The 113,846-nt window shown below is 54.2% G+C and carries 107 protein-coding genes, 3 tRNA genes, 12 pseudogenes and 1 riboswitch (2 of these 123 cut by a window edge); of the genes and pseudogenes, 67 read left to right on the top strand and 55 right to left on the bottom strand.

The window, feature by feature from the left end:
• The 4 genes from zipA to BCA33_RS21170 form a co-directional block, all read left to right on the top strand.
• A protein-coding gene (gene zipA, locus BCA33_RS02135) for a cell division protein ZipA (protein ID WP_071263160.1) crosses the window boundary here: on the top strand, positions 1-627 show its 3' portion. The gene continues 390 nt to the left of window position 1, outside the view; the window shows 627 of its 1,017 coding nt (coding positions 391-1,017); the start codon falls outside the window, past its left edge; it ends in the stop codon at positions 625-627.
• A gap of 77 nt (positions 628-704) precedes the next feature.
• Positions 705-2,735 carry an NAD-dependent DNA ligase LigA gene (gene ligA / locus BCA33_RS02130; protein WP_071263159.1) on the top strand — a complete coding sequence of 677 codons (2,031 nt, stop codon included), beginning with the start codon at positions 705-707 and terminating at the stop codon, positions 2,733-2,735.
• Between the two features lie 192 nt (positions 2,736-2,927).
• Positions 2,928-5,120 (top strand): hypothetical protein, encoded by a 2,193-nt coding sequence (locus BCA33_RS02125; protein WP_254774116.1) that lies wholly within the window; start codon positions 2,928-2,930, stop codon positions 5,118-5,120.
• Between the two features lie 11 nt (positions 5,121-5,131).
• Entirely contained in the window at positions 5,132-5,641 is a 510-nt protein-coding gene (locus BCA33_RS21170; RefSeq protein ID WP_254774115.1) for a hypothetical protein, read from the top strand.
• On the opposite strand, the gene BCA33_RS02120 is transcribed toward BCA33_RS21170, so the two are convergent.
• The 3 genes from BCA33_RS02120 to BCA33_RS02110 all read right to left on the bottom strand — a co-directional run bounded on the left by BCA33_RS02120 (position 5,638) and on the right by BCA33_RS02110 (position 8,903).
• Positions 5,638-6,270 (bottom strand): CBS domain-containing protein, encoded by a 633-nt coding sequence (locus BCA33_RS02120; RefSeq protein ID WP_071263158.1) that lies wholly within the window; start codon positions 6,268-6,270, stop codon positions 5,638-5,640. The two genes, BCA33_RS21170 and BCA33_RS02120, sit on opposite strands and share 4 nt — an antisense overlap.
• A 72-nt stretch (positions 6,271-6,342) precedes the next feature.
• A complete protein-coding gene (gene mnmC / locus BCA33_RS02115) occupies positions 6,343-8,268 on the bottom strand; it encodes an FAD-dependent 5-carboxymethylaminomethyl-2-thiouridine(34) oxidoreductase MnmC (RefSeq protein WP_071263157.1) in 1,926 nt (641 codons plus the stop codon).
• 23 nt (positions 8,269-8,291) lie between these two features.
• Positions 8,292-8,903 carry a peptidylprolyl isomerase gene (locus BCA33_RS02110; protein WP_071263156.1) on the bottom strand — a complete coding sequence of 204 codons (612 nt, stop codon included), beginning with the start codon at positions 8,901-8,903 and terminating at the stop codon, positions 8,292-8,294.
• Between the two features lie 205 nt (positions 8,904-9,108).
• Here BCA33_RS02110 and BCA33_RS02105 point away from each other — a divergent pair, with 205 nt between their 5' ends.
• On the top strand, positions 9,109-9,804 hold the full coding sequence (locus tag BCA33_RS02105) for a pilus assembly protein PilB (RefSeq protein ID WP_071263155.1): 696 nt from the start codon (positions 9,109-9,111) through the stop codon (positions 9,802-9,804).
• Here the strand turns inward: BCA33_RS02105 and BCA33_RS02100 are convergent, their stop codons facing one another.
• From BCA33_RS02100 to flgA, 3 genes are all read right to left on the bottom strand, one after another.
• Positions 9,805-10,275, bottom strand: coding sequence for a flagella synthesis protein FlgN (locus tag BCA33_RS02100; protein WP_071263154.1), 471 nt, complete (start codon positions 10,273-10,275; stop codon positions 9,805-9,807).
• A 7-nt stretch (positions 10,276-10,282) separates the two neighbouring features.
• The gene (gene flgM / locus BCA33_RS02095) at positions 10,283-10,609 is read right to left on the bottom strand and encodes a flagellar biosynthesis anti-sigma factor FlgM (protein ID WP_071263153.1); all 327 of its coding nucleotides are present in this window, start codon (positions 10,607-10,609) and stop codon (positions 10,283-10,285) included.
• Positions 10,610-10,816: 207 nt separating this feature from the next.
• Positions 10,817-11,518 (bottom strand): flagellar basal body P-ring formation chaperone FlgA, encoded by a 702-nt coding sequence (gene flgA, locus BCA33_RS02090; RefSeq protein ID WP_071263152.1) that lies wholly within the window; start codon positions 11,516-11,518, stop codon positions 10,817-10,819.
• Between the two features lie 190 nt (positions 11,519-11,708).
• Between flgA and BCA33_RS02085 the strand changes: the two genes are divergently transcribed.
• Genes BCA33_RS02085 through BCA33_RS02075 form a run of 3 tightly spaced genes read left to right on the top strand, consistent with a single transcriptional unit; the run spans position 11,709 to position 14,695 of the window.
• Positions 11,709-12,638 carry a chemotaxis protein CheV gene (locus tag BCA33_RS02085; RefSeq protein ID WP_071263151.1) on the top strand — a complete coding sequence of 310 codons (930 nt, stop codon included), beginning with the start codon at positions 11,709-11,711 and terminating at the stop codon, positions 12,636-12,638.
• 38 nt (positions 12,639-12,676) lie between these two features.
• Positions 12,677-13,504: a protein-glutamate O-methyltransferase CheR gene (locus tag BCA33_RS02080; protein WP_071263150.1), complete on the top strand. Its 828-nt coding sequence runs from the start codon at positions 12,677-12,679 to the stop codon at positions 13,502-13,504.
• 3 nt (positions 13,505-13,507) lie between these two features.
• Positions 13,508-14,695: an MFS transporter gene (locus BCA33_RS02075; RefSeq protein ID WP_071263149.1), complete on the top strand. Its 1,188-nt coding sequence runs from the start codon at positions 13,508-13,510 to the stop codon at positions 14,693-14,695.
• 15 nt (positions 14,696-14,710) lie between these two features.
• Here the strand turns inward: BCA33_RS02075 and BCA33_RS02070 are convergent, their stop codons facing one another.
• Both BCA33_RS02070 and BCA33_RS02065 read right to left on the bottom strand, forming a co-directional pair.
• A complete protein-coding gene (locus tag BCA33_RS02070; protein WP_071263148.1) occupies positions 14,711-15,361 on the bottom strand; it encodes a cupin domain-containing protein in 651 nt (216 codons plus the stop codon).
• Positions 15,362-15,378: 17 nt separating this feature from the next.
• Positions 15,379-15,909 (bottom strand): isochorismatase family protein, encoded by a 531-nt coding sequence (locus tag BCA33_RS02065; protein ID WP_071263147.1) that lies wholly within the window; start codon positions 15,907-15,909, stop codon positions 15,379-15,381.
• A gap of 210 nt (positions 15,910-16,119) precedes the next feature.
• Here BCA33_RS02065 and BCA33_RS02060 point away from each other — a divergent pair.
• Positions 16,120-16,210, top strand: a tRNA-Ser gene (locus BCA33_RS02060).
• A 33-nt stretch (positions 16,211-16,243) separates the two neighbouring features.
• Here BCA33_RS02060 and BCA33_RS02055 read toward each other — a convergent pair.
• On the bottom strand, positions 16,244-16,951 hold the full coding sequence (locus tag BCA33_RS02055) for a haloacid dehalogenase type II (RefSeq protein ID WP_071263146.1): 708 nt from the start codon (positions 16,949-16,951) through the stop codon (positions 16,244-16,246).
• Positions 16,952-17,112: 161 nt separating this feature from the next.
• Here BCA33_RS02055 and BCA33_RS02050 point away from each other — a divergent pair, with 161 nt between their 5' ends.
• Entirely contained in the window at positions 17,113-17,727 is a 615-nt protein-coding gene (locus BCA33_RS02050) for a TetR/AcrR family transcriptional regulator (RefSeq protein ID WP_071263145.1), read from the top strand.
• Positions 17,728-17,786: 59 nt separating this feature from the next.
• On the opposite strand, the gene yghU is transcribed toward BCA33_RS02050, so the two are convergent.
• The 6 genes from yghU to BCA33_RS02020 form a co-directional block, all read right to left on the bottom strand.
• Complete coding sequence (yghU, locus tag BCA33_RS02045) at positions 17,787-18,662, bottom strand: glutathione-dependent disulfide-bond oxidoreductase (protein WP_071263144.1); 876 nt, start codon at positions 18,660-18,662, stop codon at positions 17,787-17,789.
• Positions 18,663-18,746: 84 nt separating this feature from the next.
• Entirely contained in the window at positions 18,747-19,301 is a 555-nt protein-coding gene (locus tag BCA33_RS02040; RefSeq protein WP_071263143.1) for a carboxymuconolactone decarboxylase family protein, read from the bottom strand.
• Between the two features lie 191 nt (positions 19,302-19,492).
• The gene (locus BCA33_RS02035; protein ID WP_071263142.1) at positions 19,493-19,801 is read right to left on the bottom strand and encodes a hypothetical protein; all 309 of its coding nucleotides are present in this window, start codon (positions 19,799-19,801) and stop codon (positions 19,493-19,495) included.
• Positions 19,802-19,881: 80 nt separating this feature from the next.
• Positions 19,882-20,352: an N-acetyltransferase gene (locus BCA33_RS02030; protein WP_071263141.1), complete on the bottom strand. Its 471-nt coding sequence runs from the start codon at positions 20,350-20,352 to the stop codon at positions 19,882-19,884.
• The gene (locus tag BCA33_RS02025) at positions 20,337-20,933 is read right to left on the bottom strand and encodes a DUF938 domain-containing protein (protein WP_071263140.1); all 597 of its coding nucleotides are present in this window, start codon (positions 20,931-20,933) and stop codon (positions 20,337-20,339) included. The genes BCA33_RS02030 and BCA33_RS02025 overlap by 16 nt, the downstream gene beginning before the upstream one ends.
• Positions 20,934-20,980: 47 nt before the next feature.
• Positions 20,981-21,928, bottom strand: a complete 948-nt coding sequence (locus tag BCA33_RS02020) for an AEC family transporter (protein ID WP_071263265.1) — start codon at positions 21,926-21,928, stop codon at positions 20,981-20,983.
• Positions 21,929-22,058: 130 nt separating this feature from the next.
• Between BCA33_RS02020 and BCA33_RS02015 the strand changes: the two genes are divergently transcribed.
• Positions 22,059-22,463 carry a DUF1330 domain-containing protein gene (locus tag BCA33_RS02015; protein ID WP_071263139.1) on the top strand — a complete coding sequence of 135 codons (405 nt, stop codon included), beginning with the start codon at positions 22,059-22,061 and terminating at the stop codon, positions 22,461-22,463.
• Positions 22,464-22,471: 8 nt separating this feature from the next.
• Here BCA33_RS02015 and BCA33_RS02010 read toward each other — a convergent pair whose 3' ends face one another.
• Positions 22,472-22,822 carry a branched-chain amino acid transporter permease gene (locus BCA33_RS02010; RefSeq protein ID WP_071263138.1) on the bottom strand — a complete coding sequence of 117 codons (351 nt, stop codon included), beginning with the start codon at positions 22,820-22,822 and terminating at the stop codon, positions 22,472-22,474.
• Positions 22,815-23,519 (bottom strand): AzlC family ABC transporter permease, encoded by a 705-nt coding sequence (locus tag BCA33_RS02005; protein WP_071263263.1) that lies wholly within the window; start codon positions 23,517-23,519, stop codon positions 22,815-22,817. Before BCA33_RS02005 ends, BCA33_RS02010 begins: the two co-directional genes overlap by 8 nt.
• Before the next feature lie 119 nt (positions 23,520-23,638).
• Here BCA33_RS02005 and BCA33_RS02000 point away from each other — a divergent pair, with 119 nt between their 5' ends.
• From BCA33_RS02000 to pgsA, 4 genes are all read left to right on the top strand, one after another.
• Positions 23,639-23,890: a hypothetical protein gene (locus BCA33_RS02000; protein WP_071263137.1), complete on the top strand. Its 252-nt coding sequence runs from the start codon at positions 23,639-23,641 to the stop codon at positions 23,888-23,890.
• Positions 23,891-23,989: 99 nt separating this feature from the next.
• Positions 23,990-24,649 carry a UvrY/SirA/GacA family response regulator transcription factor gene (uvrY, locus tag BCA33_RS01995; RefSeq protein WP_071263136.1) on the top strand — a complete coding sequence of 220 codons (660 nt, stop codon included), beginning with the start codon at positions 23,990-23,992 and terminating at the stop codon, positions 24,647-24,649.
• A complete protein-coding gene (gene uvrC / locus BCA33_RS01990; RefSeq protein ID WP_071263135.1) occupies positions 24,633-26,498 on the top strand; it encodes an excinuclease ABC subunit UvrC in 1,866 nt (621 codons plus the stop codon). Before uvrY ends, uvrC begins: the two co-directional genes overlap by 17 nt.
• Before the next feature lie 4 nt (positions 26,499-26,502).
• Positions 26,503-27,054 (top strand): CDP-diacylglycerol--glycerol-3-phosphate 3-phosphatidyltransferase, encoded by a 552-nt coding sequence (gene pgsA / locus BCA33_RS01985; protein WP_071263134.1) that lies wholly within the window; start codon positions 26,503-26,505, stop codon positions 27,052-27,054.
• On the opposite strand, the gene BCA33_RS01980 is transcribed toward pgsA, so the two are convergent.
• From BCA33_RS01980 to thiB, 8 genes and pseudogenes are all read right to left on the bottom strand, one after another.
• On the bottom strand, positions 27,009-27,677 hold the full coding sequence (locus BCA33_RS01980) for an ABC-type transport auxiliary lipoprotein family protein (RefSeq protein WP_083394601.1): 669 nt from the start codon (positions 27,675-27,677) through the stop codon (positions 27,009-27,011). The genes pgsA and BCA33_RS01980 overlap by 46 nt on opposite strands.
• Positions 27,674-28,339: an MlaD family protein gene (locus BCA33_RS01975; protein ID WP_254774114.1), complete on the bottom strand. Its 666-nt coding sequence runs from the start codon at positions 28,337-28,339 to the stop codon at positions 27,674-27,676. The genes BCA33_RS01980 and BCA33_RS01975 overlap by 4 nt, the downstream gene beginning before the upstream one ends.
• Positions 28,285-28,611 (bottom strand): MlaD family protein, encoded by a 327-nt coding sequence (locus BCA33_RS21165; protein WP_254774113.1) that lies wholly within the window; start codon positions 28,609-28,611, stop codon positions 28,285-28,287. Before BCA33_RS21165 ends, BCA33_RS01975 begins: the two co-directional genes overlap by 55 nt.
• Positions 28,612-28,617: 6 nt before the next feature.
• Positions 28,618-29,445 (bottom strand): ABC transporter ATP-binding protein, encoded by an 828-nt coding sequence (locus BCA33_RS01970; protein ID WP_071263133.1) that lies wholly within the window; start codon positions 29,443-29,445, stop codon positions 28,618-28,620.
• A 3-nt stretch (positions 29,446-29,448) separates the two neighbouring features.
• Positions 29,449-30,552: an ABC transporter permease gene (locus tag BCA33_RS01965; RefSeq protein ID WP_071263261.1), complete on the bottom strand. Its 1,104-nt coding sequence runs from the start codon at positions 30,550-30,552 to the stop codon at positions 29,449-29,451.
• Positions 30,553-30,796: 244 nt separating this feature from the next.
• A pseudogene (locus BCA33_RS01960) lies at positions 30,797-31,200 on the bottom strand (ATP-binding cassette domain-containing protein).
• 64 nt (positions 31,201-31,264) lie between these two features.
• On the bottom strand, positions 31,265-32,953 hold the full coding sequence (thiP, locus tag BCA33_RS01955; RefSeq protein WP_254774112.1) for a thiamine/thiamine pyrophosphate ABC transporter permease: 1,689 nt from the start codon (positions 32,951-32,953) through the stop codon (positions 31,265-31,267).
• Between the two features lie 18 nt (positions 32,954-32,971).
• Positions 32,972-33,976 carry a thiamine ABC transporter substrate binding subunit gene (gene thiB, locus BCA33_RS01950; RefSeq protein WP_071263131.1) on the bottom strand — a complete coding sequence of 335 codons (1,005 nt, stop codon included), beginning with the start codon at positions 33,974-33,976 and terminating at the stop codon, positions 32,972-32,974.
• A 63-nt stretch (positions 33,977-34,039) separates the two neighbouring features.
• Positions 34,040-34,137, bottom strand: a riboswitch (TPP riboswitch).
• Between the two features lie 52 nt (positions 34,138-34,189).
• Here thiB and BCA33_RS01945 point away from each other — a divergent pair.
• The 4 genes from BCA33_RS01945 to BCA33_RS01930 all read left to right on the top strand — a co-directional run bounded on the left by BCA33_RS01945 (position 34,190) and on the right by BCA33_RS01930 (position 38,292).
• Positions 34,190-35,323 carry a DNA repair exonuclease gene (locus BCA33_RS01945; protein ID WP_071263130.1) on the top strand — a complete coding sequence of 378 codons (1,134 nt, stop codon included), beginning with the start codon at positions 34,190-34,192 and terminating at the stop codon, positions 35,321-35,323.
• Positions 35,320-37,968: an AAA family ATPase gene (locus BCA33_RS01940; protein WP_071263129.1), complete on the top strand. Its 2,649-nt coding sequence runs from the start codon at positions 35,320-35,322 to the stop codon at positions 37,966-37,968. Before BCA33_RS01945 ends, BCA33_RS01940 begins: the two co-directional genes overlap by 4 nt.
• 111 nt (positions 37,969-38,079) lie before the next feature.
• Positions 38,080-38,155: transfer RNA gene (locus tag BCA33_RS01935), tRNA-Gly, on the top strand.
• Positions 38,156-38,218: 63 nt separating this feature from the next.
• Positions 38,219-38,292: transfer RNA gene (locus BCA33_RS01930), tRNA-Cys, on the top strand.
• A 99-nt stretch (positions 38,293-38,391) separates the two neighbouring features.
• Here BCA33_RS01930 and BCA33_RS01925 read toward each other — a convergent pair.
• Positions 38,392-39,305, bottom strand: a pseudogene (locus BCA33_RS01925) (LysR substrate-binding domain-containing protein).
• A 123-nt stretch (positions 39,306-39,428) separates the two neighbouring features.
• Between BCA33_RS01925 and BCA33_RS01920 the strand changes: the two are divergent.
• The 16 genes and pseudogenes from BCA33_RS01920 to BCA33_RS19635 all read left to right on the top strand — a co-directional run.
• Entirely contained in the window at positions 39,429-40,298 is an 870-nt protein-coding gene (locus tag BCA33_RS01920) for a pirin family protein (RefSeq protein ID WP_071263128.1), read from the top strand.
• A gap of 83 nt (positions 40,299-40,381) precedes the next feature.
• A complete protein-coding gene (ycaC, locus tag BCA33_RS01915) occupies positions 40,382-41,008 on the top strand; it encodes an isochorismate family cysteine hydrolase YcaC (protein ID WP_071263127.1) in 627 nt (208 codons plus the stop codon).
• A gap of 287 nt (positions 41,009-41,295) precedes the next feature.
• The gene (locus BCA33_RS01905; RefSeq protein WP_071263125.1) at positions 41,296-42,096 is read left to right on the top strand and encodes an SDR family NAD(P)-dependent oxidoreductase; all 801 of its coding nucleotides are present in this window, start codon (positions 41,296-41,298) and stop codon (positions 42,094-42,096) included.
• Positions 42,097-42,108: 12 nt separating this feature from the next.
• Positions 42,109-43,308: an acyl-CoA dehydrogenase family protein gene (locus BCA33_RS01900; RefSeq protein ID WP_071263124.1), complete on the top strand. Its 1,200-nt coding sequence runs from the start codon at positions 42,109-42,111 to the stop codon at positions 43,306-43,308.
• Between the two features lie 5 nt (positions 43,309-43,313).
• Positions 43,314-44,339, top strand: coding sequence for a phosphotransferase family protein (locus tag BCA33_RS01895; protein ID WP_071263123.1), 1,026 nt, complete (start codon positions 43,314-43,316; stop codon positions 44,337-44,339).
• Positions 44,336-44,701, top strand: coding sequence for a DUF6285 domain-containing protein (locus BCA33_RS01890; RefSeq protein WP_071263122.1), 366 nt, complete (start codon positions 44,336-44,338; stop codon positions 44,699-44,701). The genes BCA33_RS01895 and BCA33_RS01890 overlap by 4 nt, the downstream gene beginning before the upstream one ends.
• Positions 44,702-44,704: 3 nt before the next feature.
• The gene (locus BCA33_RS01885) at positions 44,705-46,318 is read left to right on the top strand and encodes an AMP-binding protein (RefSeq protein ID WP_071263121.1); all 1,614 of its coding nucleotides are present in this window, start codon (positions 44,705-44,707) and stop codon (positions 46,316-46,318) included.
• Between the two features lie 128 nt (positions 46,319-46,446).
• Positions 46,447-47,100 (top strand): ABC transporter substrate-binding protein, encoded by a 654-nt coding sequence (locus BCA33_RS21160; protein ID WP_254774111.1) that lies wholly within the window; start codon positions 46,447-46,449, stop codon positions 47,098-47,100.
• Positions 47,101-47,108: 8 nt separating this feature from the next.
• Positions 47,109-47,669, top strand: coding sequence for an ABC transporter substrate-binding protein (locus BCA33_RS21155; RefSeq protein ID WP_254774110.1), 561 nt, complete (start codon positions 47,109-47,111; stop codon positions 47,667-47,669).
• Between the two features lie 77 nt (positions 47,670-47,746).
• Positions 47,747-48,532: a branched-chain amino acid ABC transporter permease gene (locus BCA33_RS01875; protein WP_254774109.1), complete on the top strand. Its 786-nt coding sequence runs from the start codon at positions 47,747-47,749 to the stop codon at positions 48,530-48,532.
• 79 nt (positions 48,533-48,611) lie between these two features.
• Positions 48,612-49,559, top strand: coding sequence for a branched-chain amino acid ABC transporter permease (locus BCA33_RS01870; protein WP_071263120.1), 948 nt, complete (start codon positions 48,612-48,614; stop codon positions 49,557-49,559).
• On the top strand, positions 49,556-50,335 hold the full coding sequence (locus tag BCA33_RS01865; RefSeq protein WP_071263119.1) for an ABC transporter ATP-binding protein: 780 nt from the start codon (positions 49,556-49,558) through the stop codon (positions 50,333-50,335). Before BCA33_RS01870 ends, BCA33_RS01865 begins: the two co-directional genes overlap by 4 nt.
• Complete coding sequence (locus BCA33_RS01860) at positions 50,332-51,036, top strand: ABC transporter ATP-binding protein (protein ID WP_071263118.1); 705 nt, start codon at positions 50,332-50,334, stop codon at positions 51,034-51,036. Before BCA33_RS01865 ends, BCA33_RS01860 begins: the two co-directional genes overlap by 4 nt.
• Before the next feature lie 46 nt (positions 51,037-51,082).
• Positions 51,083-51,775: a TetR/AcrR family transcriptional regulator gene (locus BCA33_RS01855; protein ID WP_071263117.1), complete on the top strand. Its 693-nt coding sequence runs from the start codon at positions 51,083-51,085 to the stop codon at positions 51,773-51,775.
• A 27-nt stretch (positions 51,776-51,802) separates the two neighbouring features.
• Complete coding sequence (locus BCA33_RS01850) at positions 51,803-53,266, top strand: NAD-dependent succinate-semialdehyde dehydrogenase (protein ID WP_071263259.1); 1,464 nt, start codon at positions 51,803-51,805, stop codon at positions 53,264-53,266.
• 23 nt (positions 53,267-53,289) lie between these two features.
• A pseudogene (locus BCA33_RS19635) lies at positions 53,290-53,683 on the top strand (CoA transferase); the annotation flags it as partial.
• Positions 53,684-53,799: 116 nt separating this feature from the next.
• Here the strand turns inward: BCA33_RS19635 and BCA33_RS01840 are convergent.
• Positions 53,800-55,481, bottom strand: a pseudogene (locus tag BCA33_RS01840) (AMP-binding protein).
• A gap of 328 nt (positions 55,482-55,809) precedes the next feature.
• On the opposite strand from BCA33_RS01840, the gene BCA33_RS01835 reads away from it, so the two are divergent.
• From BCA33_RS01835 to fahA, 5 genes and pseudogenes are all read left to right on the top strand, one after another.
• On the top strand, positions 55,810-56,601 hold the full coding sequence (locus BCA33_RS01835) for a hypothetical protein (RefSeq protein WP_139172854.1): 792 nt from the start codon (positions 55,810-55,812) through the stop codon (positions 56,599-56,601).
• A 182-nt stretch (positions 56,602-56,783) separates the two neighbouring features.
• Entirely contained in the window at positions 56,784-57,416 is a 633-nt protein-coding gene (gene maiA / locus BCA33_RS01830) for a maleylacetoacetate isomerase (RefSeq protein WP_071263115.1), read from the top strand.
• Between the two features lie 20 nt (positions 57,417-57,436).
• Positions 57,437-58,513 (top strand): 4-hydroxyphenylpyruvate dioxygenase, encoded by a 1,077-nt coding sequence (gene hppD, locus BCA33_RS01825; protein WP_071263114.1) that lies wholly within the window; start codon positions 57,437-57,439, stop codon positions 58,511-58,513.
• Between the two features lie 48 nt (positions 58,514-58,561).
• Positions 58,562-59,864 (top strand): annotated as a pseudogene (gene hmgA, locus BCA33_RS01820) (homogentisate 1,2-dioxygenase).
• Between the two features lie 3 nt (positions 59,865-59,867).
• Positions 59,868-61,166: pseudogene (fahA, locus tag BCA33_RS01815) on the top strand (fumarylacetoacetase).
• Positions 61,167-61,192: 26 nt separating this feature from the next.
• Here fahA and BCA33_RS01810 read toward each other — a convergent pair.
• Genes BCA33_RS01810 through BCA33_RS20640 form a run of 5 tightly spaced genes read right to left on the bottom strand, consistent with a single transcriptional unit; the run spans position 61,193 to position 66,383 of the window.
• Positions 61,193-62,494, bottom strand: coding sequence for a TRAP transporter large permease (locus tag BCA33_RS01810; protein WP_071263113.1), 1,302 nt, complete (start codon positions 62,492-62,494; stop codon positions 61,193-61,195).
• On the bottom strand, positions 62,491-62,976 hold the full coding sequence (locus tag BCA33_RS01805) for a TRAP transporter small permease (RefSeq protein WP_071263112.1): 486 nt from the start codon (positions 62,974-62,976) through the stop codon (positions 62,491-62,493). The genes BCA33_RS01810 and BCA33_RS01805 overlap by 4 nt, the downstream gene beginning before the upstream one ends.
• Before the next feature lie 27 nt (positions 62,977-63,003).
• A complete protein-coding gene (locus BCA33_RS01800) occupies positions 63,004-64,020 on the bottom strand; it encodes a TRAP transporter substrate-binding protein (protein ID WP_071263111.1) in 1,017 nt (338 codons plus the stop codon).
• A gap of 27 nt (positions 64,021-64,047) precedes the next feature.
• Positions 64,048-64,959 carry a PDR/VanB family oxidoreductase gene (locus BCA33_RS20645; RefSeq protein ID WP_217632598.1) on the bottom strand — a complete coding sequence of 304 codons (912 nt, stop codon included), beginning with the start codon at positions 64,957-64,959 and terminating at the stop codon, positions 64,048-64,050.
• Positions 64,926-66,383, bottom strand: a complete 1,458-nt coding sequence (locus BCA33_RS20640) for a cytochrome P450 (protein ID WP_217632597.1) — start codon at positions 66,381-66,383, stop codon at positions 64,926-64,928. Before BCA33_RS20640 ends, BCA33_RS20645 begins: the two co-directional genes overlap by 34 nt.
• 306 nt (positions 66,384-66,689) lie before the next feature.
• Between BCA33_RS20640 and BCA33_RS01790 the strand changes: the two genes are divergently transcribed.
• The 3 genes from BCA33_RS01790 (at position 66,690) to fhuF (ending at position 69,772) form a co-directional block, all read left to right on the top strand.
• Positions 66,690-67,757: an HlyD family secretion protein gene (locus BCA33_RS01790; RefSeq protein WP_071263110.1), complete on the top strand. Its 1,068-nt coding sequence runs from the start codon at positions 66,690-66,692 to the stop codon at positions 67,755-67,757.
• Positions 67,758-67,767: 10 nt separating this feature from the next.
• Positions 67,768-68,823 (top strand): DUF2955 domain-containing protein, encoded by a 1,056-nt coding sequence (locus tag BCA33_RS01785; protein ID WP_071263109.1) that lies wholly within the window; start codon positions 67,768-67,770, stop codon positions 68,821-68,823.
• Between the two features lie 187 nt (positions 68,824-69,010).
• Positions 69,011-69,772 carry a siderophore-iron reductase FhuF gene (fhuF, locus tag BCA33_RS01780; protein WP_071263108.1) on the top strand — a complete coding sequence of 254 codons (762 nt, stop codon included), beginning with the start codon at positions 69,011-69,013 and terminating at the stop codon, positions 69,770-69,772.
• A 12-nt stretch (positions 69,773-69,784) separates the two neighbouring features.
• On the opposite strand, the gene BCA33_RS01775 is transcribed toward fhuF, so the two are convergent.
• The 12 genes from BCA33_RS01775 to BCA33_RS01730 form a co-directional block, all read right to left on the bottom strand.
• Positions 69,785-70,552, bottom strand: a complete 768-nt coding sequence (locus BCA33_RS01775) for an ABC transporter ATP-binding protein (protein ID WP_071263107.1) — start codon at positions 70,550-70,552, stop codon at positions 69,785-69,787.
• A 50-nt stretch (positions 70,553-70,602) separates the two neighbouring features.
• Entirely contained in the window at positions 70,603-72,606 is a 2,004-nt protein-coding gene (gene fhuB / locus BCA33_RS01770) for a Fe(3+)-hydroxamate ABC transporter permease FhuB (RefSeq protein WP_071263106.1), read from the bottom strand.
• The gene (locus tag BCA33_RS01765) at positions 72,603-73,538 is read right to left on the bottom strand and encodes an iron-siderophore ABC transporter substrate-binding protein (RefSeq protein ID WP_071263105.1); all 936 of its coding nucleotides are present in this window, start codon (positions 73,536-73,538) and stop codon (positions 72,603-72,605) included. The genes fhuB and BCA33_RS01765 overlap by 4 nt, the downstream gene beginning before the upstream one ends.
• Positions 73,539-73,542: 4 nt before the next feature.
• The gene (locus tag BCA33_RS20635) at positions 73,543-74,475 is read right to left on the bottom strand and encodes a TonB-dependent receptor (protein WP_217632596.1); all 933 of its coding nucleotides are present in this window, start codon (positions 74,473-74,475) and stop codon (positions 73,543-73,545) included.
• Positions 74,361-75,104, bottom strand: coding sequence for a TonB-dependent receptor (locus tag BCA33_RS20630; protein WP_217632595.1), 744 nt, complete (start codon positions 75,102-75,104; stop codon positions 74,361-74,363). The genes BCA33_RS20635 and BCA33_RS20630 overlap by 115 nt, the downstream gene beginning before the upstream one ends.
• 119 nt (positions 75,105-75,223) lie before the next feature.
• Entirely contained in the window at positions 75,224-75,718 is a 495-nt protein-coding gene (locus BCA33_RS20625) for a TonB-dependent receptor plug domain-containing protein (RefSeq protein ID WP_217632594.1), read from the bottom strand.
• 45 nt (positions 75,719-75,763) lie between these two features.
• Positions 75,764-77,107: a lysine N(6)-hydroxylase/L-ornithine N(5)-oxygenase family protein gene (locus tag BCA33_RS01755; protein ID WP_071263104.1), complete on the bottom strand. Its 1,344-nt coding sequence runs from the start codon at positions 77,105-77,107 to the stop codon at positions 75,764-75,766.
• Entirely contained in the window at positions 77,100-78,836 is a 1,737-nt protein-coding gene (locus tag BCA33_RS01750) for an IucA/IucC family siderophore biosynthesis protein (RefSeq protein ID WP_071263103.1), read from the bottom strand. The genes BCA33_RS01755 and BCA33_RS01750 overlap by 8 nt, the downstream gene beginning before the upstream one ends.
• A gap of 18 nt (positions 78,837-78,854) precedes the next feature.
• Positions 78,855-79,259 (bottom strand): GNAT family N-acetyltransferase, encoded by a 405-nt coding sequence (locus BCA33_RS01745; protein WP_071263102.1) that lies wholly within the window; start codon positions 79,257-79,259, stop codon positions 78,855-78,857.
• Positions 79,151-79,828: a hypothetical protein gene (locus BCA33_RS21150; protein ID WP_254774108.1), complete on the bottom strand. Its 678-nt coding sequence runs from the start codon at positions 79,826-79,828 to the stop codon at positions 79,151-79,153. Before BCA33_RS21150 ends, BCA33_RS01745 begins: the two co-directional genes overlap by 109 nt.
• Positions 79,803-80,156, bottom strand: coding sequence for a ferric iron reductase (locus BCA33_RS20420; protein ID WP_368087205.1), 354 nt, complete (start codon positions 80,154-80,156; stop codon positions 79,803-79,805). The genes BCA33_RS21150 and BCA33_RS20420 overlap by 26 nt, the downstream gene beginning before the upstream one ends.
• Entirely contained in the window at positions 80,102-81,586 is a 1,485-nt protein-coding gene (locus tag BCA33_RS01730) for an IucA/IucC family siderophore biosynthesis protein (RefSeq protein WP_071263099.1), read from the bottom strand. The genes BCA33_RS20420 and BCA33_RS01730 overlap by 55 nt, the downstream gene beginning before the upstream one ends.
• A gap of 98 nt (positions 81,587-81,684) precedes the next feature.
• Here BCA33_RS01730 and BCA33_RS01725 point away from each other — a divergent pair, with 98 nt between their 5' ends.
• From BCA33_RS01725 to BCA33_RS01710, 3 genes are all read left to right on the top strand, one after another.
• Positions 81,685-82,440, top strand: a complete 756-nt coding sequence (locus tag BCA33_RS01725; protein WP_083394599.1) for an MFS transporter — start codon at positions 81,685-81,687, stop codon at positions 82,438-82,440.
• The gene (locus BCA33_RS01720; RefSeq protein WP_071263097.1) at positions 82,440-82,841 is read left to right on the top strand and encodes a hypothetical protein; all 402 of its coding nucleotides are present in this window, start codon (positions 82,440-82,442) and stop codon (positions 82,839-82,841) included. The genes BCA33_RS01725 and BCA33_RS01720 overlap by 1 nt, the downstream gene beginning before the upstream one ends.
• Before the next feature lie 412 nt (positions 82,842-83,253).
• Positions 83,254-83,544, top strand: coding sequence for a hypothetical protein (locus tag BCA33_RS01710; protein ID WP_071263095.1), 291 nt, complete (start codon positions 83,254-83,256; stop codon positions 83,542-83,544).
• A 324-nt stretch (positions 83,545-83,868) separates the two neighbouring features.
• Here the strand turns inward: BCA33_RS01710 and BCA33_RS01705 are convergent, their stop codons facing one another.
• On the bottom strand, positions 83,869-84,096 hold the full coding sequence (locus BCA33_RS01705; RefSeq protein ID WP_071263094.1) for a hypothetical protein: 228 nt from the start codon (positions 84,094-84,096) through the stop codon (positions 83,869-83,871).
• A 190-nt stretch (positions 84,097-84,286) separates the two neighbouring features.
• Here BCA33_RS01705 and BCA33_RS01700 point away from each other — a divergent pair, with 190 nt between their 5' ends.
• Positions 84,287-85,141, top strand: coding sequence for a LysR substrate-binding domain-containing protein (locus tag BCA33_RS01700; protein WP_175469672.1), 855 nt, complete (start codon positions 84,287-84,289; stop codon positions 85,139-85,141).
• A 12-nt stretch (positions 85,142-85,153) separates the two neighbouring features.
• Here BCA33_RS01700 and BCA33_RS01695 read toward each other — a convergent pair whose 3' ends face one another.
• Entirely contained in the window at positions 85,154-85,789 is a 636-nt protein-coding gene (locus tag BCA33_RS01695) for a TetR family transcriptional regulator (protein ID WP_071263092.1), read from the bottom strand.
• 167 nt (positions 85,790-85,956) lie between these two features.
• On the opposite strand from BCA33_RS01695, the gene BCA33_RS01690 reads away from it, so the two are divergent.
• Genes BCA33_RS01690 through BCA33_RS22495 form a run of 5 tightly spaced genes read left to right on the top strand, consistent with a single transcriptional unit; the run spans position 85,957 to position 90,875 of the window.
• Positions 85,957-86,694: a MipA/OmpV family protein gene (locus tag BCA33_RS01690; protein ID WP_083394611.1), complete on the top strand. Its 738-nt coding sequence runs from the start codon at positions 85,957-85,959 to the stop codon at positions 86,692-86,694.
• Between the two features lie 53 nt (positions 86,695-86,747).
• Positions 86,748-87,827: an efflux RND transporter periplasmic adaptor subunit gene (locus BCA33_RS01685; protein ID WP_071263090.1), complete on the top strand. Its 1,080-nt coding sequence runs from the start codon at positions 86,748-86,750 to the stop codon at positions 87,825-87,827.
• A complete protein-coding gene (locus BCA33_RS22505; protein ID WP_302848209.1) occupies positions 87,827-89,311 on the top strand; it encodes an efflux RND transporter permease subunit in 1,485 nt (494 codons plus the stop codon). Before BCA33_RS01685 ends, BCA33_RS22505 begins: the two co-directional genes overlap by 1 nt.
• Complete coding sequence (locus BCA33_RS22500; RefSeq protein WP_302848208.1) at positions 89,284-89,880, top strand: efflux RND transporter permease subunit; 597 nt, start codon at positions 89,284-89,286, stop codon at positions 89,878-89,880. Before BCA33_RS22505 ends, BCA33_RS22500 begins: the two co-directional genes overlap by 28 nt.
• On the top strand, positions 89,844-90,875 hold the full coding sequence (locus BCA33_RS22495; protein WP_302848207.1) for an efflux RND transporter permease subunit: 1,032 nt from the start codon (positions 89,844-89,846) through the stop codon (positions 90,873-90,875). The genes BCA33_RS22500 and BCA33_RS22495 overlap by 37 nt, the downstream gene beginning before the upstream one ends.
• 170 nt (positions 90,876-91,045) lie before the next feature.
• Here the strand turns inward: BCA33_RS22495 and BCA33_RS01675 are convergent, their stop codons facing one another.
• The gene (locus tag BCA33_RS01675) at positions 91,046-91,360 is read right to left on the bottom strand and encodes a high-potential iron-sulfur protein (protein ID WP_071263089.1); all 315 of its coding nucleotides are present in this window, start codon (positions 91,358-91,360) and stop codon (positions 91,046-91,048) included.
• A gap of 132 nt (positions 91,361-91,492) precedes the next feature.
• Between BCA33_RS01675 and BCA33_RS01670 the strand changes: the two genes are divergently transcribed.
• Positions 91,493-92,566, top strand: a complete 1,074-nt coding sequence (locus tag BCA33_RS01670) for an endonuclease/exonuclease/phosphatase family protein (RefSeq protein WP_254774107.1) — start codon at positions 91,493-91,495, stop codon at positions 92,564-92,566.
• A gap of 75 nt (positions 92,567-92,641) precedes the next feature.
• On the opposite strand, the pseudogene BCA33_RS22490 reads toward BCA33_RS01670, so the two are convergent.
• Positions 92,642-94,263, bottom strand: a pseudogene (locus tag BCA33_RS22490) (M28 family metallopeptidase).
• A 282-nt stretch (positions 94,264-94,545) separates the two neighbouring features.
• Between BCA33_RS22490 and BCA33_RS21135 the strand changes: the two are divergent.
• Positions 94,546-95,472 carry a DUF4139 domain-containing protein gene (locus tag BCA33_RS21135; RefSeq protein ID WP_254774105.1) on the top strand — a complete coding sequence of 309 codons (927 nt, stop codon included), beginning with the start codon at positions 94,546-94,548 and terminating at the stop codon, positions 95,470-95,472.
• Positions 95,424-96,113: a DUF4139 domain-containing protein gene (locus tag BCA33_RS21130; protein WP_254774104.1), complete on the top strand. Its 690-nt coding sequence runs from the start codon at positions 95,424-95,426 to the stop codon at positions 96,111-96,113. Before BCA33_RS21135 ends, BCA33_RS21130 begins: the two co-directional genes overlap by 49 nt.
• 50 nt (positions 96,114-96,163) lie before the next feature.
• Here the strand turns inward: BCA33_RS21130 and BCA33_RS01655 are convergent.
• The 4 genes and pseudogenes from BCA33_RS01655 to BCA33_RS01640 form a co-directional block, all read right to left on the bottom strand.
• A pseudogene (locus BCA33_RS01655) lies at positions 96,164-97,721 on the bottom strand (FGGY-family carbohydrate kinase).
• Positions 97,711-99,336 carry a glycerol-3-phosphate dehydrogenase/oxidase gene (locus tag BCA33_RS01650; RefSeq protein ID WP_071263088.1) on the bottom strand — a complete coding sequence of 542 codons (1,626 nt, stop codon included), beginning with the start codon at positions 99,334-99,336 and terminating at the stop codon, positions 97,711-97,713. Before BCA33_RS01650 ends, BCA33_RS01655 begins: the two are co-directional and overlap by 11 nt.
• A gap of 14 nt (positions 99,337-99,350) precedes the next feature.
• Positions 99,351-100,967 carry an FAD-binding oxidoreductase gene (locus tag BCA33_RS01645; RefSeq protein ID WP_071263087.1) on the bottom strand — a complete coding sequence of 539 codons (1,617 nt, stop codon included), beginning with the start codon at positions 100,965-100,967 and terminating at the stop codon, positions 99,351-99,353.
• Positions 100,968-101,095: 128 nt separating this feature from the next.
• The gene (locus BCA33_RS01640) at positions 101,096-101,755 is read right to left on the bottom strand and encodes a type II secretion system protein N (RefSeq protein ID WP_071263086.1); all 660 of its coding nucleotides are present in this window, start codon (positions 101,753-101,755) and stop codon (positions 101,096-101,098) included.
• A gap of 258 nt (positions 101,756-102,013) precedes the next feature.
• Between BCA33_RS01640 and gspE the strand changes: the two are divergent.
• The 12 genes and pseudogenes from gspE (at position 102,014) to gorA (ending at position 111,865) form a co-directional block, all read left to right on the top strand.
• A pseudogene (gspE, locus tag BCA33_RS01635) lies at positions 102,014-103,521 on the top strand (type II secretion system ATPase GspE).
• A 3-nt stretch (positions 103,522-103,524) separates the two neighbouring features.
• Positions 103,525-104,733, top strand: a pseudogene (gene gspF, locus BCA33_RS01630) (type II secretion system inner membrane protein GspF).
• A gap of 44 nt (positions 104,734-104,777) precedes the next feature.
• Positions 104,778-105,229: pseudogene (gene gspG, locus BCA33_RS01625) on the top strand (type II secretion system major pseudopilin GspG).
• A 3-nt stretch (positions 105,230-105,232) separates the two neighbouring features.
• Entirely contained in the window at positions 105,233-105,805 is a 573-nt protein-coding gene (gene gspH / locus BCA33_RS01620; RefSeq protein ID WP_368087202.1) for a type II secretion system minor pseudopilin GspH, read from the top strand.
• Positions 105,768-106,166 carry a type II secretion system minor pseudopilin GspI gene (gene gspI, locus BCA33_RS01615; protein WP_302848210.1) on the top strand — a complete coding sequence of 133 codons (399 nt, stop codon included), beginning with the start codon at positions 105,768-105,770 and terminating at the stop codon, positions 106,164-106,166. The genes gspH and gspI overlap by 38 nt, the downstream gene beginning before the upstream one ends.
• On the top strand, positions 106,163-106,468 hold the full coding sequence (locus tag BCA33_RS21125) for a type II secretion system protein J (RefSeq protein WP_254774103.1): 306 nt from the start codon (positions 106,163-106,165) through the stop codon (positions 106,466-106,468). The genes gspI and BCA33_RS21125 overlap by 4 nt, the downstream gene beginning before the upstream one ends.
• Positions 106,459-106,899, top strand: a complete 441-nt coding sequence (gspJ, locus tag BCA33_RS21120) for a type II secretion system minor pseudopilin GspJ (RefSeq protein ID WP_368087204.1) — start codon at positions 106,459-106,461, stop codon at positions 106,897-106,899. Before BCA33_RS21125 ends, gspJ begins: the two co-directional genes overlap by 10 nt.
• Positions 106,899-107,918 (top strand): type II secretion system minor pseudopilin GspK, encoded by a 1,020-nt coding sequence (gspK, locus tag BCA33_RS01605; RefSeq protein ID WP_071263084.1) that lies wholly within the window; start codon positions 106,899-106,901, stop codon positions 107,916-107,918. Before gspJ ends, gspK begins: the two co-directional genes overlap by 1 nt.
• Positions 107,919-107,920: 2 nt before the next feature.
• A complete protein-coding gene (gspL, locus tag BCA33_RS01600) occupies positions 107,921-109,225 on the top strand; it encodes a type II secretion system protein GspL (protein ID WP_071263083.1) in 1,305 nt (434 codons plus the stop codon).
• A 4-nt stretch (positions 109,226-109,229) separates the two neighbouring features.
• On the top strand, positions 109,230-109,760 hold the full coding sequence (gene gspM, locus BCA33_RS01595; RefSeq protein WP_071263082.1) for a type II secretion system protein GspM: 531 nt from the start codon (positions 109,230-109,232) through the stop codon (positions 109,758-109,760).
• Between the two features lie 55 nt (positions 109,761-109,815).
• Positions 109,816-110,478 (top strand): GNAT family N-acetyltransferase, encoded by a 663-nt coding sequence (locus tag BCA33_RS01590; RefSeq protein ID WP_071263081.1) that lies wholly within the window; start codon positions 109,816-109,818, stop codon positions 110,476-110,478.
• Positions 110,479-110,504: 26 nt separating this feature from the next.
• Positions 110,505-111,865 (top strand): annotated as a pseudogene (gene gorA, locus BCA33_RS01585) (glutathione-disulfide reductase).
• Positions 111,866-111,890: 25 nt separating this feature from the next.
• Here gorA and BCA33_RS01580 read toward each other — a convergent pair.
• The 3 genes in view from BCA33_RS01580 to BCA33_RS01575 are tightly spaced (each overlapping or abutting the next) and all read right to left on the bottom strand, a layout consistent with a single transcriptional unit that may run on beyond the window.
• A complete protein-coding gene (locus BCA33_RS01580; protein ID WP_254774102.1) occupies positions 111,891-113,183 on the bottom strand; it encodes an ATP-binding protein in 1,293 nt (430 codons plus the stop codon).
• A complete protein-coding gene (locus BCA33_RS21115) occupies positions 113,180-113,839 on the bottom strand; it encodes a hypothetical protein (protein ID WP_254774101.1) in 660 nt (219 codons plus the stop codon). The genes BCA33_RS01580 and BCA33_RS21115 overlap by 4 nt, the downstream gene beginning before the upstream one ends.
• On the bottom strand, positions 113,832-113,846 hold the end of the coding sequence (locus BCA33_RS01575; protein WP_139172853.1) for an ABC transporter substrate-binding protein. The gene runs 960 nt beyond the window's last position; the window shows 15 of its 975 coding nt (coding positions 961-975); the start codon falls outside the window, past its right edge; the stop codon is at positions 113,832-113,834. The genes BCA33_RS21115 and BCA33_RS01575 overlap by 8 nt, the downstream gene beginning before the upstream one ends.

Genomic DNA, 113,846 nt, shown 5'->3' with positions numbered 1-113,846 from the left:
ACCTCAGGGTATTCATCTTTTGAGCCAGAAGATGCCACGGTGGATACCGGTTGGGGTGCAGTAGAAGAGGATTTTCCCGATACTGCACCTGAGCCATCTGCAAGTGCCGCAGCCGATGTAGAAGAAGATACGGCACGCCGTGAGCCTAAAAACCCTGCCCCTGACCAGCCTTTGGCGGGAGCCAACCGCCCCGAAGCCCGTGAAGTTATTGTAATAAACGTGCTCGCGCCTCAGGGCAAGGACTTCAGCGGAGCGGCCCTGCAGAAACTGTTCGAAGCCTGCGGTTTGGTGCATGGCGACATGAAAATTTATCACCGCCATGAGGCAGAAGATACCATTAGCCCCGTGCAGTTCAGCGTCGCGAATGCGGTTGAGCCTGGCACCTTTAAGCCGGATGACGTAGCTGCGATGACAACACCTGGCATTAGCTTCTTCATGAGCATGCCTGGGCCAACCAGTGCATTGCAGGCTTTTGATTTTATGCTTGAAACTGCCCAGTGCGTGGTTAAAAATCTTGGCGGTGAGCTGAAAGATGAGCGTCGAAGCGTAATGACGGCTCAAACAATTGAGCACTGTCGGCAGCGCATTCGTGAGTATGAGCGAAAGCAGCGGTCGCCACGTCACTGAGCCGGCCTGGGTCAGAGTGAGACGAACAATGCCCGGAGTGATCCGGGTATTTTTTTGATAGCCAAGAGCACCAATTTATGACCAAGCCGTCACCGGAAAGTCTCAAGCGGGCAGAAGAACTGAGGTCTGCACTTGATGAGCATAACTACCGGTATTATGTGCTGGATGACCCAGGCGTTCCGGATGCGGAATACGATCGCCTGTTCCGAGAACTACAGAAGCTTGAGGCTGATCACCCAGAGTTGGCCTCGGACGATTCGCCAACCCGCCGGGTAGGCAGTAAGGCCGAGACCAGCTTTGAGGAAGTGGTTCATCGCCTGCCCATGTTGTCTCTGGATAACGCATTCAGTGAAGACGAACTTCGCGACTTTGATCGCCGGGTGAGAGAAAGGCTTGGCAGTGATAATGATGTTGAATACGTGTGTGAGCCAAAACTGGATGGGCTGGCTGTTAGCCTGCATTACGAGCAGGGGTCTCTTATTCGGGCGGCGACCCGTGGCGATGGGTATGCAGGTGAGGATATTACGGCAAATATCCGCACTATCCCGTCGGTTCCGCTGCGGCTGCGTGGCAATTCTGTGCCAGAGCTGGTGGAAGTCCGCGGTGAAGTCTATATGCCGAAGGTCGGCTTTGAGGCGTTGAATAGTCGGCTGGAAAATCAGGGTGAAAAAGCCTTCGTTAACCCCCGAAATGCCGCTGCCGGCAGTCTGCGCCAGAAAAAATCCACGGTCACTGCCAAGCGGCCATTGGAAATGTGCGCCTACAGCGTTGCAGTTACCGATGAAAGCCAGTTACCGGATACACAGTGGGCGTGTCTACAGCAAGTCCAGCGCTGGGGGTTTCGGATTAACCCTGAAATGCGCAAGGCCCAAGGGGCGAGTGAATGCCTTTTGGCTTATGAAGAGTTGATGCAAAAACGCGATGCACTTCCGTATGGGATTGACGGCATCGTTTTCAAAGTAAACAGGCTGGATTATCAGAAAGCATTAGGGTTTGTGTCACGTGCTCCACGCTGGGCTATCGCCCAAAAGTTTCCCGCCCAGGAAGAGCTAACAGTTATTGAAGACGTTGAGTTTCAGGTGGGCCGCACAGGCGCCGTCACACCCGTTGCCAGACTTAAGCCAGTGTTTGTGGGCGGTGTTACGGTAAGCAATGCCACGCTCCATAATATGGATGAGATCCGCCGTCTGGATGTTCGCATTGGCGATACAGTGTTTGTTCGCCGGGCAGGCGATGTCATCCCGAAAGTGGTGAAAGTGGTTACGGAAAAGCGACCGGCTAACGCAAAGGTGGTAGAACTCCCAAAACAGTGTCCGGTTTGCGACTCGGATGTTGTTCAGATAGAAGGCGAAGCGGTCGCGCGGTGCTCCGGTGGCTTGTTTTGTCCCGCCCAGCGAAAAGAGGCGATTCGACACTACGCCTCCAGAAAAGCCCTCGATATCGAAGGCCTGGGTGATAAGTGGATTGATATTCTGGTTGATCAGGGCATGGTGAAAACCGTTGCGGACATTTACCTCCTAACCGCCCGGAATTTAACTCGACTGGATCGCATGGGTGAAAAATCTGCGAGCAACCTGGTTGCGGCTATTGATCGTTCCCGCGAGCCGGTGCTCTGGCGCTTTCTCTACGCCCTGGGTATCAGAGAGGTAGGCGAGGCAACGGCAAAATCCTTGGCATCGCATTTTGGCTCGCTTGAAGAGGTAGCAAAGGCCGACGAGGAGTCGCTTATAGCAGTACAAGATGTCGGCCCCATTGTCGCCGGCCATATTCGTAGTTTTTTTGAGCAGCCCCATAACCGGGAAACGCTCGACGCCCTGCGTGACGCCGGCGTGAAATGGCAAGAAGAGGTGATTACTGCCGGCGCAAAGCCACTTCATGGGCAAACCTGGGTGCTTACCGGCACCTTGTCTGAACTAACCCGGGATGAAGCTCGGGAAAAGCTGGAAGCGTTGGGTGCCAAAGTTGCCGGAAGTGTCTCCAAGAAAACCGCTTGCGTTGTGGCAGGTGAGGCCGCCGGCTCCAAACTTGCGAAGGCAGAACAGCTCGGCGTGGAGATACTGAATGAACAAGGCTTGCTGGAAATGTTGAAAGAACACGAATTGTTGTAAGCACTCGCGCCACAGATTTTAGTCGTTCAAGCCTGCCAGAAGATGGTGGGCCGGTGAATCTGAGAACTCGCGCAGATACCCCGTTTCCGAAACTGGCTAACATGGTGTTGTTCTGTAACGGTGTGTAAAACGCTGGCTGGCGCCAGCGCTTATGCACTGCCATAACAACAACGTTCTGAAACGGATTTTTCCATGCGCGCCGAGTTGTTTTCCCGCACTGCCATCGCCATGCAGGTGGCTATTACTTTGCTGCTTGCCCTTACCGTCTCGGGTTGTAAAACCGAGAAGGATCCGGACCAGCCAACTATTCTGGGCGCCACTCCGACAACTGCCTACCTGGGGGTAGAGTACTACTACAATTTTGGAGCGTATGGCGGCGAAAGCATACTCGATTACACCCTAACCAATGCCCCTTCGTGGCTGGCGCTCGAAGAGACCAGTAACAAAGCCCGTCAAGGCATTATCATGCGCGGTGTGCCTGGCCTCAGTGGCGGCGCTCGCGGCGATGCGGATTTGGGCAAACTGGAAGGCATTAACCTGGTAAGCACCGATGGCCAAATGGCCGGTTATCAGGCGTTTGATATTGAAGTTAAATACAACGCCCTGTCACTGGAGGCAGACACGTTTACAGAAGGCGAATCGCTAACTATTCCCGATACCCGCCGGGAGCGCTGTGAATTGCCCGATCTGGATACCCCTGGAGAGCACGGGTTTACCATCAACACCTATGATGGAAACGGCGTTGTTACCGGCACTAGCCCCCTTGTTTTGCCCACTCGTTCTGTTTTCGTAAAGGTCCTACTGGATAAACCTTCAGTCACTCGGGTGGCGGTTGCATTCGAACTGACATCGGATTATGACGCAGCCAGCTGCGATCCCGGCGAAACTGCTCCACACCAGTACTGCGATCAAAGCAAAGCTAACGCCGGTGATGCCATTCCCGGACAAGATATAGTCGCTCTAGGCAGCAACAGCGAACCGAAGCTGGAAGATCTTTCCTATCTGACCTACGAAGCAGATAACGAAGGGGTTTATACCGGTGGTGTTATCACATTCGAGCCCGGAATTACCGAGTGCTATATTCGGCTGGAAGTGGTGGACGATAGCTTCCCGGAACCCACGGAAGCACTCCAACTAAGCCTTACGGAAGTACGCTCTGGGCTTGCCGGGCTGGGGCCAACCAATGGGGGTGTGCGCACCAACCTGGTAGTTGATGATAATGAGCCAGTGGTGAGCCTGGAGACTGTGAAAGGCGGAGCACGAGACACGCTGAATGTGGGGGGCTCCCGCACGTATGTAGCGCGTCTGACGGGGGATCGGGAAGGGGTGGTTTACGCCATTCTTGGAGACTCAGAAAACGCTACTGGCCGGCTTGGTACAGAGTTCAGCACCGGTCTGCCCGACAATAGACTCGAATTTCCGGTCGACGTAGATGAGGTGACATTTACGATTGATGTTGTCGACCCTGGCTCCTATTCCAACCCTAACCTAAACGATCGTATTATTCTGCTGGGGTTGAATGAGCGGCGCCAGTTGGGTCGGGAGAACTACGCCCGGGCCGCCTCTGAGAGCATGCTCCGTGTCAGTATCAATGAGCAGGCCTTGCCACTTAATGTCGGTTCTGAAAGCAGTTTCGTCGCAACAGATATAACCCTGGGTCATTCCGGCAGGCTGTTTGTGGCTGGGTACGATACTAACGATAGCGACAGGGTGCAGGTACGCATATTCAGCCAGAAGGGCGCCTTGCTTCAGACACTTGAAGTGTCAGCGGCTGGAGACCAACTGAACAAGCCAGAACCGATAGTTAGCGTGGCCAAGCGCGAGATAACCAAGGGTAACGTAAAGAGTGATCGCCTTGAACTTTTGGTAGCTTATAGCACTGACAAGCTGGTGGCTGATACCACGGGCCATGGCGGCATAGATATTGTCAGTTCGTTGTTCTGGTACGACGAAGCAGCGGCTGGCGGTGAGTATGTTGAATCCTGGGTCACTCGTACAGGCACCGCAGGCGACGATGTTGTTCGTTGGGTTGGCCTGAACGCCGCAAGCGGTTTTGCTGTAATTGCCGGCACGACCAATGGTGAGTGGCCGGGCCAAACCAATGCTGGCGGTTTTGATAGCTTTTTGCAGCGCATAGATTCTCAGGCTGATGGAAGCGATTTTATTCCGGTACCGGCCTGGGCACGACAAGCGGATCATCGTCGGATGACCGTGTGGCTGGCGCAAGCGCGGAAGGTGTCAGCCCGATACTGTTCGGGTCTGCCGTGGGGGCTGTTAATGGTGAGCCAGTACTGGGCGGTGAAGACGCCTATTTTTATAGTACGGCATCGGGAGATGGAAACCTCACCGTATACCAGCGTGGAACCGACGCGAATGAGCGTATAACCGGCGGTGTCGTGGAAGGAAGCAACTTATGGCTACTGGGTAATGGCAGTAATGAATACGCGGTTACCCCAGAGGCAGAAGACAACCTGAGCCTAACGAGTGCGCCCGTTACCAGCCAAAGTGGTTTTGTGCTGGGGTACACCACAGGCGGTGAGGTTGTTCGGGCGTTTAACCTGAACGATGAAGCCGACACTTCTACTGAGCAGTTCGTTGCACTGACCGGCTTTTCGGGGGATCTGATTGCTGCAGGAGATACCGGTGGCGACTTCACCGGCAGTAATGCTGCAAGTGGCGGTGGGTCTGCAATTCTCGCACGAATGTCACTGATTCCCGAGCCAGAGCCAAACACGGAAACCTCGGTGTTCCGCAACGAATGGCGCTATCAATTGAGCGCAGGTAACTCGTCAGTCACACGGCTTGCCAACTATAGGGACGACGAAGTTGTGGCGCTGACGCGCCAGGGCTCAGAGTGGGTAGTTTTGCTGTTCAGCCCCGAGGGTGAGTTGCTGACGGCACCCTAAACGGTGCCTTGCTGGCCATCGGCGCTTGCATACAGGCGAAGGTAGTCTGTGCTGGTGATGACACCCACGGGCTCTCCTAGAGTGTCTATAACCAGGGCGGCATTGAGCCGGTGTGCCAGCATTAGCCTGGCAAGCCGGTGCGCATCGGTTTCAGGGGAGGCCGTCAGGAATGCCGGCAATTCAATGTGTACCAGGCTTTGACTCATCGCATGGGTTTGGCTTTCATACAGCCAGGCCAGAAGCCATTGTTTCCCTACTAGCCCGGCCACATACGTGTCGGCCATAACGACCAAGTGATTGGCACCTTGTTCGTTCATCTCGGTAATTGCCTCCTCAACGGTGGCTGAGGCGGGTAGAGAGTATAAAGCGGGCGTGTATAGAGAAGAGACTGGCAGGTAAGCACGCTGCTCCTTGCGCTCGCCGGCTGCCGCTGCTCCATATTCTTCCAGGGCACGATGCCGGCCGGATTGCGCCGCAAGCTGAAATTCAGCATCTGTTGCTTCGCCACGCTCGGGGTTGATCGGCTGGCTCTCTGCCAGCTCACTGACATTGCCCACGCGGCGCCCCCGGAGTGCTTCTGGCAATCTTGTTCCTACTGGGCGGCCTGGCTCGCTAACAAAAATAGACACCTGTCATATCCTCTGGGAAGAGCTCTCACATAGTGTATCGGCGCGGGAGCGGAAAGCATTAACCGTAATTGGTTATGCTGGCGCCAACTTCTTCTGCCGCATACGGCCAGTCGCCACTCTTTTGGCCAGAGACATCGGCAGGGCGCACGGCTGCCCCGTCAACTGATCTGCCACAAACTCCGCGAGCAGCGGGGCATAGGTAAGGCCTTTGCTGCCCATGCCAGTCAAAAGATAGAGCCCTTCCACCTCCAAGCCCTGTGAGTCACAAAGCGGCCCAGCTACAGGCTGATAATCGTGGGTTGTACAGCGAAACCCAACGCGCCCTGCAAGCTGAGCCGGCAGATCACCCGTAGCCATGCTTTCTGAGAGTATATTTGGCACCATGGATGAAAGCTCCCTGATATTTTCCCGGTGGCTCTCAATTGTGGGTTCAGGTTCATCGCTGTGGAGGTCGAACGTAGCACCGATCACAGCCACTTTTTCACCGTGAGGGCCGTATGCCGGGTTGAAATAGCGCGCACCGCAAATCACTGCCCGAGGGCTATCAATCAGTGACCCAGGTACGTGAGTGACCTGCCCGCGAATGGCTTTAAAGCGGAATGTGTCTGGGCTTGGAATAAGTTGTGGGGTGAGATGTCCGGCGCAGATAACGACTTGGTTTGAGTGGATGTCCGGGCTATCGGAACCGGCTCCGGAAATATGCCATTTACCCGCAGAGAGTTGGATTTGCGTTACAGAGTAAGCGAACGCTTTGCGAATGCCTCTATGCAATACCAGCTCTTTACAGAGTTTGGCTGGCTCCAGCCAGCCACACCCAGGAAACCACAAGCCGCCGCTCATTAGGCGAGCCCCCGTAAGAATTTCGGCTTCCTCCCGGGAGACCGGGCGCAGTAAATCCGCTGGGTATTGGTTGCGCTCAATAAAACGGCGCTGGCGAGACTGCTCCGCATCACTCCACGCAAGCTGAATCAGGCCGGTTGGGTGCCAATATTGGTCGCGATAAGGGGAATAATATCGCTGGCTAAACGTTAGCGCAGAGAGAGCGAGCTCGGTTTGGTGGTTAAACTCAACCCCGAGCTTTACGTACATCGCGCCCTGAAGGTTACCCGAGGCAGCCGAGCCAGGTTCATTTGCCGCGTCTATCAACGTAACGGCGTACCCCCTGTGGGCAAGGTTGTTGGCAAGCAGGCATCCAGCAATGCCAGCGCCAATAACCGCTACAGAGTTTGTATGTGTTTCGAGCGTTTCTGGTGGGACCGGCGGTAAGTTTTCAGGCAAGAAAACGCCGTTTAGAGTTTCCCGGTTAGGCTTGAATCCATCCGTCTTCCGCATGCGGAACCCCGCACTTTCCAGCAAGCTCTGTGTCTCCTCTGTGGCGCAGCATGAAGATACTGTCGTCCCGGGTTTGCTGTGCTCGCGGAGCTGATTGGTGGGGATTTCTTGCGCCAGTTCAGGGCCTGGAGCTGGTTCGGCTCCATCCAAAAACCATGCGTCGGCCTTAAAGTTAAGTGAGTTCCAAGCGGCTTGCTGATCGCCAAAAAACAGGGTCAGGCGAACTCGACCGCCTGCTAAAACGAGGCGGTGAGCGCCGCGAACCAGTGGCGGGTAGCAGGCAATCAGCTCGTCTGCTAAATCTTGAAGCTCTGGAGACAAAAAGAGCGCCTTCTCAAGATCCTGTAGCGTCAATGGACAAGGCTCAGAGGCCACGAAGTGAAGTGTGGCGGCATGGGATGGGCCCCACACTTGCCAAGCTTGCCATGTGGCGAGAAAGTTCAGGCCGGTGCCAAACCCGCACTGCGCAACCACGAAGGAGCCTGATACAGGAATCGAGGCAAAACGCGCGGGCAGATCATTGTGTTCGATAAACTCGTGGTGGAATGCAGCCAGCGCATTTTTTGCGGATAGTGGCGCACCTGAGAAGTGTTTCAATTCAGGTACGCCATGGTGCCAGTTTAATTGCGCAGGCTCTATTGCTGGCGGAACAGTGGGTAGACTCATGATGGATGTCCTGCCGTATCCTTCTATTCCAGCACTGTCACACTCTCGATAATCACCGGATTCACTGGTACATCGGCCATGCCCCGAACCCGAGCTGTTTTAACTTTTGCAATGGTATCCACCACACCCATGCCCGCGGTTACCTTGGCGAAAACCGCGTAGCCTGCTCCGCGAACTCCGGCGTTCAAAAAATCGTTGTTTGCTACATTAATGAAGAACTGGGACGTTGCGGAGTCCGGGGCATTAGTTCGTGCCATGGAAACCGTACCACGCAAGTTGGGCAAAGTTGGTGAGGCTTCATTCTTGATAGGAGCGCGAGTTTCTTTGCGTGTCATCTCATTTGTAAAACCACCACCCTGGACCATGAAGCCGGGAATCACTCGATGGTAAATTGTGCCGTCAAAAAAACCATCACGGGCGTATTGCAGAAAGTTTTCGACCGATTTTGGCGCAACGTCGGGGCGAAGCTGCAGTTCAATAGCACCTTCGCTGGTCAGGATCCGAACTTTAGGCAATTCGGCTTTTGCATTTACAGTGTCAGTTTCGGCGTGTGCTTGTAGTGCGAAAAGGAATAAGCCGAGAAACATAACCACGACACGCATCACATTACTTAATGGTTTTACCGAATTTGTCATTAACAGGCTCTCAGTTGGTTAGCGGCAGGTGGTTTTCCTGCAATAATTAAGTGGACTCAACAGTACCCCGATCTTAACAGATTTGATTCACAGTTCGGGAAGCACGGCTGCGCATAATGACTTGCTATAGGCTAGTCTTTGAGCGTAGAAAAACACTCACCGGGCCGGGTTGTACGGTAATCACTGTGAGCAAGAGGAAAGGCTAGTGAGACTCCGTAAAGGGTTTGAGGAAAAATCGCGGCTTGGGCGGTTGCTGGTCAATCGTGGTTATTTGTCTGAGGATCAACTCGATGACGGCCTTAGGCTGCAGCGCGACAGCGGTAAACGCCTGGGTGAAGTATTCATTGCAGCCGGCTGGATAACCGAACGAGAGCTCGGTCGGGTGTTGAAGCACCAATCCCGTTACCGTAGCGCAGCGGCAATGGTCACCATGGTAGCTCTTCCGTTTCAGCCGCTGGTTACGTTTGCGGCGAGCAATAGTGCCAGTGCAGCCCAAGCAGCAGAAGCTGGGGAGCTTTTAGAAACGGCCGGAATGTTACCATTGACGGAAGATGAGCTGTCCGCGGTGGCCGGGCAGGGTAATCGCTCGTTGCTGGATCGAATTGGCCAGCCAGAACCCGATGTTATCGAAGGCATAAAGCTTACGGCCAATGTGTTCGTACCTACGCTTAATTTTCTGGACTCGGATTTTTCGATTTCCGGCGTGAATTATCGCGATGGGGAGCCACGCTACGAGGTAAGTGAAGACGGTGCGGTCACCATGGCATTTCCTGAGCGCATTGAAGAGATTCGTATGGATAATATCCGGGTCAGCGGCGGGAGCAGCCCTGCGATGGGTAACGTAAGCATTCAAGACATCCGCTTCCACCCTGATTCCAGAATGACAATCTATACACGCTGATCAGGCGCTGGCAAGAACCGTGCGGTTTGATACGGTTGTTTGCTGGCCTTTGGCACCGTACAGCTTCTGCTGCCCGGAAGCTCCCCGGAAAATATCGGTAAGCCGAGCCAGGCGCTTCTGTAGATGATTGATTATGCGCCCGTTGTTCTCGTTGAGAGCGTGGCACTCACGAAGCTTTGTTTCGGCTTGTTGCCAGAGGGTGTGCAGGTCATTGAGGCCTGCGCTACGAATAAAACGAGAAGGTTCGCCACTGTCTGGCCGAAAACCCATAGCCACTAACAGGTGAATTTTTTGTTTTGCACGCTCACGGATCTGCCCGAGAATAGTGTCTTTTTCCCGTGTCAGTATATCGAGGGTTCTAGTATCGGAGCCGGAAAGGCAGGCGTTCTCTTTATGTAGAATGTCCGCCAGAGTTTCGAGCTGGCGGATATCCAGGGAAAGAAGATTCTTCAGATCGTCAATTGCAGCCATGTTTTACTCACCCGAATATGCTTTTATCCATATCAAGCATTTTCTGGGCCAGTTTTTCTGCATCAATCTTGTAGGTGCCGTTTTCGAGCGCTGAGCGAATCTGTTCGATCCGATCGTCGTCCATTTCAGGATAGTCTCCCAGCTTCTGTTCCAGCTGTTTTAGATTCCTGGCCTGGCTGCTCAAATTAACGTTTTCGCCGCGCGCACTCTGGGCCTTTGCGTTGGCCTGCTCTGGGGCGGCCTGCTTGGCACTTTGGCTGTTGGCGGGCTTTTCGGCCGTGGTTCTCTGGGTGTTGACCTGGCCTTGGCCAATTCCATTTAAGTCAACTGACATATCAGTACCTGCTTTACGGTTAAGCCACGCATGTGCGGGCTGGCTCGGGTTTATACCTGCTTAACGGCATGCCGCCGGCATACTTTAGGGGCAAATATACACTTTTCGTTAACAAATCGTCACACTCTTGAATGTCGCATAAGGCGGTGCCGGTTCGGCGGCATATTTTTGCCGGCGGAAAGGCCCTGCCGTCGTCGAACCTGCGCGCTACATTGGCACCTCGACGTGCCCGGGTGCCGTGACATTTGCTCTTACTGTGCGAGATGAGCCCAGGTTCTCTACCATAACCTGCTCACCCACAGACGCATTGGCCAGCGCTTTGCCCCGTGAACGAACCGAAAATGACCCGTTACGGGCAGTGATAATAACATGATCGCCTCGGCTAACGGCATCTGGCGCTTCGAGCAGATCCGGGGTTAGAACGGAGCCCGCATTTACCGGCCGGCGCACAACCATACCGCCTACAAGGCTGGCATCTGTTATTATTCCCCGCCGGCTGGCATTTACCACCACAGAGCGGGTTTTGATCATTCCGCGGGTTATCTGCTCGCCTCGGCCGAGCGGTCGGGCCGCAACCAGCGCAGGACCACTGATGGACACTGTGGCAGTAACATACATTCGCCAAGGGCGCTCCCCAGTGCAGGCTACCTGTAGCGAAGGGCGCTCGCTTTTCCAGGGGTCGCCGGTAAATTCCACTGCAAGAGCGGCACTACAGGCTGCCAGTGCGATTCGGTTGTCAATACTGCCGGTCTCGAATGCAACCTGATAACCCCTTTCTGCCTGGGTTGCTGCAAAAGCGTCAAGAAACGCCGTGGTGGCGCGGTGTATTTCGTCCGCAGTAGTTTTTGCTTGCACTGAGCTGGCTAGAGCCGACATGAACAAGGTCAATACTAAAAGCTGGGTGCGCATATATCCTCGTTTGTCCTATGCTGTCAGTAATACGGCAGAATTCACTGAAAATACCTAAGGGTTGCGGCGTTCCGGCCGTTAAATAGGCTTATCCGCTTGCGAGCGACGTAATTACGTCGTCCTGGCAACTTACTTTGATAGAACAGCAAAATGCATGCCGGTGCTATCCGGTATGCCAGGAGAGACTGCTATGGCAGGGGTATTGGATAGTGTAAACCAGCGCACGCAGCTGGTCGGGCAGAACCGCCTAGAGCTCCTTCTGTTTCGTTTGCGCGGTCGTCAGATATACGGCATCAACGTGTTCAAAGTTAAAGAGGTTCTTCAGTGTCCCAAGCTGTCGTCTATTCCCAATAGCCGTCCGGTGGTTCGAGGTGTGGCCCACACTCGTGGCGAAACCATTCCGGTTATTGATCTGGGTATGGCTATTGGCCTGCCAGGCATTCCTCAGGAAGAGTTGCCCAATAGCTTCGTGATCATTACCGAATACAACCGAAAAACCCAAGGGTTTTTGGTAACCGGTGTAGACCGAATCCTGAACATGAACTGGGAAGATATTCTGCCGCCACCGAAAGGAACCGGTAAGGATATTTACCTTACTGCCGTTACGAAAATTGATGATAAGCTCGCTGAAATCATAGATGTAGAGAAGGTTCTTTCGGAGGTTTCTCCGCTTCGGGAAGATGTTACCGAGGCAATTTTGAGCAAAAGCGCGGAGCGGGTGCCGGGGCACTTGCCGGTTCTCGTCGTAGACGACTCCTCGGTTGCGCGCCGTCAAATTGAGCGCTGCTTGGTCGCTATCGGTATGGAGGTGGTATCCCGTAATGACGGTAAGCAAGCGCTTGAATATCTTAAGGGAATTACGGCAGATGGTTCAAAAGCAACGGATCACCTTTCCCTGATTATCTCTGATGTGGAAATGCCTGAAATGGATGGGTATACACTGGTTACCCGAATTAAAAGTGATCCTGCACTCGCGGGCCTGTTTGTTATGCTTCATACCTCGCTTAGCGGTGTGTTCAACAAGGCCATGGTTAAGAAAGTCGGAGCGGATGATTTTATGGCCAAATTCAGCCCCGATGAACTTGCTGAGCGAATCATGGAAATTATTGATCAGAAATGATTTTATTCGTTCGGTTATTTATCTAGAACTGGGATCCAATGAAAGCGGAAATTACCCCACAGGAATATGAAGCCTTCAAATCGTTCCTGCAGGATGCGTGTGGCATTTTGCTGGGCGATAACAAGCAGTATCTGGTGAAAAGCCGATTGCGGCGAATTTTGGAAGAGAACGATTTTAACTCTTTAGGGGCATTGCTCGATCGCCTGAAAAGGCCAGGGCGGGGTAACCTGAAAGAGGTGGTGATCGATGCGATGACCACCAACGAAACGCTTTGGTTTCGCGACAATCACCCGTTCCGGATTTTACAGGAAAAACTGCTTCCCGAGTTTGCTTCACGCGCGTCCACTGCCCCTTTGCGTGTTTGGTCTGCAGCTTGTTCCACTGGCCAGGAACCGTATTCCGTTGGCATGATTGTCGACGAGTTCCGGCGCCAGAAGCCTGGCAAACTGCGTGATGTAAAAGTGACGGCAACCGACATCTCAAAAAGCGTACTTGAGGTGGCCCGCCGCGGTGAATACGAAATGATAGCGATTGGGAGGGGGCTGTCTCCCGAGCGACAGAAGCTGTTCTTTACTCCCTCCGCCAACGGGGGTTGGCAAATCCGGCCTCAGATAAAGAGCATGGTGGAGTTCAGGGAGCTCAATTTGCTCGAGCGATACATGTTCGGCAAATTTGACATAGTGATGTGTCGTAACGTGTTGATCTATTTTTCTGCAGACCTCAAAAAAGACATATTGACCCGTATTCACGCCACACTTAACCCAGGCGGCTACCTGATACTCGGCGCCTCGGAGTCACTCAACGGCCTGCCGGATCTATACGAGATGGTCCAGTGCCACCCTGGGATTATTTACAGGAAAAAATAACCAATGCCGTTTAATGTTTGGGTGCTGGCAGCGGCACAGGCGTTGGCCATGTGCACGGCGCCGTTTATAGTGTTTATCGGGAGCATTCAAGGGCGGCTGCTTGCACCAGCCCCCGAGTACGCCACTCTTCCGGTGGGGCTGGTTGTTTTGGGCACCGTGCTTGCCATAAAACCTGCTACCTGGTTAATGGAAAGGCTTGGCCGCAAACGGGTGATGCTGCTTGGTGCCTGCATGGGTACGCTTGCAGGGTGCCTGGGGGCTTGGGCTTCCTGGCTTGGTTATTTTCCGTTGCTTTGTCTGGCCGCTGTTGTGGGTGGCACCGGTTTGGCGGTGGTTCATCAATACCGCTTTGCCGCCATGGAGTCGGTGTCTGATAATATGGCCGGCTCTGCCGCCGCACGAGTGTTGCTCGGCGGCCTGTTTGCTGCATGGCTAGGGCCTGAGATTGCCATGCTTGGCAGTGGGACAGAGGCTGCCTTCCCATTCTTCACAAGCTGGCTCGGCCTTGCCGGTGTTCAAATCGCAGCCCTTGTGATACTTGGCCTAGGTTACCGTGCAAAAGCAGAGAGGGTGAGGGAGGTTCATGCAGGTGGCGGCAGGCCATTGCGGGAAATTCTTGCCAACCCATTGATCTGGGCCGCCATCAGCGCCGCTGCTATTGGCTACGCGGTAATGAGTTTTGTGATGACTGCCACCCCCCTCAGCATGACGGAAATGGCCGGGCACGATCTGGATGATGCTAAGCGTGTTATTCAGCTACACATCATGGCTATGTACCTTCCATCGCTTATTAGCGGTTGGCTAACAAGGGTTATCGGCATACCGCTAATGATGGCTGCCGGGCTGTTGGCTTATCTGGGCTGTGTTGTGCTGGCTGCCAGTGGCGTTAGCTTTCATCATTATCTGCTAGCTTTGTTGTTACTGGGCGTAGGCTGGAACTTTCTGTTTGTGGGAGGCACTACCTTGCTGCCTCGCGGTTACACCGACGCCGAGCGTTTCAGGGTTCAGGGCCTTAATGACATTTTCGTGTTTGGGTTCCAGGCATCAGCTGCTCTGTCCGCAGGGGTTATTCTCTCCTGGTTGGGCTGGGCTGCGCTTGTAACGATTGTTGTGCCTTTTCTGGTTATTCATGGAGTGCTGATGGTGCTATGGCTAACTCGTGGAGACGCAGAAGCCAGAGGGGCTGCGTGAAGATAATGGCCGGGTTCAAAATGGTAGATGGCCCGTTTTTACCCAGATGATGGTTTCTTTCTCCACAAACGGGTGGTGTTGGCTCATATGAGGGCTTCTTACCCAAGTGCCTTCGGAATAGCGCCCGTGCTCATCACAAAACTCACCCGAAAGAACGAATATTTCCTCGCCACCGAAGTGTCTGTGCGGCTGAAACTTCTCATTGGCTGGCCATTTCACAAGTGCTACATGCTCGTGCTCAAATTCATGCAGCGGCATGACCTCAAGACCACCGATACCGGGTAACCAATCGGTGTTTGTAGTATCAATCCGCACGGTGCTCAGATCTCGCTCGTTGAATTGGTGCAGTTTAACCAGCAGCGTGCAGCCTGGCGTGCTGAACGGTGCATGACCGCTTCCTGGCGGGTTGCGTATGTAGGTGCCAGCAGGGTAATCGCCGTTCTCATCCGAAAACACACCTTCAAGAACCAGTATCTCCTCGCCAAGAGGATGTTCGTGCCGGCTGAATGAAGCCCCCGGTTCATAGCGAACAACACTGGTGGCGTGGCCCCGCTCTGCCTCTTCCCTGGCCAGTGGTTTTCTGACAACGCCGCCTGCTGGGCTGGGAGCCCACTCTTGTTCACTGGTGCGGACAACAACCTTACGGTCAAATTCCATGTTAAGCATTGCGAACCTCTTTGCGGCTATTTGATCAACATCTGAACGTCTCGAAAAGCAGGGTGCTTACAGTGACGCATCCACTCAAAAGCCACCATTTCTACAGTGACGATACGAGCGCCGCTCACACTTAGCCTATCAAGGGCAACATCGCGGTCGAATTCATTGCGTGATCCCGTTGCGTCTGCAACTACCCAGACTTTGTAACCCGCATCAATCAGGCTGAGCGCTGTCTGCATCATGCACACATGGGTTTCGCAGCCGGCAATAACTACGTGTTGTCGGCCTTCCGGGAGGCGTTCAACCAACCCGTCAGGGCAGGCGTCGAAATGATATTTTGGGAACGTTTGATTGCAGAGCTCTTTTACGGCTTCCACATTTGGCCCCAGTTTCTCTGGCAACTGCTCGGTAGCCAGAACGGGTATATCCAAAAGCCCAGCTATAGTAGCAAGGGTGACGCATTGGCTGACGACCTCCTGGCCGTGAGTAATTGCTGGCATCAGCCTTTCTTGAACGTCTATCAGTAACAGGGTCGATTGTTCCGAATTCATGAGCATTGCCAGCCTCCAAGCTTGGTTAACACACTGAGCAGATTAGAAATACCATGGTACTCGTAACAAAAGCGGCGAGCACCATACAAACTATTATTGGCTCTGGCGGGAAATTTTGCCGGGATTTATCGCAAGAGAGTTGCTAAGCGCCGCCAAAACCATTAAAGTTTGCGCCCTCAAATGAGCGACGATATGGCTGATTTGAAACAGGTTATTGGAGAGGTGGCCGAGTGGCTGAAGGCGCACGCCTGGAAAGTGTGTAAACGTTAATAGCGTTTCGAGGGTTCGAATCCCTCTCTCTCCGCCAATACGAAACCCCAGCAGAAATGCTGGGGTTTTTTTATTGCCTGAAAGACGAGCTTTGTCCCAGGATAATCTGATCGGCGAGAACGTTCAGTTCAGATGCGACAAGATCTGGAAGTGGTACACCAGGGGCCTGCAGCGGGGCGTTGCCGGGGCGGGTGAGAAACGCACCGCGACAGCCGGCGGCTTGGGCGCCTATGGTATCCCAAAGGTGACAAGCGACGAGGCACAGGTCGAATGTTTCGACTTCCAACTCCTGTGCCACCAGGCGATAGGTTTCGGGAGCAGGCTTGAATTTACCAACGGTCTCGACGCTGAAAGTACGCTCGAAAAAGTGACTTAACCCTGCTTTTTCCAAGGGAGTAGGCGAAGCACCACTGGCGGAGTTGGTCAGTGTCACTAACCGGAACCCTGCGTCGCGCAACCGGGTGAGGGCGGGTTCCGCGTCTGGATGGGCGGGCATGTTACTCATCCGTTTCTTTAGCTCCACAATGTCGGCATCCGCAAGGGTAACTTGATGGATATCGGCGATCATCTGCAGTGTTCCCACTCCAAGTTCACCAAAGGGCGTATATAGGCCAGACAGAGTCATTGTCTGAGAATAGAGAACCAACTGGGCAAACCATTCTCTCAGAACCCGCGTGTCGCCGAAAACCCGAGTAAACAAGGGTTCAAGAGTCGTTATATCGAGAAGTGTTTCATTAACGTCAAATACGATAATCGACGGTGATTGACTATGTGGCATGATGCGTCCTCTTTGGCCGTAACGGGTGCAGGAGTCGGTCAAAATGGTGATTGGACCTTAACTGTAACTGGACGTGAATGATCACTCAATATAAAATTGAGCAATCATTCAGATTTGCTCCCACGTGGTATCGTGGCGGCTTGAAAATCCGGAAATAACTTATGGCGCGCGCAGCAATCCACAACCGACAAGACTCTCTGGAACGAGCCCTGAACGTGTTCTGGCAAAAAGGCTTTCATGCCACCTCGCTGAAGGATCTGGAAAAAGCTCTCGACATGCGGCCGGGTAGTATTTACGCAACCTTTGGCAGCAAGGACGGGCTTTTTCAGGAGTCTCTTGAGCGCTACGCCCGCTTGGCGCTCGCCGAGCTTGAGCGCACATTGAATGCCTGCGATTCGCCCCTTGCTGGGCTATCTGCTTATCTACGCCAGCTCGGCGGGCTTCGCGATCAGGATCTGCCAAGCCGTGCCTGCATGCTGGTCAAAAGTTTGCTGGAGCTTGGTCAGCGTGAGCAAGTTGCAAGGCGCAAGGCGGAAGACTTGCTGGCGGGTATGGAGGAGTACTTCATTGCCCGATTCGTTGCGGCTCGGGAAATCGGAGAGTTGGACAGCGGGCTTGATCCAGTTCGGCTTGGCCGGCGGCTGCAGGCAGAGGTCATGGGGCTGCGTGCTTTTGCCCAGCGTGACATTGATAGCGCGGCCGTTCATGCTCTTGCTGAAGATATGGCACTGTCGGTAGAAGCATTGCGCCTCAACTCTGTGGCGGAAGCACTCTGAGATTCCGCCTGCTCTCGGTGCCTTGGGGGCGAGAGCAGGGCGGCGACAAAATCGATGAGTTAGCCGGTGGCTTCAGGCGAGACCTTGTCCTGAGTATTTAACTCAAAATCCGAGGCGTCATGGCGCTCGTGTAATTGCTCCGAAGGTTCACCCCAAGTGCGATTTACCTTGCGACCACGTTGGACGGCAGGGCGCTCAAGAATTTCATGCGCCCAACGGCGCAAGTTCTTGTAACTTTCGACCTGTAGGAATTCACCCGCACCGTAGGCCTCTCCCAGCACCAGATTGCCATACCACGGCCATGTCGCTATGTCGGCAATGGAGTACTCATCTCCGCCAAGGTAGCGGTGCTCGGCTAACTCCCGATCCAGTACATCCAGCTGGCGTTTCACTTCCATGGTGAAGCGGTTGATCGGGTATTCGAATTTCTCGGGCGCATACGCGTAGAAGTGACCAAACCCACCGCCCAGATAGGGCGCAGAGCCTTGCAGCCAGAAAAGCCAGTTCAATACTTCAGTGCGTGCCGCCGTGCCTTTTGGAAGGAAATGCCCGAATTTCTCAGCCAGATAAAAAAGAATCGCGCCGCTTTCAAAAACCCGGCTGCCCGTATCCGTATCAAACAGCGCTGGGATTTTCGAATTTGGATTTATCTCGACAAAGCCTGATGAAAATTGGTCGCCTTCGCCAATCCGGATCAAGTGAGCGTCGTATTCGGCCCCTGTTTCACCGATGGCTAGAAGCTCTTCGGCCATGATGGTGACTTTTTGGCCGTTAGGTGTGCCCAGCGAATAGATCTGTAAAGGGTGCTTTCCACGGGGAAGCGTCGCCTCATGCGTAGGACCGGCGATGGGGCGGTTAATCTGAGCCCATTCACCTCCATTTTCGGCGTCCCAAGTCCAGATGCGTGGCGGTTCATATTGATTTTTGTCCGACATGATGCAAGCCCTCTTTCGAAAAATAGATAAAACCCTGACAAGCCGGAGTGGCCGCTAATGGCCGCCTCCGGCTTGTTTTGGGGATCAATCGGCCTTGTGCCACTCAAACTTCTGGAACGGTTTGTCTACCGGCGTGTCGGCGAGGTGATTGGTGTAGTTGCTCATAACCTTCTGGGCAGTTGCAAGTACGACTTCAAGAACGTGGCGTTTGGTGAATCCCGCCTCCAAAAATGCGGCTACGGTGTCGTCGTCGACGTTACCCCGGCCCCGGACGATGGCTAACGTGAAATCGCGCAACGCTTCCAACTTATCTGTTGGCAAAGGCGTTTCGTTACGTAGGGCATCGGTGATCGCATCATCTACGTTCATGCTTTTGGCGATGCCTGTATGAGCAGGCACACAGTAGTGGCATGCATGCTCCACGTTGATGGACTGCCATACAACGGTGACTTCTTCGTCATTGAAGCTGCTGTCGAGAAACAGCTGGTGAAGTCGCTGATAGCCTTCAAGTAGTCCGGGTGCTTCGGCCATAACCGCGTGCAAGCCAGGGATCATTCCGAACGCCTTAACCGAATTGTCGAGAAGGCCTTTGCTTTCTTCTGGAGCGCTTTGCTTGTCGTGAAGGGTAAAATCAGTCATGGGATGACTCCTTGTAAAGGGGGGAGTGGGATAGTAAAAACCACATCCAAGTGTTTTCGTTTAAGGTTGAGTGATCGCTCAAAATTGAGCGTAACAGTGCCTTAAGCGTGTTCAACGAAGTGACTGTAACTTATTTTGAGCGATCGCTCAACATATGTCTGAACAATCACTCAATTTTAGAGTGCGACTGCCTAGTCGCCCCACGGCGCGTGCAGCGCAATGCTGAGCAGTACACGTTTGCCGCGCTGGATAGCTGAGACGCTGTGGTCATATAGGTCTGGTCGGAAAAGGATGACGCGATTAAGCAGGGAGAAAATAACGCGGTCCGTCTCAAAAACTCCGCCTTCTGCGGGCTTGACCAACACAAAATTAAGCTTGTAATAGCTTCCACCGCCCACGGGATCATTGTGACGCATGACACGATGACCTTCGGGATAGGTGACCAGGTTGGCACTTAGGCGGCGGGTGTTTAACAAGCTACGATTTATGACGCGACCCATGTTCAAGTCTCCAAATAGAACAAATCAGGTGTATTTGAATCTATTTTGAGTGATCGTTCAAGGACTTCTTAAGTGTGATATTAGCAAACTTCCATTACATGGTGGTTTTCAAGTGTTTGGATTTTCAGAAACCCCAGCCGATCATACAATCGCTTAGCGTCTTGATTCGCATGCAGAACCTGCAATCGAAGCGGCACGTTGCGTGAACGAGCTTCAGCCATCAATTTACGAAGAAGAATTGTTCCCAGGCCTCGCCCTTGGCTGCTTGGGCAAAGTTGGATTTCATGTAACCAGTCGCAATCCTGGCGCTGTTCAATAATCACAACGCCTACCCGTTCCACTCCTACCTCTATGATAAAGGCAGGGCGGGGTTGTTCCCATTTCGAAAAAAACATTCCACGCTGGAAATTGTCATCCCACTTACCGAACTGCAAAACCACCGACTCATGGAAGGATGCTTTGTTCAAATCGTACAGCCATTCAATTTCGTGTGACTGCACGTGTCTAAGAGAATAATTCATCGGATGAACACGGTTCAGCTGCGCCTCCATACAAGCAGGCGATTGTTCGCTGGCATCTCGAAATCCGACTCCAGAGCCAACCCGCTTTCGCTGCTTATTTGCTTCAGATCGTCCATATCCCGAATCCCCATTGCCGGGTTTCGTTGCCTCAGAGAGGCATCAAACTGCTGGTTGCTGGAGCTTGTGAACTTTCCGTCGTAATTGAATGGCCCGTACAAGCAAAAGGCGCCGCCTTTTGGAAGATGGGCAGCCGCGCCCCGGAGCATGGCTTTAACTTCTGGCCACGACATGATGTGTGCAGTGTTTGCAGAAAACACGCCGTTAATCGGTGGTAAATGCCAGTCACGGGCACTGACATCCAGGACCAGGGGGGTGTTTATATTTTGCAGGCCCGCCTCGTTCAGCCAGGGCTTACACAAATCCTGGTTGCTTGGATGGTCACTTGGCTGCCACGTGAGGTGTGGCAGGTTGCTCGCGAAATGAATCGCGTGTTGCCCGGTGCCCGTTCCGATCTCCAGGATGACACCGGGGCCATCGAACACCACAGAGAGTTTTTCGAGAATAACTTGTTTGTTGTTCTCGCAGGCTTGAGAAAAGGGTTTTCTTTCCACCGTAAGTGCCCCTAGTTTGATATTGAACGTTCGGAATTGAAGCCCGTTTATATCAGGCCAGCGCCTTTCAGGACAAATACCCCCAAGGTTACGGTGATACTCGCCATCAGTGTGGTTATTGCAATGATATTTGCCGCAAGCCGGTCGTTGCCACCGAAGGCTTTTGCCATTACAAAACTGGCGGCGGCGGTTGGGCTTGCGAAAAACAGGAACAGCAAGCCAAGCTCGGCACCGGAAAAGCCCACCACCCAGGCTGCGCCTGTGCAAAGTGCGGGCAACATCACCATTTTGAGCAGCGAGGAACTGACTGCGGTGGAGCTGTCACTGCGCAGGGCGTTGAGCGAAACCGTTGCGCCAATGCATAGCAGCGCCAGCGGAAGTGTAAGAGATGCAAAGTAATCACCGCTGGTCATTACCCACTCTGGTAACTGCAGGTTTAGCCAGGCCACAGGGATGGCCGCAAACACAGACAATATAAGAGGGTTGCGCAGGATGTCCTGAAGGATGCGGCGCCACTGCGCGGATCGGCCTGGCTGGTAGGCTGCAAGCACAATCACCGAAAGGGCATTGTAAGAAATAATAACCAGGCCCAGCAGAATACTGCCCGCTGAAAGCCCAAAATCACCATACAAATTTGCAGCCAATGCCAACCCTACAATGCCGCAGTTACCCCGGAAGGCTCCCTGAACATACACGCTGCGATCTTCGCGGGCTACGCGCCAGCGGGCCCACAACCACGCCAAAGCAAAGCTGGCCAGGGTCGCAAGCAGATAAAAGGCGAGCAGGCGTGGGTTTAGAGATGTGCTGAGATCGGCCTTTATGATGCTGAAAAACACGAGGGTTGGCAGTGTCGCTTTGAAAACAAGCGCGGAAGCCGTATGAACGAACCTCTCATCAATCCAGTCAATTTTACGCAGCCCAAGACCGATAAATACCATGGCAAAAACCGGGAGTGTGGTTTCCAGTGTTTGTTGGAAAAGGCTGAATAAATTCATGCGGAGTGGCCAGTGAGTTGATGGGTAAAGTTTATATAATAGATCTGACTGAAAGGTAATGAAATCAGTTGCCGTAAGCCGCGAACGGTAAGCTATAGTAAGGCGCAACTCATCTAAATAAGAGGCCAGCATGAACGCCGTAAATCCTACACCGGAACAGCTAAAGCAGGTTTTGGCCGACACTCCAAAAGACCAGCCGGTGGTGATGCTCAACTTGCTGAGGTTCCGCGACAAGGCAAGCTATGTCGATGAATCCCGGGAGCTGAGTGGGCGTGAAGCTTATCAGGTATACATGCGCGAAGCTGCTGCCAGTGTCAGCGCCGTAGGTGCCGAAGTTATATGGTCTGGCCGAAGTGTTGGCTCACTGATAGCGCCGCCCGATGAATCCTGGGATCAAGTGTTGCTTGTGCGCTATCCGTCAATTGGCGCATTTTTGGCAATGATTGAAAGCTCTGAGTACAAAGGTGTGGTGAAACACCGCACGGCTGCCCTGAGTGACTCAAGGCTGGTCGCCAACCTCGAAGCCCAGAGCTGAGAGCCGTGTCAGCCAACAAGCCCTAGCTCCAGTACGCCGGTTTGGCGTATAAGCATGTAAGTTGCTGTGCCTGCCGCAATAGAGATCAGGGCATTGCGCCGCCAAAGATGGACAGCTATCACAAGCGCGCCCGCCAAAATGGCATCAAGCCCAGGCACTGCCGCTGACCAATCCCCCGAACGCTGCAAAAACACCGTGGCCAGTAACGCCATAACTGCTGCTGGCAGATAACGCCCCAAGTGTTTGATGAGAGGGTGTTCTGTATGACGTTCAAAAAACAGGAACGGAATAATTCTGGTTGCAAAGGTCGCGAGCGCAGCCACTGCGATGAATGCGGCCAGGTAGCTGGTGTCAGACATGGCTCTTGCTCTCCGCATTAATTCTAGCTCGCAAGTTTCGGTATTGCAGCAAAAGCACAGCAGTAACGATAGCAATGGCGCCGATCAGCTGATGAGCCGGTGGCAGTAACAACATGGCGATACCTGCAGCAGCAGCGCCTGCCCATACCGGGAAGGCATCTCCCAAAGCTTTGAGTTGTTCAATGGTCAATACGATAAACAAGGCTACAAGCGCAAACTCAATACCTGTGCTGTCGAATGCCACATTGCGGCCCAGTAGTGCGCCTAAAATACAGCCGATAACCCAATAAACCTGGTTGAATGCCGTGATTCGCACATCCACATCAAGCTCATGAGTTGGGTCCTGTGAGCGGGGGCGGCTTGTAAGTAACGAGTAAGTCTCATCGGTCAGCCCAAAAATCAGGTAAAGCTTGCGCCAGCCCGCGCCCCGGAACTGCCCGAGCAATGACAAGCCGTAGAAAAGATGGCGTGCGTTGAGCACGAACATGGCAATGAACACTTCCAGCAAGCCGGCGCTTGCTGCGAGGAGACTAACTGCCAGAATCTGGCCCGCGCCGGCATAAATGACCACGCCCATCAGCGGTGCAGCCCACCATGCATAATCCAGCTGGGTGGTGAACAGGACCCCAAACGCCATGCCCAGGGGGAGGTACCCGAACAGAATCGGAAGTGTGAGGCGAAAAACCAACGAGTTCATTAGCATCCAAACTTTCTTGAAACGAAGGATAATAGAGAATCGTTTCACGTTTTGAAAGTGAGCAAGGGTTCTCCTTGGTGTACATAATCCTTAAGATGGTGTTATTCATGGGAGATTGTATGAACGACGAAGCCGCGCATCAGCCACAACCCGACCCCCGAGAGGAAAAGTTCGTTGTAGACAAGGAACTGTTGTCGGAAGACCAACTGAATGGCCTGGCAGAGGAGTACTGCACCCGCTACCACGGGCTCAATGATACCGAAAACCCTCTCGCTGAGCTGAGCGGCATATTGGCAGCCATTAAACGGGGTGATCTGGTTGTTTGGTTTGATCCGGTGGAGAACACGGCGGGGCTTGGTGTGCCGAAGTGATCGGTTAACCTCTCAGGGTATTTCGGTTTGCACCTACCCGGAGGCGTTAGTAAACGGTACAATCGCGCTGGTTTCTGAAAGCGGTTTGCGAGGTGGATTTTGATCAGGGTATTGGTTGTAGATGACCATGAGCTGGTTCGTTCCGGGATAACCCGGATGCTCGCGGATGATCCAGATATTGATGTTATTGGTCAGTCTCCGTCTGGTGAAGACGCTATAGAGTTTGTGCGGAAAGCCCGCCCGGATATCGTGTTGATGGATATCCGGATGCCAGGTATTGGTGGTCTGGAGGCTACGCGACGAATTCTGAGAATAGACGACACGATCCGTGTGATCGTTGTAACTGCGTGCGCCGACGATCCGTACCCTGCTCGGGTTATGCAAAGCGGAGCTACTGCATATATCACCAAAGGTGCAGATATCCGGGAAATGGTCCGTGCCATTCGTATGGCTCACTCAGGGCAGCGCTATATTAGCCCTGAAATTGCCCAGAAAATGGCACTGAAGCAGCTTGGCGGCGACAAGGACGATGAGGGCGAGTTATCGCTGTTTGATCGCCTGTCAGAGCGCGAGATGCAGATAGCCATGATGGTGGTGGACTGCCAAAAGGTGCAGAACATTTCGGATAAGCTCTGCCTTAGCCCAAAAACAGTAAACAGCTATCGTTATCGGATCTTTGAAAAGCTGGAAATTTCCAGCGATGTTGAGTTGGCTTTGATGGCAGTGCGCTTCGGGTTACTTGATGCCCACAAGGTCTGACTCTACGAATGAAAGTAGCGGGGAGTTCGATAGTAAAAACTTCCTGAAACGGCTGACCGAGCGGCCCGGCGTCTATCGAATGTATGATGACGGCGGCTCCGTGCTGTATGTAGGAAAGGCAGGCAACCTCAAAAAACGGGTTAGCAGCTACTTCCGCAAGACCGGACTGGCTCCGAAAACGGAAGCCTTGGTCGCAAAGATTGTCTCCATTGAAGTAACCATTACCGGCAGCGAGACGGAAGCGCTTCTGCTTGAGCAGAATCTGATCAAGTCTCTGCGCCCGCCCTACAATATCCTGCTCCGGGATGATAAATCCTACCCTTATATCTACGTTTCCTCTCACAAAGACTACCCTTCGCTGACCTACCGGCGTGGCCGGACAAAAAAGGGAGGAGGCACCTGGTACGGCCCGTTTCCGAGCTCGGGAGCGGTGAAGGAAAGTCTTAATGTATTACAGAAAGTTTTCCGCATAAGATCTTGTAGTGAAAGTTATTTCAGTAATCGTACTCGCCCTTGTTTGCAGTACCAGATTAATCGCTGCACTGCGCCTTGTGTGGGGTATATTTCTCCTGAGGACTACCAACAGGATATCCGCCACGCAAGCCTCTTCCTGGAGGGCAAAAACCCGGTCATCATTCGCAATTTGATGGATGCCATGGAAGAGGCCGCTAAAAACCTTGAGTTTGAAAAAGCTGCGGCATACCGCGATCAAATTAATCATCTGCGCCACGTGCAAGAACAGCAATCGGTGGATGGTGAGGGCGGTGATGCCGATGTGGTTGCCATTGCCCAGGATGCCGGTGTTGTGTGCATTGTGGTCATTGTCGTGCGCGGAGGCAGGGTTTTAGGAACCAAAGACTACTTTCCTCGTTATTCCCTGGAGCAGTCAGAGGATGAGCTGCTCAGCGCCTTTCTTGGTCAGTACTATTTTGGCAGCAATGCCCGCCGAGAGATTCCTCAAGATGTGTTGGTGCCGGTAGATGTTGAAGGGCAGGCCTTGCTTGCTCAAGCGCTTTCTGAAACGGCAGGTCGAGAGACGCGCATTCGTGGAAATGTTCGGGGAGAGCGCCGGCGCTGGCTGGAACTGGCCATGACCAACGCTCGGCAAACCTTGCTTACCCACCTCGCCAGCAAAGAGACCGTCTATCGGCGGTTATTGGCGCTGCGCGACATGTTGGAGCTTGCGGAAACGCCGTCACGGATGGAGTGCTTTGATATTAGTCATAGCCATGGTGAAAATACCGTCGCATCCTGTGTCGTTTTCGATGAGAATGGGCCACTGAAAAGTGATTACCGGCTGTATAACATAGAAGGTGTAAAGGCCGGAGACGATTATGGCGCCATGCGCCAGGTGTTAACGCGCCGATACCGCCGTATGGTGGCGGGCGAAGGTAAACGCCCGGATCTTGTGTTCATAGATGGTGGTAAGGGGCAGTTGAGCATTGCGCGAGAAGTGTTTGATGAGCTTGGGGTTTCTGATATTCCCCTTATTGGTGTGGCGAAGGGTGTAACCCGGCGAGCAGGCATGGAGCAGTTGATTGATGCCATGACCGGCGACGTGTTTCGTGCGCCTGCCGATTCCCCAGCACTGCACCTGATTCAGCACATAAGGGATGAATCCCACCGGTTCGCCATTACCGGCCACAGAGCAGGACGCGACAAGAAGCGTCGCCAATCGACCCTGGAAGGCATTGAGGGGGTCGGCCCCAAACGTCGTCGGGAGTTGATCCGGTATTTTGGTGGCATACAAGAATTACGCAAAGCCAGTGTTGATGAAATGACCAAGGTTCAGGGCATCAGCAAATCACTGGCTGAAAACATATACGCAGCACTGCACGATGAGTCATAACAGTATGAATTTACCCAACCTGCTCACACTCTCCCGTATCATCATGATTCCGGTCTTTGTGGTGGTTTTTTATCTCCCTATGCAGTGGAGTTATATGGTGAGTGCGGCGATTTTCGCCATAGCTGCTGCGACGGACTGGCTAGATGGCTATCTCGCGCGAAAGCTGGATCAGAGCACGCCATTTGGTGCTTTTCTCGACCCAGTCGCCGATAAATTGATGGTGGCAGTGGCGTTGGCGTTGTTGATTCAGGAGTATTCCGCAATTCTGCTTACGATACCGGCAACGGTCATCATTGGCCGGGAGATTGTGATATCCGCATTGCGCGAATGGATGGCAGAAATCGGCAGCCGCGCAAGCGTTGCCGTATCCTACATCGGCAAGATCAAGACCACGGCACAGATGGCATCCATTGTGGGGCTGTTGGCGTTTCCTCCCGGCCAATTTCTTTCAGCGGTCGCTATGGGTTTGTTGTATATCGCGGCCGCCTTAACTCTTTGGTCCATGGGGCTCTACATTAAGGCTGCCTGGCCGGATTTGTTCCCCGAAAAAGATTGATCCGGCGGTGCCTCACAAGCAGTTGCCCAGCTGATAACTTCTTTCGCAAGTCTTTCCCCAGCACCGCCGAAGGCCTGCACAATCGAATCGATGGTCTGATCTCTTGCCGGCGTAGACACGATGAAGCTATCAGCGCAAAGGGCTTCCCGTGAGCGGTTGTCGATCAACTGCCCATAAATGGCTATGGTTACCCGCGTGCTGTCGCCTTGGCTGATTGTATGGAAGGCCGTAATCTCAGTAGCCAGACTCAAGTCGGTATTCCCGGGGCCTGTATCTGTGGTGACGTCATGGAAGCTTGCTGTTGCCCTGAATGCGCCTACCAGCATATCGCGCAGGATTACTGGGGTTGTATCCCTCCACCGCGCACCTCCATAAACCCTGAACTCCCATGGCACTGGCTTGGCTAAAATTCTTGTGCTGTTAAAGGGCTCGGAGGCAAACGGTGTATCAACGCGAAGGCTTTGGGGTTGACTGGCTGCACTTGTTTGCAGCCCCTGAGGCACTGGAAAATCCATTACTCTTGGTGCTTCCGGGGTAGGGAAAACCGTGCAAGCTGTCATGATGCCAGAAATGAACAGCGCGGTACCCGCAGCCCTGAAATTGTTTATAGCGGTCTTGCTCACTGGGAGACCTCCTTAATGCTGGGGCCACCCCAGATGGTGCCCGTGGGATCTTCTTCCAGGCGGCGGGTGAACTGGTTAAGGTTTCTCAGAGTGCTGCGCAGTTCTCTCAAAGCGGGGGCTAATTCCCCCATACCCTGGAGCCCCGAATCCAGGGCGCCTTCATTATTTCGGGTTAAATTATCAATGCGTGCTGCGGTTTGCTGAACCGTGTTCATGGCAGCGCTCATACTGGTTAGCACCGATTTTCCTTCATTTTGTAATAAAGCATTGGCGTTTTTCGAGACGGTGGACACTTTGACTGCCGCTTCAGCGGCCCGCTTTCCAGCATCGTCCATGCGTTCAAGTAACGCTATCAATTGATCACGGCTGCCAAGGAGAGAGTCGCTTGCTTCTCTGGCATTTTGCAAAATCACTGTCATGTTTTCGGTATTTTTTTGTGAAAACAACTTGTTCGCATTGGTGAGCAGCATTTCTGCTTTGGTCAACAGTGCCTCACCGTTCGTCAGGAGGCTGTTAAACGCCGATGGTTCGGCGGTAATGCGCGCCGGGTCATCTCTGGTGCCTTCCAATATAGGGCTGTCTTTGCTGCCACCGCTGAACTGAACGCTCATGCTGCCGGTAATATTAGCCAGCACCAGCCCGGCACGGGTGTTTTCACGCACGGGAACGCTCTGCTCAACCCGCACCAGAACCCGAACTTGGCCAGGCTCGTCTGATCTAGTTGTAGCCCTAGTACATCGCCTACTTCAACGCCTGTATAGAGAACCGGGTTACCCTTGGCCAAGCCGCTTACCGCGTGATCAAAAACGATTTCATAGTAGGCCCACTCACGATCCGCGGATGATTTTGCCAGCCACAGCGCGAACATCAGCGCTGCTGCCACTGCAATCAGCGTAAACAACCCGATGATTACGTGATGCGCTTTTGGTTCCATAGTTTCTTACTCCTGCGGCCGGCTCGGTTCTTGAGCCTGAAATGCGTAACTTGCAGCCCGCCCACGGGGGCCCTGAAAATAATCCTGAATCCATGAGTCGTCTGTTGTTGCGACCGTTTCAATTCGGTCGGCAACCAGTACCTTTTTCTGAGACAGCACGGCTACTCTATCGCAGGTGGTATACAGCGTGTCTAAATCGTGGGTAACCAAAAACACTGTTAGCCCCAATGCGTCCCGCAGGGTAACGATAAGCTTGTCAAACGCCGCAGCGCCAATTGGGTCAAGGCCGGCGGTAGGTTCGTCCAAAAAAAGAATTTCAGGATCCATCGCCAGGGATCGGGCCAATGCAGCGCGCTTGACCATGCCACCGGAGAGTTCCGACGGATATTTGAGGGCGGAATCGCTTGGTAGGCCTGTCAGCGCAAGCTTCATGCGAGCCAGTCCCTCTGCATCGGAGCGGGACAGCCTGCAGTGCTCAATTAATGGCAGCGCAATGTTCTGCACAAGGTTCAACGAGGTGAACAGGGCGCCACGCTGAAACAGAACGCCAAACCTTTGTTCGGTTTCTGAGCGATCTTCAGCGTTTAGTCCATCGAGATCTTTCCCAAACACCCGAATGCTGCCAGCGGTTGGTCTATGCAGGCCAACAATGCTTCTGAGTAAGACTGACTTGCCCGTTCCAGAGCCGCCAACCACCCCTAGTATTTCTCCTTTGAAAAGATTGAGGTCAAGATGTTTGTGAACAATATGACTGCCAAATCGGTTATCAAGGCCCCGAACTTCAATGACGGGCGTTGGCTGGTTGTCCGGTTTTTGAGTGTTTGAGTTCGTCATGGCTTACCAGCCCATTTCCATAAAAAAGAGTGCAGCAACCGCATCCAGAAGAATGACCATGAAGATGGACTGGACCACGCTGGATGTTGTATGAACGCCTACCGATTGCGCGCTTCCTCCTACCTTAAATCCTTCCAGACAGCCAATGGCTGCAATCAGAAAGGCAAAGATTGGGGCTTTCGACATACCAACGAGGAAATGCTTAAGCTCAATGTCCCGTCCCATAATCGCCATGAACTGCGCCGGAGAAATGTCCAGGGCGATAGCACACACCATGCCGCCGCCAACCAAGCCTGAGAGTATTCCCACGAAGGTAAGAATGGGCAGGCTTATCATCATCGCCAGCACTCTTGGAATCACCAGAAGCTCAACTGGGTCCAGCCCCAGCGTGCGAATGGCGTCTAGCTCTTCGTTTACCTTCATGGCACCAATTTGTGCCGTAAAGGCGCTGGCTGTACGCCCGGCAAGCAAAATGGCTGCGAGCAAAACCCCAAATTCGCGCAAAAACGAGAAAGCCACGAGATTTACGGTGTAAATGGTGGCCCCAAAGTCTTTCAATACCGTGGCTCCAAGAAACGCCACAACTGCACCCACCAGAAATGTGAGCAAAGCCACGATAGGGAGGGCGTTGAGCCCAGTGTTCTGAACGGCTGCTACAAACGGCGTAACACGCCATCTGCTTGGCCTGGGCAAAACCACAAAAAGTGTTGCGAGAATTTGCCCAACAAACCCTGCCAACAAATACACCAGGTGCCAGATCGCCTCCACGGTTTTGCCGGTTTCCGTTAGGAACTGCGTGATGGGCGCGAGGCCTTCAGGCTCTGGTGGCGGCTTCTCTTGCATAGCGTCAGCCACAGCTTGTAAGAGTGCGCTTTGCTCTTGCGGCAGGGTGCCATCATGTTTTGCCAGCGCGCTAAGGGTTTCGGGCCCTAGCAGTGCAACCAGAAGGGAGGCGCCTGCTGTATCGATACGCCCTAAGCCTTTAAGGTCAACATTTTCGACGCTCCACTGCTCGCCAGAATAGTCATCAACCTTCTGTTTGAGTGTTTGGTAGTTGGCTAGGGCCCAGTCACCACGGACAGTCAGAGTGTCGTTTTTATACTCCAGGGTTCCGGATTGGTGCCGGCCCTGGGGTGAGTTTTGATGGTCTGGGGAACTGGCACTATTGGGCACGGGTGTCAGAAATCCAAAAGTTGGTTGGTTAGCGTACTAGCTTAGAGACTACAGACGCTATCTGCCAGTACCTGGCGGTCTTCCTGGTCGTGGCTGGCGAGTACAATGAGCGTGCCCTGGGATTTTTGTTCCAGCAGCAGCTGTCTTAAAAGATCCCGTGCATCACTGTCCAGCCCGGTTAGTGCTCATCCAGTAACAGCACGGGTTGCTGGCGAAGAATCGCACGCAATAACGCAACACGTTGCCGTTGGCCGCCAGAAAGGTCGCCGGGCAGTCGTGAGCCAAAGCTGCTAAGGCCCACGCTTTGTAGGCCCAGCTCAATGGCGTGTTGGTTCTCCTGCGTGAGCTTCAGCCCCGGGTGAATGCCCAAGCCAATATTTGCTTCAACGCTCAAATGTTCGAACAGGTTGTGCTCCTGAAACACGCTGGTCATTGGCCTTTGCCAAGGCGCATGATTCCGGATGCTTTTATCCTGCCACAGAATATCGCCGGATTGGGCTCAAGAAAGCCTGCCAGCAGGTTCATGAGTGTGGATTTTCCAGATCCGCTGGCACCATGGATGGCGATGCATTGTCCGGGCATTACGGTAAAATTGAAGTTCCACGGAGCTTTCTGGCCCGGATAGGCGAAAACCAGGTTTTTAACTTCAAGCATGTTCTGGCTCCGTGACTGTGCGTGGTGAATTGGTTGTCCAGCCGGGCTTGCGTGCGGGCGTTCCCAGCCGATTAAACAGGCTGAACAGCGCCAGCAGAATGAGAATCAGCCACAACCCGGTTGCAGCAGCAGCATCAATTCGGTAGCTGCCGAGTTGCTGATACAGCAAGACGGGTAGAGTGGGGTGGCCTGGGCTTCCGAACAGGGCGATGACTCCGAAGTCTCCCAGTGATAAACCAGTGCCATACGCCATTGCCAGTGCTAGCGGCCGACGCAGCCGGGGCCAATGTAGCCAGCGCCAGCGATACCAACCCAACACGCCGAGCTGGTCGGCCTGCTGGCGGCTGCCTAAGTCCAAACTGCCCATGGGCCCTCTGAGCATCTGTAGCACAAAGGGTAGCGCCATCATGGCATTGATGAGTGTGACCAGTATCAGCCCTTGGTTGGAGCTGCCAAGGCTGGGGCGGAACAGTAAAAACAAACCCGTGCCCAATACCAGTGGCGGCACCATCAAGGGCAGGTAGGCCGCCACACTGGTAAGTCGTGTTAGCGCTGACTTTGCTCCAACCGATCCCGACGCCAGAATAAGCAGTGCCGCGCTCACCGACATCAACCCGGCAGGCAAAGCTATGGCAAGGCTTCTTAAGGTCGCATCGAGTAAAGCGGGGTTCCCCGAGAAGCTGCCTTGCGGGAAGAACGCAGCGCCCATGCCCGGAAGCCCCCTAAGAAAAATGGCTATAAGCGGCATTAACAGAAACAGCACAAACAGCCCGAGAGCTGCGCCATCGCATATTCGGGCCCACACCGAGCTGCCTGCTTTGCTTCGGTGTGCGGCAACCCGCCTATCGGGGAGGAGCGACGCGGTGAGCCCACGGCGAGCTGCCAACCACCAAAGAAACCCGCAAATAAACAGCTGAACCATGGCAAGAAGTGCAGCTTGGCCGGCATCAAATTCAAAGCGTAAGGACTGATAGATGGCAACCTCAATGGTTGTGGCTGCCGGCCCACCACCTAAGGTCATAACGATGGCAAAACTGGTAAAACACAGAGTGAATACAAGAGCCGCCAGGCCCGGCAAAACCGGCTTTATCGCCGGCCACTCTACAGCGCGCCAGTACCACCATCGGCCAAGCCCCAATTGTGCAGCAACGCGGCGCTGGGATGCCGGTGCACCTTCAATACCTTGCAGCAGAATGCGAGCAGCCAAGGGCGCGTTAAAAAACACGTGTGCCAGAACAATGCCATTAATGCCATAGAGGTTCCAAGATGCGCCCAGCCAGTCGTTGGCAAAGCCCGTAAACCAGCCTTGTCGACCATATACGCTTACCAGGCCAGATACCGCGACAATAGAAGGCAGTACCAAGCTCAGCTCCATCAAACGGAGCAAAACAGCACGGCCGGGAAAGGCCGGTTGCCGGGCTAAAATTCTGGCCACAGGCAAGGCGACAAGCAGGCTGAGGGCCACGGATAAAAATGCTTGCCAAGCAGTAAAGATAACCACGGTGCGCAGGTAGCGGCTGCGCCAGAGTTGGCTCATATCCGGTAGAGATGTCTCCCAAACCAATGCACCCAGCCCGGCCATTGCAAGCACTATTAATGCACTGGCTATGGCCAGCCCAGGCCACAGCCGCCAGCCAGGTTGGCTGAACGGCGCGGCGGAGTGGCGGATGGGTGTACTCACAGAGGGCATGTTCCTGGTTTAACGCGTCATGGCATCGAGCCACTCATTCAGCCAATCGCGCCGTTTGTCGGTTACGGCTTTCGGGTCAAAATAAAGTGCTTTTGTCGGCTGAATCAGCTTGTCGAATACTTTTGGCAATTCGTCTCCCAGATCCGTCGCAGGGTACATGACGTTTTTCAGGGGAATATGGCGTTGAAAATCGACACTGAGCATGAAATCGAGAAACGCCCGGCCCAGATCCTTTTGCTTGGAAGATTCCACCAAGGCCGCAACCTCCACTTGCAGGTAGTGACCTTCTTTGAATTTAGCCGCTTGGTAGCGATCGGTTTTATCCACTGCCATGTGGTAAGCAGGCGAGGTGCTATAGGAGAGAATCATGGGTGCCTCACCATTCATGAACAGCGAGAAGTAGCCATCGCTCCAGCTTTTGGTGGTGGTGAGAATCTTGCCTTTAAGTTGCTGCCACTTTTCCCCAGCCTGATCGCCGTATACGTGGCGCATCCACAAAAGCAACCCTAAGCCCGGCGTGCTGGTTCTGGGATCCTGAATAATGATCTTTAGATCATCAGGGGCGGCAATAAGAGCTTCCAGGCTTTCCGGCGGATTGGGTAGCTGCTCGGTATCGTACACAAACGCAAAGTAGCCCCAGTCGTAAGGCACAAAAACCTTATCTTGCCATTTTACGGGCAAGTTCAAGCGCGACAGGTCTGTTCCATGATTGGCTAGCAAGCCCGTTTGCCGGGTGGTTTCCATAATGCCAGTATCTAGCCCCAGTACCACATCGGCCTGGCTGCTTTTACCTTCAAGTCGCAGGCGCTGAAGGATGTCACCGCTGCTATCCAAAACCACATAGTTGATCTGGCAATTACAGGTTTGTTCGAAGGCTTCTTTCACGGCGGGCCCAGGGCCCCACTCAGCAGCGAATGAGGGGTGAGTGTAGATTGTGAGCGTGGATACCTTCTGAGCGTTTGCAGGCATGGAGGCCAAGGCGAGCAAGAGCAGTGTGAGCGCCCGAATGAGCATGATGGTGTAACCTCCGCAACAGATGAGGGGTGCCCATAAAAGGCCTGTCGCGGAACCCACCGAAGCCGGTGAGTGCTCAATCCCTTCGCCGGCATAATCCGGATCAGGTTCCGCGGGTATGGTCTCAGCCTGGCATTTGCCTGGCACCCCGTTGAGTTGAATAAAGTGTACCATGCTGGCGGTTGGCAATGGGAAGAGGCAAGGAGAAGGCAGGTGCCAAAATTTTTACATACAGCAGACTGGCAGATGGGCCGAACCTACAGCCGGTTTGCGGCCGAAGATGGCGCAGCATTGGTGGAAGCACGCTATGAAGCCATTGAGCGACTGGCTGCGTTGGCTGTAGAGCATCAGTGTGATGCCATTCTGGTCGCAGGCGATGTGTTTGATGCCCAAACGGTTTCCGATCGCACCATACGGCGGGTATTTAATGCCACCGGTGGTTTTAAAGGGCCTTGGGTCATGCTGCCTGGCAACCACGACGCCGCGCTTGCGGAGAGCGTTTGGTCCCGGGCAAAACGCCTTGGGGCGGTTCCCGAGAACGTGTATCTCGCGCTCGAATCTGGCGTTACGCAGCTGCCGGAGCAGGGCATCTCAGTGCTGTCTGCGCCCCTGACCCAGCGACATACATACGGCGACCTGACCCAGCCGCTGGGCGACATGGAGACCCCGCCAGAGTACCTGCGTATAGGGTTAGCTCACGGCAGTGTTCAGGGTTTGCTGCCTGAGGAAATTGATTCTACCAACCCTATTGCTCCCGACAGAACAGATACTGCCAAACTGGATTACCTGGCCCTGGGTGACTGGCACGGGGTTAAGCAAATCAACGAACGCACCTGGTACAGCGGCACGCCAGAGCCTGAGCGGTTTCGTAATAACGATGCCGGATACGTATTGATTGTTGATATCGAAGAGCCGGGTGCCACCCCCATGGTTACCCTTCACGAAACGGCTCGCTATCAATGGCACCAGTGGCGCGAAAGCCTGTCCGTGCCTTCAGACCTGGATGAATTGCTGTACCGAATAAGCCAGCTACCCGAAGCCACGGTTCTGGATCTGAAGCTCAGCGGCACGCTTACACTGGCGGGCGCCCAAAAACTGACTGAGGCGCTCTCCATAGCAGAAGCAAAATACCGCAGCGTCACCTGTGATCGAACCGGCTTGCAGCTGGAACCCACTGAGGATGACATTGTCGCCCTACATGCAGATGGCTATCTCGGGGAGGTGGTTCAGGAACTTCGAGAAGCACAACAAACCGCGGGCAGCGGTGGTGATACAGAGGTGGCGCGGGATGCACTGGCCATTCTTGCGGGCTTGCTGACACAGCAAGACACGGAGGTGGCTCCGTGAAACTTCAACGTATACGGGTAGAGCAGTTTCGTCAGTTCAGGGGCGGCATAGAGCTGGGCAACCTGCAGCCCGGCATCAACCTGATCCACGGCCCCAATGAATCTGGTAAAAGCACCCTGGTTCGTGCCATTCGAGCCGCATTTTTTGAGCGCTACCGATCAAAATCGGCTGAAGACCTGGCCCCTTGGGGTGACTCCTCAGCCGCGCCCACGGTTGAACTCTCGTTCGAGCACAGCGGCCAGCAATGGCAATTGGATAAGCGCTTCCTCAAGCGGCACCGTTGTGATTTGTTAATCGACAGCACCGCGTTCAGTGGTGAAGAAGCCGAAGAAAAACTTGCTGAATTACTGGGCTATCAATTCCCCAAGAAAGGCGCCAGCAAAGAAGAGCATTGGGGTATTCCGGGTTTGCTCTGGGTAGAGCAGGGCACAGGCCAGGATATCGAAAAGGCCGTTTTACACGCAGGTGGCCATCTGAAATCTGCCTTGAACAATCTGGTGGGTGAGGTGGCAAGCACCGGTGGGGACAAAATTGTTCAAGCGGTGGAGCAGCAGAGGAAAGAATTGCTGACCGCCACCGGAAAGCCACGGGGTGACTATTTAGCCCTGGCCAATAGCCAAGAGACTCTGCAGCAGCAGGTGCACGATCTGCAGGCCAGGGTTGAGCAGTACCAGGCACAGGTTGACCGGTTGGGCTCGTTGGCACTAGAACACAACAAGGCCGGCCAGGAGCGTCCCTGGGAAGAAGCCCGGGCCAGCATGCAGCGTGCAGAAACCAAATATCGAGAGGTTGAAGCGCTGCAGGAACAGCAAAGTCGCGGCCATGACGCCCTGAAACAGTTACAGCAAAACCTCACGTTATTGTTGCAAAACCAAACTCATTGGCGAAACCAAAGTGAACAGTTGGAGCAACGCCACCAAAGTTATCTAAGCGCTAAAAAACAACTTGAGCGGGAGGAGCTTGCCAGCCCTGAACTGGCAGCGGCGGTTGAAGCTGCTCGTAAGGAATATCAGCTGTCTACCGGTGTAGTACAGCAGGCGCATCTAAGAGATAAGCGAGAACGGTTGCAAAAGGAGAGCGCGAGGCTGGACACTGAGCTGGCAAAGCTGGAGCAAAGCCAGGAAAAAGCCCAAGGTATTCAGGTATCCCTAAACAGTGCCCGAAAACAGAAACAACAAAACCAAATAGATGCCGGTGCGCTGGGCCAGCTTAAGCAGGATCAGCGGGAACTGGATGATGCCAATATACGTATTCAGACCGTGGCCACTCGCGTTACCTGGAACCTGAACCCAGGCAAAAGCCTGGCTCTGGATGGGCAGGCCATTGAAGGGCAAAACGAAAAACTCCTTCTGGAGCCTGGCGTTCTTGAGATTTCTGGCCTGGGTACTCTGGGCATTCAGCCCGGCGGTGATGATCTTGCCAGCCTCCGCCGCCAGTTTGAGCGGGTGGGCCAATCCGTATCACAGCAGCTAGCCGCGCTAGCTGTTGAATCGGTAGAGGCAGCAGAGCAAAAGCTGGGTAGGCTGCAAGATGCAGAGGCACAGATAAAGCGTTTTGACGAGCTTCTTAGATCCCTGGCCCCCAGCGGAGTGGAGCAATTACATTCAGCGAGAGCTGATATGGAATCCGAGCTGCGTGCTCGCATCGCTGAGCTGGAAGCCTTGCCAGCCGTTTCGACGATTGATGGAGAAGGTAAACCCTTAAGTGTTGTGGAAACTGAGCTGAAACAGGCGGAAAAAAAGCTGGCGGATGTAGAATCCCGCCAGCGCCAACAGGAAACCCTGTGCTTGAAAGCTCGCTATGCCAGCGATGCGGCCCACCGCGAGTGGCTGCGAATACAAGAGGAGTTGAGCAGCCCCGAGCGACAGCAGAAAATGGAAGAGCTTGCTCGGGATATTGCGACCACTGAAAAGCAACAGGCAGAACTTGAGACTGCCCTGAAAGAGCGAGAAGCGAGAATTCTTGAGGCTCGCCCAGAGCTGCTGAAGCAGGATGTTGAACGCTACCGGGCTGCCGCTGAACATCAAGAAAAAGCGCAACAAAATCGAGCCCTGGAGTTGAGTGAGATTCGGGCAAGATTGGAAGCTTGGGGTGCCGAAGGGCTTGAAGAGCAGCACAACGAACAAGCGGCTGAACTGGAGCACGTCAACCGCAGATATCTTGAATTGGATAGGCGAGCAAAAGCGCTCGATTTGCTGCTAAATCTACTGAAAGAAAAACGCCAAGCGCTTACACGCCGGCTGCAGGCTCCGCTGCAAAAGCACCTGGATCATTACTTATCCGTGCTGTTCCCGGAAGCCAGCCTGGAAGTGGATGAAAACCTGATGCCTGGAAAGTTCAGCCGGGGAGCTGAGTTGGGGCAGATGGCCGAATTAAGTTATGGCGCCCGAGAACAAATGGGCCTGATCAGCCGCTTGGCGTACGCCGACTTGTTGCAAGAAGCCGGCCGCCCAACCTTGGTCATTCTGGATGATACCTTGGTGCACAGTGATGCTGAGCGCCTGGATGGCATGAAGCGTATCCTGTTCGACGCTGCAACCCGGCACCAGATACTGCTGTTTACCTGTCACCCTGAAAAATGGCAGGATCTGGGGGTGGAGCCTCGGGATCTTGAGGCACTAAAGCTCCAGAGTGCTTCTGGTTAAAATTCAATCACAAACTCCCGGTAAAACATAAACTTAAAAAAAGTATTGACGAAAGATCCGTAATCCGTAGAATACGCATCCGTTGTCGGGGCATTGCTTCGGTGGCTAAAAGCGGGAATAGCTCAGTTGGTAGAGCGCAACCTTGCCAAGGTTGAGGTCGCGAGTTCGAATCTCGTTTCCCGCTCCAATTACTTCAAGTCTCTCAATGCCCCCTGAGAGCAAAAGACTCGAATCCTTCGATCTTGTTTTAGGCGCGGTGGCAGAGTGGTCATGCAGCGGACTGCAACTCCGCGTACGCCGGTTCGATTCCGACCCGCGCCTCCATTATTTCTATCTTCTTTTAAATGACTTGAACGGCCGATGTCAGCATCCGTGTTGCGATGGCGACAACGCTTTACGACTTTTCGGTGTTCCTGAGAGAATTCAGTTCGAGGTAGTAAAGTCGTCTTCGTCGATTGTCTCAGCGAGGAAATCCAGCAGTGCTCGCACTGAGGCAGAAGTCCCCGCCGAGACGGAAAAGCCGCATGTATGATACCGCTCCTAGGCTCCCAGCCCGGTAGCACATCAATCAATCGACCAGCCTGTAAATCCTTGCCTCCGACCAACATAGCTAGCTTAACCACCCCATGCCCGGCGAGGGCCGCCTCGTGTAGGGTCTCAGCACTGTCGGTCACCAGACGAGGCCTGTGCTGAATCTGAACGGTAGTACCCTTGGGGCCGATCAGGTCCCAGTAATGTTGTTTATCGTGCTGCTCAAAATCCAGGCTAGGCAACCGGCTTAAATCGCTGGGTGTTTTTGGTAACGGGTGGTTTTCAAACAGGTTGGGAGAAGCCATTAACCGCTGTGGGCTGCGTGATAACACTTTCATATTAAGGTCGCTATCTTCTAAAGGCGGGAAGCGTACTCGAATCGCCATATCGAATCCTTCCTTGACGACGTCAACACGTCGGCTGGTGGCCTCTGCTTGTACCTCCACCTTTGGGTAACGGGCCATGAAACGAATCAGTATCGGGGTGATCAGATAGTGTAGGACGCTCGGAGCACAGCTTAGTCGCACAACCCCTCTTGGCTCTGCCCGGTTCACCTCAATAAGCTCCTGTGCTGCCTCGGCCTCTACCAACATGGCTGTGCAGTGTTGGTAGTAGGCCTGACCAATCTCCGTCACCGAGAAGTGCCGTGTTGAGCGGCTTACCAGACGAGTCTCCAGCCGCTCCTCCAGTTGCCCAATGCGGCGGCTTAGCTTCGACTTGGTAATGCCCAGCGCACGGCCAGCTGGTGCAAAACCTTTGTAATCTACAACCTGAACGAAGTAATAAAGGTCATTAAGATCCTGCATTTCATTGTCCTATTTTTGTGACGCTGAGTGTCATTTTTGCAGTCTAGCGGAAATATTAGTCGTAAAGTAGACTTCTGAGTGTTGAGGCGTTGTGTCTCTTTTAATGAGTTTGGGAGCCTGGTGATGATGAAGGTTAAAGAGGTATATAGCGCACCACACGGTCATTGGGTTGGCGATGGTTTCCCTGTGCGCTCGCTTTTCAGCTACGACCGAATGGGCGCTGAGTGCATCAGCCCCTTCCTGTTGCTGGATCATGCCGGGCCTTTCGACTTTAAGCCGGCCAAGCGTCCGCGCGGCGTAGGCCAGCATCCCCATCGTGGCTTTGAGACCGTAACTCTTGTTTACGAAGGAGAGCTTGAGCACCGGGATTCTAGCGGTAGCGGCGGACGCATTGGCGAAGGTGACGTGCAGTGGATGACGGCCGGCAGCGGTATTATCCACGACGAATTCCATTCCCAACCGTTCACCGAACAAGGCGGCAAGCTTGAGATGGTGCAGCTATGGGTCAATTTACCAGCTCAACACAAGGGCACGTCAGCGGCTTACCAAACGCTGCTCGCCGCCGACATTCCCAACGTGCCGTTGGACGACGGGAACGGGAGCGTACGTGTGGTAGCCGGGAACTATCGTGGGCATAACGGGCCGGCGAAGACTTTCACCCCGATCAACATGTGGGATATTCGGCTCGCTTCCGGAGGTGAGGTTGTGTTGCAGGTACCGGAGGGCCATACCACGCTGCTGGTCGTTCTGAATGGGGCGGTTCTGATTAACGATGAGACCATTGTGCGTGGTGAATCCGTAGTCAGTTTCGAGCGCCCTGACCATGAACTGAACCTGAAGGCGAACAACGAAACCAAGCTGCTACTGCTTAGCGGCGAGCCCATCAATGAACCTGTAGTAGGCCATGGCCCCTTCGTGATGAACAGTGACGAAGAGATCCGGCAAGCCATCACGGATTTCCAAAGTGGTAAATACGGTTCCTTGAACGGCTAGCGGACAAAGCTTTCCGCTGGCGCTTTACCTGGCAGCCAAACTGCCGGGTGTCTCTCAACCTGAAGACGAAACGGAGAATCAACATGTCATTTACTTACAACCGCTTGAATAAAGACGATGTGGCCCTGCTGATGGTTGATCACCAAGCGGGTCTGCTCTCTCTCGTACGGGACTTTAGTCAGGATGAGTTCAAGAACAACGTCATGGCTTTGGCCGATATTGGACAGTTCTTCGAGATCCCAACGATTCTGACCACGAGCTTCGAGGATGGTCCAAATGGACCGATGGTGCCCGAATTGAAAGAAGCGTTTCCAGACGCGCCCTACATTGCCCGGCCAGGCCAGGTAAACGCCTGGGATAACGAAGATTTTGTTAAGGCGATCAAGGACACAGGCAAGAAACAGCTGTTGATTGCCGGCGTGGTAACTGAGGTCTGTGTCGCCTTCCCAGCTTTGTCGGCGCTAGAGGAAGGCTATGAGGTCTTCGTCGTCACAGATGCGTCAGGCACGTTCAACCAGACCACCCGGGATGCTGCGTGGGATCGAATGTCCCAGGCGGGTGTCCAGTTGATGAGCTGGTTCGGCGTGGGTTGTGAGCTGCATCGCGACTGGCGTAACGATATCGAAGGCTTTGGTGGGATCCTCGCAAGTCATCTGCCGGCTTACGCGAATCTTATCCAAAGTCGCGATTCGGCACTCCAGAGCAAATAAGAAATTTGGGCCGGTGGCGACCCTCTAAATACCCGTGGTTGCCATCAGTATTACAACCAAAAAACCAATCGCCACTGCCTTGGTCCAAATGGTCCGTTTTACCCCAGAAATCGATGAGCGTGCAGAGCACGCTCATCGGAATACCGAGACTGGCGTTTTATCAGCCTGCACTCTCTTCTTGATGCGTACTCGCAATCTAGCCCGTCAGGTCGCGTTCAAAATTCCTTTTGTTTTCTTTCTTGAATAAATCGAGCGCTCGTTCTATTTTTAGAGCAGGAGGTTTAAACATGACCAATTCCAGTGAAGCGAAATCTAACAGCTCGAACTGGCCCCTTCGCACAGATAGCAAAATTGCACTTGTTACTGGCGCGGCAGGGGGTTTAGGGAAGAGCTTCACCCAGTGTTTACTTGATACGGGGGCTACCGTCATCGTGAGCGGCCGTCGTCGCGAAGCGCTCGAACATCTTAAATCCGAGTTCCCCAATCACGCCGATCGCATTCACGTTGTCGCAATGGACGTTAGCGACGAAAACAGCGTCTCACAGGCTTTCGATGTGATGGCCAATGAAGTCGGAGTTCCTGATGTGGTGGTTGCCAATGCCGGTGTGGCCGTCAGCAAAAAAGCTCTGGACTGCACAGGTGACGACTGGAATAGCGTTATCGATACAAACCTCAAAGGTTGCTGGTTGGTTGCCACCGAGGCGGCCCGCCGCTTGTCCGGTGAAGAGCGTCGAGGAAGCATCATAATGATTTCCTCAATTCTTGGGCATCGTTCGGCGGGCAATGTCGCACCCTATGCCGTTGCCAAGGCCGGTGTTGAGCAACTGACTCGCGTTCTTGCCCTGGAATGGGCTCGCTACGGTATTCGTGTTAACGCGCTGGCGCCTGGGTACATAGAAACTGATTTGAACCGAGATTTCTTTGCCACTGATCCCGGCCAAAAAATGATTCGCCGCATTCCTCAGCGGCGTCTAGGGCAGCCCGACGACCTATGTGGACCGCTGCTGCTCTTGGCATCGGATCTTTCTCGCTATATGACTGGCAGCACCCTTGTGGTGGATGGCGGTCATCTTCAATCTTCGCTTTAGAGGGCTTCGCCTGTGGATTTCAATCTTAACGCCAAAAACGAGTCGTACCGAGTACGGGTAAGGGCCTTTGTGGAGCAGCATCTGTTACCGCTGGAGAACAACCCCGAAGCGTATGACGAGCACGAGAATATTGCGCATGCGCATTTGGAAGAGATGCGGGCCAAGGCCAAGCAGGAGGGGCTGTGGTGTTTGCAGATTCCTGAGCACCTTGGTGGGAAAGGGCTTGATATCTCGGGCATGGCGGCCTGTTACGAAGAAATGAACCGCTCGATCTTTGGCCCAGTGGTTTTCAATTCTGCAGCGCCCGATGATGGCAACATGATGATATTGGCGAAGGTGGCCACTGAAGCGCAGAAGGCGCGGTGGCTAAAACCCATTGTGGAAGGACAGGTACGATCTGCCTTCGTTATGACGGAGCCACCTCCCGGCTGCGGATCGGACCCCGGCATGATGCAGACGAGCGCGAAACGTGTGGGGGACAAGTGGGTTGTTCACGGACACAAGCACTTTATTACGGGCGCTGCAGCCGCCGCTCACTTTATCTTAATTGCCAGAACCTCAGATGATACCAGGAAGGGTTTAACGGCCTTTCTGTTCCATAAAGATGATCCGGGCTGGGAAATTGTTCGGCGCATTCCGATCATGGGCCCGGAAGAGCACGGCGGGCACTGCGAAATTCGTTTCGATGGTTTAGAGATTCCCGACGAAAACCGTTTAATGGAGGTTGGCGATGGCCTGAAGGTCACCCAAATTCGTCTTGGTACCGCGCGCCTGACTCACTGTATGCGCTGGCTTGGCTTGGCGCGTCGCTCCCTGGAAATCGCAACCGAATACGTCAATACGCGAGAGTCCTTTGGTCAGACGTTGGCTCAGCGTGAAGGCGTGCAGTGGCTTTTGGGTGAAGCGGCGATGGATATCCAGGTGGGTCGTCTACTCACTATGCATGCAGCCTGGAAGCTGGACCAAGGTGATTTTGCGAGAAAAGAAGTCTCTATGGCCAAAGTGGCGGTGGCCGATACCTTGCACAAGGCGGTAGATACTGCCATTCAATTGTGCGGTGCGAGAGGTTATTCCAAGGACACGCCACTGGAGTGGATTTACCGATATGCGCGCCAAGCGCGGTTGGTCGATGGTGCCTCGGAGATTCATAAGATGGTGTTCTCAAAAACACTGTTGGCTGAGCGCGCCGACTTCTGGCGTTGGGGGGTATAAGCCTGATGTCTGAGTTTGCGGAGGCCTTCAGCTGGTTTGTCGTGCAACAAACCGGCGCGCGAAGCGCCAAAGTGATTACGTTTGAAAAACTCTCCGGAGGGGCCATTCAAGACAACTTCGGATTGACCCTGGAAATTGAGGGTGGGGAGCGGGCAGGTACTCAGCATTTTGTTGTGCGACAGGATGCCCCCTCAGGCGTCGCAGAAAGCCTGTCCCGGCCGGAAGAGTTCCGAGTGTTGCAAGCCGCGTTTGAGGCGGGCGTTACCGTTCCGGAGCCTCTTTGGCTTTGCGAAAATCTCGAGGTCAGTGGGCAGATGTTTTACGTCATGACTTGGGCTGAAGGGAGCGCATCCCCCCGCAAATTGGTCAAGTCAGATCTGACTGAAGAGCAGCGCCGCACTATTGTGCGACGGCTAGGCGCTGAACTGGCCAGGTTGCACAACGTGCGACCGCCGGTGCAATCGTTGGATTTCCTGGCGTTACCCGATCCAGAGAATGCTGCACTGAGCCGGGTGGCTATTTATCGGCGCCACCTTCGAGAAATTGGAGAACCTCACCCGGTTCTGGAATGGGCGCTGAACTGGCTGGAAGATAACAGTCCCGAACCAGGGCCTACTGTGCTGTGCCACTGCGATTTTCGAACCGGGAATTACATGATGGCTGGTGAAACCTTGACGGCCGTTCTGGATTGGGAGTTCGCCGCCTGGAGCGATCCTGCGGAGGATCTCGGTTGGTTTTGCAGCCGTAGTTGGCGGTTTGGCGCAAATGAGCGGGAAGCGGGTGGGGTAGGTGAGAAACAGGATTTTCTCGACGGCTATCGCGAAGCGGGTGGCATTGAGATTGATCCAACAGCTGTCAGTTATTGGGAGGTCATGGCGCTTGTGCGTTGGGCGACGATTGCGCTGCAACAGGCGCGCCGACACATGTCTGGCGAACAACGTTCATTAGAGCTGGCGCTGACTGGCCGAATGGTCGCGCAGATGGAATTTGATTTGTTGACCCAGATTCAGGACTTGGAGGACGGCCAGTGATCAATCAACCGGAAGCCCATGACCTATTGACGGAAGCTCGCCGGGTGTTATTGGAGTCGCTGGCTCCAGAGCTTACCGGGGAGCGCAAATACGAAGCACTGATGATAGCCAACGCTATGGGTATGGCTATCCGCGAGCTTGAATTCAATGCGCAAAATAAAGCAGAAGAAGCCGATCGAGCGGTCCTTTCGTTGTTGGAGACGCACGGGCTTCCTGGGCATAACGTTGAATGCGAGTCCTCTCTCGCCGATGCGGTTCGTGAGCGTCAGCTAGAGGGTGGAAGTGTGGCCTTGCGAAAAGTACTCCGAACTTTAACGGAGGCTCGTTTGGGAATAAACAGCCCAGGCTACCTGAAACGGTGAAGCATGAATAACTACAAAGCATTAAACAAAACAACAGCCAACTTTTCAGCGTTGACGCCACTTAGTTTGCTACAGCGTTCGGCAAAGGTGTATCCGGATAAAGATGCCGTTATCGATGCTGATCTAGTGCTTTCTTATGGTGAGCTATACCAACGCTGCTGCCAGATGGGCGATGCGTTGAAGCGTCGAGGGATAAACGCCGGTGATACCGTTGCGATATTAAGCCCCAATAGCTACGAGATGCTCGAGTCTCATTACTCGGTGCCGATGGCCGGTGCTGTGATCAACACGATAAACATTCGGCTGGATGCCGCAACGCTCGCTTTCATTTTGGGCCATGGTGAAGCCCGAGTGCTGTTTTATGACACCGCCTGGGAGAACGTGGTGCGCGCGGCAGTCGCTGATTTGGAGGTGCAGCCGCTTCTGATTTCTATCGAAAGCAAAGCCGGCGTAAGCGATGGTTTGGCGCAGCAGGACTATGAAAGCCTTTTGATGGAGGGTGATGCAAAGGCCAGTTGGCAGCGTCCAGATGACGAGTGGGACGCTATTTCATTGAACTATACGTCGGGCACAACGGGTAACCCAAAAGGCGTGGTCTACCACCATCGCGGCGCTTTTCTGGCAGCAATGACCAATTCCATGGTGTTTGAGATGACGCCTGAAACGGTCTACCTGTGGGCGCTTCCAATGTTCCATTGCAACGGTTGGGCCTATACCTGGGCAATTACGGCCGTGGGTGGAACCCATGTCTGCCTCAGAGAGGTGGATCCGATGGCAGTTTACCGCGCTATCGAGACGCACGGGGTAACGCATATGTGTGGGGCGCCGGTTGTTATGAATATGTTGTTGCAGGAGCTCGGTCGGGAGGGGCTAACGTTGTCGCGGCCAACGCAATTCGCTTTAGGGGGTGCCGCGCCCCCCAGCAGTGTGATTCGAAAAGCCGAAGAGATCGGTTTTCAAATTACTCATCTTTACGGTTTGACCGAAACATTTGGCCCGTCCGCGTTGTGTGTACCTCAACCCGAATGGCAGGCCCTTCCGCTGGAACAACGGGCATTGAAGATGTCCCGCCAGGGCGTTTCCACACACGGTCTGGACGAGGTTGTGGTTCTTGATGTTGTGAATGCTGAACCCGTGCCTGCAGATGGAAAAACCCTGGGAGAGATTTGTATTCGGGGAAACACGGTGATGAAAGGCTACCTGAAAAATCCCGAAGAGACGGCCAACGCTTTCAGCCATGGCTGGTTTCACACAGGCGATTTGGCGGTTATGCACCCTGATCACTATGTCGAGATCCGGGATCGAGCCAAGGATGTGATCATTTCCGGTGGCGAGAACATCTCCAGCCTTGAGGTGGAGGAAGTGCTTTACCGGCACCCTCAGGTCTCCGAGGCGGCAGTGGTGGCAATGGCTGATGAAAAGTGGGGCGAGGTGCCCTGTGCCTTTGTCAGTTTGATCGAAGACAGCAAAGCGATAGCGCCCGAAGAGATTATAAAATTTTGCAGGGAGCTCATGCCTCACTTCAAGGCACCGCGGAAGGTGGTGTTTGGTGAGTTACCCAAAACTGCTACAGGAAAAATCCGCAAAAATATCCTTCGGGATTCTCTGTCTCAATGATGGTCTGGCCGTGGTCAGAAGGAGGTCGTGATAGCGCCAAGAGCGTTTTTGAACAAAGTATTTCGGGCATAAATCAACAAGCTCGTGGATTCCATTGAAAATAAAGACAATAAGGAAGGAGCATGATCATGAGAAACATATGCACAAAAAAAGCCTTGGTTGCGATGACCGCAGCTACGATGATTGGTGCCGCAGGTACCAGCTATGCAGAGGAGCCGATCCGTATCGGGGGGATCTATATTCTCTCTGGTAGTGCCGCGACCTACGGTGAGTTCGCCCAGCGGGGCATTAACCTGGCAGTCGACGAAATTAATGCGTCAGGCGGCATTTTGGGTCGTCAAATTGAAATGGAGTATGAGGACAGTCAAGGTAAAGCTTCAGTAGCCATCCAGGCAGCTAGAAAACTGGTCTATTCAAGCGGTGTAGACGCCTTGGTCGGGTTGGACAGTTCTGGCGTGGCCCAAGGGCTGGTGCCGACAATGCCAGAACTTCAGAAGCCACTGATTATTACTCACGCTGCTACACCGGATGTCACTGGCAAGCTGTGCAATCCGTTTACTTATCGTATCAGCGTAAACGTTGCCCAGAACATGAAGGCCGCAGCTTTGGTGGCTGAAAAACTTGATGCCACCAATTGGACGACTATTGGTCCGGACTATGCGTTCGGCCACCAGTCCTGGGAGTTTTTCGGAAACTACCTCAAGGACATCAAGCCTGATGTCAATCTGATGTCAGAGACCAACTTCCCGCGCTTTGGGCTGAAGATTTCACCCCCTTTATAGACAGGGTTATGAACTCTGACGCCGACGGTGTTCTTATCTCCGTGTGGGGTGGCGACCTGGTGAACTTTGTTCGTCAGGCCAATAATCGCGGTTTTTTTGATAAAGACTTAGAGCTGTTATTTACCGTTGGGGCAGCAACCGAAGTGTTGTCGGCTCTTGGCGATGAAATGCCCGAAGGCGTGCATCTGTCTACCCGTTACTGGTACGACGCCTATGACAACGACATCAATGCTGCTTTTGTGAAGGCTTATGTCGATGCCTACGACGGTCCGCCCAGTTATAACGCTGAAGGCGCTTATGCGGCTATTTATGCCTACAAAAAAGCAATGGAGGCTGCAGGCACGACGGACGGCCCCGCCGTTGCAAAGGCACTTAGCGGCATGAGTATGGAGGCTCCGAACGGCACGGTTAAGTTCCGCGAGGCAGATAATCAGGCGATGGTCAGTCCGAACTGGGGCGTCTCAGGCCCAATGCATCCTGATTACGCGATCCGCACACTAGCTAACCTTCAAATCTTTGATGGCGAAGAAGTGGCCCGTTCTGTCGAAGAGACCGGTTGCAAGCTCTGAACCAGAGATTGCTTGAACGATTGCCGTGGCGCTCTTTGGGGCGCCACGAAACCGGCCTTAAAGAAGTGAGGTAATACATGTCTGGCATCGGATCGGCGCTGCTGAATAGTCTTGATATCGGGCTTCTGCTGTTCATTATCGCAGTAGGGCTGAATATCGTGTTTGGTGTTCTGAATATCATCAACTTTGCTCACGGAGCACTCTATATGCTGGGGGCGTACCTGGCATTTACCTTGATCAACATAGTAGGGATGCCGTTTTGGGCAGCATTGCTTCTGGCCCCGCTTGGCGTTGCTATTTTGGCGGTCCTCATTGACCGTTTTTTATTACGATATATCTATTCCAGAGATGTCGCAGACAGCTTGCTGCTCACTTTCGCGCTCCTGTTAATTATCAACGAAAGCGTGCGAATGATATGGGGGAGCGGCATTCAGGTTGTTCAGCCACCACCGTTGTTGGCCGGCTCGATGAGTATTTTTGGCAGCTTTGTGCCGACGTATAGCCTGTTTGTAATTGCCATGGGTCTGCTGTTGCTGGCGGGGCTCTGGTACCTGTTTAATCGCACCCGAATCGGTCGAATTATGCGTGCTGCCGCGCTGGATCGCGATATGGCAGAGGCTTTGTGTATCAATACGCGCCTGGTTGTGACCGGTGTGTTTGCCTTCGGCGCCTGGCTTGCGGCTGTCGGCGGTGTGGTCGCAGCACCTATGCGTGCACTGGATCCTGGCATGGGCGATAAGATTATTATCGAATCCTTCATTGTGGTGGTTATTGGTGGCCTTGGAAGTTTTCCTGGCGCCTTGCTCGGGGCCCTTATTCTTGGGCTGATCCATGCTTTGGTGGCCGTTATTTCCCTGAGGTGAACATGCTACTGCCATTCCTGGGCATGGCGCTGGTTCTATTGTTTAAACCTAATGGAATTATGGGTAAAGGAGCAGCCGCATGAAGACCCGAATTTTGTTGGCCATTCTGGCTGTGGTGATTGCGGGGCTGATTGCGGTGCCTTGGGTTGCTTCCTATTTCTATATTTTTATCTTCACCGAAATCCTGATCCTCGGTCTGTTCGCAGCCAGCTTTAACCTGGTTTTTGGTTATACCGGCATGTTGAGTTTCGGACACGCAGCCTTCTTCGGTGTCGGCTCCTACGCTATGGCACTGGTGCTCATTCATCTGGAATGGCCGTTCCTCGTGAGCCTGCTGGTATCCATGGGTGCTGCCGCGTTATTGGCCTTGATCATTGGCTTTTTCTGCGTTCGGCTAAACGAGGTGTATTTTGCCATGCTGACCCTGGCCTTTGGCATGATGGTCTTCGCCATTGCCTATCAATGGCGTTCCGTGACCAATGGCAGTGACGGGCTGGCTGGTTTTTCTCTGGGGTCACTCGGGCTTGGGCTTGATCTGACGTTGGCCAACCCTGCCGTCTATTACCACGTGGTACTGGCCATCGTTGGTGTTGCCTCGGTCATACTGTATGTGATTTGCCGAAGCTCATTTGGAATGATCCTTCGAGCCATACGCCAGAACCCAGAGCGGGTTTCGTTTGCCGGGCTGAATGTGCGTGCGTATCGATTGGTGGCTTTTGTGATTGCTGGGGCGTTCGCAGGTTTGGCGGGTGGCCTCATTGCCCCGTTCCTTCGCGTGGCAAGCCCTGAGTTGCTGCACTGGTCAATGTCAGCGGAACCTATTCTCATGGCTATCCTGGGCGGCACCGGCTACTTTTTGGGCCCGTTCATTGGCGCCGCCGTGTTCGTGTTACTGGAAACCTGGATCACCAGCTTTACGGAATCCTGGATGCTGGTTCTTGGTGTTATTCTCGCGTTGATGGTGATTTTCTTTCGCAAAGGGCTGCTTGGTACCGTCCTTGACTGGTGGATGGAGGTAAGGAAATGACGAACCCCGTTCTCACCATATCGAATCTCACCAAACGTTTTGGCGGAAATACCGCGGTTTCGGGCATTAACCTGGACGTTATGCCGAAGGAAACCATTGCCATCATTGGCCCCAACGGCGCCGGCAAGACGACGTTCTACAACATGGTTTCGGGGCGGATGCAGCCCTCTGAGGGCAACGTCGTGCTAGATGGCAAGGACATCACCGGCCTGCCACCCCACAAAATTAGCCGGTTGGGTGTTTCACGCTCGTTCCAGATCAACAATATTTTCCCGGAGATGACGGTCCAGGAGAATGTCGAGGTAGTTCTATCGGCATACCACGGCCACAGCCGCAAGCTGTTTAACATTGCCTCTCGCAACACGGGTATTCAGCACGAAGCCATTGAGTTGCTGAAGCGCCTGGGTATCGACAACCTTAAAGGTCAGCGTGCTGAGGTTATTAGCTATGGTGACAAACGCTTGCTGGAGATTGCCATGGTTTTGGCAACGCGGCCGAAGCTGGTGTTGTTGGATGAGCCCACAGCGGGCATGACGCCGGACGAAACGCGGCGTACCACAAAGCTGGTCAAGAGTCTGGCTGATAGTGGAGACTACACCTTCCTGGTTACTGAGCATGATATGGATGTGGTGTTTGGCCTTGCGGACCGCATTCTGGTGATGCACCGAGGCGAGAAGTTGTTTGCAGGGACCCCGGAGGAAGTGAAAAACCATCCCGAGGTTCGCCGCGCCTACTTGGGCGAAGAAGACGACGAGACAGAGGAAAGTAACGCATGATTCTTGACGTTCGCAATATCCAGACGTTTTATGGCGAAAGCCAGGCGCTTCAAGGCGTTACTCTTCAGTTAGAGGCTGGTGAAACGGTTTGTCTTCTTGGGCGAAATGGATCGGGTAAGAGCACAACACTGAAAAGCATTGTTGGCCTTACGCCTCCAAGGTCTGGAGAGGTTATTTTCGACGGCAAGCCAGTCCAGGGTCTGCCTCCGCACAGAATCGCCCGCGCAGGGATTGGCTATGTGCCGGAAGATCGCCGGATTTTCCCGGGCTTGACGGTTCGGGATAATCTCGAAGTGGCTGCGTATCAACGCAAAGGCAGTGCTGCCCATTGGACAGTGGATGCTGTCCTCAAGAAGTACGAAATGTTGGGAGAGCGGGAAGGGCAGGATGGTGCGACTTTGTCTGGCGGCCAGCAACAGATGTTGGCCGTCGCTCGCTCACTGATGATCCAGCCAAAACTGCTGCTTCTCGACGAGCCCAACGAGGGTTTGGCACCGGTTATAGTGCAGCAGATTGGGGAGTTGATTGACGAACTGAGTCATACCACCACCATTTTGTTCACGGACCAGAGTGTTCGGTTTGCACTGAAACATGCCCACAGGGCATACATTTTGGAAAAAGGACAGGTTGTCCACCAGGCCAATAGCGACGAGCTTCGAGCTGACCAGGCAGCCCAGGACAGGTTCTTGTCAGTGGCGTAATTTCGCCGGAATTCATTGCCGCAGGAGCGGATTAAGCGTGGGAATTATGATTGAGAATTATGAAGCATTCCGCGGCGGGCTAAGTCTGTCGCAAGAGGATGTTATTCGTGATGTATTCCGTCAGAACAAGGAACGTATCAGCATAAAAAAAGAGGCAACAGCGGTCAAAAACCTCACGCGCATTATTGAGTCAACGCTTCGGCTGGCCAATTCCAAGGGTTTTCACGCGATGACATTGAGGGATTTGTGTGCGGATTCAGGTATGAGCATGGGTGGGCTATACGCTTATATTGGTAATAAAGCCGACTTGATTCACCTGATACAGAGCCACGGGTTCACCATCACGCGCCGTACCCTCGTGCATTACACAAGCCAGGTTGAGGGAATACGTGACCGACTGTTTGCGGCGATCAAGGCGCATTTGTACTTGAGCGAGCAAATGCGTGCCTGGTTCTACTTTTCCTATATGGAGGCGAAGAGCCTGCCTGCTCAGGAAAAACGAGATGCTATTGCGATCGAACTTGAGATTGAAGCGATCTTTTTGGGCGTTATTGAAGAGGGCATCAAAACGGATGTGTACAGAGCCAAAAATGCTCGTTTGGTTTCCTCGATGATCAAGGCCTTATTGCAAGACTGGTATCTGAAACGCCGTAAGTACCGTGATCAAGGCGTTGAGGTTGATGGCTACGCTGTATTCGTCAGAGATGTAGTTGAAAGCTATTTGCTCTGGGAACGTTGATTCTCTCTTGTGAGGACTGTAATGACTATTCGTTTAACGAATCCTGAACTTTTACGTGAGAGCGCTTACATCAACGGAGAGTGGGTTCAGGCCCAATCCGGTAAGGTTTTTTCTGTCAGCAACCCCGCCAATGGGGAGAGTCTGGCAGTTGTGCCGGACATGGGCGCGCAAGACACAGCGCTGGCAATCGAGGCGGCGGAGGCTGCGTGGCCTGAGTGGCGGGCCCGCACCGCTAAGGATCGTGGGAACGTTCTCCGGCGATGGTTTGATCTGGTGATGCTCCATCAGGAAGACTTGGCTCGGCTTATGACGGCAGAGCAGGGAAAGCCACTTGCGGAAGCACGGGGCGAAGTGGCCTACGGAGCGAGTTTTATCGAGTGGTTTGCGGAGGAAGCCAAACGGGCATACGGCGATGTCATTCCCGGCCACGGTCGGGATAAGCGGATTGTGGTTATTAAGCAGCCTGTAGGGGTTGTCGCGGCCATTACTCCGTGGAACTTTCCAGTGGCAATGATTACCAGAAAGGTTGCGCCCGCGCTTGCGGCTGGTTGCCCGGTTGTCGTCAAACCTGCGGAAGATACCCCTTTGTGCGCCCTTGCACTGGCCGTGCTGGCAGAGTCGGCGGGGGTGCCTCCCGGGATTTTTAATATCGTAACCTGTTCTAAGGCCCAAGCGCCGGAGGTGGGTGAGGCGTTAACGACAAGCCGAATCGTTCGCAAAGTATCGTTCACGGGCTCAACGCCGGTTGGCAAGCTGTTGATGCGCCAGGCCAGCGGCACGGTCAAGAAAGTGAGCTTGGAGCTGGGTGGCAATGCGCCGTTTATCGTTTTTGACGATGCCGATCTTGATGCGGCCGTAACCGGGCTTATGGCCTCCAAATATCGTAACACCGGGCAAACCTGCGTCTGCGCCAACCGTATCTATGTCCAATCCGGCGTTTATGATGCTTTCGTAGAAAAATTGAAGGACGCCGTCGGTAAACTGGTGGTCGGTGCTGGCCTCGAAGGCGATACCCAGCAAGGCCCGCTAATCAATCAGGCGGCCCTGGATAAGGTCAAACGGCATATTTCCGATGCAACAGACAAAGGTGCAAAAGTCGTTCTGGGCGGCGGGGAACATGCGCTCGGCGGCACGTTCTTCACGCCAACCATTCTTACGGATGTAACCCAGGACATGCTGGTGGCCAGTGAAGAAACCTTCGGTCCGGTTGCGCCGCTGTTTCGATTTGAGACAGAAGAGGAGGTGATTGCCAAGGCCAACGATTCGGAGTTTGGTTTGGCGGCTTACTTCTACAGCAATGACATACGGCGTATCTGGCACGTTGCTGAGGCTCTTGAAACGGGCATGGTTGGTATCAACGACGGGATTATTTCGACAGAGACAGCCCCCTTTGGCGGCGTCAAGGAAAGTGGCCTTGGCCGGGAGGGTTCACGGTACGGTCTGGATGAGTTCATGGAGCTCAAATACCTCTGCCTCGGCGGCATGCGCTAGAAGGCGAATTAAAGGAGAATTGAATGTCAGGTTCCCTGTCACACCTGCATGTGCTGGATCTTTCCAGGGTTTTGGCGGGCCCCTCGGCGTCCCAGATCCTGGGCGATCTGGGCGCGAGGTCATTAAGAGAGAGCGGCCAGCTACGGGCGACGACACACGCTCATGGGGGCCGCCCTATCTCCAGGGGGATGATGTTGATGCAGAGATCTCTGCCTATTTCCTGAGCGCCAATCGAAATAAACAGTCCCTTGCGATTGATCTGACGCATCCTGAAGGCAGAAGCTGATCTGTAAGCTGGTAGCTGAATCCGATGTGGTGATTGAGAATTTCAAAGTGGGTGGTCTCAAACGTTACAGTCTTGACTACGAGAGCCTGCAACGGATCAACCCAAAACTCATTTATTGCTCAATCACCGGGTGTACCGAACCGCTCCGCCGCTGTTGGGGGAGCAGTCGGCTCAGGTCCTAAAACGAGTCATATGTATGACTGAAAAGGAGGTTGAGGCACTTAGAGAGGCCGGTGTTATTTCATGATCAGCCTTTCAACTCAGGGAAATCCGCTTCGGTATAAGCATATTCACCCCGGTCCTCGCTGGCGGCATGAGCGCGTAGTTCAACACGACGAATCTTGCCGGAGATGGTCTTGGGCAACTCGGCGAATTCCAGCTCGCGAATCCGCATATACGGCGGCATGCGCGCACGGGCGAACGCGAATAACGCCTTGGCTGCCTCTGGGCCAGGCTCGTAGTCTCGGCGTAGCACGATATAGGCCTTGGGCACGCTCAATCGCAGTTCATCAGGCGCAGGTACGACAGCAGCTTCGGCCACGGATTCATGTTCGATGAGAATGGACTCCAGTTCGAACGGGCTGACCCGATAGTCCGAGCTCTTGAACACATCGTCCGCGCGGCCGACGTACCAGTAATAACCGTCTTCATCGCGGCTGGCCACGTCGCCGGTGCGATAAAAGCCGTCGTGCAGCGCCTGAGCCATGCGCTCGGGGTCGTCGCGATATTCCTGCATTAACCCGAGTGGGCGCTGGTTGCGCACATCAATGGCAATTTCGCCTTCGTTCTGTTCCTTATCGTGTGCATCGAGCAGCGAAATCTTGTAGCCGGGCAAGGGCCGGCCCATCGAACCGGATTTCATTTCCTGAGCTGGCGGGTTGCCAATCTGGGCTGTGGTTTCGGTTTGGCCGTAGCGTCCCGGATTCTGAGACCCCAGAGTTTCTCCACCCGCGAAATCACTTCCGGGTTGAGCGGTTCGCCTGCACCAACCAAGCTCTTCAGCTTGACGTCGTAGGCCGACAGATCCTCCTGGATCAGCATGCGCCAAACCGTGGGCGGTGCGCACATGCAGGTCACGCCCTTGTCGGCGATGACTTGCAGCGTGGCGGGCGCGTCAAAACGCGGCTGTCGATAGATAAACACCGTGCAGCCAGCATCCCAGGGTGCGAACAGATTGGACCAAGCGTGCTTGGCCCAGCCAGGCGAGCTGATATTGAAATGGATATCGTCAGGCTGTAGTCCGAGCCAGTACATGGTCGAAAGCGAGCCCACGGGATAGCTCTGATGCGTATGCAGCACCAGCTTGGGGAGGGAAGTGGTGCCTGAAGTGAAATAAAGCAGCATCGGGTCGGTGGCGTGGGTCACGCCCTCGGGCTCAAATTTGACGGGTGATTGCTGCGAGGCCCCGTAACCAATCCACTGCCCGCTGGGTTCGCCAGCGACAATACGGGTCAGGCCCTCGGCTACGCCCTCGAATTTCGGGACATGTTCCTCGGCGGCGAGGATATGGGTGACGCCACCGCGCGCCAAGCGGTCGCCAAGATCCTTGTGCGATAGTAGCGTACTGGCAGGAATCACGACGGCACCCAGCTTAATGGCAGCCAGCATGGTCTCCCAGAGTTCGATGACGTTGTCGAGCATGATCAGTAAAGTATCGCCCCGACCAAGCCCGTTGCCGCGTAGGAAGTTGGCCACCTGGTTCGAGCGTTGTCGCATCTGCTCGAAGCTGTAACGGTAATCGCTGCCGTCGGCGTCCACGAGCCAAAGCGCGATCTTGTCGTTGTCTTTGGCGTAGTCGTCAAACCAGTCCAGCGCCCAGTTGAATTCATCCAACTCGGGCCATTTGAAAGTCTCGTAGGCGCGATCGTAGTCCTCGCGCAGATCCAGCAGTTGCTGGCGGGCGGCCTTGAATGCGTCTGCGGATTGCATCGCCTTCTCCTTTTCTCGCGGTCGGCAACCTGGGGCGGTCGCCATGGTTTTTGTTTTCCCGTGGTGCGACGTTTTTGAGCTTGCTCAGTAAAAACGTCATGCAGACATAATAGTCCCATTTCCTTCAACTGCTGAACAGATACGTAGCGGACGCGCTAGGATGGCAGCTTATTACTGGCGCTTTATCGGGCTTTAATATATTTGGTTATTGCGATCGTCGCTGGGTGTACTTGGTTTTGGTAGTATTTTGTATTTCATCCCGCTCGAGAAACGCTGCAATTGATTTTTTAGCAGGGAGCGAACGTTTGAATGACAAGGCGACAGCACTATGTATAACTGGATAGCCGAACATCAGAAAGTGCTTTCTGTGTTAGCCAGTTTAGGCTCGGTGATTATATGGCTGGTTTATGCTCAACTTCTGTACCTTGGTTTCAGAAGGCAACGCAGTCCACGACTTATCATCAACCGAGGCCGCAACAAAGATATCAATGCGCTCTGTCTTATCAGCAATATGAGCGCGGAATCTGTATTCATCGAATATATCATTGCCGAACTCGAAACCTCGGAAGGCACGATCACGATGGATGTCACGGATTTCGAGCAGGAATACAGTGAAGGTGATGAGGATCCTGATGGGAGGCGCAATCAATCATCCGCAGAACAGCTATCGGTGGATGGAATAGAGAACACGAGACAGGGGCCTATAAAACCCGGTGGTTTTTTGCACATTGGAACTTTTTGCGAACTGATCCAACGCCTTGCCCGAGATGAGGGTATCCGGATGAGTGGAAGTGTTCCGCAGGGCGATCTTGAGTTCACCCGCCTTACCCTTCGCCTGATAGGTATTTATGGGCCAGAAAATATGCCAATTGGCGCCGAACGGAGTTTTGATCTGAAGGTCGGTGAGAGTCGTTTCGCTCTGAGGCCGGCTTCATGGGATACAAAACAGTTGGCGTCAATACTGCAACGTCGAAAGCTCCGTAAAACCGTTGAGAAACTGAACGCTACGGACTTTTCATCCGCTTCGTCCTTTCGCCATGTCGATCAGGAGAAGGATATTGATAATCGGTTTGCCGCCGAACAGGCGAGCAAGGAAGGCCAAGCCAATAATAGCCACTGAACTCGATTGCTTGCCCATTACCATGAATCATATTCTGGTCCGTTCTGGCGCTTACCCCACGGCGGCGGCAACTTGACACATGCGTTATTTCGACCCAAATTGAATAATGCGTAAAGGCATTGCAAACAAATTCTCTGCAACCAAGCGGCGCACAAACGCTATCGTGAAACAGGGCAGGCACGATGGATCTTTACACGTACTACCGTTCCACTTCTTCCTATCGCTTACGCATTGCGCTGGAGTTAAAAGGGCTGGATTACCACTCCATACCCATTAACCTGGCGGGTGATGGCGGCGAACAGCTTAAGCCTGCATACCGGGCCTTAAACCCCCAGGGGCGGGTGCCGGCATTGCGCGTGGAAAGCGATCAGGTACTGATTCAGTCGCCGGCAATCATCGAGTATCTGGAGGAGTGTTATCCGCAGCCGCCGCTGTTACCGGAGAGCCCGCTGGATCGTGCTAAGCAGCGTGGCGTGGCGGCAATCATTGGGTGTGATATTCACCCATTGCACAATGTGTCGGTGCTGAATCAATTGCGCCAATTACAACTCTCGGAGACAGAGATCACTAATTGGATTGGGCACTGGATCAACCTCGGCTTCGATGCTGTTGAGGCGCTCATTGATGACCGCGACTTCTGTTTTGGCGCGCCCGGGCTGGCGGATGTCTACCTGTTGCCACAGGTCTATGCAGCGAGGCGCTACGCAGTTGATCTTGATTGCTACCCAAAAATAGCGAGAGTTGAGCGCTTGGCTCTTGAGCATCCGGCATTCCAGCGTGCGCACCCGGATGCTCAAGCGGACAAACCCGCATGAGTGAATAAAGGAATCGGACAATGGCTGATCTGTTTGATAACCCCATGGGCCTGATGGGTTTTGAATTCATCGAATTCGCCTCACCGACCCCAAATGTTCTGGAGCCCCTCTTTGCGATGATGGGGTTCACCAAGGTGGCTAACCACCGCTCCAAGAACGTATCGCTTTATCGTCAGGGTGAGATCAACCTGATTCTCAATTGCGAACCCAAGAGCGTGGTGTCCTACTTTGCGGCAGAGCACGGGCCCTCAGTTTGCGGTATAGCCTTCCGGGTCAAGAATGCCCAATCCGCATACGCTCGTGCACTGGAGCTGGGTGCCCAGCCAATGGACATCCCCACCGGGCCAATGGAGTTGCGGCTGCCGGCGATTAAAGGTATCGGAGGCGCGCCGCTGTACCTGATCGACCGCTTCGGCGAGGGCACCTCAATCTACGATATTGATTTCATGTACATTGATGGCGTTGATCGCAATCCCGAAGGCACCGGGCTGAAAGAGATCGACCACCTGACTCACAATGTCTACCGGGGGCGAATGGCTCATTGGGCGAACTTCTACGAGAAGCTGTTCAATTTTCGCGAGTTCCGGTACTTCGATATTAAAGGTGAATACACCGGTCTGACCTCCAAGGCCATGGCCGCGCCGGACGGCAAGATTCGCATTCCGCTGAACGAGGAATCCCCACAGGGCGCCGGGCAAATCGAAGAGTTTCTCATGCAATTTAACGGTGAAGGCGTTCAGCATGTGGCTTTTCTTACCGACGATCTGTTAAGTACTTGGGATGCATTGAAAGCCCTGGGCATGCGGTTTATGACCCCGCCTCCCGCCACCTACTACGAGATGCTTGATGAGCGTCTGCCCGAGCACAATGAACCGATCAACGAGCTGCAGGCCCGAGGAATACTTCTGGACGGCAGCTCGGTCGACGGTGACTCCCGCCTGTTGTTGCAGATTTTCTCGGAAGCCCTGATGGGGCCAGTGTTTTTTGAGTTTATCCAGCGCAAAGGCGACGAAGGTTTCGGGGAGGGGAACTTCAAAGCGTTGTTCGAATCGATCGAGCGTGATCAGGTACGTCGTGGCGTGCTGAAAACGACTTAGCCGACCGGGTGGTTGAGAGACCGCCCGGATTTATAACAAGAGGTGAACATGCCATCACAGCCTTCGTCCGATGCACTTATCTACCAATCCGGTTTCGGCAACGAGTTCAGCACGGAAGCATTGCCTGGCGCGTTGCCAATTGGGCGAAACTCACCGCAGAAAGTCCCTTACGGCCTGTACACGGAATTGCTCTCGGGCACGGCGTTTACGGTTCCTCGCGCAGAATCCCGGCGCACGTGGATGTATCGCATCAAGCCTTCTGCCACCCATCCCGAATACCATCGATTAACCCAGCAAATCGCCGGCCAGGAATTGGGGCCAATCAACCCCAACCGTCTACGCTGGAACCCCTTTGACGTCCCGTCCGAACCCACTGACTTCCTGGCTGGCTTGACCACTATCGCGGCGACATCTCCCGCCGATCAGGCTGCCGGCGTTAGTGTGCACCTGTATCAGGCCAACGTATCCATGACACAGGCATTCTTCAACGCCGACGGAGAATGGCTGATCGTGCCGCAACAGGGCGGTTTGAACATCATCACTGAACTCGGCGTGTTGGCCATTGAACCAGAGGAAATCGCGGTGCTGCCCCGTGGTCTCAAATTCCGCATAGAGTTGCATGACGCCAGTGCCAGTGGTTACATTTGCGAGAATCACGCTGCGCTCTGCGGTTGCCTGATTTGGGGCCGATTGGCAGCAATGGGCTGGCCAGCCCGAGAGATTTCCTGACGCCCGTCGCTCGCTACGAAGACCGTGACCAACCTGAGGTTTGGTGCAGAAATTTCTCGGGGAACTGTGGGCCACGGATCTTGATCACTCACCCTTCGATGTCGTCGCATGGCACGGCAATAACGTGCCGTACAAGTATGACCTACGCCGCTTCAATGTTTACGGCACAGTCAGCTTTGACCACCCGGATCCATCCATCTTCACGGTGCTGACTTCGCCCGGAACGGTTCATGGCCAGGCCAATATCGACTTCGCGATCTTCCCGCCGCGTTGGATGGTGGCGGAGGGCACCTTCCGCCCCCCCTGGTTTCACCGCAATCGAATGAACGAGTTGATGGGTCTGATCAAGGGCACTTACGACGCGAAAGCCGAAGGATTTGTTCCCGGTGGCATTTCCCTGCACAACTGCATGAGCGCCCATGGCCCCGACAATGCCACCACAGAACAGGCCATCGCCGCCGACCTGGCACCACACAAAATCGATCAAAGCATGGCATTTATGTTTGAAACTGGCAGCGTTCTGCGCGCCAGTCGTCATGCGCTTGATTGCCCACAACGACAGCAGGACTACGACGCCTGCTGGGCTGGTATGAGCAAAACGTTCGATAAAGGGAGTCTCTGAATAATGACAACGCAGCCGCAAAAGAGTTGGGTCGGTTCTGCCAACGATCATCCCGATTTTCCCATCCAAAATCTGCCACTGGGCATTTTCAGTCGTTCTGGGCAAAAGCAAGGGGCGGCGTCGCCATCGGTGACAGTATTCTCGATTTGCAAGCCGCTCTGGAAGCCGGTTTGTTCAGCGGAGACGCTGCCGTTGCGGCGGAAGCCGCTAGCGGGGAGCAGCTAAATAGCTTCTTCGGGCTCGGCGCTTCCAGCCGCAAATCGTTGCGAACAGCGTTGCTGCACCTGTTGGATGAGCACAGCGATCAGCAAGCGACCATGCAGGCGCTCGGCGAGGCGTTATTGGTGCCGATGAGTCGCTGTGAATTGCACCTGCCGGCTAGGTAGGCGACTACACCGACTTCTACGTTGGCATTCATCACGCCCAGAACATCGGCAGTTTTTTTCGCCCGGACAATCCATTACTGCCTAATTACAAGCACGTGCCCATTGGTTACCACGGACGCTCCTCAACGATCTGCATCTCTGGCACTTCCGTGCGCCGACCCAACGGCCAAACCCTCCCAGCGGGCCAAGAGACCCCCAGCTTCGGCCCCAGTAAACGGCTGGATTATGAGCTGGAGCTGGGTATCTGGCTGGGACCGGGCAATAACATGGGCGAACCCATCGCCATTGGTGAAGCCAGCACCCATGTCGCGGGTTTCTGTTTGTTGAACGACTGGTCGGCCCGTGACATCCAAGCCTGGGAATACCAGCCTCTCGGTCCTTTCCTGGCAAAGAACTTTGCCAGCACCGTGTCCCCATGGGTGATCACGCCAGAAGCGCTGGAACCGTTCCGAAAAGCCCAACCGGCGCGGCCAGACGGTGATCCACAACCACTGCCATACTTGCTTGACGATGCCGACCAGGCAACTGGCGCCTTAGATGTAGAGCTCGAAGTGTTGCTACTCACTAACGCCATGCGCGAACAGAACTTGCCGCCCCAGCGGTTGGCGTTGAGCAATACGCAAAACATGTACTGGACAGTCGCTCAGATGGTCGCGCATCACAGCGTCGGTGGCTGCAAGCTGCAACCAGGCGACCTGTTTGGTTCCGGAACCTGTCGGGTCAGAGCCCCGATGCGGTCGGCAGCCTGCTTGAAAGCACCGGTGGAGGCAAGCAGCCTCTCACGCTAGCCAGTGGCGAAGAGCGCACCTTTTTAGAGGATGGTGATGAAGTTATTTTGCGGGCGCGCTGTCGGCGTGAAGGCTACCCGAGCATTGGTTTTGGGGAATGCCGGGGTAGGGTGCGGTCCGCACAATAGGTTAGTATTTGCGCATAGTCGCGTTGTCAGAACATCATCGCTGGTAACCAGAGGGAAAGAGCTGGCACGGCGACCAGAATCACGAGCCGGACGATATCCGCGATAATGAAAGGCAGGATACCTCGCACGACCATGCGCTGAGTCAGGCCCGGTTGCGTCGCCTGTACAACAAACAGATTCATCCCAATGGGCGGCGTGATCAGTCCGATTTCAGCAACGGTAACCACAAGAATGCCAAACCAGACCATGTCAAAACCTAGCGATGCCGCGACCGGCGCCAGGAACGGCACGGTTAGAAGTATCATGGACATGGCATCCATAAAACAACCCAGCACGATATAGAACAGCAGGATCAGTATGAGTGCCATTGTTGGCCCCATACCGCTGTTTTCGATTCCGGTTATCAACGCGCTGGGCAGGCCCGTTGTTTCCAGGAAATAATTGAACAGCGACGCGCCGATCAGGATGAAAAAGATCATACCGGTCAGTCCTGCCGTCTCTCGTACGGATTCCCAAAGCGTACTCCAGTCCAGCTCTCGGGAAATCAGCGCCAGAATGAAAGCACCCACGGCCCCAACCGCAGCGGCCTCCGTTGGGGAAAACCAGCCTAGATAGATGCCCCCGATGACCAGTGAGAACAGCAGCAATACTCCCCAAACCCGCCGGATGTTTGTTAGCCGTGTGGCCCATCCCGCTTTGGTCGCGGGTGGCGCCAGTTCCGGTTTCATACGCACCCGAACAACGATGGCCACACCGTACAGCACAGCACCGATGATGCCCGGCACAATTGCCCCAATGAACAGCTGCCCAATGGATGTCTGAGTCAGAATGCCGTAGATCACAAGTAGAATAGACGGCGGTATCAGCACTCCGAGGGTGCCGCCAGCTGCGATAGAAGCTGAAGACAGCGACCCATCGTAACCGTGCTTCTCCATCTCGGGTATGGCAACGCGACCCATGGTGGCAACGGTTGCAAGCGACGAACCGCAGATGGCACCAAATAGGGCGCAGGCACCCACGGCAGTAACTGCCAGGCCTCCTCGGATATGGCCGAGGAAGCTGTTGACCATATCGAACAATGAGCGTGATAAACCGGCTCGCGCTGCGAAGACTCCCATCATGACGAACAGCGGCACAACACTGAGGGAATAGGGGAAAATAGCTTCGAAGGGAGATGAGCCCAGAATGAATCCGGCACCGGCCAAACCGTTCAGCAACCAGAAGCCAACGACGCCTGTGAGGGCCATGGCAACCGCAACAGGAAAACCGAACGCAATCAGAAACAGCGTCGCTCCGAAACCGATAAAGCCCATAGTGGCAGGTGTCATTCCGGTGACTCCTGTTGAGGTGTCGTGATGAGGGCCAACACAACGGCGACAACGGACAGTCCAACGCCGTATAGCAGAGGAATCCAGAAGTAGAAGATCGGAATGCCCAACTGTTGGGACCGGTCGCCGAACATCCGTTTTTGTTGAAAAGTGTCGTAGCAGTAGTTAAACATCAGTACCAGCAGCGCGATCGCAGCAAGCCCTGCAACAATGCGCAGAAGCGTTTGCAGCGCCCGCGGAAAAGACTCGACCAAAAGGTCAACGCCCACGTGGGCACCCGTTAAAAAGGCGTAGGGGATAACAAGCCAGGCGCCACCCACAACGCATAGCTGAACCAGATCAATCACCCCGGGAATGGGCATGCCAATTTGGCGACCGATGACGTCTCCCACGGTGAACAGCGCCGCGGCGGCATAAGCAGCCACCCCGGTTCCCGCCGATAGTATGACCAATCCGCGCAGTGCCTGGAGTGCATATTTCATTGGGCTATCGCCAACGCCAGAGTCGTCCTATTGTTGTTTTTCGGTGAGCAACTCAGCCATTCGCTCGTAGATTTCACGGGCATTTTCGACCCCTTGCTCAGTGGTACGCTCAATGTAGGCATCAGTGGTTGGTTGCAAAGTCTCGCGCCACCGCTGGCGTTCCTCATCGCTCAGTTCGCTGATGACGTGGTTCGCTTCCACGGCTTCCTTGCGGCCGGCCGCATCCCACTTGTCCCACCAGTCGCCGAACTTGGCAACCAACGAAGCGCCCGAGGCATCGTCTATGCAGGTCTGTACATTTTCGGGCAACGAATCGTATTTACGCTGATTCATCACAAAGAAGAATGGCACCGTATAGAAACCGGCATCCAGGTGGTACTTCAGCACTTCGTTCAGGCCGAAGGATTTCACCGGGTCCCAGGGAAAGACCGTGCCATCAATAACATGCTTTTGAATATTCTCGTACACCGCACCAGGAGGCAGCCCCTGGGGCGTTGCACCCAAAGCCGTCAGCGCGTCGGAAATGGCCGGACTGGGGGTTCTCAGACGAAGCCCCTCCACATCTTCCATCGTTTCCACTTTCTTTTCGGAGGTGTGAATAAGGCCGCCATTGTGCGCGTGGAGCGCGAGCACCTTAAGATTCTGATATTCCGGTGCCAGGTACTCTGGATAAAGCTCCCATAGCGTCTCGCTGGCATCGCCGGCATCGCGAGTCAGAAAGGGCAGTTCTATTAAGGAGGTGCGCGGGAACCGGCCCCGTGGAATGCCATGCAGCCCGTGCGCGATATCAACAACGCCCGCGAGCACCTGTTCCTGCTGTTTGGCGACGTTACCGAGTTGAGTGCCGCCTGGGAAGATCTCAAACTGTACCTCTCCGCCGGAACACTCGGTAACCTGCTTCGTCCAGGGCACAATAAAATCCGTATGTATACCGTGTACGGAGGGCAAAAAGTGACTGAGTTTAAGAGTAGTCTGTGCCGATGATGGGGCCGCCAAAAGCAACGAAACACTGGCAAGAGCTGAGAGCTTGAGTACATTCTTCACAGGTTCTTCTCCTTATTATTTTGCTTATTAAATAGCCAGAAAGATCTTTTCTCCACGGGCTCGGGAGCAACACGTCATCATTCGACAGTTCTCTACCCGTTCCGACGCAGTCAATACCTTGTCCCGATGATCGATATCGCCGGCGGCCACTGGCACCTCACAAGTGCCACAGATTCCTTCTTCGCAGTCACTGGGGATGTCCGCACCAACTGCCCGCAAGGCCTGAAGCACAGTTTGATCCGGAGCAACGTGAACCGTTAGCTCCGAGTCAGTCAGCACCACGTCAAACCCGATTTCCTTGGCGGGGTCCAGGACAGCGCCGGTGGCGGTAAAGTGCTCGATGTGAAGTTTTTCCGGGTTGTCGGATGTGGCTTCCTCAAGCGCGTCCAGTAACCGCTCTGGACCACACGCGTATATCTGCTCTGCGTTACTCTTACCAACCAGGGTGGATAGGGGGAGTCGTTTTTTCTCGCTGGCAGGGTAAAGGTGTAACCGGTCGCTGTGGTCACGCTCCAGGCGGCTTATGAACGCCATGGTTCCCCTGGCTCGGCCGCAGTAGTGGACAGTGTAGTCTTTGCCTAAATGTTTGAGGCGGTCGGCCATCGCAATGATCGGTGTGATGCCGATTCCACCGGCGATCAGTAGATATGACTCTGCTGTTTCATCCAGGCGAAAGTGATTCTTCAGGCCTCGAATATGAATCAGTGAACCGGCTTTAACGGTCTCGTGCAGGAAAGTGGAGCCCCCGCGTCCGGCGGCTTCTCTCAGAACTGAAACCTGCAACCGGTCTGGGTCTTCAGGATCGCCACACAAAGAATATTTACGCGCAAAATCACCGGCAACGACATCGATATGAGCACCGGGCGTCCAGCGCGGCAGCTTGCGGCCGCGGGGATCTTCCAGTACTAAGCGGACCACACCTTCGGCCTCGACTGCCACATCGCTACCCGGACCGGACGCGCCGAATCGTGTGGCGCAGGCGCGCCAATGGTGAATGTGCGGATGCGCTCGAGTATGCCGGGATCGCGCCGTTCAGGGTTCTGGCCTTGATCCCAGCGAACCCATAGATGTTCTGGGCCACGGAACGAGGTGTTGGGCACAAATGTGAAGGTCTGATTCGGAACCAATTCGAGTTGTGGCAGGCGACGGGTGAATGCCTCAAGGAAGATTCGCATTTCCATCCGCGCCAGATTCTTACCCATGCATTGGTGGGCGCCATAGCCAAACGTCAGGTGGTCTGTGGTGTTGTCCCGATAGATATCCAGATCGTCGGGGTTCTCGAAGTGACGGTCGTCGTGGTTAGCCGATGCACTGATAATCAGCAGTTTGGAGCCTTCTGGAATCTCCGTATCGCCAATGCGCGTATCCGTGGTGGCGATACGTCGCCAGGCTGCTACCGAGCCTGAATAGCGCAGGCATTCTTCCACTGCATTGGGGATCAGGGTGGGGTTGTCACAAATGTCCTCCCATACTTCCCTGTTTTCCAGAAGCAGCCGGAACATATTGGCTGAGGCGTGCGCGGTTGTTTCGTGCGCAGCAACAATGCCTGCCATCATCATGGAGTGAAGATATGAGTCTGTAACAACCTCAGGCAACTCCTTTTGCTTGCGGATCGCGTATTTCATCCATCCATGACCTGATGGATCCTGGCGCATTTTCTCCAGCACCTTACCGGCATACTGCCAAAAATTCCCGACAGCTTCCGCCACTGCAACCTGCTCTTCTGTTGACGGGCGGCCCCATGTATTTACCGTATGGGCGATGGAATATTTGCGCAGGGTGTCCATGTCTTCTTCGGGAATGCCCAAAAAATTCAGAGCAACCGTCAAAGGAATTTCCCACAGCATTTCGTCGACGAGATCGGCTTCTCCGTTATCGATAATCCTGTCCAGATACTCCTGTGTCAGGCTTTGGAGCATCGGCTCGTGGTGTTTTAATTCATCAAGTGTGAATGATTCCATAAGCGCACGCCGACGTTCCATGTGGGCCGGTTCATCTTCGTTAACCAGCGTGCGATTCATTGCGTAATCGTAGCGCTTGAGCGTGTCCTGCGCCTTTTGTGATACCGGAGTGATTTTCTCCAGCGCAATGGCCGGCGAGAATATCTGATTGTTGCGGAATATCTCTTTTACATCCGCATAGCGGCTAACCACCCAATACCCAAGTTTCGGGCTATAGAACACCGGTTCTTGGTCTCGTGACCAGCGAAGGGCTTCTGGAGGATCGAGTTGGTAGGCGCTCTCGAAGGGGTCGAAATCTGCAGCTTTTGGTGAAACAGGACATCCATTCGGCGCCACCGCGAGCCCACTCATTGGGCAGTGGCCCGCAAGATGAGAGGAGCCTGAGAAGGGATGGTCTGCCATAACAACTCCTAAGTAAGCGTCAGCAAGACTTCTGAATTACCTTTAGTGAGAAAACATGTGTTTGAGTCTTAAAAATTAGGTTAAGTGCTAACATTGGTCAAGCAATCCCCAGCTTCTATTTCTATGCGTCAGTCAACGTTTTGGAAAATAATTGCCTTCACTCCAGTAAGCAGAGGTAGAGGTACAGACGCAACCGAAGGCTTACCATTTTATGTTAGCTTGCTAATTTAATCGATGCTAGTAGAATGGCGGATCCTTATAACTGGGTCTGTTTTCTACTGATCCTTCTACGTTTGCTTAGTGTTTATGACGCCAGATCAAAGTTTTGCGCGCTGGGTCCATGTTTCTCTGGTCGCGTTTGTTGTGTTGTTCGTTTATTTCCTGATCGCGGATATCTGGATGCCTGTCACGCCCCAATCCAGGGTTATGCACCCGGTCGTTCAGCTGACACCTGAGGTCAGTGGCCATGTTGTGCAGGTCCATGTCACCGATAATCAACACGTTCGTGCCGGTGATTTGCTGTTTACACTTGATCAGCGCTCATATCAGCTGGCAATCGACAAGGCGCGTCTCGCGCTGGAGCAGGCCGGTGCTCAGAATGAACAGCTGGATGCAGCAATTACCGCAGCGGAAGCCAACTGGCTGGCAACGAAAGTGGATGTGGGTGACCGATCCCGTGAGCTCCGTCGCATTCGCAGCTTGGCTGCAAAACGTAGCGTCTCCGAGCAGCAACTGGACCGATCAAAAGCGCAACACCAGGCCGCAGTCGCAAGGGCCTCTTCAGCGGAAGCCAGGGTGCGTCAGCTTGAAGCACAAAGGGGTGAACCCGGTGAGGAGAACCTGGCGGTGCGGGAGGCCCGCAATGCGCTGGCAAGCGCGCAGCTCGACCTGGGTTTCACTGAGGTCAAGGCAGAAACCGATGGTACTGTTTCCAACCTGCAAGTTACGCCCGGTGTTTACGCCAAGGCCGGCTTTGTCATGGCGGCTTTGGTGACAGACAGTGCGGATATTATCGCTGATTTTCGTGAAAAGTCTTTGTCGCAGGCGATACCCGGCGACAGTGCCGCGATTGTCTTCGATAGCGTTCCCGGGCAGGTTTTTCCGGCAGCCATTACCGCAGTGGACGCGGGCACAAGGGCAGGGCAGCTAATGGCCGATGGCACTCTGGCGGCACCGGAGTCTACCGACCGCTGGGTGCGGGATGCCCAGCGTCAGCGTGTGCATCTAAAGCTGAACGATTCTGACAGAGCCACACTTGAAGGTCTCCCCTCTGGCGCCCGGGCCACGGTGCAGTTGTACCCAGCTAACGGGGTGCTGTCATGGCTGGGGGCATTACAGATTCGCCTGATCAGCCTCATTCACTATATTTATTGAGGATACCGGTATGTCCAGGTTCCGACCGATCCTCCTCGTTAAAAAACGTGAGCTGAATGCCAATGATGTACGCCAGTGCTTGCGGATCTCTTTCGGGGGCATGCTGGGGTTTTTGCTGTGTAAGCTTATGGGGTGGAATTACGGGGCTTTCTTTACGGTAACCCCTTTGTTGCTGCTGGGCCTGGTACCTCAGTTGAATGCCCATATTATCCGTCAATTTGTGGCGAACGTTGCCCTGGTCAGCCTGGCGGTTTTGGTATTGCAGGGAATGTTTGGCGACAAGCCATTGCCGATGATTTTGGTGGTAATGGGGCTGTTTGGGTGGTTATTCCGGGAGATGGTTCGCGGGCCAAATTTTCTCTTTGGTGCCATGACCGTTGTGAATCTGTCCATGCAGTTCCACTTTGCCAGTTACCCCACAGCCAATGTCGGCGACATTGTCGTTTCTAATATCGTGGCGTCGTTGCTGACACTGTTTATTGCCTTTTTGATGCACACTCTGTTTCCCGACGTTGAAGCACGGCCAGCGCGACCGGTCGCAACCAAGCCGCTGTCCAATCAGCGCCACGAAGTATTGCTGGCAACCACCGTGGCTACTTTGTCGTTTATCGCCTTTCAACTGCTGAGCCTGCCGGGGTCTTTATCTGCCTTAGTTGCGACGATTCTGGTACTGTTTCCATTGAACTGGAAAGGCGCGGGGCCAGCGGGCTGGAATCGTGCGCTGGGTACCTTGGTTGGGTGCAGTTTCGGTTTGCTGGTTCAGTTGCTGTTAATGAATCATTTTGATGTGTTGCCGTTCGTTACGTTCGGGCTTTGGATTAGCCTGATGCTATTTGCCCGTTATCATATGCTCGAAGGCGGCGTGCCAGGTGCGGGCTTCAGTGCTTTGACAACCATGGCGATTCTGTTCGGTCAGTACCTGACACCAAGCCAAGACCTGTTCTTCAGTGATCTTTACCGCTTCAGCTCTCTCAGTGTTGCCGTTCTGGCCACGTTGGTCGTAATTTACCTTATGCATCAACTGTTGAATTGCTTTCACAGTACCCGTTTGTTGACTGTGACGTAGGATTCAGCCCAGGGCGCCTTCGCTACCCATTCGGAACCCATGAATCTATTTTTTACCGTTGCTTGTGGCGTTACCACTAACGGGTAAGCTACCTCATATGTATAATGATAGATATTCGCATTATCGTTAACAACAGGCTCATTTAACCTCTTGAAGAGGTTAAATCCAAGGATGAAGTAGACACACTATGGCCATTCCTGCTCTCGATCATTTGTTTGTTGGTAATTTCGAGCGCTACCGGGATGTGCTAGTGGTGAAAGGCCAGGATCAACGGGTAGGCGTACCCGCCAGGGATCTGATTTCGGGAGAGGGGCTTACCCGACTGCTTGCGGAGTATCGGTGCTCTCAGCCTGGTGATGATCAGCGCGCTCTTATCTCCCTGTGGTCCAGACATTATTTTGCAAAACTCACTGTACCTGTAGTGGTCGCCAACTTAATGTCTGGGCATGAGCTGCCCGTTGCCCTGGATCAGGTCGAGGTGATTCTGGGTAAGGGCGGGGTACCCGAGGCATTCCGGTTGCCTCATGAAGGGCAACCCTTTGAGACGACCCCGCAGGATTCATTTGAGCGTTTCGGGGAACTGTTGGATCATAACTTCGCGCCTCTTATCGAGGGTTGGTGTGCCCACATAAAAATTTCGCGCCGTGTGCTGTGGAACAACGCAGCTAATTATTTCGAGTGGCTCATTCGCACCTTGGAGTCAGCTGGTGTGCCAGATAGCCTTTTGATGGATGGTCAGCAACTGGTCAAGCTGGACAAACGACCGAGCGGTCAATCGAACCCTATGGCAAATCCGGTTCGTTACGTAGAGCGGGGAGAGGGGGTTGAACCGCAACGCCAGCGGCAACAATGTTGCTTGCGTTATCGGTTGCCGGGCCTGGCCCTGTGCCAGAATTGCCCGCTTATTGACCGGCCCCCCAAGGGTGCACGGTTACCTGAAAAACGATAATACCCTGGAGTGTCATGCCACCGCGATACGGGCGCCTTCACGGTGAGGGTGGGGAAGTACGGACATAGTCACGCCGTAAATGTCTTTCAGGGTTTGCTGGTTCATTAGTTTATCCGGTGAGCCTTCCGTTAGCAGTCGCCCACTGTGCAGGGCTACCAGATGGTCGCAAAATCCGGCTGCCATATTGATGTCGTGCAGTACCACCACAACCCCCATATCCAATTCCTTTCCCAGTTTGCGTACCAGCGAAAGCACCTCAATTTGATGAGCCACGTCCAAAGCGGAGGTAGGTTCATCAAGCAGCAAGAAACGGGCGTTTTGAGCTAACAGCATAGCCAGCCACACCCGCTGCCGTTCTCCGCCAGAAAGCTCATCCACGCTTCGATCCGCGAAGCTTTCAGTGTCGGTGAGCGCCATGGCCTGATCCACCTGTTTTGTGTCTTCAGGTGAGAATCGCCCCAATGCCCCATGCCAAGGGTATCGACCGAAACATACCAGTTCCCTGGCGGTCAGACCGTCCGTAGCGGGTGGCTGCTGTGGCAGATAAGCTACCTTCTGGGCCAGAGAGCGGTCACCCCATCGGTGCAATGCCTTTCCTTCCAGGGTGACTCGCCCGGAAGTGGGCGTTAGCTGGCGGGCCAGAAGTTTCAATAATGTCGATTTGCCAGACCCATTGTGACCAATCAGTCCCACCATCTGGCCGGGGCCAACATTGAGGTCGATGGGATGAAGTAACGTTTTCTCTGCCAACCTGTAGCTGGCGGCATCCAGTGTGAACATGGTTCGTGCTCTCTTTGTAATGTCGGTTTTTCAGGAACAGAATGTTGGCATTAGTGTCGGCTCGGCATTCGGTACATACGTACCAGAAAATAGCCACCGCCAATCAGGGTGGCCACTAGCCCCGCGGGCAACTCATGGGGATAGACCAGTGTGCGGGCCAGCCAGTCGGCCCAGAGCATCAACAAACTGCCGATAACAAAGGCGCCTAGCAGTTGTGGCAAGGCTCGCTGGTAACCCAGAAGTCGTGCAAGATGCGGAGCCATCAAGCCCACAAACGACAAGGGGCCGACAACCAACGTGGCTGCGGCGGTCATGAGCGCAGCCAGAAGTAGAAGCAGAAGCCGAGCCGGTGCCAGTGGCAGGCCCAGTGAGCTGGCAGCGCTGTCGCCCAGGGGTAAAAGATCCAGCCATCGGCTTGCCAGCACGGCCAGCAGTGCGAGGATGGGTGTTGCAATGACAAGGGCCCAGGCGTCGGACTGGCCAGAGAGCCAAGTAGACCCCGCCAGCCAGTTGAGCAGCATGACTGATTGGGCGTCGCCCATGGCCAAGATCATGCGAATGCCGGCATCCAACAGGGCTGACAGAGCAATGCCACCCAATAGTAAACGTTGTGGGGAAAAGCCGCTGCGCCTGCTCAATAGCAGGAGCGCCAGTAGAACCAGGGTGCCGCCCACACCTCCGGCCAGAATCTGTAAGGTGCGGCTACCGGTGCCAATCGTAAGAATTAACAACACCATACCCAAAGCAGCGCCGGTGCTGATGCCCAGTAGTTCTGGGCTGGCCATGGGGTTGCGGGTTAATCTCTGAACAATCACGCCGGCGCCGGCGAGCAGTGCACCGGCCATCAGTGCGGTGATCATTCGAGGCAGGCGCATGGCTAGCAGCGCGGTCTCGCCATCAAAGCTGGTCCAGCGCCAGCCTTCCCAGGTGGGGCCGAGAGACAGAGTGACTGCCAAACTTCCCAGAGTGATCAGGCCGAGCAAAAGCAAGCCGGTTTTCGAGAATTCGCGCCGGGCCGGCGCCATGGATACCGACTGGGAGGGTCGGGCAGGCATCAATCGGTTGCGAGTCAACACCCATAACAGCACCGGCCCGCCTATCAGCGCCGTGGCGGCGCCAGTGGGAAATAGCAATTGGCCAAACGCAAGAGTCAGTTGCTGGGCAATACCATCGGCCACCAAACAAATCAGTGCACCTGTGAGAGCGCTGGCCAGCATGCGTTGTCGCAGCGTGCGTGCCCCCAACAGGCGAACGATGGCAGGTGCCGCCAGGCCAATGAAACCAACGACCCCCACATGGCTTACTGTCAGTGCTGTGAGGTAGACCGCCAGTATCAGTGCCAAAATACGGGTGATGCCCGGGGATAATCCTAACGATCGTGCCCCCTCCGTGCCTAGATCCAGCGCTTGCAGCGGGCGCCAGAGTGCCAACGCCACGCCGACAGCAACCAGCAAGCGGGGTAGTAACTCCAGGGTGCTGCGCCAGTCGTTCTGGCTGAGCTCCCCGGCTCCCCAAATAAACAAACCGGCGAGTTGCTCCTGATTGAACAACAAAATCACCGTATTTATGGCTCCCAGGTAAAGGCTTACAATTAGCCCGCACAGCGTAAGCGTAAGCGGATCGAACCCGCGCCGAGCCCCCATCAGCAAAACCAGACCAAGGGCTGCGAGCCCGCCAACCATAGCCCAAGCCTCCCGCCATACCAGCAAGGAGGGAGCCAGCAGCATGACTAGTCCCAACGTTAGCTGGGCGCCAGCTGCGACCCCCAAAGTGGTAGGCGCCGCCAGTGGGTTACGCAGTACTTGCTGTACCAGTGTGCCCGCAAAGCCAAGGGCGGCGCCTGTTAACAAGGCGATGGTTAATCTTGGTAACAGGGTGTAGTGCAGCACCGCTTGTTCGAAGGTTGCAGACTGGGTAAGTACAAGAGCGCCGGGCAGTCGCATTAAATTTTCAAAGCTGCTGGCGGGCGACAACAGCAATCCAGCCAGCAGTAATAACAGTGCCAGTAATGCCAGCCAAAGCTGTGGGTGTCGCTGTAAAGCGCGCGGGTTCATGGCTGCAACTCCCGGGTACCTTCCAGCAGTTGTTCTGCAAGCATGCGGGCCATTCGGGGCACGCTGACCACGCCGCCAAACGTCCAGACCGGCCCTACGCCAGTTATGCGGCCACTGCGGGCCATGGGCAAATATGGCCATAGGCCGCTTGCCTGCAGTCGTTCCCGGTCGGCCTCCGGCCATGGCCGTATGTAAATCAACCAGGCATCGGGGTGGTCGCCCAGATCCGCAATCGTTCCCGGAGTGAAGCCCCAGAGATTGGTAGGTCGGTGCCAGGCATTAGTGAGGCCAGCTTGTTCCAGCGCCTGATTAAGCATGGAGTTATCGCCATGAATACGCACACGCCGGTCGTCCAGAAACCGCACGATAAATGCCCCATGGCCTGCCAGCCCAGCCTGCGACAGCTGCTCTCGGGTGGCAGCAAGGTCCTGTTCGGCCTGCGCAATAACAGCTCGAGCCTTATCTTCAAGACCGAGCACCTTTCCCAGAGCAAGCAGATGTTCACGGGCTTTAACCCACGGGTTCGAATCGGCTTCGTAGGTGGTTTGTACCAATGTTGGCGCAATGGCCCGCAGGGCAGGTACAGCTGCCTGCAAGTGCCCCGACACCAGAATCAGATCCGGTTCCAGAGAGCGGATGGCTTCCAGGTTAGGAGCCTGACGACGACCCACGGACTTTACCGATTCTGGTGCCTGCGGCTGGGCTACCCATTCCCGGTAACGTTCTACTTCTGCCACGCCCACTGGCGTGACGCCCAGTGCCAGCAAATGTTCTGCCAACCACCAGTTCAGCGCCACAATGCGTTTGGGCGTTGAGCTCGGCTGCGGACCGCCGGCTCCGGGCGAGCCCACATTATCTGCACTGGCCGTGAGGCTTATTAACATGAAAGCAAGGGCTCGCAGCACGGGCCCTGGGCGCTTACCAATCAGCATGCCATCAATAGTCCACGGAATAGGTCAGGGTGTAAGTACGGCCCTGGCCCTTGAAATCAAAAAGATTTTCAAAGCCGTAGAAAAGTTGCGCTCGCTGGCCCCACACAGTGTCGTATTGTTTATCAAGCAGGTTGGTTACAGAGAAGTTGAGGCGGCCCAGGGGCAGCTCCCGGGCGGTCAGTAAATCAAATGTGGTGTAACCGTCGATTTCATCGCCGGCATCGTCATCAATGTTGAACGCATGGGAACCTTGAAGGCGGGCAGAGTTCTGGCTGTCCCGCCACTGAACAAAAGCCGTGGCGTTAGGCAGGCTCGCAGCGGTTACCAGGTTTTTCTGCCAGTTGCCGTCTTCATCTTCTATTTCGGAACGGACATAGTGGCCGGTTCCACCCAGCGACCATTGCTCGTTTGCTCGCCAGGTGAGGGAACCTTCCAGGCCGTAGTCCCGGGTTTTGTTGTCAACTACATCCACGGTTAGCGAAGTACGGTTGGTGACTGCTTCTTTATCAGACCAGGTGTAATAGGCGGCTACCTGCGCATCCCACCGTGCCCGATAGGTGCGCCAGCCCAGTTCCACTTGATTGGTTTTCAGCCCGGGCACGGAGTTGTCGTCAATGTTCAGAGAGTCGGTTAGCACGTAGCGGCCGCCACTCAGGGTATAGTTGCCCCGACCGGCTACCTTGCCCGGGTCCGGGATTTCGAAACCCTGGCTCACGTTGGTCCAGACCTGTTGATCGTCATTCAGATTGTAGATGGCGCCCGCATTCAGCAGGGTGACATCGTAATCGTTTTCGCCGCCCGGAATGGCGTCGGCACCGGTTGCTAGCCTCGCTCTACTTCGACCGCTTGTTGAGTACCTACGAAGTCTTCCATCTCGAGGCGGGCATGCCGCTGGCGGATGCCCGCATTCAGCTGGAGCCGGTCGGTGGCCTGCCATTCAGCTTGAAAGTAGGCGGCAATGCCTTCCACACGGTAGTCCGGGTAGCGGTCGACCGTAAACTCCTCGTCAAACGTCATGCCGCCGCTGGGAAACGCGGTTGCGTTGTCGAAAATCATCTGGTTGGCGGAGAAGTCTTCGCGATCAAGGTCAATGCCATAGTTTAGCCGAACGCTGCCAAAATCCTTGGCCAGTAGGCCTTTGAGTAGGTATTGGCGGGTGTCCTGGCGTGAGGCACCGAAATAACTTTGAGGAAGTGTCGCGCGTTGGTAAGGGTAGGGGTGAAAGCCGGACTCCTCGTTACGCATGGATGCCTGTATATACGCCGTGTGGCCCAGAAAATCCAGATGCTGCCATGCGAGGTTGAACATGTAACGTTCGGTTTGGGGAACCCGGTCGCTGGAGAACCCATCGCGGATTTCAGGGTTGTTTATCTCGGAAAGATAGGGGCCCAGCGAAACGCCTTGGTCTCCTTGGTAGCGGGAATTGTAAAGCTGGGCTGTTAAATCCAGGCTCTGGTTTTCATTGATGCGGATTTGGGTGCTGCCCAGAACGTCTACGCTGCGATTGTATTGTAAATCTGTCTGCGAAATGTCCGGCATGATGGGGTTGCCGTCACCATCGTACATCGCGCCATTGTCTTCAGTTGCAATAGCCAGCCGGCCTTTTATGGTCTCATTGCCCCCGGCAATAGACTGGCCGAAGCGGAATTTTCGGTCCTCGGAGTCGTTAAAACCGCTGGAAACTCCTACTTCAGTGCTGAACTGGGCATCGCCTCCCGGCCTTTTTTGGTGATGATGTTGACGATGCCGCCGGTGCTGCCCCCACCGTATACAGCCGTAGCACCTGAAAGCACCTCAATGCGTTCCACATTGAAGGGGTCAATAGAATCGAATTGCCGGCTGAGCCCGCGGGAGCCATTGAGCGACACACCATCAATCATTACCAACACACTGCGCCCCCGCATGTTCTGGCCATAGTTGGTACGGGTTTCGGGGGCCAAGTCCATGCTGGGTACCAGTTTGCCGACCACTGTTTTCAGATCCTGGCCGGAGCGGAATTGTTCTTCCAATTCCTCGTCCTCCAGGACCCAAACAGAACCCGGAATCTGGCTGATTTGAGCCGGGGCTCGGCTGCCTACCACAACCAATTCATCCAGTGACGTTGGCGCGGCATGCACAGCGAATGGTGCAGCCATGGCCAACGATAGTAGGGTTCGAGAGGCAGTGAGTCGGGCAGCCATTGAGTGTTTCTCCTGATAAAAATAAGACGCGATTGTAAATGATTATCAGATAGATTCAATAGCGTGTGGAAGAATTTTGCCTTTTGCTTCCTCTTGAACACGGCTGCCTACCGCCTGGCTGCTCCATTGAACGGGTATTCCTTGTTCTTCAACTGGGTAATGAGCTTCTCCAAGAAGATGGTTAACGATGATTGCCGAACGCCAGCTCATCAGACTGAGCTGGGAGTCGGCAACGCCATGGCTGAAACGCCCCTGATTGACGGCATAGATGGCCCGGTTGTCGGGGCCGTCCCAGTTCAGATTGAAACTGTGCTTCATGCGCGGATGACCCTTGGTGTCCCGGTGCAATTTTTGCTCGAGAGGGGCCAGGCATGACGCAAGCTCCTGGTCGAAACCAGTGCAAAGAATCAGTTGTTCGGCCTGGAATTCCTCGAACTGGTCATCCAGGCTATTGTGGGTGAGTAGCGTCATGGGAGAACCTTCACTGACGGCATGAAGCGTCCGCCCTGGTAGCAAGTCGGGCATCGGGCGCTGGGGTTCTTCAAAGGGGTATTCATATAGGCGCTGATAGAGCGCCTGCAATGTATCGGGAGAAATACCATCGGATGCCAGTTTCTGGTCATGCACCAGCTCCCTGCGCCTTTGTTCCGGCAAGTTATGGAACGTGTTCACATAGCCCGGGGTAAAATACAAGTTGGTAAACGGCGTTTCATCCAGTGGTTCGAAGTTGGAGCGCCGGGATAACCAGCGGATGCTGGCAGGCTTGCCCCATAGGCCATCAAGCAAACCTAGCATTACCTCTGCTCCGGATTGACCACCACCGATGATTGCAACGTGCTGGCCCGTGAAGTCCCTGTCCCGGTTTCTCAAATTAATGCAGTGGATGCGCTTATTCTCCGGCAGCGCCTGGCAGGCTTTTGGGATGTGCGCGCGGATACCGGTGCCAATGCATAGGTTGCGGCTATAGACTGGTTCTGGCCGGTGTCGGAAAAACAGTTGAAAGAGACCATCTTCAAAAGTAACGGATTGCACCTCGTGCCTAAAATACAGATTCGGCAGGTGGCTTGCCACCCATCCCAGATAGTCGGCAAATTCCCGGCGGCTGATAGTGGCCATATCCGCACTTAAAAACGGATAGATTCGTCGTTTCTGAACTAGGTAATTCAAAAAACTCCATGGGTTGCATGGGTCTGCACTGGTAACCAAATCCTTGAGGCAAGACGTTTGCAAGCGCGCACCCGGGAGTTGCATGCCGGGGTGCCAGTCGAATGCTGGCTTGCTGTCAAAAAAACCCACGTTCAAGTCGGGATGCCGGTCCAATAGGGCCGCCACACTCAGGTTGAAAGGGCCTATGCCGATACCGGCGAGATCCAGAATGTCCTTACTCATGGCATATCTCCAGGGGTTGATGGTTTTGGGGGTGAAGGGGGTTGGGTAGCGCTGGGCCTAGTGCTGGGGTGGGGCGCGCGGCATCGTCGCTGTAGCCGATACAAAAGCGCACCTTGTTAAGACATACCCGCTCCATAGACGGTCGGAGCAGGTCGAATTGCGCAAAGCTCGATGCGAGTTCCGGGTGAGCCAGTTGATAACGCTTCAGCCGGGCGTGAAGCAGCTGATAGAAGGCTCTTTCTGGAAAGCCGAGATGCTCCTCTAGCAAGGGCGATAAAAACCTTAGTCCGGTGACCAGGTGCCCGGTATAAAGATCGTGAAGCAGGTGCGCTGGGGGCAGGCGGGGTAGATGCTGCGCCAGGGACTCGGTAAGTCCGGCCTGAGTGGGTAGGTCGCCCTCGGCCAACCTTACATCACCATGAAAATCCTTGATAACCACCCTTTGCGGGCAGAATTTTTGGAACATAACCCCCAGGTTCTGGCCGTGCGCTACCAGCCCAATACCGTAACGACATAACAAGTGGTATAGGGGGAGTGTGATTCGATCGAACAGTTCGGTAAGCCAGGCCTCAACGGACAAGCCAGAACAGCGAATCATCTCGGCAGCCAGAGGGAAACCGGCGGCATCGGTTTGCATGAGCACGGCGAATATCCAGCCCTGCTCGCCGGGCTCGGCTTTACTGGACAGGCTTTCTCGCCAGACGGCTCCCAGCATTTCCCGGTAACGGTACGGCGTACCCTCAACCCCCTGTTGGTGGGGCTGCGGCAGGTGTACTCCGCCAAGCTCCCGTTGCACGGTCAGGCCGGCTGCACAAAGAAAAGGGTCATGGGCGGCAGTGGTTGCCAGCCAGTCTGACAATTCCGGTGCCCAAGCCATGGGTTCTGGCGGAATGCCCCGATAAGAAGAGGTGTTGAGAACTGTCAGTGAGAGTTTTAAATCGCACCGATTCGGCTCGTCCATGTTCGACAGAGTCCGGATGGACTGTTGGGGCAGGTAGCCAGGGCCGCACTCCCCAAGGTCAACCAGGGTGCCGCTTTGCAGCATCGCAATATACTGACTCTGGATATAGCGCTGCCACTGCCAGGGGTGAACCGGCACCAATGACCAGTCTGGGGAAGAAAGATAGTCGGTGAGAACCTCCCTCTCTGCTGACAGCAAACAGGCTTCCGGGGTTGGCGTACCGAAGGTGCGTATGCCGGTGGTTCGGTGGGCCGCCAGCCACCGCAGGGTGATCGGTTGACTTGCTTCGGGGCTATATTGTTGCAAGTCATCCACGCTCCATCCGAGCCGCCCGCGGTTTGCCAGCAGCTTGGGGTGACCATCCAACAGCGCTTCCAGACTGATGGGCGGAAGGTCTAGTAGTTGTCCCGCGGTTTTGGCGGCCAGTTTCTGCTGACGCAACAGGTCACCGGTGAGTGTATTGTTTATTTCTTCTATAAAGTTGCCGAGGGTGATGTCGGTCATAGCGAATGCGTCACGGCAATCGAGGATCATTTGCACGGCATCGCTGAACGGCGCCCCATCCCGGAGTACGGTGTGTGGCCGTATCCATAGAAAATCCCACGGCGTTCTCCGTGCCTGGAACCGATAGCAGTGTTGGCCCGCATTGAGTTCGTAGACATCACCTTCCCGGTGCCTGGGCGAAAGCACTCCTTCGTAGGTGCATTCGCCCAGCAGACGGGCCATTAGCCGTTGGTTAACGATTCGCCAGTGATTGGATTGTTCCATCTAGGCTGTCCCTGTCGATTACAGTTGGGTGTCGAGGAAGAAGCGGTCGCGGGGGTTGCACAGCAGCGCCGCCCGTTTATGGGGGAAGTCAAACTCGCCACGCTTTTCCCACGTGGTGGTTTCGGTATGGCGTAGCATTGCTTTGTTGTCAGCTTTGGGTTCCCCCCAAATGTGCCGGGTGCGGGGTTCTGCAAGAAACAGGAAGTGGCTGACGGCGTTGAGCCAGTGTGGTGTCTGACCCTTGCCAAGGAAGGCTTGTTCGCCCACAAGTACGTGCACACCCTGGTCGTAAGGGGCTGCATCGCAATAGGGGCCTAGTCGGTCTTCCACTGCATAGTAGGTTTCAAAATAGCCAACAGCCTCACCGTTGGCTTCCAGAATAAGTGGTGTGGAGTGCGAGTCTGCCCTGCGCTCATCCAGCATGGCGTTGAGGCGCTCGCGGCTCCAGGGGTACTCCCAGAACTTTGCAACCCGAGGCTGTTCTGCCAGCGATGGAAACGCTCGCTGTCTTCTTCTACGGTCGCCTGGCGCAGTGTGATGGTTTTACCGAGCCCGGGCGCAAACCGTCTGTACAAGATTTGGTTTTCTACCGTTGGGCGCCGAGGGTGCCGGATATCGCCGGTCTGGACGATGCGATCTGGCAGAATCGGCCACAGAGCCTTGTCGAGCCAATACTCCCGTATCTGATAGAAGTCCGAGCGAAACAGAGCCTTGCCTCCCTCTGTTTCTTCCCACGCCGGATGACACGTATCGAAGAACTCACAGGTTCCATTTGTTAGTTCAATCTGCCGGCTGTCCAATGTGTAGAACAGAGAGTCCAGCACGCGGTGGCTGGCCTCTCTGTTCAGGGCAGGGCCCTCCCAGTCCAGAATGCGGCCGCCGGTCGCGGTCACTTGATGCCGTGCTTGCCACACTTGGTGGTCCAGACTGATCCGCAGTTGTTGGCGGTCGGATGAGGAAGTCACTTCAATGGGTGAGAACGTATGTGTCATAAGCGTCGTTATTCTCCGTTTTCAGGGGGTGGCTAAGCACCAGCGGATTGGGAATGGGGTGATAGATGGATTCGAGATCGTCCAGGGTGTTTTCGTTCAGCGCCCTCAGGGAACACAGAAAATTGTTCTTGGCATAAAGCTGTGGGCTGTTTAGCAGGTAGTGGATGGCGCTGGGGTCAGCCGGAGCCTCTGCGCTCCGTTGCTGCAACCACTCCCTAAGCTGACCCAGGAGGTGGGTTTCGGTACAAAGGCTGGCGGCAGCCAGGGAGCTGATCACGTTAAACGTGCTGTTGATAAACAGGTAATAGCTAAACAGTCTTGTCCCCAGGGCATCTGGTAAATCATTCCCGCTGGCTTGTGCCGACGCCGCGAGCCCAGGCCGAACTGCTGGTGTGCAAGGGCCGAGAAGCCGGTGCCCTGGCAATCTCGGAACCAGGCAGCAACCGGTTGGAAGCGGTCGTCCAGACGCAATATCAGGTTCTGCTGGTGGGCGCCGAACAAAAGCCCGAGGTTGCTCTGGGCATCCAGCAGGGGTTTGACTGCCAGGTCCAGGTAGGCGCGAAACCAGGCGATGGCTCCAGCCTCATCGGTATTCATAGCTTGCAGACAGTGGCCAAGCCTGGAGAGCCCCGTGGACGGATTGTCCTGCAGCAGTGAGGCCAGCAGCTCGCAGTTCTCGGCATTGTCACCCTGAAAGGGGTTATCCCGGAATACCAGCGTGGTCTCGGGCAGCGGGTTGTCTGAATTGTCGCAGAGCGCTAGAGCAAGAGGTTCATTGAGTATCTGGAATTGGGGGTGTCTTGCCAGCCAACGCTGGGCGGGCTCTGTATCCAGAAGGTCGGCCAGTGCAGGTCCTCGCAACGCTTCCTGGGGCTGCAAATGGCGAAGGGAATTAGTGATGCGAACAGAGAGGGAGAACTTCAGCATCCAGTCCTGTTCGTCGGACCAAATCGCCCTTAGCGACGAAGTCGCGCGCCATGGGCTGGTGCCCATGGCCAGGCTCCGTAACCGGCCTTCGGCCTGCATTGTGCGAAGAGCCGGATGAGCTTGCCAATGGCGGTGCTGGAAGGGATGGCAGGGAATAATCATGTGTCCAGGCTGTTTGGCGGCGTGTATGGCACGGCGTACAAATGGAGATTCTCGTTCCAGCAAGGATTGAATCGCGTGGGCCATCGACGCCCCCGTGGATTCGTTACAGCGGACACAGGCGGAATCTACGCTGTACCAGATTAGCGAAAACCGGCCCGCGTACTCCGGTGAAAATACCGCTGCTTCCTCCCGATCCATGTTTCCCCGGTCTTTCGGGCAGGGGTGGATGGAGTGGCCGTTAACAAGCGCCTGCTCCGACTCGATAAAGCTTTGGAGCCCGGAGTCGGATACGAGCAAATGCTGCGCACGGTAGCCCAGGGCAAGGCCAAGGTTTTCTTCACTGCGTTGTACCCGGTCACAAAAGTTCTCCCGGGCCTGGGATGTTGACTCGTTTAAAAGCGCAGGCAGAGTCAGGGTCCACTCTACCGCTGTCATGAAACTCACCGGTTTGGGGCCATTCTTCGAATTCAGCAGGAGATCCGGCCCGAGAAGATGTCGACCGCCCAGGCTGCGAAACCGACAGGGGATCAGAAGTGTTTCGCCCGATTGAGGGTGGGTGATGGAAAAGTGACGGTGCTGGGAATGCCAGGGCCAAGGGCCTGTTTCCCGGAGCAGTGCATTGAAATAAGCGTTAATGGGAGGGTCAAATTTTTTCCGGTGTCGACTCATAACGAAATCCTTATCTGGGTAATGTTGTGAAACACTGTAAAGTTAACGATAATGATTCGCAATTGCGTATTGTGGCGACAGGTTAGAGTGAGGTAGCGATGACTATTCGAGGAAAGGATGCCTGGGGACCGGTTCTCATGATGGGGTTGCTGCAGTCAGCTCTGATTGCTTGTTTGCCTTGGCTTATCGAACGCACTGGGCTTTCGGCAGGAATTTGGTCACTGGTTCTGTCCGCCGGAATGGTTCCGGTACTGATTGGCGCGCCTCTGTGGGGGCGGGTGGCTGATCGCCGGGGCGCGCGGCCAGTTATTGGCTTGGCATCTGCTCTGGTATTGGCAGGTTTCGGGCTGGTGTTGCTGGTGTTGGGGCTGAACGTCCAGGGGGCGTGGGCGGCAGTCTTTCTGGTGCTGGCACGACTGGCCCATGGCGCGGGGGCAGGCGGAATCTTTCCCGCAGCGCAGCGGCTTGCGATTGCAGGAATCGGGCCGAAAGACTGGAGTTACCGGCTTTCCCGCCTTCAAATAGCAGTTCATGCAGGCCGTCTTGCCGGCCCCGCACTGATTGCTTTGGCTACCTGGCTGGGGATGATGACGGGGTTGTTTATGGCAGGCGTTCTGGCCGTGCTGTTGGTGCGGGGAAGTCGTTCTGCCCCAGTAGAGCACGAGCCAGAGAATGGCTTTCTCCATGGTCAACCTCGTAGCCGTTTACCTTGGGGGCCGGGGCGGCCGTTTTACCTGATGGCTCTGTTGCTAACAGCCTGGGTAGGCTCCTTGCAATTTGTGCTTGGCCCAGTCCTGACCCGTATTGCAGAGGTATCGGCCGAAGCTGGATCTTCTCTGACGGCGGCTGCCTGATGCTGACCTCCGTTGTGGGGCTGGTGTTAGGCCCTCTGGTACATGCCCGGATACGTGGGACGGTTGCGCTTACGATGGTCTGGGGGGCTGCGCTTCTGATAGCTGGGGTGGTATTAGGTGTTGCAACGACGGTCTTTGAGATCTATGTAGGTGTTGCTTTTCTTGCCTTTGGCGCCGCTGTACTCACACCTTGGTATGGCAGCCAGGTGCGTCAGTGTCAGCCGGATGCGCACGGAGAAGTCGGCGGACGGTTAACCAGCACCCACACACTGGGGTACATCGCCGGAACCCTTGCAGGAGGCTGGTTGCTAGAGGTACACCCGGATCGGGCGATGGCCGCCTTTGTGTTGCCTGCGCCGGTGTTGGTGCTGCTCGCGATAAAAGCCCGGACACTTGAGTAATCCCGTAGGCAATGCGAGCCCCTCCGCCACAGATGCTGAGGGTCACGCTGATATTGATGGCGATGGAGCGATTACTGGCGGTTTGCGTTTTTGATCCGGCCCTAAATTGCAGAATCTGGGAACCTCTGCTAGCAGTTATAAGGGAACAGCAAGCTTATTTCAGCGCGACCGGAGGCGAGAACATGCCTGAACATGATGGTGCGGTATTGGGCGAGCACTATTCCCATAAAATCAGTGCAGAGTTTGACAGTCAGATAGCTGCAAGCAGGGCCGTAGAATCGTTGAAAGTGGCTGGAATACCACGGGAGCAGATCCGAGTCGTCCAGCCACATGACCCCCATATGGGCACAAGGTAGAGCCGGACGATAAGGGCATCGCGCGGTCTCTGGTCAAAACTCATGTGAGGTTTGGGTTGATAGGTCTTGTGGTTGGGCTGGTGATCGCTGCTGTGCTGTTGGCTATCGGCCCAGCATTGGCCCGATCAAGCCCGGTGATGACGTTTGTCGCGTTGGGTTTCCTGGGCACGATATTGGCCCTTCTTCTCGCGGGTGCCGTATCTTTACGGCCGGATCACGACGTTTTAATAGAAAAAGCGCGTATTGCAAAAGACGACGGGCGCTGGACCGTTGTGGCGCATTGCGCCAGCGTGGATCAGCGGGAACTGGCAAAAGCGACAATGGATCACAGCACTCAAACCCTGTAACCGCATGAGAGGCCTTTCTCCAGCGTTTTTTCATTGGCGGCGAGCGACAGTCGCCTAAAACCGTTCGGCATGAGCTTTTTCCCAGTCTGCTGAGTACGCAGAGGGCACAGTTCCGGAGAGGAAGTCTCCGGGCTCTACCAGAGGGTGAAATTCCCGATAAGTGCAGGCCGGACCAAACTCAGGTCGATGATAGATGTGCTCAAACGTAAGCTCATCAGGTGATCCGAGGCCCATTGAGAGACCTGGCCCGAGCTGGGTGAGTGCGAGCAATACGAACCAAGCACAAGCCAAACTGGGGGCTGTCTGTTGCCTCTGGGGCAAGCCTCATACTCGGTGGTGTTGTTCAAGATACTTCACGGCATCCGTGCGTAGTGGCAGGTTGAGTGCGACCATAATGCTTTGGCGCTCGTAGCCCAAGTCCGCGAGAATGTCGTCTTTTTCAGCAAGGAGCGTGTTGGCCATACGCCGAAAATGCTGGCGCCGGGCATAGCTTTCTACCAATGAGAAGGAAGCCTGTTTGGCTGTTTGTTGATTTGCCTTTAAGCCCAGCATTGCCATCACCTATAAGTATGTGTGCTTGCCCACCAAACCCGGTTGCTACTACGACGCTACGCAACCCAAGTACCTTATACGAGAGTGCTGCTTCGGAAGCATTCAATCAAACGAAAAGAATTTAATCTTGCCTTCAGTTATTCTTAAGGGGACGATTCGATCTTCCTGATGGAGGTACGATAAATTGGCCATGCCACTGCTAGACAATGAAGTGCTCAGAACCTTCGTTACAATTTCTGAATGTGGCACCTTTACCGGTGCCGCAAAAATTGTTCATCGGACGCCTTCGGCGCTGAGCATGCAGATAAAGCAGCTGGAGCAGAAGCTGGGGAAATGCCTGTTTATTCGTGAACCCCGACAAGTTCGATTGACCCCAGAAGGTGAGGCGCTATTGGGTTACAGTCGGCGGTTGTTACGGTTAAACGAAGAAGCCGTGCGATACTTCCTGGCGCCATCCCTGGAAGGCAAAGTGGGTATCGGGACATCAGATGACATAGGCACTCGAATTTTGCCGGAAGTACTTTCCCAGTTTGCCCGCTCATACCCTGCGGTGCTTGTAAACGTTGTGGTTGGCTCCAGTAAACAGAATCTGGAACGGTTAGATGCCGGGGAACTGGACATGGCACTGGTGACGGTTTCGGATGACGTTCAGAGGGTTCGGGGGGAGGTTGTGCATGAAGAGCCCCTGGTTTGGGCTGGGCATGAAGAGTCGACCGCATTCTTGCGATCTCCGGTGCCGCTTGCCGTGGCCCACGAAGGGTGTGCTTGGCGCCGGATGACGCTGCGGGCTCTGGATAAAACAGGTACTCCGTACCGAATCGCCTACACCTGTGAAAATTGCTCCGGCCAGGAAGCGGCCTTGATGGCGGATCTGGCGATCGCACCCTTCCCGCGAAGCCTTGTAAACTCTCCCCTGAAGGAAATTACCAACCAGAACTTGCCTGAGATCGGCTCCTATCAGTTGGCACTTGTTCGACGTGGTACCAATCCGGTGAGTGATGCACTGGCAAATCACGTGAAGAGCGCATTCGTAAATCGGCAATAATGACGTATGGCGTTAAACTTCGCCGCTCAAAAAGTGCTCAGGTAATTGACTAAAGAAAAGATCAACCAAGCGCGTTGCCTGGGATTGCAGATCAAACGTACCTGGTAGTAACAGCCACAGGTAAACCACACCCGTCACCTGAACGTGCAGGTGCGTGATGGCGCTGTCGATGTCCAGATTTTTTGGCATATAGTTTTGCCGGATGGCGCTGGTAAAAGCTGCGTGCATTCGCTCGGAGCCGATTAAAACATTGTTTCGGAGCAGGGTGCCAATGGGCTCGTTTTGCGCGGTCATCTCGCACTTCTGAAACACTATTTCATAGACTCGCCTGCGGCTAGGGTCCCGCTCTATTTCACGAACCACGAACAGTATCGATGCCCGCAAACGCGCCAACGGGTCTGCGTCGCCAAGCTCATCCAGAGTCGGGTCCAGCTGCCCTAACTGCACTGACTGCCTATCAAGCATCGCTTTAAATATGTCTTGTTTGTTCTTGAAATGCCAGTAGAAAGCACCTCGGGTAAGGTTGGCTTCTTGGGCTATTTCATTAAGCGATGCCTGCGCGACACCTGTGCGATGAAATACAATTTCAGCGGCGTCGATCAGCTTTTCGCGAGTCTGTTGCGCTTCCTCTTTTGTCCGGCGGGCCATCTTGCTTATCTCCCATAGGTGTTATCAACACGATATTACCACTTCTATACATTCAAGTATGTATGTATAGTGATCGCCACCTGAATAGCGATCTGGAGTGATGAACTAAGATGATGAATAGTCGATGTTGTTTGACGGCTCACATTTCCATATTTGCAGCTACCGCAATGTTGGCTGGCCCCGTGTTGGCAGCGACAGATAGCCAGCAAACAGAACCCAGCGAATGGTCTGTCGGCCTTGGTGTTGGTGGTGGCTGGTCGCCCGAGTATCTTGGCGCGGATACCTACAAAGCGGAGGGGCTACCCTGGATACAGGCTCGTAAAGGTCAATTATCTATCAACCCGGTTACCGGCATCAGTTACGACTTTTTGAAAAGCGAGCGTTGGAAGTTGGGGCCCGCATTGTCTTACGCCAGAGGGCGGGAGAACTCCGGTGCGCTCACGCAGTTTGAAGATGTGCACGGCAGTTTGTTGGCCGGCGCTATAGCCAGCTGGACGAGCGGCCAATGGCAAATTAATGGTGATATTGCTGCCCCGGTTTCGGGGGACCTTGATGGCGTGCGTGTGCGCGGTTACTTGCGTTTTTGTGGAAAAATTACAAATCGACTGCTCTATGCCGCGGGCCCTGGGGTTTCCTGGGCCAGCAACCGCTGGAGTCGAGCCCTGTTTGATGTTTCTATTGAGGATGCTGCGCGCTCCGGGTTAAGGCCCTATCGCGCCGAAGGAGAGTACGTTCAAGGCAGTATGAACGGCCGGCTGACCTTCTTGGTAACTCGCAAGTTTAGTGTGTCGACGGTGGCCCAATATAGCCGGTTGTTCGGAGATGCTGCAGATAGTTCCATTGTTGAAGATGTGGGTGATGCCAACCAGTGGCATGGTAGCCTCGCGATCAACTACCAATTTTAAAAGGCATCTGACTAGCGTTCATTGCGCTAATCAGAGTTAAAGGAACAGATAAAATGAACCGCTCGTTTTCCCGGAGTACGTCAAGCGTTGTAACAATCATAGCCGCATTGCTTCTGGCCGGCTGTTCCGATAACCAAGCTGAACCCGAAACTGAAACTGCCCCACCTGTAAGGCCTGCGGTTATCCAAATCATCGGGGATAACGCCTTGGCCAGCATCAGCTTTAATGGTGTTGTCCGTTCTGCAGAAAGGGCCGAGTTGGCGTTTCGTGTTCCTGGCAAAATGGTGGCCATGGAGGTGAACGAGGGTGACAAAGTCGAGAAAGGTGAGTTGCTGGCTAAACTCGAACAGGACGAGTTTCTCCGGGCGGTCAACTCTGCCAAAGTCGAGTTTGATAAGGCGCAAGCGGATTATCAGCGTGGTGTTCAAATTTTCAAGTCGACCCAGGCCATTGCGAAAACCGACCTGGAGAAACTCAAAACCAAACGGGATCTGGCCAACAACAAGCTGTCTAACGCCCGGCAGGATCTCGATAACACATCCCTTCGAGCGCCCTTTGCTGGCGTAATTGCTCAAAAGACGGTGGACAATTTTCGCAACGTGAATTCCGGTCAGGCCATTTATGTTCTTCACGATCTCAAAAATCTTGAAGTGGTGGTAGATGTGCCAAGCAAGATGTTTTTCTCGCCAACTGGCCAAAGGGAAGGGTTTGCCTTGGTTGAGAATAACGGCAGCATTCGCTTACCGGTTGTGTACAAAAGCTACTCTTCGGAACCAGATACCCTGTCTCAAACCTACCGTGTGGTGCTTGAAATCACGGACCTTCAAGGTCAAAACGTATTGCCCGGCATGAATGCCCGAATCTACCCCGCTGAAGGTGGAATGGTTGAAGACGCGGTTATTCAGGTGCCCATTCAGGCGGTTTTGCCCACCAATACGGGTGACGAATTTGTTTGGTTGGTCGGGGATAACGGCGCGGTTGAAAAGCGCGTGGTGAGTGTGGGCGAATTGATTGATGACCAAGTGGTTGTTAAAGAAGGGTTGGCAGTGGGCGACAAGGTGGTTGTCGCTGGCGTAAGCGCTTTGAGTGAAGGTATGAGGGTTCGGCCCCTTGAGTCTAAGGGGCAAAAGTAATGAATCTTGCCGCATACGCCATTCAGAAAAGAACCAGCTTGTGGGTGATCATTTTTTTGACTCTGCTGGGTGGCTACTTGAGTTACCTCAATCTTGGGCGCTTTGAAGACCCCGAGTTCACTATTCGCAAAGCAGTGATTACAACATCTTATGAAGGCGCAAGCGCTCAGGATGTGGCCGACGAGGTTACCGACCCGATCGAAGCTGCCGTGCAATCCATGCAGGAAGTAAAGGAGATTAAGTCGGTCTCCAAGCAGGGAATTTCGGAGGTGAATGTTGAGATTGATCTGGCATTTTCCCGAACCAAAGCCGAGCTGGAGCAAGTTTGGGATAAGTTACGTCGCAAGGTAAACGATGCTCAACGGTCGTTACCTAGTGGCGCGGGCCCTTCGTTTGTGAACGATGATTTTTCGGATGTATATGCGTTGTTTTACGCCATTACCGCCCCCGGATACAGCAACAAACAGCTGCACAACTACGCCGACTTTTTGAGCAAAGAGCTTGCGCTGGTGGATGGCGTGGCGAAAACCGCACTGATCGGCCAACGAGAAGATCGTATTTACATCGAAATTTCCAGCGAACGGCTGGAAAACCTGGGCGTTACCGCAGAGCAGGTGTATCAGGTGCTGCAGAAGCAGAACAGCATCACGGTGGCGGGTGAAGTGCAGGCAGGTTCCATGCGACTTCCGGTGATTCCAAAGAACGCCGTCGGGAGCTTTGAGCAGCTCAAAACACTGCCACTGGGCATAGGTGGCGATGGGCAGACCGTTAAGCTGGAAAACGTAGCCAGCGTGAAGCGAGGCTACCAGGAACCGGCGCCGTTTCTGATGGAGTACAACGGCGAGCGGGCTATTGGCCTTGGTATCTCCAACATATCCGGCGGCAACGTGGTTGAAATGGGGGACGCCGTTAAGGCCCGCCTGGCCGAGCTGGATGATCAGCGCCCGGTCGGGGTTTCTCTAAATGCAGTTTCCATACAGTCGGATTCCGTGCGGGCTTCCGTGGCGAACTTTATCGGCAATCTGGCCGCAGCGGTTGTGATTGTGTTCATCGTACTGCTGGCGTTTATCGGCCTGCGGTCGGGCGTCATTATCGGTTTTGTACTGTTGCTCACCGTTGCTGGCACATTAATTATTATGTTGATAGACAACATAGCCATGCAGCGTGTGTCTCTGGGTGCGTTGATTATTGCACTAGGCATGCTGGTGGATAATGCCATTGTGGTCACCGATGCGGTGCTGGTGAAGTTCAAAAATGGTGAGGATCGCTATCAGTCGGTTCTGGATGTGGTTCAGTCAACAAAGTGGCCACTGTTGGGTGGCACACTTGTTGGCATTCTTGCGTTCAGCGCGATTGGCCTGTCACCCAGTGATATGGCGAATACGCCGGCTCGTTGTTTTGGGTCATTCTCTATTCCATGGCGCTCAGTTGGGTTTTTTCCGTTACGGTTATCCCCATGCTGTGTTATCAGTTCCTTAAGGTAAAACAGACCAGTGGGCCTGAAACTGAAGGCGCGGTTCTGCGCACCTATCGCGGCTTGCTGTACCAAGTGCTTAAGTACCGCAAAACCACTGGGGTTGTGTTGATTGCCCTGTTTGCTGCGGGCATCGCCGGCACCAGTTTGGTGCCACCGGGGTTTATGCCAGATTCGCAACGGGCGCAGTTCGTGGTAGATGCTTATTTGCCCCAAGGCTCGGACATTTCATACACAGCTAAGGTGTTGAATGAGATTGCTGAAGATGTAAAGGCCCACGATGGCATTACAGATGTTACGTCGTTTATTGGCGGCGGTGGGTTGCGCTTTATGCTCACGTACGCACCAGAGCCCCGCAACCCATCCTATGGACAACTGTTGGTCGACGTTGCAGATGAGAGCCAGATTTCCACGTTGATCACCGAGTTGCAGGGCGAGTTAACGGCCAGGCATCCGGAAGCGTCCATCAAGCCTGGAAGTTTATGTTGGGCCGAGGGGGCGGAAAGAAGATTGAAGCTGGGTTTAGCGGGCCAGATTCTGCAGTGCTGCGCCAGCTTTCCGAACGCGCCAAAGCCATGATGACAGAAGACAAAAGCCTGATAGCAGTACAGGATGACTGGCGTCAGCAGGTACCCTTTGTGGTGCCCACCTACAACCACGCTCTGCTGCAAAAGCTTGGGCTGACAAGTGTTGAAGTTAACCAAGCCATAGCGCAAACCTTGAGTGGCCGCACCGTGGGTCAGTACCGTGAAGGTGACGACCTTATCCCAATGGTGGTGCGTGCGCCGCTTGACGAGCGCAGCCGCCAGCAGGTTATTGGAAGCATCAAGGTGTACAGCCAGAAACTGGATGAATCTGTACCCGTAAGTGAGCTTGCCGAGTCGGTCGGTGTGGTGTGGGATGACGCAATGATTCGCCGCATGGATAGGCAGCCGACCATCATGGTGCAATCAGATCCTGCGCCTGGAATTCTCACCGACGATGCCTTCAACTCAATACGAGCCAAAATCGAGTCCATTGAGCTTCCGCCGGGTTATGAGCTTACCTGGTACGGCCAATATAAAGCCTCTAAGGATGCCAATGCCGGCTTGGCGGTTTCTGCGCCTTACGGATTCGCGGCGATGATTCTGGTGGTCGTATTCATGTTCAATGCTATCCGGCAGCCACTGGTGATCTGGTTGACGGTTCCGTTTGCGGTGGTGGGCGTTGTTATCGGATTGGCGTCCTTTCAGGCCGCGTTTGAGTTTATGGCGATTTTGGGCTTCCTGAGCCTGATCGGGATGATGGTCAAAAATGCGATTGTTCTGGTGGATCAGGCAGACAACGATATTCGGGCGGGTATTGCCCCTTTCGATGCCGTTGTTGATGCTTCTATCAGCCGGGCAAGGCCTGTTGTGCTGGGTGCCCTGACCACCATACTTGGGGTGGCTCCATTGTTAATGGATCCATTCTTCAAGAGTATGGCCGTAACCATTATGTTCGGACTGCTGTTTGCGACAGCACTGACATTGGTAGTAATCCCGCTATTGTATTCCGTGCTGTTCAGAATAAGGAGCCCGGAGGTGAGGCCGTGAAAAAGGAGGGTTATTTGTGCCAGAAGGTGCTGAACTCCGTCGAATGGATGACGATATAAACGACGCTGCGGGACAGCAAGAGACGCACGGCAGTGGTTACAGAAAGCCTGGGCGGCGAAGTGAGTGAAGCCGCCCAGGCTTATTTAAGGACTTTTATAAATCGGCTGTAATTATGCTTTCGCAACCCAGGACTGGCACCATCCTTCGGGTTCCACGCTATTCTGAGGGAACAGCTGGCAACCGTTGTTGGCTTCCTGGAAGAATCTGCAGTTTGAGCATTGTTCCCCCGCTTCGTACGCAGGATGGTCGCTGGCGTCTTCGGCTTTTTTAACGTAGTTCAGAGCCTTGGCCTGAGCGACTGATGGGTCAAGTGGCGTAAGTTCCTGGGCGAAAACACGCTGAGAGAGAATGCTTGCTCCTAAAGGTAGAGCAGCGATGCCGAGTAGGCTCTGACGCATGAATTTACGACGACTTTGATTAGTCATGATATCTCCTTGGTCATTTGTGAAACCCTTTAAAGTATCCTGTATTTGTTCGTGCTTTGCTACTTTGAAGCGCGATCAACCCCGAATTCAGATAATAATCGCGTCACTTTGACCTTGCTGTACAATAAAATCATGATGTTACTTATTTTACTTATTTGTACGATTGTTATCGCGGTAGCGACTCTGTTGCCCCTTTGGCGTCACCCCCACTGGAGCGTTCGGAGCTTTGATTTTCCGCGCCTGCAGTTGGCTGTTTTGGCTGCGCTTTTAGTGATTGCCCAGTTGATGTTTTTGGATTTGGGGCGACCACTTAGCTGGGTGCTGCTCCTTGTAGCTGCAGGGTCGCTAGCAGCACAGCTCTGGTGGGTTTTGCCGTATACCCCGATCTGGCCCAAGGAAGTGAAAGATGCGCCGACACCCGACCCCGAACGCACACTGGCCATACTGACGTCCAACGTACTCACCCATAACCGGAACGCCGAGGCATTGTTGGCTCTGGTCGACGAACACGAGCCCGATATTCTGGTTACGTTGGAGTCGGATAAATGGTGGGAGGACCAACTGGCGGTGCTGGAAGGAACAATGCCTTATAGCATCAAGTGCCCACTGGATAATCTGTACGGTATGCACGTGTTCTCCAGGTTGCCGCTGCATGAGCCTGAGGTATGTTTTCTGATCGAGAAAGGCGTTCCGTCCATGCACGCCTTCGTCGAGCTGCGCTCTGGTGAGAAAATACGAGTTCGCTTTGTGCACCCTGCACCGCCCAGCCCGACGGAGAACGACGAGTCGACGGAGCGGGATGCAGAGCTTGTGATTGTTGGGCGTCGTGTTGCTGACAATGATGAACCCGTGATCGTGACAGGCGATTTGAATGATGTGGCCTGGTCGGAGACGACTCGGCTGTTTCGAAAAGTCAGCGGCCTACTAGACCCAAGGGTAGGGCGCGGATTCTACAGCACGTTTCACGCGGATTATCGGATTTTAAGATGGCCTCTTGACCACCTGTTCCACAGCCACCATTTCACGCTTGATTCCATCACCCGGCTTCCATCTATTGGCTCGGATCATTTCCCGCTTCTGACTCGTGTAGTGCTTACACCGGTGCGGGGACAAGACCAGGAGCCGCTGCGACCGGATGACGATGATCGTAACTTGGCGCAGGAAATTGCCCAGAGCGAGAAGGCTGACAAGAAGAATGTGCCCTAGCGGGATAGATAACGCATTCAGAGAAAGGGCCACTCCTGCGAGCGGCCCTTCTTTTGCGGACTTCCTATAGACTGACTACTTGATCCACTTATCACCCCAATGGGTAATGTCGTGCTTTTGCTCAGCTTGTAGCGAGCGTGCGCCGGCTGCAGGTTGTGCATCCTCCGCCGCCGCAATTTCTTGGTCGATCACTCTGGTTGAGAGTGATAGCCAGCTGGTAACAAACGCTGCGGCATCGCCGTGGATCTCCAGTGCGAGTTCGTCAATGTTGGTGATGTCGTCACACGCCGCGTGATAGCACGGATCGTATGCAATGCCTGCTTCGCCACCGAATTTGGCAGCCTGTTCTTCTGTTTTTATTCCCTCTGCGCCAGTAAACAACCCGCCAAAAGCGATGCCGACTTCAAAGAACTGAGCGTAATCAGAGCGGAAACTTATCTCAGTACCTCAGATGCTATGCCTCGCAGGTTGAAGTATTTCTCAAAAAGCGCCTCAGTGGCTGCCGAGCCGGGAGGGCCAGCAAGGTCAAAGTCAGAGCCATCACCATCGTAGATAAAGTTGCCAAAGTTAGGCGAGCCAATCATGTCGTAGTTCAGGTACACCTTGATTTTGTCCTGCTCTTCCTGAGAAAGGCTGTTTACATAGAAGGTTGAGCCCACGAGGCCAGCTTCTTCGGCACCCCACCAGGCAAAGCGGACTTGATTGCGCGGGTGTGCTCGCTTCATTTGCAAAGCCAGTTCAAGCAAGGCAGCGCTGCCAGACCCGTTGTCGTTTATACCGGCGCCTTCAAACACCGAGTCAAGGTGCGCACCGGTCATTACGACGTTATTGCCCTTGCCGCGGCTGGTTTGGGTTATTACGTTGAAGGTCTCTGTTTGCTCTCTTACCACGTTAGCGACAACCCGTAACTGCAGGTCTGGTTGGTCTATCCAGCTTGCGCCTATATCGTAAGTTGTCGCTAAAACCGGAATGCCTCCGGCGTAATCGTCACCCAAAGTGGCATTGAGCAAGCCTTTACGGTCGTCGGTGTTGCCCTGGTTAAAAATAACCACGCCCAGGGCGCCAGCATTGGCGGCATTGGTTGCCTTTTGCCCAAAGGCGCAGGTACCACGCTGAATAACGGCAATGGAGCCTGCCGGGAAGTCGGTAAAGTCGTCTGCTTCACAGCCGCTGGTCGACATGTTGTCGGGGCCGAGTTCCACATCGACGGGTACTGCAGTGCCCGATACATCACCCGGCTCTGTTTGAGAGAGGTAGGTGAAATCTTCTTCCCATACGTAATCCGTCGGAGTGGGGGCGGTAACTTGCAGTACGCCATCACCGGCTGGGTAGAATGCGTTGAACGGGAAGGGCTGGATGGTAACGTCGTACCCTGCGCCCTCAAGCGTGGTCTTGATATAATCAACCGACGCTTGGTAACCGGATAATCCAGCGGCTCGGTTGCCATCGTTGGCTTGAGCAATGCCATAGAGCATATCCAGATGATACTGAATGTTGCTGGCTTGCATACAACGAGGCAAGCCGAGCGGGGTGCTATTGAGAATGCCGAATCGGCACTCGAAAGGGCTTAGGTGACCGGGGCTCCAGAAGGCATTATATAGGTCAGCGGTGGATCTGTTGCCTGAGCTGGCCAGGGCGGTTGTGGCGAATAAAAAAGATCCTATCGCCAAAGTGCGACTTACCGTGCTGATGTTCATTTGAGTTCTCCAATCCTGGGAGTTTTTTTGTTAGGCCCGCAGGGGGCGGACTGTCAGCAGAGGGCGCTTGATTGTGTTGTAATCAGGCCCCGGGCATCACTGCTTCCTTCGATGCCAAACGTAAGCCTAGTTCGGAATATTTTGTCCTGCCAGATCAAAAATATTACAAAAAACACCGGTTTTTCATGGACATGTCGCTGTTAAATGGATGTTTATCCTGTACGTTAATAAGCAAAGTAATTGTTTACATCAAAACAGCCGCGCCCCTGAAGGAAGCTTCTGATGACAAGGTACAGCCTGCTTGCGTTTGCTATTGCGACCACGCCACTGATGGCTCATGCAGACATTACAACCGCCACGTTATACCCCTCACATGCGGAATTAACGTGGGAAGAAAGCGAGCAGGTAAGTTCCGGCTCAGGAACATTGGAGATTAAGGGGTTGCCGTTAAGCTTGCAGGATCAAAGCCTTCAGGTAGGGCTTAAGGGTGCGGCTGGGTCGCAGATCCAGCAGGTTCAGATCAGCCGGGTGGAACAGGCTGAGTTTGTGGCTGGAGAATCCCGGCGAATTCGCGATGAACTGGCAGTGGTTACATCCCGAATCCAAGAGCAGGAGGACGCGATTCGGGCTTGGGGGCAGCAGGTTACCTTGATGAGTAAGGCTGCAGAATCCACCCACGAGCTGTCGGCTTCAGAATTGACTGATATGGCTGCCACGCTGAAGGAAACCACCCAAACTGCGCTGGCGGAAATGCGGGTTATTCGCGAGAACATGGCGGGTGACGTTGCGTTGCGAGATCGCTTAATCCGGGGGCTGTCCCAGGTAAAGCAAGGTGCCCGGGCCACCAAAACGGTGGTGGTGCGATACCGAACGCCTGAGAGCGGCGAGCTTGGCGTAAAACTCCGTTTCCAGACCAACGAAGCGAGCTGGCGGAGTGAGTACAGTGCCCGCTTAAAAACAGAGCTGGAAGGTAAGCCTGGCGCTGAGATGACGTTGGAGCACCTGGCTGTCGTGCAACAGTCTACCGGTACAGATTGGGAAGGCGTGGACCTGCGCCTGGCAACCGCGAATGTTCGGCGTGGTACCGCAATGCCTGAGATTTATCCCTGGGTTGTGAGCCTGAGCAGCCTCAGGCGTATCGGGCAAGCGAGGATATGGGCATGGCCGAGATGGAGGCACAATCATTTAAATCAGCCAAGCGCCCCGTAGCCGTTGTTGAGCGTCAAAGCAGCTTCACTCAGAGCTATCGGTTGTCAGAACCGGTTGTGATTCCCTCGGGATCGTCAGGCCAACGGCTAACGGTTGCTCAGCATCAGATTCCCGTTGAAGTCGCCACCTGGACAACTCCCGTAGCGGACACCACCGGGTATCTGCATGCAACTGGTACCTTCAATGCAGATGCGCCCGTACCGGCAGGCCGGGTTACGCTATACAGGGATGGTCAGAGTGTTGGTGAAAGCCAGCTGAATGACCTGGTTAATGGCGAAGAGATAGCTCTCGGTTTCGGCGTGGATGAAGGCATTCGTGTAGCCGTTGTGAATGAGCTTGAGCGAACGGGAGAGGAAGGTATTTGGAACAGCGAAAACGTTCAGCGCCGCCAAAACCGGTTTGAGATTACCAACCATCACGCAAAAGCCGTGCAGATTCGAATCTTTGACCGGCTTCCTGTGTCTCAAGAAGATGTTCTGAAGGTTAAACCGCTGGACGTCAGTGAGCCGGTTGAGCGAGATGTAGATGATAAAAAGGGCGTTTTGGCCTGGGATCGCAAAGTACCGGCAGGCGAAACGGTTAGCGTGAAATCTGGCTTTGAGATTCGAGTGCCGGAAGGCACAACGCTGCCCAGGCTGTAGCCGTTAGGCAAGGTACAAATGAGCGCCCTGACTGGTCCAAGCCGGAATGCCTACTTTGGATAACCGGTGATATCCCGGATTTTCTGGTACAGCGGTTGAAGCTTGGGATACATGCGTAGGTAAACTTCGGTATAGAGTCGCTCATATAGCTCTTGAGCTTGCGGGTTAGGGTGGAATACATCGCCAACCCGGGTCATTGCTGCCACTGCTGTTTCAAAATCCGGGTGCAGGCCAAGGCCAACTGCCGCATCAATCGCGGCACCGAGGCCGGAGGTTTCATAGGTGTGTGGGCGCTCCGCGGGTAAGCAAATACGTCTGCGGTTAATTGCATGGCGGCGTCACTCTGGGAGCCTCCGCCGGCCACTCGGAGTTTGGTAATTTTAACGCCGCTGCGCTTTTCGATTTTTTCTTTGCCTTCACGGAGCGCGTAAGCCAAGCCTTCCAATATGGCGCGGTAGATATGCGAGCGAGTGTGAACATCGCCAAACCCGATGATGGACCCTTTGGCTTCAGGCCCGGTTGGCGTACGCCCGGCGACCAATAGGGTTGCAGCATTAAGCCCATGGAACCCGCAGGTACAGCTTTAACCAGTTCATCGAACAACACTTCGGGCTCTATGCCGCGCTCTTCTGCAATTTTTTGTTCTCGCAAACCGAATTCGCGCTTAAACCAACTCACCATCCAAAAGCCCCGGTAAATCATCACTTCCGTGGAGTAATGTCCGGGTAACGCAGAAGGATAGGGCGGCATCAGGCGTACCGGCTCCACATAGCGTTTGTTGGTGGCATTTATGGTGGCGGTTGTGCCATAGCTCATGCAGCCGATATCAGGTGTTAACCCTCCAGAGCCAAGTATTTCGCAGGCTTTATCGGAGGCAGCTGCAATTACGGGCAGGCCCTTGGGAAGCCCCAAGTGTTGAGCGGCCTCTGTAGTGAGGTTGCCCAATCCGGAGCCAGGGCTGACCAACTCGGGCAGCATGGACCGTTTTACCGGCATGACTTGCCATTTAAAGTCCCGTTTGCTCGCCCAGCGGTGTTTTTTGTAATCAAATGGCAGATAGCCTACTTGGCTGCCAGTTGAATCCCGAAACTCACCGGTTAAGCGGTAATTCAGGTAGCCAGATAGCAAAACAAAATGCCGGGTTTTATCCCAAATCTCCGGTTGGTTCTGGGCAATCCAGTTGGCTTGGGTATTTTCACGAAAGCGGTTAATCGTGTTTTCAAGCCGTGTCAGTTTGAAGAGCCAGCCCCATGGGCCTTTCACAGGGCCGTCGACCCGTGCGTGCCGTTGGTCTAGCCAGATAATGGCCGGGCGAAGTGGCTTGCCGTTTTCGTCGAGGTTAATCACCGTGCCACGTTGAGTGGTGACGGTAACGCCCACAACTCTGTCTGGCGCTACATCGGTTGATTGCCAAAGTTGTTCGCAGGCCTTGCCCAGGTTTTTCCAGAAGTACTCGGGCTCTTGTTCAGCCCAGCCCGGCTGTTCTGAAAAATAGGGCTGAATCTCCTGCCTGCCTTTGGCAACAAGGTTGCCTCTTGTGTCGAAGAGCAGGGCGCGTATGCTCTGGGTGCCATTATCAATGGCTAAAATCAGCGGGTCAGATGGCATGCTTTGGCTCCAAATGACTCGGTAATGAATACGCGTGGGCCCAAAGCGCAAGATATCCGGCTTCTTCTGAACGCCACTGTTCGTCATCCCAGTTGAGTGCGCTCTGGCAGTGTTGCCTCACGTTAGCCAGTATCGCCCGACCACCTTCGGGCAGAATCAGGCCAAGCCGGGTGCGGCGTAGCATTAGGTCATCCAAATGGTTTACGTCTTCCTGCTTGCAGGCCCACACAACTTCCGCCCATAACAGCTCACCAGGAACAAAGCCAAGGTCTGAATCGCAGCTAACAAGTTGGGCTGGCCCTGCTTGAAGCACAGAGCCCAGGTCTGAGCCATAAAACCCGGTAAGCCGTTGCCAGTTTTGATGACTGATACGGTTGGGTTTTTGCAGCGAGGGAGATGGTCGGAAAACCGGGTCGTTTTCTGGTCGCAAAAGCTCTTTACCACCCAGGCCTCTGGCAAGCGCTTCTCTTGCGATTAAGCGAAATGTGGTGAGTTTGCCGCCGGCGATACTGATTAAGCCTTTGTCTTCACGAAATTCATGCTCGCGGCTTTCTTTGGAGGGCGCCTTGGCACCAGCAACCTTTTGCTCCGCGGTCACAACGGGCCGGACTCCTGCCCAGGTAGAAAGCACGTCCGTTCGGGATATCGCGTTACCCGGGAACAGGCGGTTGGAAATTTTAAGTAGGTAATTCAGCTCCTCATCGGCAATCCGCGGCTCGCTATCCAGACTTTCGTTATGGTCGAGATCCGTGGTTCCCAGTACGGTTGTGCCCGCCCACGGGAATGCGAAAACCGGGCGCTTGTCATCCGGGTGGAGCAGAGAAACGGAGCATGAGACCGGGAGTTTTTTCCATGGAATCACCAAATGGCTGCCGCGCAATGGCCGAATGGTCATAGGTTTCTGGCCGCCGACTGGCTGTTGTAGCCGGTCGGCCCATACGCCTGTGGCGTTAATGATAAGAGGTGTGTTTACGGTAAAGGCTGACGTGTCATGTTCTGCCTGCAGTTCAACCCCGCTGACCTCGTCGTTCGTTCTCAGAACGCTTACCGCTTTTACGTAGTTCAGGCACCGGGCGCCGTCTTGGCGGGCTTCCTTTATTACACGTTGAACCAGGCGGGCATCATCGGTTACCGCATCGGTAAAGCCGCTGGCTCCGGTCAATTTGGTGGTGTTCAGGCCAGGTACCCATTGCATGGTCTCACCGGGCGTCAGGAAGTGCCGGGACTTAGAACGGGCTATCCAGTCGTACACTCGCAGCAGCATTTGAAACAGCCACGGGCCGGGGAACTGGCGCTGAAAGTGCGGCATGATGAAGCGCAAAGGTTCAATTAAGCCAGGTGCTTCGGTCATCAATCGCTGACGTTCGTTTACAGCATCTCGGGTCAGCCGGTATTGGCCACTGCCAAGATACCGAAGGCCTCCGTGCACCATTTTTGAAGACCTGCTGGATGTTCCCCAGGCGAAATCTTTTTGTTCGACCAACAATGTGTTCAAACCGCTACCGGCTGCTTCCCGCGCTATACCCGCGCCAGTAATGCCGCCGCCAATCACCACAACATCAAATGTGTGAGTGCTGCTTTTGAGCTCCCTGAGCAATGAATCTCTACGCGTCATGGGTCTTATCCCGCTTATTCCAGCAAGGTTTTCGGGTTAAGAATGCCTTCCGGATCGAAGGTTTGGCACAGGGAGCGGATTGCCAGCATGCCCAGTTCACCTTTTTCTACCGGCAGAAAGGGCGCGTGGTCTTTGCCAACACCGTGTTGATGGCTGATGGTGCCACGGTTGCGCACGATCAGTTCCGAGGTTGTGTTCTTTAGGTGTTTCCAGCGTGCAAGGGTTTCTTCGTAGCTGTCTGCGGCCCGGAAAACATACGTGGTATAGATGCTGCACCCTTGTCCGTAAAAATGGGACAGGTGGGTAAATACATGGGCACGCTCGCTTTTGCTTTCTTCGCGGGTTTGAAGACCCGTGCGGAGGCTGTTCTCCATCAGCCCAAGAAGGTTGTCTACATTGTCCCAATCGGTTGCGGTTTCCAAGGTGTCCACGGCGTAGCCCATTTGCCAGAGCGCTTCACGGAGGTAAGGCATAGTGAAGCGCTTTTCGGCCCATTTTTTGCCAAGCCGAGTACCCGTATAAACTCCTTTGTGTTCGCTGCAGATGCGCTTGGCTTCCAGTTTCGCGCTGCTGCACTGGTGCTTACTGCCGGTGAGCCCAAAGGTCATCATGCACTTGCCGTCGGCGGAGCCACGCAAGGAGAGCACTTTTTCCAGCATGCCAATCAGGTGAGGGTGCCCGGCCAATGCCAATTGAGTTTCGGTTTCAATCGCGTTGCTGAGTCGCAACATAGAAAGCTGAGTGCGGTTCTGCACCAGCTTGCGGCAGGCAGTTTGGGCGCTATCCCAATTTGGGAAAAACACAACATGGAAGCTTTCCTGCTCTGGCAAACGTGTGACTCTTACCTTTACTTCGGTGATCAGGCCAATGCGCCCCTCGGAGCCCAGAATCATCTCGCGAATATCAGGCCCTGCGCTGGAAGCCGGAATGGTTGGCAAGTCCAAAGTGCCTTTAAGAGTTTCAACCCGGCCGCCGGCAAACAGTTGCTCGATTCTGCCGTAACGTAAGGATTGCTGCCCGCTGGAACGAGAAGCCACCCAGCCCCCGATGGTTGAGAGCTCAAAGGACTGAGGAAAGTGCCCCAGTGTGTAGCCATGAGCCCGTAACTGGGATTCTACGAGTGGTCCGGGCGTGCCTGCGCCAAACGTTGCTATTTGGCTTTCCCGATCCAGATCAATAAGGCGGTTCATGCCACCCATATCGACAGTGAGAACCGGCCTGTCGCTTGCCAGCGGATTAATGTGGCCAGCAACGCTGGTGCCACCACCGTAGGGAATCAATTCGATATTGCCGGCCTGGGCGTACTGCAGGAGCTTTTGCACGTCCAGACTGCTTTCAGGGCGCGCGACGCCGTCCGGGAATACGCCAATATCACCACTGCGCATCGCTAGCCAGTCTGGCAGGCTTTGGCCGCGGGCGTGGCGCACGCGTGCCTCGGCGCTTGTGTCGATAAACTTGGCCACAGCGGCGTCAACTGGAAGGCGTGTCTCAGTAACCTTTGCGCATACTGATTCGAGGGAAACATCACTCAGAGGTTTACCGGCACCGACACGGTCAGCGAGAAAGCTTTGCCCTTGTGCCGGTAGCTCCAGATTAAACTGCTCATCGCCCCAACCGTTCCAGCGTCGCATCAAAGTTCACTCCCGTTTTTAATTGAATAGCAGACAGTTTATCTATTTATAAGGCGCACACGCTGTCCCATAGCGACATTAACAGTGTCATTTGCCGACATAGCACAGAGTGCGGACATATTGAACGACTAACCGTTGGTGCGTAGGCGTTCCCGGAGCTGTTCGAGGCGCTGGCGAATTTCTTCCCGGCGTTGTTGGTCGTTTGCTGCAGGTTGCCGCGATTGGGTGGGCTTTTGGGTGACTGCGGATTCCGGGCGTTGCACGGCAGAGGTTTGTTGGAGGTTGTCAGCGTCGGATGAGAAGCTCATTCCGGAATCGTTGTCGGTCTCTGGGAAATACAGGTTTTCCAGCTTGCCCGAGCGGTCAAGAATGACGCGATTGGAATGCACAGAGCGCAGTTTTGCGTTGCCAGGTAGTTCATCACCCACAATAAAGACGTCAGTATTGCGCTTGTCATCTTCTATCAAGGCACTGCCAGGGAAGTCGCCGTCGGCCGCGAGAACGCCTCGAAGAAAGATTTTGAGGTTGGTTTCTGGTAAATCCTCAGTGCTTTGTTGGGTTTGAATGCCGTCGGGCTGAGCAGTGCCAAAAAACTCTAAAGATGCAAGTGCCAAAGTGGGAGTGCTGCGCTTTTCGGTAAGCGGTTGCGAGGCCGCGTTGTTACCGAGAGCGGTTTGTTGGTTTTGGGATTGCCAGAAGCTATAACCCTGCCACGCAGTCGCGCCCAGCATGGCCAACCCTGCGATAAAAGCCAGAGCGAGTGGAACCTTTGGATTGATAGAAAGCATTGATCGTCCTGAATGCAAGTTCGCCAGCTGCCAAAGAATTGTTAGCTAAGAAAAGGCTGGCTAATAAACGCGGCCTGGAAAATACCGAAAGTACCACAGGTTATCAGAATAGCGTCTTTTAATGGGAGTATAGTGTACAGGGTTATTCAGCGGGCCTATATCCTGTGGTAGCCTTCTTGAATCGTATGAAACAGAAAGGGTTTCAGAGTGTGCGCGTGCGCACAAAACCCTGATTGCCTGATAATAACGAGGACAACCTTGACCACAGAAACCGAACTTCAGCCGCAGGATGCTCCGCTGGGTCGTCTCCCTTTTACCTTTGCAAAGCGCAACGGCGTTATTCTGACCCGCTCAGAAGAGGGCAACCCGGTTATTTTGGTCAGACCCGGCGCGCCTCACTCGGCATTGGCGGAGGCCAACCGTATAGGGGGTGGCCGTGCGCGATTTATCACTATTGAGCCAGAGCGCTTCGACCATGCGTTGAACGCTGCCTATCAAAACGACTCTGCAGAAGCCATGCAGATGGTTGAAGGTATTGGCGATGACATGGATCTGGCCTCTCTCGCCGATTCGGTCCCGGAAACGGAAGATCTTCTGGAACAGGAAGACGACGCGCCGATTATCCGCTTGATCAATGCCATTCTGACCGAAGCGGTAAAATCCAGCGCGTCCGATGTGCACATTGAAACCTATGAAAAGCGCCTGGTGGTGCGGTTTCGTGTTGATGGGGTACTGCGGGAAGTTGTTCAGCCCAAGCGGGCACTGGCGCCGCTGTTGGTTTCGCGAATAAAGGTTATGGCAAAACTGGATATCGCTGAGAAGCGGGTACCCCAAGACGGTCGAATCGCACTCCGCGTTGCTGGCCGGGAAGTGGATATTCGGGTTTCTACAATGCCTTCGTCTGGTGGCGAGCGGGTTGTGCTCCGCTTGTTGGATAAGCAGGCTGGCGCCATACGGCTGGAATCCCTGGGCATGGCTCCAGACGACCTGAAAATTCTGCGCAGGCTTATCCATCGGCCTTACGGCATATTGCTTGTAACCGGGCCAACCGGTTCCGGTAAATCCACAACGCTTTATGCCTCGCTGCAAGAAATAAACGACCGTAGCCGCAACATTCTTACTGTTGAAGATCCTATTGAATACAACTTGCCGGGTATTGGCCAAACCCAGGTAAACCCCAAGGTTGAGATGACGTTTGCCCGAGGGCTGCGCGCCATTCTGCGTCAGGATCCTGATGTGGTGATGATTGGTGAAATACGGGATCTTGAAACCGCCGAGATTGCTGTACAGGCCAGTCTCACAGGTCACCTTGTATTATCAACTCTGCACACGAACACTGCGGTAGCGCCATCACCCGACTTATGGATATGGGGATCGAGCCTTTCCTGATTTCATCAAGCTTGGTTGGTATCGTGGCCCAGCGCCTTGTTCGGGTGTTGTGTAAAGAATGTCGGGAGGCATACACGCCAACTGAAGAGCATTGCGAATTTCTGCAGCAGGATTTTTCCGAGCCGCCAACCATCTACCGAGCGAAAGGGTGCGATAACTGCAACCAACTTGGCTACCGGGGGCGTATAGGTATTTATGAAGTGGTTGAAGTAACCGAGGAGATCAGCGCATTGATTCACAAACGGTCGGGTGAACTGGATCTGGAACGGGAAGCGCGCCTTAAAGGCCCGAGCATTCATGCTGATGGTGTCCGGAAGATACTTGAGGGTGTGACCACCGTGGAAGAGGTGCTCCGCGTTACGCACCGGGGCAAGTGACCTATGCCTGCCTATGAATACAAGGCTCTGGATGCACGGGGAAAACAGAAGCAGGGCGTGGTAGAAGCCGATGCACCTCGCGCTGTGCGCCAGCAGTTAAGGGAAAAAGGCCTTACGCCACTTGCGGTTGAACCTGCGGTTCAAAAGCGCACTCCCAGCAATCCATTAAGCGGCGGTGGCTCTCTGGCGGCCGCCGATCTTGCGCTGGTTACACGCCAACTGGCAACGTTGATTCAATCGGGAATTCCTATTGAACAGGCGTTATCTGCAACCGCTCAGCAAACCACCAAACCACGTATTCGCAGCATGCTCATCGCCATTCGCGCCAAGGTTATGGAGGGCTATACGCTGGCAGATAGCCTTGGTGAATTTCCCAAAGCGTTTCCGCGGCTTTACCGGTCAACCGTAGCAGCAGGCGAGCATGCGGGGCATTTGGATTTGGTTCTTAACCGGTTAGCCGACTACACCGAGAACCGGCAGGAAGCACGCCAAAAAATCCAGCTGGCTGCAATCTACCCGATTATTCTGAGTTTTGTAGCGATTGCCATTGTGGTGTTCCTGCTTACCTACGTGGTACCGGATATTATTGATGTTTTCCTGAAACAGGGTCAGGAATTGCCTGCGCTGACTCAGCCATGTTGGCCATGTCGGAATTTCTTTCCAGTTACGGTGTCTACCTCTTAATTCTTTTGGTGGCGGCCTTTATGACATTTCGTTACGCGCTCACCAAGCGGCCTTCAGGATGCGTTTTCATAAACGCCTGCTGCATCTGCCTTATTTTCCGGAATGGTTCGAGGTGTTAATACGGCCCGGTATGCCAGTACGCTTAGCATACTCACAACCAGTGGTGTGCCGCTGGTTGATGCCATGAGAATTGCTGGAGAAGTGCTTTCCAATGACTATTTGCGTCAGGAGCTGAAAGAGGCCGCACGTAAGGTTAGCGAAGGTGGCTCTTTGCACCGGGCGCTGGATCAGTCCGGTTACTTTCCACCAATGATGCTGCACATGATTGCCAGTGGCGAGGCCAGTGGCGAACTGGACAGCATGCTGGAGCGTACAGCGAACATGCAGGAAAACACGCTGCAGTCCAAGATTGCCGCGATTGTTGGGCTGTTCGAGCCCATGATGCTGTTGGTGATGGGCGTGGTGGTGCTTATCATTGTAATGGCCATCATGTTGCCGATATTGAACATGAGCAACCTGGTTGGGTAATCGCTCAAGAACCCCCCTAAATTCAACCAAAAACGAGTGAAATAATGACGACGAAACATCTAAGTACGCCGCAATCCAGCCGAGGCTTCACGCTTATCGAAATCATGGTCGTGATGGTCATTCTTGGCTTGTTGGTAGCGGTTGTCGCGCCGAACATTATGGGCCGGAGTGATCAGGCTAAGGTAACTGTGGCGGAGACGCAGCTCACCAATATCTCAAAGGCGTTGGATATCTATCGCTTGGATAACAGCCATTATCCATCTACGCAACAAGGCCTTGAGGCACTAAGCTCCAAGCCTACCGGCAGCCAGAGCCAAAAAACTGGAGCCCGGACGGTTATATGAACAACATCCCACAAGATCCTTGGAACAACGACTTTCAGTATGTAAGTCCTGGCACTGAAGGCGCCTACGATCTTTACTCTTATGGTTCCGACGGCCAGGAAGGTGGTGACGGAGACGCGGCGGATATCAGTATTTGGAACATTGGCAGTTAATCTATGATGGCTTCCGAACCAGGAAACAGCAGCGGTTTCACGCTTATTGAAATATTAATTGTCCTGGTTCTGGTTGGGCTGCTCGCCGCGCTTGCGGTGTTCACCATGGGTGGGAACTCCCAGCAGAGGGAGCTGCAGAACGAGGTGCGGGAGTTGTATTTATTGATGCAAACCGCATCGGATCAGTCCGTACTGAATAACCTGGAACTTGGGTTACTGCTTGAAGAAAACGGGTACCGCTTTGTTGCTTTTCAAGATGAAACAAACGATTGGCAGACTTCCGGGGAGCGTATATTCCGGGCTCGAGAGTTTCCTGAGTGGCTGGTCGCGACAAGATTTATTGAGAGTGACACTCCCCGCCTGGCGTCGGCTGAAGACAAACTCCGACCAGATGTAGTGTTTTTTTCCAGCGGGGAAACCACGCCATTTGAGCTGGAGTTTACGGTTGGTAGTGATACGGATTATACCAGACCCTGGCATCAGATGGCATCACTCCCATTCAGTGGCGGAAGCCCGGCGATGAGGCAGACGACTGGTGATAAGGCAAAATCCATCAAGCTCGCCCAGATCCGCTAGCGGATTCACGCTGATTGAGGTGATGATCGCGTTGCTGGTGTTTGGGCTGATTGCTTCAGCGGCAGCCGAGGTGGGTAGCCAGTATATTTCCAGCTATGAGCGTATCCGTGACAAAACTCTCGCGGGCTGGCTTGCTGAAAACCGTATCAATGAAATCCGCCTGGAGCCTAACCTGCCGGGCATCTCCGAAAATGCCAAAGACGCAGACTACGGCCCATTTAGCTGGCAAGTAACCACAAAGGTACTGGCCACCGCCGAGCCTAAAATGCGCCGGGTTGAAGTAGAGGTTGCCCGTTATCGCGAAAGCCGTTCAGAGCCATATCCTGTGCACACGCTTTCTGCCTTTGTGGGTGAGAAATGACGAGCCAGCGAGGGTTTACGCTTCTTGAGGTTTTGGTGGCTATTACAATCACTGCCGTGATTGGTATTGGCGTGTGGCAAGTGTTGAGTGGGGTCATTCTGTCCCGTGACCGGGTTGATGAGCTTGCCGAAGGTTTTGATGGTGTTCAGCGGGCAATGTTGCTGCTGGAACGGGATATTACGCAGATAGTCAATCGGCCGGCCCGGGACATTTATGGTGATTTCAAACCGGCATTGACCAGTCGTGAAGATGAGTTTGCTTTAATGCTGACCCGCCAGGCTGGCGTAATCCGCTGGGCCTGAGGCGCAGCAGTCTGCAAAGGGTTGGATGGGAGTACACCGGCACCGAATTGCGCAGGCGCTACTGGCCCACCGTGGATCAGGGCCAGGAAGATAATAGTCAGGATTTGTTGCTGCTTGAGGGCGTTACGGCGTTCGATCTTAGGTTTTTGAACGATCAGAACGGCTGGGAACAAGAATGGCCCTCGGATGAGTCCATGGCCGCACTGAGCCCCGGCAGTCGCCCGGATATTCCGTTTCCTTTGGGTATAGAAATAACACTTGAACATGAGCGCTTTGGGGAGATGGTGCGGGTTTTTGTGCTTCCGGACTTTGATTTTTCGGGTGCGCAAGGCTTGGTTGATCAGCTAAACGAGGCTCCAAACGAGAAAGATGGAAACGATGAAGAGTCGCCTGCTGAGGGCACCACGGGGCAGGGGGGTAACGAGTCGTGATGACATGTTCTTCTCTGGCTCTGCCCAATGCACGGCCAAAAAAACAGCAGGGTGTGGCGCTCATCATGGTGCTTCTGGCCATGGCGCTTGTCGTTATGCTCGCCTCGGGGATGACCCAACAGCAAAGTATACGAGTATTCAAAGCCGGGCATTATCTGGCGCAGCAGCAAGGTCGGAGCATCGCTCTGGGTGCAGAGGCCTTTGCTCGCCAGATTCTGATACGAGACTTTGAAGAAGATAAAGAAGACAGTTTAATGGTCGACAGCCTTGATGAATTCTGGGCGATGAATGCGGCTGTTTTGCCTCTGGATGCCAACGGGGTGGCGGAAGTTCAGATAGACGACCTGGGTGGGCGGATAAATCTTAATGATTTGGTGTCTGCCAACGGCCAGTTGGACCCAATAACCAAAGATCGTCTTACCCGTTTACTGATTGCTCTTGGTATTACCGGCATTTCTGTAGATGCCTTGGTCGATTGGATTGATCCGAACGATCAAACAATCAGTGCTTACGGAGCGGAAGACGGCCAGTACCTAATGGCAGAGCCAGGTTTTCGTGCTGCGAATCAGCCGTTTGTAAGTGTGTCTGAACTCCGGTTAATTGAAGGGATGACCGAAGAAATATACGTAGCGTTGCGGCCTCATGTGGCGACCTTGCCGGTCAGCGGATTAGGTATAAACGTGAATACCGCCAGTGCGGAAGTGCTGATGTCCTTGCACGATGAGCTGACGGCAGCTCAGGCTGCGTCTATTCTTGAAAAACGTAAAGACGAGCCCTTTGAAAACCTACAGGACTTTATGGCACTCCCAGAGTTCGCAGCACTGGGCCTGAAGCCTGTGGGGCTGGGGCTGCAAACCCGTTTTTTTGAAGTTGTTTCAAGGATTACCTACGATGACCGTGTTGTAAATATGGTGAGTACGGTTTTCCGTAATCAGGAAGGTGATGTCCGGACGGTTCACAGGGATACCGGACAGAAAAATCGCATTACCAAAGAGCCCTATACCATCTCGGAAGGATAACCATGTCTTATCGCCTCTATGTGCGGCCTTTGCCACCTTTTTCGGACCTTGGGGAAAACCCGGAAGACCGTCTGTACAACTGGGTGCTTTACGATGCTGGCGGTGACGCCCAGGCTCAGGGCAGCCGCGATCTCCGCAGCACAATCGAGCAGACACTTAGCCAAAACGGCCTTGAAGGTGTGTTGCTTGTAGGTCTTATTCCAGGTGATGAAGCCATCTTCTGTATGGCGGATATTCCTGCGAAGCAAAGCCGTTTCATTAATCAGGCCTTGCCCTACGCGGTTGAAGAGCAGATAGCTCAGGATATCGATAGTGTTCACCTGGCACTCGGCCCCCACGTTCAGGAGGGATTCCGGGTTGCAGCGATTGATCGGGGCAGGATGGCCCAATGGCTTGAGTTGTTTAGTCATTGGGCCCACGCGAGATTGGATGCTATTTATCCCGACGCTGCCTTGCTGCCAATAACAGATGGTGGTTGGTCGATTTGTCTGGATGGCGAATCTGCCATGATGGCCAGCGATCGCGGCGAATGGCTTAGTATGCAGTCTGCCAACCTGGGCATGTTTGCTCACACCTTGGCTGTGCCGCCTTCAGAAGACGTGGTTGCTGAAGTCCCGGTAGTGATTTACGGCACAGAAATTGAATTTGAAGAGCAACAGGCCGTACTCGGTGAGCTCATGGTTCCCGGGCGACTTTCTGTTCGCCGCGAATCGTTAGAGCTTATGCCGCTAGAGCTGCTGGCCCATGCTCACCACCACCATCTTTGTCGCCCCATCAATCTGTGTCAGCGTAATTTCTCAGTAACTGGCGGTAAAACAAGCCCCCTGAAACCCTGGAAGCCGCTTTTTGCTGTAGCGGCAGTCTGGTTTGTGGTGCAGGTGGCGCTGGATGCGGGAATGGGCTTTTATTATGAAAAGCAAGCCGAGGAGATGCGGATGCAGGCTATGTCCGCCTACCGAGAGGCCTTTCCCAATGACCGCAGAACCCATGCCGGAAACGTAAAGCGAGTGATTGAAGGGCAGTTGCGCATAGCGGGTTCAGATGGTCCTGATATAGACTTTGTGACGCTCATGAAATATACCGGCCAGCAATATGCGAATGTAGCAGGGGCCGGCTCAGTAACGTTCAACTCTATAAATTACAGCCAATCCCGAGGGGAGTTGGTGGTGGATGTGCGTGCAGAAAGCTACGACCGCTTGAGTGCTCTGCGCAATGGCCTGTCGAGCCAAGGGCTTGAGGCTAAAATTGGCTCGGTTGTCAACGAACCCAGCGGTGCTCGTGGCCGCCTGACGGTATCCGGAGGTTAAGGCTATGTTAACGAAACTGAAAGAGCAGCCGTCAGTGGGAAAGCTGATTGCCCAGTATGATCAACTCCCAAAGCGGGACCAACAGGCACTTACGGTGCTAGGTATTGCCGTGCTTCTGGGGATTCTCTATTTCGCAGTATGGAGTCCGGTTGCGAAATTTCACGATCAGGCAGCTGCGAGCAAAGAAAACGCCGTAGAACTGGCGGCCTGGATGCAATCCAACGAACCAGCTATCCGGCGCCTGGGCAACAATGGCGCCGGGCCTGCCGCCGCTTCAGCAGATGTGCCAGCTGATGGCCGCGCGTTGATGGGCTTGGTCACTCGTTCTGCAAGGGAGTCCGGGCTCACGCTGCAACGTTTTGAGCCCAGTGGGGAGGGCGCTATACGGGTGTGGTTGGAAGCGGTTCCCTATTCAGAGGTTGCAGCATGGCTTGAAATGCTCAATGGTAGACATGGGGTTGCGATTGACCAAGCAGCTCTGGACCGCGCAGGCGAACCCGGCCGGGTATCGGTTCGTTTAACACTGGCAATCTGATTCGGACTAACTGGGTTCCGGGGTAGGTTCTTCGGACAGAGGCAGGAGCGCAAGCATGAGTAGCGACAGCGATAACAAACCGGAACCGGTTATTGTCCGCCTGGACATCAGTGCTTTGAACGAAGCCAGATCGATTCTGTATGATGCTTACCGAAACGAACCAACGTTTCAGTATCTGTTCAATCACCGAAAACCTGGCTATAACCAGCGTGTTCGCGCCACGGTACGTGAACTGGTTGATCTCTATTTTGAACTGGATCAGGAAGCAGTCGGCGTGATGGTCAACGATTCGCTTGTTGCCGTGGCGTTCATTGGCGATCCGGATTTGCGGTTGAATTTGGCAAGTCAGCTTAGCTGGAGGATTCGCATGGTGTTAACGGCAGGCTTTGCCTCTACCCGCCGTTACCTGGATTATCACGAGAAAATACGTGCCATGTTGCCTCAGCCGTTGGCGCACCAGTTGCCATTGATGGGGGTTAACCCTAAATATCAGAACCGTGGTTACGGCCGGCATTTGCTAAGAGCTGTTCAGCGGCTTTGTGCAGATAATCCGCGAGGAACGGGGCTGGTCCTGGATACCGGCAATAGTCGCTATTTGCCATTTTACGAGTCGGAAGGTTTCCGCAGTCTTGGGAAAATTCGCCTGGGTGGTTTCGAAGATCACATATTGTTCCGGGAAATTCATCCGGAAGCCAAGGCAAAATCCGTTCAAAATTAACGTTGTAACAAGTAACAGGAGACACAGTGTCTGACAGCCTCGATTATGATCTGATTGTTATTGGTGCCGGTTCCGGTGGTGTGCGCTTGGCGCGTATGTCAGCCGGTCGCGGAGCTCGGGTCGCAGTAGTTGAATCCCGCTATCTCGGTGGTACCTGCGTTAACGTGGGTTGCGTACCAAAAAACTGTTTGTTTACGGGGCTCACGTTCACGACGAGTTGGAAGACGCAGCAGGTTATGGCTGGAATGTGCCAATGGACGGTGTCAGCTTTGACTGGCCCACACTTGTTGCCAATAAAAATACTGAAATAGAAAGGCTCAACGGCATTTATGCCCGCCTGCTTGAGAATGCTGGCGTTACGGTTATTGAAGGCACGGCATCCATAAAGGATCCGAATACCGTAGTTGTAGGCGATAAAGCATACACAACGGCGCACATAACGGTTGCGACAGGTGGCTGGCCAGTTATTCCCGACATTCCGGGTAAGGAATGTATCCTCACCTCGAATGAAATGTTCTATTTGCCTCAATTGCCCAAGCAGGCTGTTGTCTGGGGTGGCGGGTATATAGCCGTAGAGTTCGCCGGTATTTTGGCCGGCTTGGGCGTTGAGACCACGCTGTTGTACCGGGGCGACCTGTTCCTTCGCGGGTTTGATAACGATGTCCGTCGATTTACCGAGCAGGAGATGCGTAAAAAGGGTGTGCGGCTTGAATTTGGCGTAACCATCGAGACCGTAGAAGCTGAAAACTCTCACTACCGAGTCAAGCTCAGTAACGGAGAGGTTATGGAGACTGGTCTGGTGATGGCGGCAACGGGCAGAAGGGCACTGGTAGACGGTCTGGGCCTGACCGAACTGGGCATCGAACTGAATGCCTCGGGGCATGTGATGGTGGACGACTATTTCCAGACTTCAGTGCCTTCGATAACCGCGCTTGGCGATGTAATTGGTACGCCGCAACTCACGCCGGTGGCGCTCGCGCAGGGGATGGTGCTTTCCCGCAGGCTGTTTGGGGACGGTGAGGGCGAGATGGACTACACCGCCATTCCTACGGCCGTCTTCTGCCAGCCAAATATTGGCACAGTGGGATTAACGGAAGAAGAGGCGCGGGAAGCTGGACATACTGTGAGGGTCTATCGTTCTGAATTCCGGCCCATGAAATACGTGCTAAGCGGCCGTGATGAGCGCTGTCTGATGAAGCTTGTGGTTGATGACGCAACGGATCGGGTGCTTGGAGCCCACATGGTCGGGCCTGATGCTGGCGAAATTACTCAAGGTCTTGCTGTGGCCATTAAGGCCGGAGCGACCAAGGCTCAGTTTGATGCCACCATGGGCATACACCCGACGTCTGCTGAAGAATTTGTCACCATGCGAGAGCCTGTGGCCTGATCAGAACGGGAGCCCAGGGAGGGGCTTAGTTTTCTGGTAACTTCACCCAGCGCGCCACAACTTCTCGTAAGTGTTCCTTTCGCACCGGTTTGGATAGGTAATCATCCATACCGCTTTCACGACAGTTAAGCTCCGTGCCGGGTAATACATCTGCTGTTAGTGCGATCACTGGCGTTCTGCCCACATCGTTGCCGGATTCCCATTCACGGATATAGCGTGTTGTTTCATAGCCATCCATTACTGGCATCTGGCAATCCATAAGAATGACGTCATAACCCTGGTGGCTGGTACGGACGTTATTCAGCGCTTCTTTGCCATTGGTAACCATGTCGGTATGAAAGCCAAGGTGTGTAAGCAGAGCAACCGCAACACGCTGATTTACCGGGTTGTCCTCAACAACCAGGGCTTGCATCGAGGGCGATCGACTTGCTGGTATAGCAGGTTCAGATGGCCTGGGTGTTTCTGTTGGAGATGCCAGTTCGAGAGGTAGCTCAAAGCGGAACGACGAACCTTGCCCGAGGCTTGTTTCCACCTGAACATGCCCCCCCAAAAGTTCAACCAACCGTTGCACCAGAGATAGCCCCATACCAGCACCACCAAAACTTCGGTTATCACCGGCATCAAGCTGTTCAAATGAGCCGAACATATCTGAGACTCGCTCCTGGGGGATACCGCTACCTGAGTCGCTTACCGAGCAGGTGAGAATGATGCAACCATCTTCAACACCACAGCAGCCCGCCTGCACGTTTACAAAACCCTCGTTAGTGAACTTGATTGCGTTATCAAGCAAGCACGCAAGGATCTGGCGAAGCCGTGGGGCATCGCCTAGAACAAGATGTTTTTCGGGCCAGTCGCCGTAGAAGTTCAACGTTAGTGCTAGCCCGTGTTCTTCCGAAATATGTCGATACGACGCAACGCAATTCCCGATCAGGGTGCGCAAATTGAATACTTGTTGCTCCAAATTGAATGCGCCGCTATCTATGCGAGAATAATCAAGAATATCGTTGATAACGGTCAGAAGATCGTCCGTAGACTGCCGAGCTGTTTGCAAGTAGTCCTTTTGCCTTAAGCTCAGTGCTTCTTCCTGAACCAGGTCGATCATACCTAGTACACCGTTTAGTGGTGTACGTAGTTCGTGGCTCATAGTCGCCAGAAACTCGGATTTGGCGTTGCTTGCGGTTTCCGCTTTATCACGAGCATGCTCCGAAACAGCCAATGTTTGATCCCGTGAAGATTTCAGTGTGCCAAGGTGCTCGGCCAGTTCATTGAGTTGTTGTTCAATGGCAATAAGCTCACGAGAGTTGCCTCGCCTGTTCACTTCATTAATCCGATAATCCCTTTCAATAAGGCGACTGATGCGCCAGATACCTGGTAAATGGGGGAGAGAATTGTGTTCAGGAAATGCCGAACCACCAAAATGGTAAATAGCAATAATAACAACCCAACCGTAACGGACGACCAGAGTATGTCGTTCCGTCGCGCTTGCAGAACCCTGTCACTAACACCCACCTCAACGGTACCTACTCGCAGTGCTCCCGGTGCATAGCCGTATTCCGGCGCGAACCAAGAGGCCTGCCGATTCGTTTCAAACTCCAGGGGCTTCTGTAGAATCTCTGCCGCGTAGATTGTAACTCCAGCTGTTGGCTCCGTTGCGGGGGTGTCGTCCCTGGCTGCGAAACCAATCGGATCACCCATAACATCGGTTACACGAACCCAGTCCGCTTTGCTGTACTGAATAGATTGAGACAGCATTTCCTGAAGGGCCAGAGTGTTACCAGCTACAACCGAATACTCCAAAGAAGGTGCCAAGCTGTCGGCCAACAGCTGGCTGCTCTCAGAAAGGTCTCGCCGTGCATCGTCAAGCCGTGCCGAGGTAAAAAAACCTATCAGCGTAATAAACATCACAATGGCGGGTAATGCGCCCAGTAGTAAAAGCTTCCGTGATAGTAGCGTTCCGATGGAGTGCTTACTCATCAGCTTG

Source organism: Marinobacter sp. AC-23 (assembly GCF_001858325.1).
GTDB lineage: Bacteria > Pseudomonadota > Gammaproteobacteria > Pseudomonadales > Oleiphilaceae > Marinobacter.
This window is presented reverse-complemented; position numbering and strand designations above follow the sequence as displayed.

Excerpts from the sequence above, each read along its gene's own strand:
- mnmC (WP_071263157.1), bottom strand. The coding sequence starts at position 8,268 with ATGAGTCTACCCACTGTTCCGCCAGCAATAGAGCCTGCGCAATTAAAC.
- BCA33_RS01705 (WP_071263094.1), bottom strand. The coding sequence starts at position 84,096 with ATGCTGGGCTTAAAGGCAAATCAACAAACAGCCAAACAGGCTTCCTTC.
- flgM (WP_071263153.1), bottom strand. The coding sequence starts at position 10,609 with ATGTCAGTTGACTTAAATGGAATTGGCCAAGGCCAGGTCAACACCCAG.
- BCA33_RS02125 (WP_254774116.1), top strand. The coding sequence starts at position 2,928 with ATGCGCGCCGAGTTGTTTTCCCGCACTGCCATCGCCATGCAGGTGGCT.
- BCA33_RS01690 (WP_083394611.1), top strand. The coding sequence starts at position 85,957 with ATGTTGGCTGGCCCCGTGTTGGCAGCGACAGATAGCCAGCAAACAGAA.
- BCA33_RS21115 (WP_254774101.1), bottom strand. The coding sequence starts at position 113,839 with ATGAGTAAGCACTCCATCGGAACGCTACTATCACGGAAGCTTTTACTA.
- BCA33_RS02015 (WP_071263139.1), top strand. The coding sequence starts at position 22,059 with ATGAACGCCGTAAATCCTACACCGGAACAGCTAAAGCAGGTTTTGGCC.
- BCA33_RS01895 (WP_071263123.1), top strand. The coding sequence starts at position 43,314 with ATGTCTGAGTTTGCGGAGGCCTTCAGCTGGTTTGTCGTGCAACAAACC.
- thiB (WP_071263131.1), bottom strand. The coding sequence starts at position 33,976 with ATGCTCATTCGGGCGCTCACACTGCTCTTGCTCGCCTTGGCCTCCATG.
- BCA33_RS22500 (WP_302848208.1), top strand. The coding sequence starts at position 89,284 with ATGCTGTGTTATCAGTTCCTTAAGGTAAAACAGACCAGTGGGCCTGAA.
- gspK (WP_071263084.1), top strand. The coding sequence starts at position 106,899 with ATGACATGTTCTTCTCTGGCTCTGCCCAATGCACGGCCAAAAAAACAG.
- BCA33_RS01905 (WP_071263125.1), top strand. The coding sequence starts at position 41,296 with ATGACCAATTCCAGTGAAGCGAAATCTAACAGCTCGAACTGGCCCCTT.
- BCA33_RS02040 (WP_071263143.1), bottom strand. The coding sequence starts at position 19,301 with ATGACTGATTTTACCCTTCACGACAAGCAAAGCGCTCCAGAAGAAAGC.
- BCA33_RS01745 (WP_071263102.1), bottom strand. The coding sequence starts at position 79,259 with ATGCTGGATGAGCGCAGGGCAGACTCGCACTCCACACCACTTATTCTG.
- BCA33_RS01860 (WP_071263118.1), top strand. The coding sequence starts at position 50,332 with ATGATTCTTGACGTTCGCAATATCCAGACGTTTTATGGCGAAAGCCAG.
- BCA33_RS21165 (WP_254774113.1), bottom strand. The coding sequence starts at position 28,611 with ATGGAACCAAAAGCGCATCACGTAATCATCGGGTTGTTTACGCTGATT.
- BCA33_RS02070 (WP_071263148.1), bottom strand. The coding sequence starts at position 15,361 with ATGCTTAACATGGAATTTGACCGTAAGGTTGTTGTCCGCACCAGTGAA.
- BCA33_RS01810 (WP_071263113.1), bottom strand. The coding sequence starts at position 62,494 with ATGACACCTGCCACTATGGGCTTTATCGGTTTCGGAGCGACGCTGTTT.
- BCA33_RS21135 (WP_254774105.1), top strand. The coding sequence starts at position 94,546 with ATGACAAGGTACAGCCTGCTTGCGTTTGCTATTGCGACCACGCCACTG.
- BCA33_RS01805 (WP_071263112.1), bottom strand. The coding sequence starts at position 62,976 with ATGAAATATGCACTCCAGGCACTGCGCGGATTGGTCATACTATCGGCG.
- flgA (WP_071263152.1), bottom strand. The coding sequence starts at position 11,518 with ATGCGCACCCAGCTTTTAGTATTGACCTTGTTCATGTCGGCTCTAGCC.
- ligA (WP_071263159.1), top strand. The coding sequence starts at position 705 with ATGACCAAGCCGTCACCGGAAAGTCTCAAGCGGGCAGAAGAACTGAGG.
- BCA33_RS01700 (WP_175469672.1), top strand. The coding sequence starts at position 84,287 with ATGCCACTGCTAGACAATGAAGTGCTCAGAACCTTCGTTACAATTTCT.
- BCA33_RS20630 (WP_217632595.1), bottom strand. The coding sequence starts at position 75,104 with ATGTACGATGGTGACGGCAACCCCATCATGCCGGACATTTCGCAGACA.
- BCA33_RS01775 (WP_071263107.1), bottom strand. The coding sequence starts at position 70,552 with ATGTTCACACTGGATGCCGCCAGCTACAGGTTGGCAGAGAAAACGTTA.
- BCA33_RS01695 (WP_071263092.1), bottom strand. The coding sequence starts at position 85,789 with ATGGCCCGCCGGACAAAAGAGGAAGCGCAACAGACTCGCGAAAAGCTG.
- BCA33_RS02100 (WP_071263154.1), bottom strand. The coding sequence starts at position 10,275 with ATGGCTGCAATTGACGATCTGAAGAATCTTCTTTCCCTGGATATCCGC.
- BCA33_RS02000 (WP_071263137.1), top strand. The coding sequence starts at position 23,639 with ATGAACGACGAAGCCGCGCATCAGCCACAACCCGACCCCCGAGAGGAA.
- BCA33_RS01970 (WP_071263133.1), bottom strand. The coding sequence starts at position 29,445 with ATGACGAACTCAAACACTCAAAAACCGGACAACCAGCCAACGCCCGTC.
- BCA33_RS01865 (WP_071263119.1), top strand. The coding sequence starts at position 49,556 with ATGACGAACCCCGTTCTCACCATATCGAATCTCACCAAACGTTTTGGC.
- BCA33_RS01790 (WP_071263110.1), top strand. The coding sequence starts at position 66,690 with ATGACGCCAGATCAAAGTTTTGCGCGCTGGGTCCATGTTTCTCTGGTC.
- BCA33_RS02075 (WP_071263149.1), top strand. The coding sequence starts at position 13,508 with ATGCCGTTTAATGTTTGGGTGCTGGCAGCGGCACAGGCGTTGGCCATG.
- fhuB (WP_071263106.1), bottom strand. The coding sequence starts at position 72,606 with ATGAACCCGCGCGCTTTACAGCGACACCCACAGCTTTGGCTGGCATTA.
- pgsA (WP_071263134.1), top strand. The coding sequence starts at position 26,503 with ATGAATTTACCCAACCTGCTCACACTCTCCCGTATCATCATGATTCCG.
- gspL (WP_071263083.1), top strand. The coding sequence starts at position 107,921 with ATGTCTTATCGCCTCTATGTGCGGCCTTTGCCACCTTTTTCGGACCTT.
- BCA33_RS02055 (WP_071263146.1), bottom strand. The coding sequence starts at position 16,951 with ATGCCACATAGTCAATCACCGTCGATTATCGTATTTGACGTTAATGAA.
- ycaC (WP_071263127.1), top strand. The coding sequence starts at position 40,382 with ATGTCATTTACTTACAACCGCTTGAATAAAGACGATGTGGCCCTGCTG.
- BCA33_RS01755 (WP_071263104.1), bottom strand. The coding sequence starts at position 77,107 with ATGAGTAAGGACATTCTGGATCTCGCCGGTATCGGCATAGGCCCTTTC.
- uvrC (WP_071263135.1), top strand. The coding sequence starts at position 24,633 with ATGCCCACAAGGTCTGACTCTACGAATGAAAGTAGCGGGGAGTTCGAT.
- maiA (WP_071263115.1), top strand. The coding sequence starts at position 56,784 with ATGGATCTTTACACGTACTACCGTTCCACTTCTTCCTATCGCTTACGC.
- BCA33_RS01785 (WP_071263109.1), top strand. The coding sequence starts at position 67,768 with ATGTCCAGGTTCCGACCGATCCTCCTCGTTAAAAAACGTGAGCTGAAT.
- BCA33_RS01835 (WP_139172854.1), top strand. The coding sequence starts at position 55,810 with ATGTATAACTGGATAGCCGAACATCAGAAAGTGCTTTCTGTGTTAGCC.
- BCA33_RS21125 (WP_254774103.1), top strand. The coding sequence starts at position 106,163 with ATGACGAGCCAGCGAGGGTTTACGCTTCTTGAGGTTTTGGTGGCTATT.
- BCA33_RS20625 (WP_217632594.1), bottom strand. The coding sequence starts at position 75,718 with ATGGCTGCCCGACTCACTGCCTCTCGAACCCTACTATCGTTGGCCATG.
- BCA33_RS02080 (WP_071263150.1), top strand. The coding sequence starts at position 12,677 with ATGAAAGCGGAAATTACCCCACAGGAATATGAAGCCTTCAAATCGTTC.
- BCA33_RS01720 (WP_071263097.1), top strand. The coding sequence starts at position 82,440 with ATGCTGACCTCCGTTGTGGGGCTGGTGTTAGGCCCTCTGGTACATGCC.
- BCA33_RS02020 (WP_071263265.1), bottom strand. The coding sequence starts at position 21,928 with ATGAATTTATTCAGCCTTTTCCAACAAACACTGGAAACCACACTCCCG.
- BCA33_RS01855 (WP_071263117.1), top strand. The coding sequence starts at position 51,083 with ATGATTGAGAATTATGAAGCATTCCGCGGCGGGCTAAGTCTGTCGCAA.
- BCA33_RS01645 (WP_071263087.1), bottom strand. The coding sequence starts at position 100,967 with ATGCGACGCTGGAACGGTTGGGGCGATGAGCAGTTTAATCTGGAGCTA.
- yghU (WP_071263144.1), bottom strand. The coding sequence starts at position 18,662 with ATGTCGGACAAAAATCAATATGAACCGCCACGCATCTGGACTTGGGAC.
- BCA33_RS02065 (WP_071263147.1), bottom strand. The coding sequence starts at position 15,909 with ATGCTCATGAATTCGGAACAATCGACCCTGTTACTGATAGACGTTCAA.
- BCA33_RS02030 (WP_071263141.1), bottom strand. The coding sequence starts at position 20,352 with ATGGAGGCGCAGCTGAACCGTGTTCATCCGATGAATTATTCTCTTAGA.
- BCA33_RS01650 (WP_071263088.1), bottom strand. The coding sequence starts at position 99,336 with ATGACGCGTAGAGATTCATTGCTCAGGGAGCTCAAAAGCAGCACTCAC.
- BCA33_RS01725 (WP_083394599.1), top strand. The coding sequence starts at position 81,685 with ATGACTATTCGAGGAAAGGATGCCTGGGGACCGGTTCTCATGATGGGG.
- BCA33_RS01730 (WP_071263099.1), bottom strand. The coding sequence starts at position 81,586 with ATGAGTCGACACCGGAAAAAATTTGACCCTCCCATTAACGCTTATTTC.
- BCA33_RS21150 (WP_254774108.1), bottom strand. The coding sequence starts at position 79,828 with ATGACACATACGTTCTCACCCATTGAAGTGACTTCCTCATCCGACCGC.
- fhuF (WP_071263108.1), top strand. The coding sequence starts at position 69,011 with ATGGCCATTCCTGCTCTCGATCATTTGTTTGTTGGTAATTTCGAGCGC.
- BCA33_RS02005 (WP_071263263.1), bottom strand. The coding sequence starts at position 23,519 with ATGAACTCGTTGGTTTTTCGCCTCACACTTCCGATTCTGTTCGGGTAC.
- BCA33_RS02010 (WP_071263138.1), bottom strand. The coding sequence starts at position 22,822 with ATGTCTGACACCAGCTACCTGGCCGCATTCATCGCAGTGGCTGCGCTC.
- BCA33_RS22505 (WP_302848209.1), top strand. The coding sequence starts at position 87,827 with ATGAATCTTGCCGCATACGCCATTCAGAAAAGAACCAGCTTGTGGGTG.
- gspH (WP_368087202.1), top strand. The coding sequence starts at position 105,233 with ATGATGGCTTCCGAACCAGGAAACAGCAGCGGTTTCACGCTTATTGAA.
- BCA33_RS01750 (WP_071263103.1), bottom strand. The coding sequence starts at position 78,836 with ATGGAACAATCCAATCACTGGCGAATCGTTAACCAACGGCTAATGGCC.
- BCA33_RS01675 (WP_071263089.1), bottom strand. The coding sequence starts at position 91,360 with ATGACTAATCAAAGTCGTCGTAAATTCATGCGTCAGAGCCTACTCGGC.
- BCA33_RS02085 (WP_071263151.1), top strand. The coding sequence starts at position 11,709 with ATGGCAGGGGTATTGGATAGTGTAAACCAGCGCACGCAGCTGGTCGGG.
- BCA33_RS01870 (WP_071263120.1), top strand. The coding sequence starts at position 48,612 with ATGAAGACCCGAATTTTGTTGGCCATTCTGGCTGTGGTGATTGCGGGG.
- BCA33_RS01640 (WP_071263086.1), bottom strand. The coding sequence starts at position 101,755 with ATGCTTTCTATCAATCCAAAGGTTCCACTCGCTCTGGCTTTTATCGCA.
- hppD (WP_071263114.1), top strand. The coding sequence starts at position 57,437 with ATGGCTGATCTGTTTGATAACCCCATGGGCCTGATGGGTTTTGAATTC.
- BCA33_RS20635 (WP_217632596.1), bottom strand. The coding sequence starts at position 74,475 with ATGGCAGGCCACCGACCGGCTCCAGCTGAATGCGGGCATCCGCCAGCG.
- BCA33_RS21160 (WP_254774111.1), top strand. The coding sequence starts at position 46,447 with ATGAGAAACATATGCACAAAAAAAGCCTTGGTTGCGATGACCGCAGCT.
- BCA33_RS01885 (WP_071263121.1), top strand. The coding sequence starts at position 44,705 with ATGAATAACTACAAAGCATTAAACAAAACAACAGCCAACTTTTCAGCG.
- BCA33_RS02050 (WP_071263145.1), top strand. The coding sequence starts at position 17,113 with ATGGCGCGCGCAGCAATCCACAACCGACAAGACTCTCTGGAACGAGCC.
- BCA33_RS21130 (WP_254774104.1), top strand. The coding sequence starts at position 95,424 with ATGGCCGAGATGGAGGCACAATCATTTAAATCAGCCAAGCGCCCCGTA.
- BCA33_RS21155 (WP_254774110.1), top strand. The coding sequence starts at position 47,109 with ATGAACTCTGACGCCGACGGTGTTCTTATCTCCGTGTGGGGTGGCGAC.
- BCA33_RS02110 (WP_071263156.1), bottom strand. The coding sequence starts at position 8,903 with ATGACAAATTCGGTAAAACCATTAAGTAATGTGATGCGTGTCGTGGTT.
- gspM (WP_071263082.1), top strand. The coding sequence starts at position 109,230 with ATGTTAACGAAACTGAAAGAGCAGCCGTCAGTGGGAAAGCTGATTGCC.
- BCA33_RS02035 (WP_071263142.1), bottom strand. The coding sequence starts at position 19,801 with ATGGGTCGCGTCATAAATCGTAGCTTGTTAAACACCCGCCGCCTAAGT.
- BCA33_RS01875 (WP_254774109.1), top strand. The coding sequence starts at position 47,747 with ATGTCTGGCATCGGATCGGCGCTGCTGAATAGTCTTGATATCGGGCTT.
- BCA33_RS01685 (WP_071263090.1), top strand. The coding sequence starts at position 86,748 with ATGAACCGCTCGTTTTCCCGGAGTACGTCAAGCGTTGTAACAATCATA.
- BCA33_RS01920 (WP_071263128.1), top strand. The coding sequence starts at position 39,429 with ATGATGAAGGTTAAAGAGGTATATAGCGCACCACACGGTCATTGGGTT.
- BCA33_RS01670 (WP_254774107.1), top strand. The coding sequence starts at position 91,493 with ATGATGTTACTTATTTTACTTATTTGTACGATTGTTATCGCGGTAGCG.
- BCA33_RS01765 (WP_071263105.1), bottom strand. The coding sequence starts at position 73,538 with ATGCTGATTGGTAAGCGCCCAGGGCCCGTGCTGCGAGCCCTTGCTTTC.
- BCA33_RS01590 (WP_071263081.1), top strand. The coding sequence starts at position 109,816 with ATGAGTAGCGACAGCGATAACAAACCGGAACCGGTTATTGTCCGCCTG.
- BCA33_RS20640 (WP_217632597.1), bottom strand. The coding sequence starts at position 66,383 with ATGGCAGACCATCCCTTCTCAGGCTCCTCTCATCTTGCGGGCCACTGC.